The 115,343-nt window shown below is 67.6% G+C and carries 95 protein-coding genes and 1 pseudogene (2 of these 96 only partly in view); 57 read left to right on the top strand and 39 right to left on the bottom strand.

Annotated elements, in window-relative coordinates; all coding sequences use genetic code 11:
• Together ACVWZ7_RS00745 and ACVWZ7_RS00740 are read left to right on the top strand one after the other, a co-directional pair.
• Nucleotides 1-444, top strand: the final stretch of a protein-coding gene (locus tag ACVWZ7_RS00745) for a DUF2252 domain-containing protein (protein ID WP_344367808.1). Its footprint begins 987 nt before the window's first position; 444 of the gene's 1,431 nt are visible here — the last part of the coding sequence; its start codon lies off the left edge, out of view; its stop codon occupies nucleotides 442-444.
• A gap of 61 nt (nucleotides 445-505) precedes the next feature.
• Nucleotides 506-2,053, top strand: a complete 1,548-nt coding sequence (locus tag ACVWZ7_RS00740) for an FAD-dependent oxidoreductase (RefSeq protein WP_456506582.1) — start codon at nucleotides 506-508, stop codon at nucleotides 2,051-2,053.
• Here the strand turns inward: ACVWZ7_RS00740 and ACVWZ7_RS00735 are convergent.
• From ACVWZ7_RS00735 to ACVWZ7_RS00725, 3 genes are all read right to left on the bottom strand, one after another.
• Nucleotides 2,018-2,797 carry a CDP-alcohol phosphatidyltransferase family protein gene (locus tag ACVWZ7_RS00735; RefSeq protein ID WP_456506581.1) on the bottom strand — a complete coding sequence of 260 codons (780 nt, stop codon included), beginning with the start codon at nucleotides 2,795-2,797 and terminating at the stop codon, nucleotides 2,018-2,020. The two genes, ACVWZ7_RS00740 and ACVWZ7_RS00735, sit on opposite strands and share 36 nt — an antisense overlap.
• 244 nt (nucleotides 2,798-3,041) lie before the next feature.
• Entirely contained in the window at nucleotides 3,042-3,467 is a 426-nt protein-coding gene (locus tag ACVWZ7_RS00730; protein ID WP_456506580.1) for a hypothetical protein, read from the bottom strand.
• Between the two features lie 47 nt (nucleotides 3,468-3,514).
• Nucleotides 3,515-3,913: a cupredoxin domain-containing protein gene (locus ACVWZ7_RS00725; protein ID WP_456506579.1), complete on the bottom strand. Its 399-nt coding sequence runs from the start codon at nucleotides 3,911-3,913 to the stop codon at nucleotides 3,515-3,517.
• Between the two features lie 247 nt (nucleotides 3,914-4,160).
• Here ACVWZ7_RS00725 and ACVWZ7_RS00720 point away from each other — a divergent pair, with 247 nt between their 5' ends.
• Complete coding sequence (locus tag ACVWZ7_RS00720) at nucleotides 4,161-5,108, top strand: cation diffusion facilitator family transporter (RefSeq protein ID WP_456506578.1); 948 nt, start codon at nucleotides 4,161-4,163, stop codon at nucleotides 5,106-5,108.
• A 13-nt stretch (nucleotides 5,109-5,121) separates the two neighbouring features.
• Here ACVWZ7_RS00720 and ACVWZ7_RS00715 read toward each other — a convergent pair whose 3' ends face one another.
• Both ACVWZ7_RS00715 and ACVWZ7_RS00710 read right to left on the bottom strand, forming a co-directional pair.
• Complete coding sequence (locus ACVWZ7_RS00715; protein WP_456506577.1) at nucleotides 5,122-7,440, bottom strand: putative bifunctional diguanylate cyclase/phosphodiesterase; 2,319 nt, start codon at nucleotides 7,438-7,440, stop codon at nucleotides 5,122-5,124.
• A gap of 169 nt (nucleotides 7,441-7,609) precedes the next feature.
• Nucleotides 7,610-7,912 (bottom strand): DUF4193 domain-containing protein, encoded by a 303-nt coding sequence (locus ACVWZ7_RS00710; RefSeq protein WP_091248015.1) that lies wholly within the window; start codon nucleotides 7,910-7,912, stop codon nucleotides 7,610-7,612.
• Nucleotides 7,913-8,196: 284 nt separating this feature from the next.
• Between ACVWZ7_RS00710 and ACVWZ7_RS00705 the strand changes: the two genes are divergently transcribed.
• Both ACVWZ7_RS00705 and ACVWZ7_RS00700 read left to right on the top strand, forming a co-directional pair.
• A complete protein-coding gene (locus ACVWZ7_RS00705; protein WP_116765793.1) occupies nucleotides 8,197-8,442 on the top strand; it encodes a hypothetical protein in 246 nt (81 codons plus the stop codon).
• A 114-nt stretch (nucleotides 8,443-8,556) separates the two neighbouring features.
• Entirely contained in the window at nucleotides 8,557-9,270 is a 714-nt protein-coding gene (locus ACVWZ7_RS00700) for a response regulator transcription factor (RefSeq protein ID WP_456506576.1), read from the top strand.
• Here the strand turns inward: ACVWZ7_RS00700 and ACVWZ7_RS00695 are convergent.
• The gene (locus ACVWZ7_RS00695; RefSeq protein WP_456506575.1) at nucleotides 9,215-10,708 is read right to left on the bottom strand and encodes a sensor histidine kinase; all 1,494 of its coding nucleotides are present in this window, start codon (nucleotides 10,706-10,708) and stop codon (nucleotides 9,215-9,217) included. The two genes, ACVWZ7_RS00700 and ACVWZ7_RS00695, sit on opposite strands and share 56 nt — an antisense overlap.
• A gap of 268 nt (nucleotides 10,709-10,976) precedes the next feature.
• Nucleotides 10,977-12,890, bottom strand: a complete 1,914-nt coding sequence (locus ACVWZ7_RS00690; RefSeq protein WP_456506574.1) for an amylosucrase — start codon at nucleotides 12,888-12,890, stop codon at nucleotides 10,977-10,979.
• A gap of 161 nt (nucleotides 12,891-13,051) precedes the next feature.
• Between ACVWZ7_RS00690 and ACVWZ7_RS00685 the strand changes: the two genes are divergently transcribed.
• A complete protein-coding gene (locus ACVWZ7_RS00685; protein ID WP_344367798.1) occupies nucleotides 13,052-13,801 on the top strand; it encodes an ABC transporter permease in 750 nt (249 codons plus the stop codon).
• Between the two features lie 37 nt (nucleotides 13,802-13,838).
• Here ACVWZ7_RS00685 and ACVWZ7_RS00680 read toward each other — a convergent pair whose 3' ends face one another.
• The gene (locus ACVWZ7_RS00680; RefSeq protein WP_456506573.1) at nucleotides 13,839-14,444 is read right to left on the bottom strand and encodes an HtaA domain-containing protein; all 606 of its coding nucleotides are present in this window, start codon (nucleotides 14,442-14,444) and stop codon (nucleotides 13,839-13,841) included.
• A gap of 151 nt (nucleotides 14,445-14,595) precedes the next feature.
• Between ACVWZ7_RS00680 and ACVWZ7_RS00675 the strand changes: the two genes are divergently transcribed.
• The 3 genes from ACVWZ7_RS00675 (at nucleotide 14,596) to ACVWZ7_RS00665 (ending at nucleotide 17,301) form a co-directional block, all read left to right on the top strand.
• On the top strand, nucleotides 14,596-15,543 hold the full coding sequence (locus ACVWZ7_RS00675) for a S1C family serine protease (RefSeq protein WP_344368089.1): 948 nt from the start codon (nucleotides 14,596-14,598) through the stop codon (nucleotides 15,541-15,543).
• Between the two features lie 465 nt (nucleotides 15,544-16,008).
• Nucleotides 16,009-16,851: an AfsR/SARP family transcriptional regulator gene (locus ACVWZ7_RS00670; protein WP_456509044.1), complete on the top strand. Its 843-nt coding sequence runs from the start codon at nucleotides 16,009-16,011 to the stop codon at nucleotides 16,849-16,851.
• A gap of 186 nt (nucleotides 16,852-17,037) precedes the next feature.
• Nucleotides 17,038-17,301 carry a hypothetical protein gene (locus ACVWZ7_RS00665; protein WP_091248003.1) on the top strand — a complete coding sequence of 88 codons (264 nt, stop codon included), beginning with the start codon at nucleotides 17,038-17,040 and terminating at the stop codon, nucleotides 17,299-17,301.
• 60 nt (nucleotides 17,302-17,361) lie between these two features.
• On the opposite strand, the gene ACVWZ7_RS00660 is transcribed toward ACVWZ7_RS00665, so the two are convergent.
• A complete protein-coding gene (locus ACVWZ7_RS00660) occupies nucleotides 17,362-17,982 on the bottom strand; it encodes an L-threonylcarbamoyladenylate synthase (protein WP_116765787.1) in 621 nt (206 codons plus the stop codon).
• Nucleotides 17,983-18,370: 388 nt separating this feature from the next.
• On the opposite strand from ACVWZ7_RS00660, the gene ACVWZ7_RS00655 reads away from it, so the two are divergent.
• On the top strand, nucleotides 18,371-18,919 hold the full coding sequence (locus ACVWZ7_RS00655; protein WP_456506572.1) for an NAD(P)H-dependent oxidoreductase: 549 nt from the start codon (nucleotides 18,371-18,373) through the stop codon (nucleotides 18,917-18,919).
• A gap of 46 nt (nucleotides 18,920-18,965) precedes the next feature.
• Here the strand turns inward: ACVWZ7_RS00655 and ACVWZ7_RS00650 are convergent, their stop codons facing one another.
• From ACVWZ7_RS00650 to ACVWZ7_RS00605, 10 genes are read right to left on the bottom strand one after another with little or no spacing between them, the layout of a single operon-like run.
• On the bottom strand, nucleotides 18,966-19,688 hold the full coding sequence (locus ACVWZ7_RS00650; RefSeq protein WP_456506571.1) for a DUF5134 domain-containing protein: 723 nt from the start codon (nucleotides 19,686-19,688) through the stop codon (nucleotides 18,966-18,968).
• 54 nt (nucleotides 19,689-19,742) lie between these two features.
• Nucleotides 19,743-20,870 carry an XdhC family protein gene (locus ACVWZ7_RS00645; RefSeq protein WP_456506570.1) on the bottom strand — a complete coding sequence of 376 codons (1,128 nt, stop codon included), beginning with the start codon at nucleotides 20,868-20,870 and terminating at the stop codon, nucleotides 19,743-19,745.
• A gap of 9 nt (nucleotides 20,871-20,879) precedes the next feature.
• A complete protein-coding gene (locus tag ACVWZ7_RS00640) occupies nucleotides 20,880-21,668 on the bottom strand; it encodes an SRPBCC family protein (RefSeq protein WP_456506569.1) in 789 nt (262 codons plus the stop codon).
• Complete coding sequence (locus tag ACVWZ7_RS00635; protein ID WP_456506568.1) at nucleotides 21,659-22,912, bottom strand: vWA domain-containing protein; 1,254 nt, start codon at nucleotides 22,910-22,912, stop codon at nucleotides 21,659-21,661. Before ACVWZ7_RS00635 ends, ACVWZ7_RS00640 begins: the two co-directional genes overlap by 10 nt.
• A gap of 29 nt (nucleotides 22,913-22,941) precedes the next feature.
• Nucleotides 22,942-23,865 carry an AAA family ATPase gene (locus ACVWZ7_RS00630; protein WP_202615770.1) on the bottom strand — a complete coding sequence of 308 codons (924 nt, stop codon included), beginning with the start codon at nucleotides 23,863-23,865 and terminating at the stop codon, nucleotides 22,942-22,944.
• Entirely contained in the window at nucleotides 23,862-24,584 is a 723-nt protein-coding gene (locus tag ACVWZ7_RS00625; RefSeq protein ID WP_456506567.1) for a nucleotidyltransferase family protein, read from the bottom strand. Before ACVWZ7_RS00625 ends, ACVWZ7_RS00630 begins: the two co-directional genes overlap by 4 nt.
• 1 nt (nucleotide 24,585) lies before the next feature.
• On the bottom strand, nucleotides 24,586-25,593 hold the full coding sequence (locus tag ACVWZ7_RS00620) for an XdhC family protein (protein WP_456506566.1): 1,008 nt from the start codon (nucleotides 25,591-25,593) through the stop codon (nucleotides 24,586-24,588).
• The gene (locus ACVWZ7_RS00615; RefSeq protein ID WP_456506565.1) at nucleotides 25,593-27,986 is read right to left on the bottom strand and encodes an aerobic carbon-monoxide dehydrogenase large subunit; all 2,394 of its coding nucleotides are present in this window, start codon (nucleotides 27,984-27,986) and stop codon (nucleotides 25,593-25,595) included. The genes ACVWZ7_RS00620 and ACVWZ7_RS00615 overlap by 1 nt, the downstream gene beginning before the upstream one ends.
• Nucleotides 27,983-28,555, bottom strand: coding sequence for a (2Fe-2S)-binding protein (locus ACVWZ7_RS00610; RefSeq protein WP_456506564.1), 573 nt, complete (start codon nucleotides 28,553-28,555; stop codon nucleotides 27,983-27,985). Before ACVWZ7_RS00610 ends, ACVWZ7_RS00615 begins: the two co-directional genes overlap by 4 nt.
• 5 nt (nucleotides 28,556-28,560) lie before the next feature.
• Nucleotides 28,561-29,439 (bottom strand): FAD binding domain-containing protein, encoded by an 879-nt coding sequence (locus ACVWZ7_RS00605; protein WP_456506563.1) that lies wholly within the window; start codon nucleotides 29,437-29,439, stop codon nucleotides 28,561-28,563.
• 131 nt (nucleotides 29,440-29,570) lie between these two features.
• Here ACVWZ7_RS00605 and ACVWZ7_RS00600 point away from each other — a divergent pair, with 131 nt between their 5' ends.
• Together ACVWZ7_RS00600 and ACVWZ7_RS00595 are read left to right on the top strand one after the other, a co-directional pair.
• A complete protein-coding gene (locus ACVWZ7_RS00600) occupies nucleotides 29,571-30,575 on the top strand; it encodes a LysR family transcriptional regulator (RefSeq protein WP_456509043.1) in 1,005 nt (334 codons plus the stop codon).
• A 118-nt stretch (nucleotides 30,576-30,693) separates the two neighbouring features.
• A complete protein-coding gene (locus ACVWZ7_RS00595) occupies nucleotides 30,694-31,011 on the top strand; it encodes a DUF6457 domain-containing protein (RefSeq protein WP_116765776.1) in 318 nt (105 codons plus the stop codon).
• 271 nt (nucleotides 31,012-31,282) lie between these two features.
• On the opposite strand, the gene ACVWZ7_RS00590 is transcribed toward ACVWZ7_RS00595, so the two are convergent.
• Nucleotides 31,283-33,631, bottom strand: a complete 2,349-nt coding sequence (locus tag ACVWZ7_RS00590) for an FdhF/YdeP family oxidoreductase (RefSeq protein ID WP_456506562.1) — start codon at nucleotides 33,629-33,631, stop codon at nucleotides 31,283-31,285.
• A gap of 655 nt (nucleotides 33,632-34,286) precedes the next feature.
• Between ACVWZ7_RS00590 and ACVWZ7_RS00585 the strand changes: the two genes are divergently transcribed.
• The 3 genes from ACVWZ7_RS00585 (at nucleotide 34,287) to ACVWZ7_RS00575 (ending at nucleotide 42,395) form a co-directional block, all read left to right on the top strand.
• Nucleotides 34,287-39,665, top strand: a complete 5,379-nt coding sequence (locus tag ACVWZ7_RS00585) for a peroxidase family protein (protein WP_456506561.1) — start codon at nucleotides 34,287-34,289, stop codon at nucleotides 39,663-39,665.
• Between the two features lie 158 nt (nucleotides 39,666-39,823).
• Nucleotides 39,824-41,542 carry a multicopper oxidase family protein gene (locus ACVWZ7_RS00580; RefSeq protein ID WP_456506560.1) on the top strand — a complete coding sequence of 573 codons (1,719 nt, stop codon included), beginning with the start codon at nucleotides 39,824-39,826 and terminating at the stop codon, nucleotides 41,540-41,542.
• Between the two features lies 1 nt (nucleotide 41,543).
• Nucleotides 41,544-42,395 carry a hypothetical protein gene (locus ACVWZ7_RS00575; protein ID WP_456506559.1) on the top strand — a complete coding sequence of 284 codons (852 nt, stop codon included), beginning with the start codon at nucleotides 41,544-41,546 and terminating at the stop codon, nucleotides 42,393-42,395.
• Between the two features lie 49 nt (nucleotides 42,396-42,444).
• Here the strand turns inward: ACVWZ7_RS00575 and ACVWZ7_RS00570 are convergent.
• Nucleotides 42,445-44,183: pseudogene (locus tag ACVWZ7_RS00570) on the bottom strand (long-chain-fatty-acid--CoA ligase).
• Nucleotides 44,184-44,532: 349 nt separating this feature from the next.
• On the opposite strand from ACVWZ7_RS00570, the gene ACVWZ7_RS00565 reads away from it, so the two are divergent.
• The 7 genes from ACVWZ7_RS00565 to ACVWZ7_RS00535 all read left to right on the top strand — a co-directional run bounded on the left by ACVWZ7_RS00565 (nucleotide 44,533) and on the right by ACVWZ7_RS00535 (nucleotide 51,515).
• Complete coding sequence (locus ACVWZ7_RS00565) at nucleotides 44,533-45,915, top strand: MBL fold metallo-hydrolase (RefSeq protein ID WP_344367782.1); 1,383 nt, start codon at nucleotides 44,533-44,535, stop codon at nucleotides 45,913-45,915.
• Nucleotides 45,912-47,228 (top strand): erythromycin esterase family protein, encoded by a 1,317-nt coding sequence (locus tag ACVWZ7_RS00560; protein ID WP_456506558.1) that lies wholly within the window; start codon nucleotides 45,912-45,914, stop codon nucleotides 47,226-47,228. Before ACVWZ7_RS00565 ends, ACVWZ7_RS00560 begins: the two co-directional genes overlap by 4 nt.
• 294 nt (nucleotides 47,229-47,522) lie before the next feature.
• Entirely contained in the window at nucleotides 47,523-48,392 is an 870-nt protein-coding gene (locus ACVWZ7_RS00555) for a universal stress protein (protein WP_344367778.1), read from the top strand.
• A 97-nt stretch (nucleotides 48,393-48,489) separates the two neighbouring features.
• Nucleotides 48,490-49,176: a hypothetical protein gene (locus tag ACVWZ7_RS00550; RefSeq protein ID WP_344367777.1), complete on the top strand. Its 687-nt coding sequence runs from the start codon at nucleotides 48,490-48,492 to the stop codon at nucleotides 49,174-49,176.
• Between the two features lie 274 nt (nucleotides 49,177-49,450).
• Nucleotides 49,451-50,656: an anion permease gene (locus ACVWZ7_RS00545; RefSeq protein WP_456506557.1), complete on the top strand. Its 1,206-nt coding sequence runs from the start codon at nucleotides 49,451-49,453 to the stop codon at nucleotides 50,654-50,656.
• On the top strand, nucleotides 50,653-50,874 hold the full coding sequence (locus ACVWZ7_RS00540; protein WP_344367775.1) for a hypothetical protein: 222 nt from the start codon (nucleotides 50,653-50,655) through the stop codon (nucleotides 50,872-50,874). The genes ACVWZ7_RS00545 and ACVWZ7_RS00540 overlap by 4 nt, the downstream gene beginning before the upstream one ends.
• A gap of 92 nt (nucleotides 50,875-50,966) precedes the next feature.
• Nucleotides 50,967-51,515, top strand: a complete 549-nt coding sequence (locus tag ACVWZ7_RS00535) for a dihydrofolate reductase family protein (protein ID WP_456506556.1) — start codon at nucleotides 50,967-50,969, stop codon at nucleotides 51,513-51,515.
• A 63-nt stretch (nucleotides 51,516-51,578) separates the two neighbouring features.
• Here ACVWZ7_RS00535 and ACVWZ7_RS00530 read toward each other — a convergent pair whose 3' ends face one another.
• A complete protein-coding gene (locus tag ACVWZ7_RS00530; protein ID WP_344367773.1) occupies nucleotides 51,579-52,043 on the bottom strand; it encodes a hotdog fold thioesterase in 465 nt (154 codons plus the stop codon).
• Here ACVWZ7_RS00530 and polA point away from each other — a divergent pair.
• The 4 genes from polA (at nucleotide 52,042) to ACVWZ7_RS00510 (ending at nucleotide 59,111) form a co-directional block, all read left to right on the top strand.
• Nucleotides 52,042-54,948 carry a DNA polymerase I gene (gene polA, locus ACVWZ7_RS00525; protein ID WP_456506555.1) on the top strand — a complete coding sequence of 969 codons (2,907 nt, stop codon included), beginning with the start codon at nucleotides 52,042-52,044 and terminating at the stop codon, nucleotides 54,946-54,948. The genes ACVWZ7_RS00530 and polA overlap by 2 nt on opposite strands.
• 106 nt (nucleotides 54,949-55,054) lie before the next feature.
• Nucleotides 55,055-56,341: a GNAT family N-acetyltransferase gene (locus ACVWZ7_RS00520; protein WP_456506554.1), complete on the top strand. Its 1,287-nt coding sequence runs from the start codon at nucleotides 55,055-55,057 to the stop codon at nucleotides 56,339-56,341.
• 259 nt (nucleotides 56,342-56,600) lie between these two features.
• Complete coding sequence (gene rpsA / locus ACVWZ7_RS00515; protein WP_091247946.1) at nucleotides 56,601-58,076, top strand: 30S ribosomal protein S1; 1,476 nt, start codon at nucleotides 56,601-56,603, stop codon at nucleotides 58,074-58,076.
• 603 nt (nucleotides 58,077-58,679) lie between these two features.
• Nucleotides 58,680-59,111, top strand: coding sequence for a VOC family protein (locus tag ACVWZ7_RS00510; protein ID WP_456506553.1), 432 nt, complete (start codon nucleotides 58,680-58,682; stop codon nucleotides 59,109-59,111).
• Nucleotides 59,112-59,477: 366 nt separating this feature from the next.
• Here the strand turns inward: ACVWZ7_RS00510 and ACVWZ7_RS00505 are convergent, their stop codons facing one another.
• Complete coding sequence (locus ACVWZ7_RS00505) at nucleotides 59,478-60,170, bottom strand: GNAT family N-acetyltransferase (protein WP_456506552.1); 693 nt, start codon at nucleotides 60,168-60,170, stop codon at nucleotides 59,478-59,480.
• Complete coding sequence (locus tag ACVWZ7_RS00500) at nucleotides 60,154-60,855, bottom strand: IMPACT family protein (RefSeq protein WP_456506551.1); 702 nt, start codon at nucleotides 60,853-60,855, stop codon at nucleotides 60,154-60,156. The genes ACVWZ7_RS00505 and ACVWZ7_RS00500 overlap by 17 nt, the downstream gene beginning before the upstream one ends.
• Before the next feature lie 22 nt (nucleotides 60,856-60,877).
• On the opposite strand from ACVWZ7_RS00500, the gene coaE reads away from it, so the two are divergent.
• The 4 genes from coaE (at nucleotide 60,878) to ACVWZ7_RS00480 (ending at nucleotide 66,912) form a co-directional block, all read left to right on the top strand.
• Complete coding sequence (gene coaE, locus ACVWZ7_RS00495; protein WP_456506550.1) at nucleotides 60,878-62,131, top strand: dephospho-CoA kinase; 1,254 nt, start codon at nucleotides 60,878-60,880, stop codon at nucleotides 62,129-62,131.
• Nucleotides 62,132-62,171: 40 nt separating this feature from the next.
• A complete protein-coding gene (uvrB, locus tag ACVWZ7_RS00490; RefSeq protein ID WP_116765758.1) occupies nucleotides 62,172-64,253 on the top strand; it encodes an excinuclease ABC subunit UvrB in 2,082 nt (693 codons plus the stop codon).
• Nucleotides 64,254-64,415: 162 nt separating this feature from the next.
• Complete coding sequence (locus ACVWZ7_RS00485; protein ID WP_116765757.1) at nucleotides 64,416-65,444, top strand: TerC family protein; 1,029 nt, start codon at nucleotides 64,416-64,418, stop codon at nucleotides 65,442-65,444.
• 112 nt (nucleotides 65,445-65,556) lie between these two features.
• Nucleotides 65,557-66,912, top strand: coding sequence for an MFS transporter (locus ACVWZ7_RS00480; protein WP_456506549.1), 1,356 nt, complete (start codon nucleotides 65,557-65,559; stop codon nucleotides 66,910-66,912).
• Nucleotides 66,913-67,006: 94 nt separating this feature from the next.
• Here the strand turns inward: ACVWZ7_RS00480 and ACVWZ7_RS00475 are convergent, their stop codons facing one another.
• The 3 genes from ACVWZ7_RS00475 to ACVWZ7_RS00465 all read right to left on the bottom strand — a co-directional run bounded on the left by ACVWZ7_RS00475 (nucleotide 67,007) and on the right by ACVWZ7_RS00465 (nucleotide 71,540).
• The gene (locus ACVWZ7_RS00475) at nucleotides 67,007-68,353 is read right to left on the bottom strand and encodes an alpha/beta fold hydrolase (protein WP_456509042.1); all 1,347 of its coding nucleotides are present in this window, start codon (nucleotides 68,351-68,353) and stop codon (nucleotides 67,007-67,009) included.
• Between the two features lie 19 nt (nucleotides 68,354-68,372).
• The gene (locus tag ACVWZ7_RS00470; protein WP_344367764.1) at nucleotides 68,373-68,906 is read right to left on the bottom strand and encodes a GNAT family N-acetyltransferase; all 534 of its coding nucleotides are present in this window, start codon (nucleotides 68,904-68,906) and stop codon (nucleotides 68,373-68,375) included.
• A gap of 87 nt (nucleotides 68,907-68,993) precedes the next feature.
• Nucleotides 68,994-71,540 (bottom strand): DEAD/DEAH box helicase, encoded by a 2,547-nt coding sequence (locus ACVWZ7_RS00465; protein WP_456506548.1) that lies wholly within the window; start codon nucleotides 71,538-71,540, stop codon nucleotides 68,994-68,996.
• A gap of 145 nt (nucleotides 71,541-71,685) precedes the next feature.
• Here ACVWZ7_RS00465 and ACVWZ7_RS00460 point away from each other — a divergent pair, with 145 nt between their 5' ends.
• The 17 genes from ACVWZ7_RS00460 (at nucleotide 71,686) to ACVWZ7_RS00380 (ending at nucleotide 91,555) form a co-directional block, all read left to right on the top strand.
• Nucleotides 71,686-72,465, top strand: a complete 780-nt coding sequence (locus ACVWZ7_RS00460; RefSeq protein ID WP_344367762.1) for a trans-aconitate 2-methyltransferase — start codon at nucleotides 71,686-71,688, stop codon at nucleotides 72,463-72,465.
• Between the two features lie 135 nt (nucleotides 72,466-72,600).
• A complete protein-coding gene (locus ACVWZ7_RS00455) occupies nucleotides 72,601-74,457 on the top strand; it encodes an ABC transporter ATP-binding protein (protein WP_456509041.1) in 1,857 nt (618 codons plus the stop codon).
• A gap of 20 nt (nucleotides 74,458-74,477) precedes the next feature.
• Nucleotides 74,478-76,448 carry an ABC transporter ATP-binding protein gene (locus ACVWZ7_RS00450; protein ID WP_456509040.1) on the top strand — a complete coding sequence of 657 codons (1,971 nt, stop codon included), beginning with the start codon at nucleotides 74,478-74,480 and terminating at the stop codon, nucleotides 76,446-76,448.
• Entirely contained in the window at nucleotides 76,445-76,837 is a 393-nt protein-coding gene (locus tag ACVWZ7_RS00445) for a GntR family transcriptional regulator (protein ID WP_456506547.1), read from the top strand. The genes ACVWZ7_RS00450 and ACVWZ7_RS00445 overlap by 4 nt, the downstream gene beginning before the upstream one ends.
• A gap of 68 nt (nucleotides 76,838-76,905) precedes the next feature.
• On the top strand, nucleotides 76,906-79,854 hold the full coding sequence (gene uvrA / locus ACVWZ7_RS00440; protein WP_116765749.1) for an excinuclease ABC subunit UvrA: 2,949 nt from the start codon (nucleotides 76,906-76,908) through the stop codon (nucleotides 79,852-79,854).
• Between the two features lie 170 nt (nucleotides 79,855-80,024).
• The gene (locus ACVWZ7_RS00435) at nucleotides 80,025-80,768 is read left to right on the top strand and encodes an HAD hydrolase-like protein (RefSeq protein WP_456506546.1); all 744 of its coding nucleotides are present in this window, start codon (nucleotides 80,025-80,027) and stop codon (nucleotides 80,766-80,768) included.
• Nucleotides 80,755-81,423 carry a lysophospholipid acyltransferase family protein gene (locus ACVWZ7_RS00430; protein WP_344367758.1) on the top strand — a complete coding sequence of 223 codons (669 nt, stop codon included), beginning with the start codon at nucleotides 80,755-80,757 and terminating at the stop codon, nucleotides 81,421-81,423. Before ACVWZ7_RS00435 ends, ACVWZ7_RS00430 begins: the two co-directional genes overlap by 14 nt.
• A 67-nt stretch (nucleotides 81,424-81,490) precedes the next feature.
• Complete coding sequence (gene uvrC / locus ACVWZ7_RS00425) at nucleotides 81,491-83,497, top strand: excinuclease ABC subunit UvrC (protein ID WP_091247886.1); 2,007 nt, start codon at nucleotides 81,491-81,493, stop codon at nucleotides 83,495-83,497.
• 121 nt (nucleotides 83,498-83,618) lie between these two features.
• The gene (gene rapZ / locus ACVWZ7_RS00420; RefSeq protein ID WP_456506545.1) at nucleotides 83,619-84,542 is read left to right on the top strand and encodes an RNase adapter RapZ; all 924 of its coding nucleotides are present in this window, start codon (nucleotides 83,619-83,621) and stop codon (nucleotides 84,540-84,542) included.
• On the top strand, nucleotides 84,542-85,561 hold the full coding sequence (locus ACVWZ7_RS00415; RefSeq protein WP_456506544.1) for a gluconeogenesis factor YvcK family protein: 1,020 nt from the start codon (nucleotides 84,542-84,544) through the stop codon (nucleotides 85,559-85,561). Before rapZ ends, ACVWZ7_RS00415 begins: the two co-directional genes overlap by 1 nt.
• Before the next feature lie 10 nt (nucleotides 85,562-85,571).
• On the top strand, nucleotides 85,572-86,552 hold the full coding sequence (whiA, locus tag ACVWZ7_RS00410; protein WP_091247880.1) for a DNA-binding protein WhiA: 981 nt from the start codon (nucleotides 85,572-85,574) through the stop codon (nucleotides 86,550-86,552).
• 103 nt (nucleotides 86,553-86,655) lie between these two features.
• On the top strand, nucleotides 86,656-87,279 hold the full coding sequence (locus tag ACVWZ7_RS00405) for a superoxide dismutase (protein WP_018772998.1): 624 nt from the start codon (nucleotides 86,656-86,658) through the stop codon (nucleotides 87,277-87,279).
• Nucleotides 87,280-87,544: 265 nt separating this feature from the next.
• Nucleotides 87,545-88,555, top strand: coding sequence for a type I glyceraldehyde-3-phosphate dehydrogenase (gene gap / locus ACVWZ7_RS00400; protein WP_091247878.1), 1,011 nt, complete (start codon nucleotides 87,545-87,547; stop codon nucleotides 88,553-88,555).
• A gap of 10 nt (nucleotides 88,556-88,565) precedes the next feature.
• On the top strand, nucleotides 88,566-89,792 hold the full coding sequence (locus ACVWZ7_RS00395) for a phosphoglycerate kinase (protein WP_456506543.1): 1,227 nt from the start codon (nucleotides 88,566-88,568) through the stop codon (nucleotides 89,790-89,792).
• A gap of 130 nt (nucleotides 89,793-89,922) precedes the next feature.
• A complete protein-coding gene (gene tpiA, locus ACVWZ7_RS00390; protein WP_344367752.1) occupies nucleotides 89,923-90,738 on the top strand; it encodes a triose-phosphate isomerase in 816 nt (271 codons plus the stop codon).
• A gap of 49 nt (nucleotides 90,739-90,787) precedes the next feature.
• Nucleotides 90,788-91,045 (top strand): preprotein translocase subunit SecG, encoded by a 258-nt coding sequence (gene secG, locus ACVWZ7_RS00385; protein WP_116765741.1) that lies wholly within the window; start codon nucleotides 90,788-90,790, stop codon nucleotides 91,043-91,045.
• Nucleotides 91,046-91,159: 114 nt separating this feature from the next.
• A complete protein-coding gene (locus tag ACVWZ7_RS00380) occupies nucleotides 91,160-91,555 on the top strand; it encodes an RNA polymerase-binding protein RbpA (protein ID WP_091247868.1) in 396 nt (131 codons plus the stop codon).
• Here ACVWZ7_RS00380 and pgl read toward each other — a convergent pair.
• From pgl to tkt, 6 genes are all read right to left on the bottom strand, one after another.
• Nucleotides 91,508-92,326, bottom strand: a complete 819-nt coding sequence (pgl, locus tag ACVWZ7_RS00375; RefSeq protein WP_344367750.1) for a 6-phosphogluconolactonase — start codon at nucleotides 92,324-92,326, stop codon at nucleotides 91,508-91,510. The two genes, ACVWZ7_RS00380 and pgl, sit on opposite strands and share 48 nt — an antisense overlap.
• Nucleotides 92,316-93,257 carry a glucose-6-phosphate dehydrogenase assembly protein OpcA gene (locus ACVWZ7_RS00370; protein WP_344367749.1) on the bottom strand — a complete coding sequence of 314 codons (942 nt, stop codon included), beginning with the start codon at nucleotides 93,255-93,257 and terminating at the stop codon, nucleotides 92,316-92,318. Before ACVWZ7_RS00370 ends, pgl begins: the two co-directional genes overlap by 11 nt.
• Nucleotides 93,254-94,816, bottom strand: a complete 1,563-nt coding sequence (zwf, locus tag ACVWZ7_RS00365) for a glucose-6-phosphate dehydrogenase (protein WP_344367748.1) — start codon at nucleotides 94,814-94,816, stop codon at nucleotides 93,254-93,256. Before zwf ends, ACVWZ7_RS00370 begins: the two co-directional genes overlap by 4 nt.
• Nucleotides 94,817-94,831: 15 nt before the next feature.
• Entirely contained in the window at nucleotides 94,832-96,469 is a 1,638-nt protein-coding gene (locus tag ACVWZ7_RS00360) for a glucose-6-phosphate isomerase (RefSeq protein ID WP_456506542.1), read from the bottom strand.
• Between the two features lie 6 nt (nucleotides 96,470-96,475).
• Nucleotides 96,476-97,591, bottom strand: coding sequence for a transaldolase (gene tal, locus ACVWZ7_RS00355; protein WP_091254056.1), 1,116 nt, complete (start codon nucleotides 97,589-97,591; stop codon nucleotides 96,476-96,478).
• Between the two features lie 63 nt (nucleotides 97,592-97,654).
• On the bottom strand, nucleotides 97,655-99,772 hold the full coding sequence (tkt, locus tag ACVWZ7_RS00350; RefSeq protein ID WP_456509039.1) for a transketolase: 2,118 nt from the start codon (nucleotides 99,770-99,772) through the stop codon (nucleotides 97,655-97,657).
• A 512-nt stretch (nucleotides 99,773-100,284) separates the two neighbouring features.
• Between tkt and ACVWZ7_RS00345 the strand changes: the two genes are divergently transcribed.
• Complete coding sequence (locus ACVWZ7_RS00345) at nucleotides 100,285-101,247, top strand: heme o synthase (protein WP_091254060.1); 963 nt, start codon at nucleotides 100,285-100,287, stop codon at nucleotides 101,245-101,247.
• Between the two features lie 90 nt (nucleotides 101,248-101,337).
• On the opposite strand, the gene ACVWZ7_RS00340 is transcribed toward ACVWZ7_RS00345, so the two are convergent.
• The 5 genes from ACVWZ7_RS00340 to ACVWZ7_RS00320 all read right to left on the bottom strand — a co-directional run bounded on the left by ACVWZ7_RS00340 (nucleotide 101,338) and on the right by ACVWZ7_RS00320 (nucleotide 106,214).
• Nucleotides 101,338-102,456 carry an acyltransferase family protein gene (locus ACVWZ7_RS00340; RefSeq protein WP_456506541.1) on the bottom strand — a complete coding sequence of 373 codons (1,119 nt, stop codon included), beginning with the start codon at nucleotides 102,454-102,456 and terminating at the stop codon, nucleotides 101,338-101,340.
• Nucleotides 102,457-102,737: 281 nt separating this feature from the next.
• Nucleotides 102,738-103,262, bottom strand: coding sequence for a hypothetical protein (locus ACVWZ7_RS00335; protein WP_237563291.1), 525 nt, complete (start codon nucleotides 103,260-103,262; stop codon nucleotides 102,738-102,740).
• Nucleotides 103,263-103,484: 222 nt separating this feature from the next.
• Nucleotides 103,485-104,429: a COX15/CtaA family protein gene (locus ACVWZ7_RS00330; RefSeq protein ID WP_116765735.1), complete on the bottom strand. Its 945-nt coding sequence runs from the start codon at nucleotides 104,427-104,429 to the stop codon at nucleotides 103,485-103,487.
• 7 nt (nucleotides 104,430-104,436) lie between these two features.
• Nucleotides 104,437-105,147: an ABC transporter permease gene (locus ACVWZ7_RS00325; protein ID WP_456509038.1), complete on the bottom strand. Its 711-nt coding sequence runs from the start codon at nucleotides 105,145-105,147 to the stop codon at nucleotides 104,437-104,439.
• A gap of 98 nt (nucleotides 105,148-105,245) precedes the next feature.
• Entirely contained in the window at nucleotides 105,246-106,214 is a 969-nt protein-coding gene (locus ACVWZ7_RS00320; protein WP_344367742.1) for an ABC transporter ATP-binding protein, read from the bottom strand.
• A 107-nt stretch (nucleotides 106,215-106,321) separates the two neighbouring features.
• On the opposite strand from ACVWZ7_RS00320, the gene ACVWZ7_RS00315 reads away from it, so the two are divergent.
• The 7 genes from ACVWZ7_RS00315 to ACVWZ7_RS00285 all read left to right on the top strand — a co-directional run bounded on the left by ACVWZ7_RS00315 (nucleotide 106,322) and on the right by ACVWZ7_RS00285 (nucleotide 112,449).
• On the top strand, nucleotides 106,322-107,233 hold the full coding sequence (locus tag ACVWZ7_RS00315; RefSeq protein WP_344367741.1) for a helix-turn-helix transcriptional regulator: 912 nt from the start codon (nucleotides 106,322-106,324) through the stop codon (nucleotides 107,231-107,233).
• Nucleotides 107,233-108,696 carry a Fe-S cluster assembly protein SufB gene (sufB, locus tag ACVWZ7_RS00310; RefSeq protein ID WP_116765731.1) on the top strand — a complete coding sequence of 488 codons (1,464 nt, stop codon included), beginning with the start codon at nucleotides 107,233-107,235 and terminating at the stop codon, nucleotides 108,694-108,696. Before ACVWZ7_RS00315 ends, sufB begins: the two co-directional genes overlap by 1 nt.
• The gene (sufD, locus tag ACVWZ7_RS00305) at nucleotides 108,696-109,982 is read left to right on the top strand and encodes a Fe-S cluster assembly protein SufD (RefSeq protein WP_456506540.1); all 1,287 of its coding nucleotides are present in this window, start codon (nucleotides 108,696-108,698) and stop codon (nucleotides 109,980-109,982) included. The genes sufB and sufD overlap by 1 nt, the downstream gene beginning before the upstream one ends.
• A gap of 26 nt (nucleotides 109,983-110,008) precedes the next feature.
• A complete protein-coding gene (locus ACVWZ7_RS00300; protein ID WP_091254076.1) occupies nucleotides 110,009-110,368 on the top strand; it encodes a non-heme iron oxygenase ferredoxin subunit in 360 nt (119 codons plus the stop codon).
• Between the two features lie 82 nt (nucleotides 110,369-110,450).
• Entirely contained in the window at nucleotides 110,451-111,248 is a 798-nt protein-coding gene (gene sufC, locus ACVWZ7_RS00295; RefSeq protein WP_091254077.1) for a Fe-S cluster assembly ATPase SufC, read from the top strand.
• Between the two features lie 13 nt (nucleotides 111,249-111,261).
• Complete coding sequence (locus ACVWZ7_RS00290) at nucleotides 111,262-111,594, top strand: metal-sulfur cluster assembly factor (RefSeq protein WP_018772973.1); 333 nt, start codon at nucleotides 111,262-111,264, stop codon at nucleotides 111,592-111,594.
• A 222-nt stretch (nucleotides 111,595-111,816) separates the two neighbouring features.
• Nucleotides 111,817-112,449, top strand: coding sequence for a hypothetical protein (locus ACVWZ7_RS00285; protein WP_456506539.1), 633 nt, complete (start codon nucleotides 111,817-111,819; stop codon nucleotides 112,447-112,449).
• A gap of 31 nt (nucleotides 112,450-112,480) precedes the next feature.
• Here the strand turns inward: ACVWZ7_RS00285 and ypfJ are convergent, their stop codons facing one another.
• On the bottom strand, nucleotides 112,481-113,368 hold the full coding sequence (gene ypfJ, locus ACVWZ7_RS00280; protein ID WP_456506538.1) for a KPN_02809 family neutral zinc metallopeptidase: 888 nt from the start codon (nucleotides 113,366-113,368) through the stop codon (nucleotides 112,481-112,483).
• Between the two features lie 59 nt (nucleotides 113,369-113,427).
• Here ypfJ and ACVWZ7_RS00275 point away from each other — a divergent pair, with 59 nt between their 5' ends.
• Together ACVWZ7_RS00275 and ACVWZ7_RS00270 are read left to right on the top strand one after the other, a co-directional pair.
• Nucleotides 113,428-114,840 (top strand): class I adenylate-forming enzyme family protein, encoded by a 1,413-nt coding sequence (locus tag ACVWZ7_RS00275; protein WP_456506537.1) that lies wholly within the window; start codon nucleotides 113,428-113,430, stop codon nucleotides 114,838-114,840.
• 148 nt (nucleotides 114,841-114,988) lie between these two features.
• Nucleotides 114,989-115,343, top strand: partial view of a thiolase family protein gene (locus ACVWZ7_RS00270; RefSeq protein ID WP_456506536.1) — the start only. 800 nt of this gene lie beyond the right edge of the window; the window shows 355 of its 1,155 coding nt (coding positions 1-355); the start codon lies at nucleotides 114,989-114,991; its stop codon lies beyond the right edge, outside the window.

Below are 115,343 nucleotides of genomic sequence, written 5' to 3'. Positions count from 1 at the left end.
CTGCAGGTCAAGGAGGCCACGCGGTCGGTGCTCGAGGACCACTTGCCGAAGAGCAAGTTCAAGCAGCCGGGTGAGCGTGTGGTGCAGGGGCAGCGGATGATGCAGGCCGCAAGCGACATCTTCCTGGGGTGGACCCGGGGCGCACAGGAAGACCGGTACCTGTACTGGCGCCAACTGCGCGACATGAAGGGCTCGGCCGTTGTGGAAGCGATGAAACCGCTGGGCATGACGCTCTATGCCAACGTATGCGGCTGGACGCTGGCGCGCGCACACGCCCGGTCCGGGGACCCGATCGCGATCGCCGCGTACCTCGGCAAGAGCGACAAGTTCGATGTCTCGATCACCGACTTCTCCGAGCGATACGCCGACCAGAACGACCAGGACTACCAGGCCTTCGCCGACGCCGTACATTCCGGCCGTTTGGAATCGATCGAGGGCCTTTAGGCCGAGCGGGCGTCGTCCGAGTAACGGGACGGCAAGATCATGCTCCCCGGAAGGCGGCGCCGTGAGTGAACGACCCGCAGGCCAACAGGTGTCTCTCTGGGTCGCCACGGCCGGTGCCACCAGCTATCCGTCCCTGACCATGGAACTGGATGCCGACGTGGCGGTGGTCGGGGCAGGGATCGCCGGCCTTACTGTGGCGCTGGCCCTCAAAGGGGCCGGGCACACCGTCGCCGTCCTCGAGGCCTCGCGCATCGGCACCGGAGTCACAGGGCACACTACCGGCAAGGTCACCTCGCTGCACCGCCTGGTCTACACCGAGCTCACGGACCGGCACGGCCCGGATGTCGCGCGCGCCTACGGGCAGGCCAACCAAGCCGCGATCGAACACATCGCGCGGGTGGTGGCGGAGGAAGGCATCGACTGCGATTTCCGCAGGGTGTCCAACTACACCTACGCGGAATCCGACGACGCCCTCACCCGCGTCCGCGACGAAGCCGAACTGGCAGCACGGCTGGGCCTTCCTTCGGTCTTCACCCCCGAGGTGCCGCTGCCGTTCGCTGTCCGGGGCGGGGTCCGGTTCGATCACCAGGCGCAGCTTCACGCGGTGAAGTACCTTCAAGGCCTCGCCCGCGCCGTCGAGGGAGGCGGGAGCCACGTCTTCGAGGACTCGCGCGTCACGTCGCTGCGCGATGGTGCGCCGGGCGTCGTCGAGACCGCGCGGGGAACAGTCCGGGCTCGGGAGGTCATCGTTGCGACCAATGTTCCGATCGGCGACGCCGGACTGTTTGCCGGTCGCTGCTACCTGCACCGGTCCTACGTCGTTGCCGCCCCGGCGGCGCCGGAGCGTTTGAACGGGACCTTCATCAGCGTCGACGAACCGATGCGCTCTATCCTGGCGATCGACGTCGGCGGCGCGTCTTTTGTCCTCACCGGCGGCGAGGGGCACCGTGCCGCCGAACCTGGCGACACCCCCACCCGGTACCGCCGCCTGGAAGCGTTCTCCCGTGACCGCCTCGGCACCGGAGACGTCAGTTTTCGATGGTCCACGCAGGATTCCATGCCGGTCGACGGGTTGCCCTACGTGGGACGCATGTCCCCGGACGCCGGTCACCTTCATGTGATCACGGGGCTGCGCAAATGGGGCCTGACCAACGGCACTGCCGGAGCACTGATCCTGGCAGACACGCTCTCCGGCCGTCACAACCCCTGGGCGGCGGTGTTCGACAGCAACCGGACGGCTCCGGCCAGCCCTCCATGGACCGCCGGGCCGGCCGGCGGGGCAGCAGTTCTGCCGGCAGACCCCGGGAAACCGGAACCCAGGGGACAGACCGGCGTCGCCGGGCTGCGCCCGGGCGAAGGGACCGTTGTCGACGTCGACGGCGGGGCGATTGCTGTCTATGCCGCCGAATCCGGAAAGCTCCATGCCGTCTCAGCCATCTGCACGCACCTGGGCTGCACCGTGGAGTTCAACGCCGAGGACACGACGTGGGACTGTCCCTGCCACGGCTCCCGGTTTGCGACCGACGGCACGGTTATCCAGGGACCGGCGACCGAGAACCTCGCGGCGCGGCCTTCACCATCCCGTCCGGCTGGACCCGTTCCCGGCTGATTCCTCGGCCGTCCGGCCCGGCCGCCGTTCAGCGGCTGCGGCAGGGTTCGCGCGGGCAGTGTCCGCGCGGCGGAGCCGTTCAAGCCCCACGACGTCCCGGCCGAACGAATACAGCAGCAGCCCCAGGGCCGCGCCCAGCGCCACGCTGCCCAGCCACACAGGGACGCCGGGCAGCAGGGCGAAAAGCAGCGCCGCGGGTTGGATGGCCCCGATCACCTTGCGAAGGGTGCTGGACGGCAGCGGGACCTTCAGGGACGGTCGGAACCATCCTGCGGCAAGGAAAACGTAGTACATCAGGCCGATGCCCAACGGCCACGGGCCAAACGATCCCGCCGCCGCGCACGACAACACCAGAACCAGCGCGGCGTCGGTATCCGAATCCAGCCGCGCGCCCTCGGCCGTCGCGGACCCTGTCAGGCGGGCCACGCGTCCGTCCGCGGCATCAAGCAGAAACGCTGCCGTCCCCAGCACGAGGATCAGTCCGTGGGCCCCGGGTCCTGTGAACAGGTCCCACGCCGTCACCGCGGCACAGCAGGCCACGACGGCGGCCCGGCCGAGGGTGACCCGGTCCGCGGGGGTCGAAAACCGCGGCACGCGGCGCAGGACGGAGCCGGCGGCCCGCACGATCACCGCGGCACCGGCCACCAGCGCCAGCCACCAGAAAGCAGGCTCAGCCACGAGCACGGTGCCAAGCCAGATCCCGGCGACCAGATAGGCTGCGACGGCAACTGCGGCATCGGCCACGGCCCGGCGGGCGCTGGTGCCTGCTGGCTGCCGCTCATGGTGAGACGTTGTTCCCTCGCGCTTCGTGCCCTTGTGTGCCGCGTCCTGTTCACATGATTTCAGACTGAACCACCCCGCCCACATGCTAGCAATTGCGGGGGCGGCTCTCCGGTTGCCCCGCGCGGGCGGCATTGGTCGGCCCGCTCCCGGACCTCGCTGGACCGCGATTCCGCGCCTCTGTGTCGAACCCTGAACGTCCGGCCGCCTACTCCCGCGCTGTTCGGGCGGAGGACCGGGCAGGCCGCCGGGGTGTCCGGCGCCCGGCCCGGGCGAAGCCGACGGCAGCCAGGACGGCTCCGGCGGCTTCGGCCACCGCGCTCACCGTCTTCTCAAAAAACCAGACGGGATCGTACATAGCCGGGAAGGGACCAAAGGCAGGAATGTCCACGTAGCGGTACAGGACCACGGCGATGAAGGCACTGAGCGAAACGACGAACGCGACGGCGTAGGCGGCCCGGCTGCCGCGCAGGAGGACGAACAGCCCGGCCAGGACGGCCGCGGCCGATTCCAGCAGGAAGAGGTTGCCCTGGCCGATCCCCGCGGAGTTTCCCGCCTGGTAGCCCGGGGCCAGGTGGATGTGGACGCCGGCGTCGATGAACAAGGCACCGGCCGTGAGGATACGCAACGTCATGCCGGTTCGGTGGACGCCCACAGACTGCCCGGGGTGGCTTTGGGCGCTCATTTGACGATCAACACCCCGTGCATGCCCGGATGGAAAGTGCAGTGATAGGGGTAGGACCCGGGCTTCGTCGGAGCGGTGAAGGTGGCGGTGCCGCCGCCGCCTTTGACCTCCGTATCGAACGCTGTGCCCTCGTCGGCCGTGACTGTGTGCGCAGCGGTATCCATATTGGTGATGGCGACTGTCGCGCCGGGCGCCACGGTGAGCGGGTCGCCGAAGGCGAAGTCCTTGATCGTGATGGTGCCGGCGGCGGTGGCCGCCGTCGGACTGGCTCCGGTGCCGGAACCGGAAGCGGGCGACGACGTCGTTGCCGGCATGCCGCCTCCGCCCGCGCACCCGCCGGTTCCGACCAGGATCAGAACCACCCACAGCGACGACAGCTTCCGGCCAGCCTTCATGGCGCACCACCCCGAATGGATTATGGGAAATGAGCGAATCTACGTATGGAATTCATTGTGCGCCTGCCGGGCCTGAATGGAACCTGCCCGGTTGAATTGTTGCCGAATGGACCCGGGCCACCGCCGCCGGAGAGCCCGGGCCGCCACCGCCCGCGGCGTGCTGCTCCGCGGCATGCTGCCCGGGGTCCGGCCGGCGGGATAGCGTAGGGACTGCATGCATTCCAACCGTCGCAGGAGGCACGATCGCGTGAAGCGTAAGAAGTCCGGGCCGGTTTCGTTGACGGTGCTCATTGCCTTTGCCGTGAACATCCTTGTTGCCGCAGCCAAGACCGCGGCCGCGCTCATCTCCGGTTCAGCGTCCATGACCGCCGAGGCAGCCCACTCCTGGGCCGACACCGGCAACCAGGTCTTCCTGCTCATCGCAGAGCGGAAGGCCGCAAGGAAGAGGGACAGGTCTCACCCCATGGGCTACGGCCGCGAGGCCTACGTGTGGTCCATGATCGCCGCTTTCGGCCTGTTTACGGCCGGGGCCGTCGTGTCGGTGATGCACGGCATCCAGCAGCTCTTCACGCCGGAGCCGGCCGGCGAATACGCGATCGCCTACGCGGTCCTGGCGGTCGCCTTTGTCCTCGAGGGCGTGTCCTTCACCCAGGCGTTCCGGCAGAGCCGGAAGGCCGCGCGCGAGCTGGACCGGAATACCCTGGAACAGGTCCTGAAGAGCTCCGATCCCACCCTGCGTGCCGTCTTTGCCGAGGACTCGGCCGCGCTGGTCGGCCTGCTCATCGCCTTCGCCGGGATGTTCCTGCACCAGGTCACCGGGTCTGCGGTGCCGGATGCCGTGGGGTCCATTCTGGTGGGCATCCTGCTGGCGGCAGTCGCCGTCGTGCTCATCGACCGCAACCGGCGCTTCCTCGTGGGCCAGGCAGTGACCAGCGATATTGAGGACAGCATGGCCCGGCGGCTCCTTGCACACCCGGAGATCGAGCGCATCACCTACCTGCACCTCGAGTTCGTTGGCCCGCGCAAGCTCTACGTTGTGGCGGCAGTGGACATGCAGGGGGACCAGCGGGAACACGATGTTGCCGTGGCCCTGCGCCGGGTTGAACGCGAACTCGAGGACCACGAAACAGTCGAGGAAGCGGTTCTGACACTCGCTACCGCGGACGAACCGTCGCTGGTCTTTCCCGCCGGTTAAGGATAGGGCTGCGCTAGAAATCTGCCGCCGATGCTGCCGCGCCGGCCGGTGGCTGCAGAGGCGACCCCGAGGTCAGCAGTGCCTCAAGCACAGGGGACGGGCTGGGACTGGCCAAGAGGAAGCCCTGTCCCATGTCGCAGCCGAGCGAGCGCAGGAGACCGAGCTGCCCGGTGTCTTCGATGCCTTCGGCGATGACGGCCAGGTTCAGCTTCCGGGCCACTTCCAGAATGCCCTCAAGCATCGCCGCCGCCGGAGCGTCCCCGGGCAGTCCGGAGAGGAATGAACGGTCGATCTTGAGGATGTCCGCCGGCAGGACCGCCAGGGTGCTCAGCGACGAGAACCCGGTTCCGAAGTCGTCGATGGCGATGCGCACGCCGAAGCTCTTGAGCCGGTTGAGGGCGCCCACCCCGCCATCGACGCTCGTGGCCAGGGCGGATTCGGTGACCTCGAGGATGACCTTGTCGGCCTGGGCGGCGGGCTGGGACAGTATCCGCTCGAGGGCCGCGAGGTTCCTGTCGCTGGACAACTGCAGCGTGGAGAGGTTCACCGAGACCCAGATGTCTGCGGGAGTGCCCGGGGAGCGGCGCCAGCCGGCGACATGCCGGGTGGCCGTGTCGAGCACCCAGGAGCCGATGGGGCCGATCTCGCCGGTTTCCTCCGCCAGGGGGATAAAGTCCGCAGGGGACAGCCGGCCGAGGGTCGGGTGTTCCCAGCGGACCAGGGCCTCCACGCCGACAATCCCGCCGGTCCGGAGATCAACCACCGGCTGGTAATCGAGGCGCAGCTGCCCGGCCTGCACGGCAGTGGCGAGATCGGCCCGGAGGGCGGCGCGGTAGGTCATTTCGTCGTAGCCCCGTGCATCGAAGAGCTGGTAGCGGCCCTTGCCGCCATGCTTGGCCATGTACATGGCGAAGTCTGCCTGCCGCATCAGCTCGGCCGGATCCGCTGTTGCGGCGGTACGCTGCGCGGCTCCCATGCTGACCGTTACCTTGAGCCTGACCTCGTCGATCGAGAACGGCTCCCGCAGGGCATCCTGGATCCGTCCGGCGACGTCGTCCGTGGCCGTGCCGGCGTCGTCCAGGACGACGATCGCGAATTCATCGCCGCCCAGCCGGGCGACGAGGTCATGACCGCGGACGCAGCTCCGCAACCGTTGGGCGAGCTGAATGAGCAGCGCGTCGCCGCCTTCATGGCCGAGTGAGTCGTTGACATCCTTGAAGTCGTCGACGTCGATGATCAACAGGCCCTCGTGCCGGCCCCCATGCCCGGTGCGTGCATTGTCGGTGTGAACGTTCCGGGCGTCCGCATTCTTGGAGTCCGCATTGTTGATGTCCGGGCCAAACGCGGCAGCGAGGCGTTCGGTGACGACCGCCCGGTTGGCCAGTCCCGTGAGGGGATCATGCGTGGCCCGGAAAGTCAGTTCCAAGTGGCTGTCGTGCACCGTGGCGGCCATGGAATTGAAGGCCTCCGCCAACTGGCCCAGCTCGTCATTGCGGACAACGGTGATCCTGTGGCTGTAGTCGCCGGCCTGCAGCTTCAGGACCCCCTGGTACAACCCCTCGATGGGGCGCATCAGGTATTTGGTCATCCGGCGTCGGAAGTAGAACACGCCGACGGCGGCCAGCGCAAAGAGAGCCGTCCGGCCGGCCACCACCATCTGCTGGAGCTGGGCGCCATAGGCGACGCCGTCGTCGAGCGCGTCCAGGGAGGCGCGACGGATGTCGGCCAGCAGCGCGCGCGCCGTGGTCCCGGAGGCGGCGAATGCCGGGACCTCAGCCACGTGGTTGCCGTGCAGGACGGACACCTGGGTGCCCCAGAGACCGTGCGCCGACAGTCCCTCCTGCCACGAAGCGCGAGCCTCGCGGAGTGTGGACCGCATGCCGTGTTCGTCCGGCAGCATCACCGAGGCCGCATCGAACCGGGCGGAGATATCTTCTTGCTGCTGCAGGAAGGCCGAGGTATCTACGGGCGCCGAGGACAACAGTTGCAGGCCGGCTTGTTCGTGGGCGTCAAGATCGGTCCGCAACTCGGCGATCGCTTCGGACTCGACGCGGTGCTGGGCGGCGGCCCGCTGGATCTGATCCGTGACAACACGCACGCCCACCACGGTTGCCGCGGCCCCGGCGAGCAGGGCCAGCAGCATCAGCATGAACGCCCGGGACCATTCACGCTTCAGGCTCCCGGTGCGGGCAGGCCGACGGCGGCGCCTTCGACGGCCGGTGCGTCCCGCGGCGGCCACGGCAGCGCCGCCGGAAGGCCCCGGCGTGGTGGCAGCGGCGTTCGACGGCGACGCAACAGTTGGGTCCGCCAACTTGCTGTTGGAGTCACTCATGGGGTCAGCCTCCGGCCACGTGCCGGCACTCGCCGCATCGTCAATCAGGAGCGTAGCCGAAGGCGCCCCGACGGGTCATGTCCGGCTGCTTCCTGACACTATTGTGAAGCGTGTGACAGAAGTGCAGTGGGAGGACGACCGTCACGGTCACGCGCCGTCTCGCCGGGGGTTAGCTGAGGCAGTCCGCGCAGTACGCGTGCCCGTCCTTCTCCTTGGCGAGCTGGGACCGGTGCCGGACGAGGAAACAGGAATAGCAGGTGAACTCATCCTCTTTCTGCGGGATGACCGTGACGGTCAGCTCCTCGCCGGACAAGTCCGCACCCGGGAGCTCTACGCCCTCGGAGGTATCGGCCTCGTCGAGCTCGCGGACGACGCTCCGCGCATCGGGCGCGTTCGCCGAACGGAGAGCCTCGAGGGAAGCGTTACGAGATTCCGCAACGTCGGAGCGTACTTCGTCATAATCGGTTGCCACCTGGTGGTACTCATTTCCGTTGCTGGGTGTGTGATCGGGAGCCTCTGACGGATCTCCGGGATTGAACGGTACAGCATTACACCGGGTGAATGCTGGGGACAGGGGGAGTCGCGGCAGTGACGCTCGTGACACCCGGCGGAAGCAGCCTGCCCCGCGGCCCTTCCACTTCGTTCGCTACTGGTCACACTGGCGTCATGTGCCGTTCATTTGCGTGCCCTAGCCTGAATCCTTAGGGACCATCCAGCACGGGCACCATCCGCTTCATCCGCCGGGAGGGATTTACCATGGCCGACATCGCTGCAGTGCTTGGACGGCTCACGCCGGACGAACTCGACGAATTGCGGTCCCTCGGTCCCAACGGGCACCTGACCCGACGCCTTACCGATGCCCTCGATCGCGCGGCAGGCGGTCCCGGGGCCGGGCGCGGCTACTACGTCCCCAACGGGAGCGTCAGTTCCACCGGAGGCCCGCACGTGATTCTGCGCAGCGACGTGTCAGGTTGGCTGTTCGGGCCGGCCCGGCCGGCTTAGCGGGCGACGGCTCGTATCGCGCGCGTGCCCAGGCCGTGCGCCGGGACACGCAGGATTCTCCACCCAGACCAGCCCGCGAAGGTCCATACTTCTCTCAAAGAGAGGGGTCCTGGATTGCGGATTCTGATGGTTGAGGATGAGCGCGCACTTGCGGAAACGGTCCGCCGCGGGCTGAAGAACGAAGGGTTCGTCGTCGACGTCGCCCATGACGGCGTCTCCGGACTCCTGGCAGCGCTCGAGAATCCGTACGATGCGATCCTCCTGGACCTCATGCTGCCGCGGATGAACGGCTATGACGTCCTCAAAGAACTGCGGCAGCGCAAAGTCTGGGCTCCCGTCCTGATGCTCACGGCCAAGGATGGCGAATACGACCAGACCGATGCCTTTGACCTGGGAGCGGACGACTATCTCACGAAGCCATTCAGCTTCCTGGTTCTGGTGGCCCGGATCAGGGCGCTGATCCGCCGCGGAGCGCCGGCCCGGCCCGTCGTCATGACGGTGGGCACGCTGACGCTTGATCCTGTTAACCGCAGCGTCCGCCGAGGGGAAACCGTCATCAGCCTCACGGCCAGGGAGTACGGGCTCCTCCAGTACCTGATGCGACGGCACGGCCAGATCGTCTCCAAGGTGGAGATCCTGCAAAACGTCTGGGACCCGGCGTTCGAGGGCGCGGACAACGTTGTGGAGGTCTACGTCAGCTACCTCCGGCGCAAGATCGATGCCCCCTTCGATCTCCACACACTGGCCACCGTGCGCGGCATGGGCTATCTGCTCAAAGCCGACCCGACCCCTGAGTCGTCTCCTGCCATCCGGAGTCGCGGAGACTGAGGGCTGACTCCCCGGCAGGTTCCGGGCTGGGAAGGGCAATCTCAAAACGGCAGAGCCCCGGCGGTGCGTCGGCGGGACGGATGGTCCCGTGATGGGCGGCCACAATCTCCGCCGCGATGGCCAATCCCAGCCCGCTGCCCCCGCCGTCCCGGGAGCGGCTGCCGTCGAGCCGGACAAAGCGTTCGAAGATCCGGTCCCGGTCAGCCTCGGGAATGGGGTCGCCGTCGTTCTCTACCGTGATGACCGCCCGGTCTCCGGTGGTGTGCAGGTCCACGGCGATCCGGGACAGGGCATGGCGATCGGCGTTGTCCAAGACGTTCCGCAGCACCTGGGCCAGCCGGCGGCCGTCGCCGCGGATCCGTGCCGGGACGAGGTCCACTGAAACCTGGTGGCGGCTGGTCGATCGCAGCCGGCGGATCTCCTGGTCCACGACGTCGTCAAGGTCCACGTCCTTTTGTTCCACTTTCAGGCCGCCGTCACTTGCTTTAGCCAGCGTCAGCAGGTCCTCCACGAGGAAGCTCATGCGGTTCGTCTCTTCGGCGAGGACATCTTTCATGTGCAGCCACATCGCCCCGGTGGGGTCTGCCGCCGCGATCTCGATTCCCGCTTTGAGCGTGGCCAACGGGCTGCGCAGTTCGTGGCTGGCGTCCGAGACAAACCGGCGCTGTTCAGTGTCCGAAGCTTCCAGCCGGTCCAGCATCGAGTTCATGGTCAATGCCAGGGCCCGGACTTCATCGTTGGTCGGCGGCACATCGACACGCCCGTCCAGCCGCCCTGCATTGATACGCGCCACCTGACCCCGGATCCGTTCCACCTGGCGAAGGGAGCGACCCACCAGCAGCCACACGGATGATGCCACGGTGAGCAGCAGCACCGGCGTGGCTCCCAGCATGAACCACGCCACCGTCGAGATCGTGTCCGCCTGAATCTGTGACGCCTGGGCCACGACCACCGCGTACTTCTCGGAACCGGAACCCGCACCGACGGTGACGATATGGTAGTTGTCGTTGTCGTCAATGCGGGGCAGGCCCGGGACGTCCTGGATCATGATCTGGCCCGGTCCGGGCCGCTGGGCAGACAGCGGGATACTGGCGACCACGGGGTCCGAGGCGGCCACGACGATCCCGGCAGCGTCAAGCAACTGGACGAACTGGCCCGCATGTGAGGTACCCACGATGTAGGTCCTGGCGTCCTCGATGTCTTGATCCGCCATTTCGGCGATCACGTCCATCGCCTTCTGCCGTGCTGTGGCCTCGGTGGCCCTGCTCAGGGATGTGTTTAGCAACACCAGCAGGACGAGGCCGCCGAGCAAAAGTGCCAAGGCCACAACGCCGACGGCGGCCGCCGTCGATCGCTTTCGTACGCCCCAGCGTGTCGCGCCCCGACGGCTCGCGTCCGGTTCGGGGGTGCCGCGCGGGGCCTGCTTGCTCGGTGCCATGGTCCAAGAATGCGGCACCGTGCGGCTCCGGACAACCAGGGGACAAGCGATCCGGCCACATTGCCGCGCAAGGCGCCGCTCTCAGCTTCTTCTCAGCAGCATGGGGGACAGTAAGAACAGGACCCGGGACACCAGCCACCTCCATAGATTCCGGCCGCATGCTCTCCTCAACCAGCGTGCGGCCGGCCAGGTTTCTTCTACGAGCGCCGCCGCCGGCGGCCCGCCGGACCGGTCGCACCCGCGAAGCGATGTGTGGCGGGCGGGGACCTCACGACCTGGCAGCCACGCGGAGCCAGACAAATTGCCGCGGGTCCAGGACGATTCCGGTGTCGATGCGCACCTTGGCGCCGGTCAGGACGTCGACGGCGTCCCCCGTGAAGCCGGACAGCGTCACCGCTGACACCTCCTGCGGCCCGTCGCTGAAGTTGGCCAGCACCAGAATCAGTGTTTCGGCTCCGGGGCGCTGGTACCCCAGGACGCCCGGATTGTTCGTGGCGAACCCGATCAGCCGGGTGCCGGCGAGTTCCGGCGTCGCGGACCGCGCGGAAACCATCCGGCGCAGCCCCGCGTAGACCGCCCCGGCCGGAGTTTCCGGGTCCGCGCGCAGCGCGTAGTCCGCAGCCGGGTAGTGCGGCCGGTGCACCCACCGGCTGTCCGCTCCATGCCCTGCCTCGAGGTCATACTGGTAGTCATTGAGCTGGCCGACCTCGTCGCCGAGATAGAGCAGCGGGATCCCGCCGGTGCTGAAAGCTACCGAATGGGCCAGCAGGATCCGCTCGACCGCAGCCACTGTTCCGTCCTCAAGCCCGCACAGGGACGCCGTCGTGCCGGAAATCCGGCAGTCGCCGGTGCGGGGGTTGTCCTGGAACGGCACACCGCGGGCGAAGCTTCCGGGAAAGCGGTTGACGTAGAAGGCATTGAGGAAGCGCCGGTGGTCGAAGCCGTTGATGCCGAGTTCAGCTGCGTCTTCATCCGCGAACGTCCAGCCGATGTCGTCGTGGCTGCGGACATAGTTCACCCAGGACGTGCCGGCCGGGAGGTTGTGCCGCCGGTCCAGAGCCTGCGAAAGCAGCGACACGTCGCGGGTGGCCAGCGACTCCCAGATCAGCGCCATCTGGAGGGGATTGTAGGAGAGTTGGCACTCGGCGGGGTCGATGTACCGTGCCACCTCATCGGGGTGGACGATCGCCTCGGATTTGAACAGCAATGACGGCGCGGCCAGCCGGCACACGGCATTGAACGCCTGAAGCAGCGTGTGGGCTTCCGGCAGGTTCTCGCAGGGCGTGCCGAGCTGCTTCCAAATGAAGGCGACGGCGTCCATCCGGAGTATATCCACGCCCTGGTTGGCCAGGAAGAGCATCTCACCGGCCATGGCCCGGAAGACGGCCGGGTTGGCGTAGTTCAGATCCCATTGGAACGTGTGGAAAGTGGCCCAGACCCAGCGCCCGTCCGGCATTTCAATGAAAGATCCGGGGTGGTCGTCCGGGAAGATTTCGCGCACGTTCTGCTCAAACGCGTCCGGCATTGTCCGGTCCGGGTAGATCCAGTAGAAGTCGCTGTACCCCGCCTCACCTTCGGCCGCTTTCCGGGCCCATTCGTGTTCGTCGGAGGTGTGGTTGAAGATGAAATCGACCACCAGGCTGATGCCGTTGGCCCGCAGCTCGGCGGCGAGGTCGCGCAGCTGCTGCATGGTGCCCAGCTTGGGGTTGACCTGCCGGTAACTGGAGACGGCGTAGCCGCCGTCGGAATGTGGTTCGGGTGCCAGGAACAGCGGCATGAGGTGCAGATAGGTGAGGCCGAGTTCCTTGAAGTAGGGGATCCGGGCGCGGACGCCCTCCAGGTCCTCGGCGTACCGGTCGACATAGCAGACGCCGCCGAGCATGGTGTTGGCCTGGAACCAGCCGCTGTTGTGCTCTCGTTCAGCGTCGAGGGCCTTGAGATCGGCCGGCCTCCCGGCCCACGACCGGGCGGACTGCAGCACGAGCTCCGTGAGCTGGTCCAGCCAATCGGGCCGTGCGCCGTAGAGATCCTGGAAGAGCCGGAGCAGTACCGGGAAATGGCGGTCGAAGCGTTCTTCGAAGACGGCCCGGTCCGGGTCCTCCCAGGCGACTCCCGGGTCCGAGGCCAGGACGCTGAGCACATGCTGGCGCGCCTCGTGATCCAAAACGGCCGGTTCAACCATGGAGGGTCTCCTTCGACGAACTGCGGCCCTCGGCGGCGCCACGACATGTCACATCCTTGCAGACGGACGGACCGGTGCCCAAGCACAGGGGCCGTGTTTCGGCACGCTCGTGCGACCCCTGCGGAGGTGGCCGCCACGGGCTGGGTCTATAGGCTGGCCAGATGACCGAGCCCGCCGCCCTCCTGCCGACGTTGCTGTGCGTCGGGCTCCTGATGGTGGTCACTGTCGGGCTGCTGGCGGCTGCCCGGATCCCGCACAGCGCCGCGCCCGCGCTGGCCATCCTCCGTGGAGCCGCTCAGCTGGCCGTCATCAGCCTGATACTCGGTGGAATCATCACCAGTCCCGTGTGGGTCGGCGCTGCGCTTCTCGTGATGTTTACGGTGGCAGCGGTGACGGCCGCACGGCGCCTCGGCTGGTCCTGGAGCCGGCTGGGCGTCGTCGGCGGCGCGATGGCCGCCGGCATCCTGGTGACCCTGGCAATCGATTTCGGCACGGGCGCGATCGCCTTCACGCCCCGGTATGCCCTGGCCATCGGAGGGATCGTGATCGGCAACGCGATGACGATTGCCACACTGGCGGGCCGGCATTTCGCCGAGGCAGTGAACGAGCGCTGGGATGAAGTCGAAGCCTGGCTGGCGTTGGGCGCGACGCGGCGCCAATCGACGCTGGAACTGGCCCGGCGTGCGGTCTATTCGGCACTCATCCCATCGACCGACCAGACGAAGACGACCGGCCTGGTCACGCTCCCGGGGGCTTTCGTCGGCGCGATCTTCGGGGGACTGTCACCCTTGGAAGCGGGCCGCTTCCAGATCGTCGTGCTCGCCTCGATCATGGCCGCAGGGTCCATTACCGCCGTCGCCCTCATCCGTGTCCTTGCGCCTGTGAGGGTGCGGCCCGCCCGGCCCCGCTGAAGCATGCCCCGCTGAAGCCCGCGCAGGGGCGTTGTGGTTAGGCCGGCACCCGGATGACCAGCGGGTCCATGGCCTGGCCGTCGGCGTACTGGCCGTCGAACAGTTCCGAGCCCGACTGGGAGATGGCGACGTCGACGCGCTCCCAGACCAGAAATCCCTCCATGTTGCGGGGCGCAGCGGTGCGCAGGGTACCGACATCGGTGCGCTCCTGCCCGCCGCCGTCGCCGGTGCTGATGGAAAGGACCCCGTGCCCGGCCGCGGATTCGACCCAGGGATCCAGCAGCCGGACAAACATCATCCCGTGGTGGCCGGCGACGCGGACGTCGCCGCGGAACCGCAGCACACCCGTGCCGCTGGCGGGATCGTACTCGGCGCCGTCCGGTGCGAAACAGAACTCTCCGGACGCGGTCACGGTGGCGCCGTCCGCCGCGGAAACGGCTCCGTCAGGGAGCCCCGAGATGTAATCCATAAAGCTGCGCTTGATGCCCCAGGTCAGACCCGGCAAGGGCAGCGAAGCGGGGGAAGCGGACGCTGGTATCACGTAGGTTCTCCTGGGCTGTCGGGCGGATCTACGTCCGAGCCTAGCCGTGGATCGGCGCCCGGCTGAACTGTTGCACCGCCAACGGGCCCGGATTCGCCGCATTTCTCTGACGGCGTAGCCACCTCAGGACTACTCCCCGGGCCGCGGTGGTTGACTTGGATGAGTACCGGTGAGCAGGAGGTGCACAATGGCCGCAGCCGTGAGCAGGGTGCCCGGACCTGAAGCGTCCGGACCCGGGGCGTTCGGATCCGAGATGTCCGCGGACCCGCTGGATTCCTATTCCGCAACGGTCATCCGCGTCGCCGCGGCCGTCACGCCGCTTGTCGCAGCGCTCGAAATGACCGGCACCGGGCGCGCCGGCAGGCGCACGGGCGGCGCCGGTTCCGCCGTCCTGTTCACCTCGGACGGGTACCTTCTCACCAACGCCCATGTGGTGGGCGGCGCCGCATCCGGACACGCAGTCTTTGCCGACGGCACGAGCACCGCCGTCGAGGTGGTCGGTGCCGACCCGCTATCCGATCTCGCCGTGGTCCACGGCCGGGCGCCCACGGCGGCGCCGGCCGACATGGGCGACGCCGAATCGCTCCGGGTCGGGCAACTCGTGATCGCCGTGGGCAATCCGCTCGGACTTTCGGGGTCGGTCACGGCCGGGGTGGTCAGCGGGCTTGGCCGGTCCATCCCCGTCTGGTCCGGACGGAACCGGCGCGTAATCGAGGACGTTATCCAGACCGATGCGGCCCTCAACCCCGGCAGCTCCGGAGGGGCGCTGGCCGACGCCCGCGGGCGGATCGTCGGAATCAACACGGCCGTCGCCGGAGTAGGCCTGGGCCTGGCTGTTCCCATCAACGCCACGTCCCGTCGGATCATCGCGTCGCTGCTCAAGGACGGCCGTGTCCGCCGGGCCTATCTTGGCCTGGTGAACACGCCGGTCCAGCTGCAGCCAAGCGCCGTCGTCCGGACAGGCCGCAGACAGGGTTTGCTCGTGGTGGAAGTCCTTCCCGGCTCGCCCGCCGAACGCGCCGGACTCCGGGCCGGCGACATCCTCCTGAAGGTCGGGCAGGTGTCTGTGTCCAACGCTGAGAGCCTACAGAAACTGCTCTTTGCTGAGGCAATCGGCGAGCCGCTGGATCTTGCGGTGCTTCGCGACGGCACTGAGCTGCGTGTGGTCGCTGTACCCGCCGAGATGACCGAGAACCAATAGGGAATAATCCTGCCCTGATCGGGTTGCATTTCACGACAGAATGAGCCGGCTCGAGCCGAAATTCTGCCCCACTGAGGCGTCCCGCGAACTACTTGCCTGCGTTCGACGGAGGCCCGCGGAATTACTTGTTTTGCGCCGGAAACACTTGCCTGCCATCGCGCGGCCTTACTTGGCGGTACTGATGCCTGTACGCGTCTTTCTTCGGCCGAAAGATCGGGTAGCGGCATGCCTTGTTGCGCCCAGCCAGGCGTGTCACGGTGACATTGGAAAGCCGGAGGGAACAGAGTCTCAGTACGGCCTGGTCTCGATGTTGATCCGGCTCTTCGCAGACGATTGAGTTCGTTTTATCTGGGGAAATCGGAGAGCATCGTGGAAAGCCTAACGGGACCAACACCCTCCATTTCGGTCCGATTGTTCGGATCATTCGAAGTACGCCGTGACGGCGTAGCGCTCACGGCCGCCGACATGGGGGGCTGCAAGCCCCGCCACATACTGGAAATCCTCCTCCTGAACCTCGGAACGCCCGTGTCTAAAACCCGCCTGATCGATCTTCTCTGGGGCGCGGCAGCCAGCGACGGTTCCGTGGCCACACTGGAGAGCTACATCAGCGGCATACGGCGTGCCATCCAGCCCGGCCAGACCAAGACCGGTCCGCTCCGCACCGCCAACAGCGGCTACGTCCTGGATCCCACACTGGTGGATCTGGACCTGTTCCGGTTCCGTGGACTGGTCCGCGACGCCGGAGAGCTGCCTCCTGACGAGGCGTATCCGCTGCTGCTCGAGGCCCTCGACATTTGTGCCGAGCCCCTGCTGGGGTTCGAACTTGCCTCCGATTGGGCAGAGGAGGCGCGCAGCCGCCATTCGGCAGAAAAAGTCGCGCTGCAAATCTTTGCCGCAGAAACGGCCGCCTCGCTGGACAAGCCGGACGACGCCGTGAACCTGGTCCAGGCGGCCATCCGTGCCGAGCCGCTCAACGAACGGGCCTGGACGGTGCTGGTGACGTCCTATGAGCAGGCCGGCCTGCCCGCCGAAGGACTCGCGGCGTACGACCGCTGCCGCCGCCTCTTCGACCGCGACCTCGGCTGCGCGCCGGGCCCTGCGTTGCAGGAGGCTCATCTGAGGCTCCTGCGGCAGCGCGCCGAAAGCAACTCCGAGCTCTCGGAGGTACTGGCGGCCCTGCTTTTTCTGGGCGAGCGGCTGAACGGGCCCAAGGGCCGGCAACTGCCGCCGGCGGAGTCGCGGCGCATGCATGAGAACGCCGGACGGGTGCTCGATTCCTTTCTCCAGCGCGTCCGGGCCGCGGTCTAACTCCTTGACGAGGGACGCCCCGGGGCGCCCGGACGCGCCATATTTTGCGCACCCGCGGCCGCCGCAACCGGGGCGGGGCGTTAGCTTGGTCACGTGGCCGTGATTCTCGAGAAATCCGGCCGTGCCGGGCGTCATACTGGGAAGGTCCCTGGCGGGCAGTCCGACCGCCGGGTGTGAGGAGGGCCCATGGAAACCTTGAAGAACGTCGTCACGAACGAGTACTTCCCCGCTGCGGCAGTGCTGTCCGGGGTCATCCTGTTCTGGGTCCTTGGCCTTTTCGGCGGACTGTCCCTCCTAAGTACCCGCCAGTCTCCGGTGACCACCCTGACCTGGCTGCTGTTCGTCTACGCCGCAGCGGTACTGTCGCCCCTCGCGGGGCTCGTCGCCGCCGTCGATCTCGTCCGCCGTTGGCTGCGGAACCGGCAGGCACGCGAGGCGGAATCCGCCTAGCCGGCACTCCCCGGCAACACGGCCCCGACCGTACAGCGGTAGCGCGGCCGGCGCCGCTCCCTACTCGAAGCGGGAAGCGTCGCCCATGCCGCGGCGGACGACTTCGGCGACACCACTTGAGAAGTCGATGACCGTGGTCGGCTCGGCCCCGCAGTCGCCGGAATCGATCACGGCGTCTACGACGTGATCCAGCCGCTCCTTAATCTCCCACCCCTGCGTCAGCGGCTCGTCCTCATCCGGGAGCAGCAGCGTGCTGGACAGCAGCGGCTCGCCGAGCTCGGCCAGCAGTGCCTGGACCACGGGGTGGTCGGGGATGCGCACGCCGACCGTCTTCTTCTTCGGGTGCAACAGGCGTTTGGGGACCTCCCGGGTGGCGGGGAGGATGAACGTGTAGCTGCCTGGCGTGACGGCCTTGATACTGCGGAAGACGTCGTTGTCGATCTGGACAAACTGGCCCAACTGCGCGAAGTCCTTGCAGACCAAGGTGAAGTGGTGTTTGTTATCGAGGTGGCGGATGTTCCTGATCCGGTCCAGGGCTTCCCGGTTACCCAGTTGGGCGCCCAGGGCATAGCAGGAATCGGTGGGATAGGCGATCAGGCCGCCGGAGCGCAGGATTTCCACCGCCTGGCTGATGGAGCGCGCCTGGGGGTTGTCGGGGTGCACATCGAAGTATCTCGCCATGGGTCGAGCTTACGCCCGACGGCGGCCTGGGTGCTGACGCAACGGTCCGATACGCGTGTCCGGCCGCCCCCGCCGTCGTGAAGTTTCGGTTTTCCGCACCGATTTCGGGCGCCCGCTGCGTGGATCCGCGTAGCGGCTGCCCCTTGTCGTAGCGGAAACCGGTGCTACGTCTGCGGGAGGCTTTCCGCCGGCCGGGGCAGCGCTTCGGTGGGTCTGCCGTCGTGCTTACCGGGGCGGGTGGAGTTTGTCCGTAGACAGGGCTGTCTGATAAGTTCTCATCGCCCCCCTAGACAGTTCTGTCTACCATCGGGACCGGAATCAGCTTCGAAGGACCCGGCGCGAGTGATGTCTGGTCTCCGGCACGACCTGAAAGTAGAAGAAAATTTCCATGACGCCCCAGCGCACGCTCGTCCTTGTTGCCCACCCTGACCTTGAAAGCTCGCGGATCACCGCGCACCTCACCAGAGCCATCATGGACATGGACAACGTGACCGTCCATGATCTTTGTGCCACATACCCGGACCGCCGGATCGATGCTGTCCGCGAGCAGGACCTGCTGCGCGGGCACGACACCATCGTCTGGCAATTCCCGTGGCACTGGTACTCCGTGCCCGGGGTTCTGAAGGAGTGGATGGATCAGGTGCTCACGTACGGCTTCGCCTACGGGGCAGGAGGCGACGCCCTCCGCGGAAAGCGGCTCCAGCTGGTGCTTTCGACCGGCGGCCCGGAAGCGTCCTATGCTCCGGCAGGGCACAACCGCTTCACGATGGATGAGCTCCTGCGCCCTCTTGACGCCACTGCGCACCTCTGCGGACTGGACATGGCCCAGCCGCTCATCCTGCACTCAGCGCCCCGCGTGGATGCCGATGAGCTTCAGCGGCACGCTGACCGGTACCGCGAACTACTGGCTCCAGTGGCGGCAGCCACCGGTCGCTGACCAGCCACAGGCCCAAGCCATACAGCGGCGAGGTGCGGGCCGCCCCTCAGGCGGCCAGGGCGGCGAGCATGAGCGCAAGCGCCCCGGCGGCCACGATTTCCACGGCCGTGTCGGCGACGTCCCGGCACCGGGGCCAACGAGCACCCCGCAGCGCGCCGCCGCGGCTGCACAGGGCTGCGGCCACGGACGTGCCGCCGGTTCGCGGCCAGAGCTGGAGGAGCAGCCGAAGGGTCCACGCCACGGTGGCGAGCCCAAAGAATACGGCCAAGCCAAAAGCCGCAGCCGGCACCAGGGATAGCTGATCGCCCCACCCGGGGAGCCGTGCCGTCAGCGGCCCGGCCGCCGCAGCTCCGTGGTGTGCCGGGGCCACGGGAAGCAGGCGCGCTTCGGACTGAGGGACGGCCCCGAGGTCGCCGGCGGCCAGCATGAAGGCCATCGCGGCCATGGCCGCAGCATCGTAGAGGGGCTTCGCCCGGCCAGCAACTGGCCGGTCACCAACGTGCTTGCCGGCAACGGCCCGGCCACGGACCGGCGGGCCGTCCCGTGGGGGCGTCCGGTACGAGACGGCCTGCACTACGAACCACCAGGAGCCCAGAACAAATAGGAGAACCTGCGGCAGGAGGGGCCACTGCCCGCGCGGCAGGAACATCAGCGCCATCGCCGCCATCATGAGGGAATGCAGCGCCAACCCGACCCGACCTGCCGCTCCGGAAGCGGCCACGGCCCGGCAGGCCGAGAACAGCGTTGCCGCCAGGAGAAGTACCGCCATTGTCCAGCGCACGGCCTCGTCCGCAGTCACGGCAGCGCAGTCACGGCAGCACGGTCACGACTGCTCGTCGTGATGAATCCGTTCGACAAGACGCCGCAATGGCTCCCCGCTGCCGTTCCACTGCAGGGCGATGAACTCCGCGGCAATGGACACGGCCGTTTCCTCGGGCGTGCGGGCGCCCAGATCAAGGCCCACCGGGCTGTGGAGCCTGGATAGCTCGTCGTCGCCCAGTCCCGCCTCCCGCAGCCGTGCCAACCTGTCCTCATGAGTGCGGCGGGAGCCCATGGCGCCGATAAACGCCACGGGGCTGCCGCGCAGGGCCACCTCAAGGACGGGGATGTCGAACTTCGGGTCGTGGGTGAGGACGCACAGCACGGTCCTGGCATCCAGCAGGCCTTGGGCGAACTGGTCGCTCAGATAGCGGTGCGGCCACGCATTGACCACCTCGGCGGCGTCGGGGAATCTCGCCGGCGTGGCAAAGACCGGCCGGGCATCGCACACCGTCACCCGGTAGCCCAGGAAGGCGCCCAGGCGGGCAAGCGCGGCGGCGAAGTCGATCGCGCCAAAGACGATCATGCGTGGCGGTGGAGCATAGCTGGCGAAGAAGACACGCATACCGGTGTCCAGCCGTTCGCCGTCGACGCCGTAGTTCAAGATGCCTGTGCGCCCGGCGGCGAGGAGGCCCTGGGTGTCGTCGCCCACGGCGTGGTTGGTCCGCTCCGAACCCAGATCACCTTCACACCCTCCCGGCCGGACGATCAGGTGCCGTCCCACCCGCGTGGCATCGGGGTGTTCGATGACCGTGGCGACCCCTACCCGGCGCCCGGCGGCGATGTCCTGTGCCACTTCGTTGAGTTCGGGGAATCGGAGTCGGGAAACAGGTTCGACGAAGATGTCGATGATTCCGCCGCAGGTCAGGCCCACCGCGTAGGCATCGTCGTCGCTGATCCCGTAGCGCACCAGGGCGGGCTCGCCCTCGTCCTTCACCTGGCTGGCCAGCTCGTAGACGGCTCCCTCGACGCAGCCGCCGGAGACGGAGCCCACGGCGTCGCCGCCGGCCGTTACCAGCATCGCCGCCCCCGGGAGCCTGGGTGCTGACTTGAACGTGCTCACGACGGTGGCCAGGCCCGAGGTGGCGCCGCTCAGCCAGTCGGGCAACATGGCCGCCAGGACATCGCGCATCGGCCCTCCTCAGAGCCTGCCGCACAGGCGGAGCATCCGGAACGCAGACCGCCGCCCGGCCCAGTACGCAATGCACGCCACCACGGCGACGACGCCGAGGACTTTCACCGGGCTGGAAAGCTGATCCGTCGCGATTCCCTTGGCCAGGCTCAACGCATCCAGGCTGCCGGCCGGCGCGGCACCGGTGGGGGCGCCCGCCATGGCCGGCGCCGCCGCAGTTGGAGCACCCGCCGTCGTGCCTGCAAGGGGGGCAGAAACCGCAGCCGACGCCGGGACCGGCTCGGGGACGGCCTGCGCTGCGGGCGCCGGGGCAGACGACGCCTCCGGGCCCTGTTCCGGGACAGGGGGCGCCCCCTCGGCCAGCATCGTCTGCAGGTTGTTCGCGAAGAGGGCCATCATCTGCTCCGTGACGCTGCCGATGACGCCCTTGCCCATGGCGGCGGCCTTGCCGGACAGCGTCAGGTCCGCGCTGACGGCCCCTCGTGTGGCATCCCCTTCTTGTGTGAGCGTCAGGGTCACGGTCGCCTCGGCGGTGCCCTGTCCGCGGGTCTCCTGTGCCTTGCCGCCGAGCACGGCACGGTGGTCGGCCGCGTTGCGTTCGATGACGTTCAGCAGGCCTTTGTACTGCATTGAGACGGGGCCGAGCTTGACGCTCATGCCCACCTGGTAGGCGTCGTCGGAGAGCTTGTTCAGGATTCTGGCCCCGGGAAGGCACCCGGCCACCCGTTCAAAGTCCATCAGCGTGTCCCACACCGTGTCGATCGGGGCGACCACCGAGAAAGTGCTGTCTATCTGCATGAGTTCCCTCTTCCCTTGAGTGATGCCTGGCCGTCGCCGCGGATTGCGGCCGCCACCTCTGCCAGCGCCGTGTAGCTGTGTCCGCTGACGAATTCGTCGCAGTACGGCAGGGCCGCGGCCATTCCGCCCACCAGCGGCTGGTACTGCGGCGCTGCCTTGCGTGGATTGACCCAGATGATCCGGTACGCCAGGCGCCGCAGCCGCGCCATCTGGGCCGCGACCTGTTCGGGGTCCTCCTGCGCCCAGCCGTCCGAGAAGATCACCACCACCGCGCCGCGGGCCAGGCCGCGGCGGCCGTGCTCGTCGACGAAGTGCCGGATGCTGTCGGCGATCCGCGTTCCGCCGGCCCAGTCCGGGGCGGCCGTGGCGGCCCGGGCCAGGGCCTCGTCGGGATCGCGGAGCGCCAGTTGCCGGGTCAGGCGTGTCAGCCGGGTGGAAAACACGAAGGCCTCGGCGCCGGCACCTGCCACGGCCCCCTGCAGCAGCGAGACGAAAATCCGCGCATACGGTTCCATGGATCCGGAGACGTCGCACAGCATCACCAGCTTGCGGCGCTGCGGGCGGCGCCGGGCATACAACAAGCGGGTGGTGTCAGTGCCCGAGCGCCGGGCCGCACGGACCGTGGCGCGGACGTCCAGCCGGGCGCTGCTGTGGGCGGACTTCCGGGCGCGGCGGCTCAGGCGCGTCGGGGTGGCGAGCAGCAGCCGGGACGCCAGCCGCCTGATCTCCACGACTTCCTCCTCCGTCAGCTGAGCGAAGGACGCTTCGTGCAGCCGCTCCTCGGGGGAGGCCATAGCCAGCACGGCATCCCGCTCCGGGGCGTTGCCGTCTTGGCCGGCGTCCGGTCCCGCGGAGGCAATCGCCGGCGCCGGGCGCGGGGGAGCAGGCGCGTAGCCGGGCGCACGGCCCTCGGCCGGAGACGGGCGGGTGCGGGTCTCCTCAGGGGCCCCGGCCGGAGCCACGGCCGGAGCCACGGCGCGGGCGGGATGCCCGGAGGGGTCGAAGCCGCCGCGGAACACCGCGGAAAAGACGGCGTCGAAGACCGGCAGCTGCTCGCGGGCTGACACCAGCACCACCCGGGACGCCCAATACAGCTTTTCTGCGTCGCCGGGAGGGATCAGGCGGAGTGCCTCGGCCAGCCGGACTGCCCGGTCCGGTGAGCACGCGAGCCCGGCCCGGCGCAGGGCGGTGACGAAGGCCGCCGACAGGGCCGCCGCTTCTACCGTGGGGGGCGCAGCGCGCATATCCTGCGGGGTCCCGGCCGCCAAGGCGCTCACCCGCCCGTGCCGGCCACGAGCCAGTCGGCCCCCCGGGCACCGACCAGTTCGAGGTCATCACGGTTCTTGACGATGGAGCCGAGGGTCTGTTCCGCCGTCGTGGCGTCGATGCGATCAATGCCGAGCACTGCCAGGGCCGAGACCCAGTCAATCGCCTCGGAAATGCCGGGCGGCTTGGCCAGGTCCAGGGTGCGCAGCCGGGTAATGACGGCGGCTGCCTGGAGGGCCAGGGGGCCGCTGCTGGCCGGCACCCTGCGGCGGACGATCTCCGCGATCCGCTCCGGTCCGGGGTAGTCGATCCAGTGATAGAGGCAGCGCCGGGTCAGGGCGTCGTGAAGGTCCCGCGTACGGTTGGACGTGAGGATCACGATCGGCGGATGGGTGGCCCGAATAGTGCCCAGCTCCGGGATGGTGACGGCGGCCTCGGCGAGCAGTTCGAACGTGAAGGCTTCGAACTCGGCGTCGGCGCGGTCGATTTCGTCCAGCAACAGTACGGCCGGGCGCGGACCGGGGTGTTCGATCGCCTGCAGGAGCGGGCGCCGCAGCAGGTACTCCGGGGCGAAGAGGTCTGTTTCGGTGACGGAGGCGTCCCGGACCTCGGCCAGCCGGATGCCAAGCAGCTGGCGCTGGTGGTTCCACTCATAGAGGGCCTCACCGGCGTCGATTCCCTCGTAGCATTGCAGCCGGTACAGCGGGGTGTCGAGGAGCTCGGCGAGCGCTTTTGCCGCCTCCGTCTTCCCGACTCCGGCCTCGCCTTCCAGCAGGATGGGCTGCGGCAGGCGGACAGCCAGGAACAGGGCGGTCGCCAGCCCGACGTCGGCCAGGTAGTTGTTGCGGTCCAGGGCTGCCATCAGTGACGGGACATCCGGGACCCGGCGTTGCACGTCTTCCTCCGCGCCGGCCCGCGCCGCCGCCGTCATACAGCCTCCCGCAGCCGGCCAAGGAGCCGCCTGTAGTCTTCCTCGGTGTCCACATCCAGAGGGACAGGGCCGGGCGTGCGGACCTCGACGACGTCGTCCGCCCGCTGTTCGAGGAGCTTCCAGACCGCTTTGTCCCCGTGGAGGGCGGCCAGGGCCGGAATCAGGCGACGGGCAAATGCCATCGGGTGGCCCACGCCGTCGTCGTAGCGGCAGACCGCGATCCCGGCAGGGACGGGAGAGCGGGCAGGGATGGCCGAGACAGCGGGGCCGGCAGGGCCGCCGCTGGCGGCAACCGGAGCAGCGCCGGAACCCGCCTGCCGGAGGGCGCCGAGTACGGCCCGGACACTGGCGGCCCGGACGCCGGGCTGGTCACCGAGCAGCAGGACCACGGCATCGGTCTCCGGGTCCACGGCGGCGAGGGCGGTGGCGATCGAGGACGCGCACCCTTCGCCGAAGTCCGGGTTGAGCACCACCTCGCAGCCGCTCGTGTCCACGGTGCGCTGCACCTCTTCCGCCGCGCCACCCAGCGCCAGGACCGTCTGGCTGAAAGTGCAGGCCCTGGCGGTCGCCAGGACCGCATCGAGCAGGACGCCCGTGCCGTAGGGAAGGAGCTGCTTGGGCCGGCCGAGGCGCCGGGAGGCTCCCGCGGCCAGGATGATGCCGGCGGTCCTGGGCTCGAGGCTTGCCGCCGCCCTCAGCGGCTCAGGTTGCGGGGGCATGTCAGGTTGCGAGGGCATAGCGCTCCGGATCTTTGCGGAAGGCCGCCCGGCAGCCGGGGGAGCAGAAGTACACGGTGACCCCGTTGTAGTCCAGGTGAAGGGACGATTCGACGGCCGGGACGGTCATGCCGCAGACCGGATCAACGGCGCTCGCAGGCCCCGACTCGGTGGGCGCCGGCTCGGTGGGCGCCGCCGGGACCCCGGGCTGCGCCGCGGCGTCAGCCATGGGCGCCGCCGGGACCCCGGGCTGCGCCGCGGCGTCAGCCATGGGCGCCGCAGCGTGCCGGGCCTTGGACCGCTCCCCGACCAGCTGGGCAAGAATGGACAGCGCGATCTCCCCGGGCGTCCGGGCGCCGAGCTGCAGCCCGGCGGGTGTGAACACCCGGGCACGCAGGGCGTCGTCGACGTCGAGGGATTCCAGTACCGCGGCGCCGCGGGTCCCGCTGGCCACCAGGGCTACGTAGGGGACTCCGGCGCGCAGTGCGGTCTCCAGGGCACCCTCCTCCGCCTTTCCGTGCGAGGCGACAATCAATGCCGCGTCATCCCCGCGGGGTTCCGCCGATTCGCCGTCCGTGAGTTCGACGTCGAGGCCGACGCCGGAGCCGAGCGAAGCGAGGGCCTGCGCCACCGGCGCCGTGCCCACCACCAGGACCCGGGGCGCCGGAATCCGCGGCTGGAGGAAGATCTCGATCGCGCCGCCGCTGAGGCACGGATTTGAGACCTCGACGGCGCCCTCCTCCGCCATGCGCGACGGCTCGCCGGGCAGCACCCGCAACAGGAGCGGTTCCTGGGAGGCCAGAACCTGCAGGCTGTACTCGCGCACCGACGCCTCGACGCAGTTCCCGCCCACGAAACCCAGGATTTCGCCCGTGGGCAGCACGAGGGCCGTGTCCCCGGCATGGGCACTCGTGGGGTGCTGGGCGCGGACCACCAGGGCGTGGACGAACGGCTCGCGTCGGCCGGCGAGTTCTTCCGCCCTGGCGGCCAGGGACTCTGCGGTGGCGGGCATCAGATCGGCGGCCTTGCCCGGCCCTGCATGGCAGCCCAGACGCGGGCCGGCGTGCAGGGCATGTCCATGTGCGTGACGCCGTAGGGCGCGAGCGCGTCCACGACGGCGTTGACGATCGCCGGCGGCGAGCCGACGGTGGCAGACTCGCCGATGCCCTTCGCACCGATCGGGTGATGCGGTGAGGGGGTGACGGTGAAACCGGTCTCCCAGTCCGGTACTTCCATCGCCGTGGGGATCAGGTAGTCCATGAACGACCCGCCCAGGCAGTTGCCGTCGGCGTCGAACTCGATGATCTCCATGAGGGCCATGCCCACGCCGTCGGTCAGTCCGCCGTGGACCTGGCCTTCGATGATCATCGGGTTGATGCGGGTGCCGCAGTCATCAACCGCGATGAAGCGTCGCACCTTGACGTGCCCGGTGCCGGAGTCGACATCGACGACGCAGATGTAGGCCCCGAACGGGAAGGTGAGGTTGGGCGGGTCGTAGGTGACTTCGGCGTCGAGGTTGCCGTCTACGCCCTCGGGCAGGGCCACGGTGCCGTGGGCCCCCATGGCGATTTCGGCGATCGTCTTGCCAACGCTGGGGTCGCCCTTGACAAACCACCGGCCCTTCTCCCACTCGAGGTCCTCGGGGCGGGTCTCCAGCATGGCCCCGGCGATCAGCTTTGCCTTCTCGCGCACCTTCCGGGCCACCAGGGCGACGGCGCCGCCGCTGACCGGCGTCGAACGGCTGCCGTAGGTGCCGAGGCCGAACGGGGTCTGGTCGGTGTCCCCGTGCACGACGTCGATGTCCTCCGGCGGGATCCCGAGTTCCTCGGCCACGATCTGGGCGAAGGTGGTCTCGTGGCCCTGGCCCTGGCTTTGCACCGAGAGCCTGACCACGGCCTTGCCGGTGGGGTGGACGCGGAGTTCGGCGCCGTCGGCCATGCCGAGGCCCACGATGTCGAAGTGCTTGCGGGGGCCGGCTCCCACGACTTCGGTGAAGAAGGAGACGCCGATGCCCATCAGTTCCCCGCGCTCGCGCTTTGCGGCCTGCTCGCGCCGGAGGTCCTCGTACCCGGCGAGCTGCATCGAGAGCCGCATGGCGGCCTCGTAGTTGCCCGAGTCGTACACCCAGCCGGTCTTGTTGGCATAGGGGAACTGCTCCGGCTTGATGAAGTTCTTCAGCCGCAGCTCCGCCGGATCCATCTCCAGCTTGCGGGCCAGGATGTCCACCATCCGCTCTACCAGATACACGGCCTCGGTGACGCGGAACGAACAGGCGTATGCGACTCCGCCGGGCGCCTTATTGGTGTAGACGCCGGTGACGGAGCAGTGGGCGGCCTGCAGGTCGTAGCTGCCGGTGAAGATGGAGAAGAAGCCCGCCGGGGTCTTGGTGGGCTGGGCGGTGGCGTTGAACGCGCCGTGGTCGGCCAGCACGTGGGTGCGCAGGCCAAGGATCTTGCCGTCCTTGGTCGCGGCGATCTCGCCCTGCATGATGTAGTCCCGCGCGAACGAGGTCGACATCAGGTTCTCGGAGCGGTCCTCCACCCATTTGACCGGGTGGCCGGTGACGATGGAGCCGACGACGGCGAGGATGTAGCCGGGATAGATCCCGACCTTGTTGCCGAAGCCGCCGCCGATATCGGGGGAGACGATCCGGATCTTGTGTTCGGGGATGCCGGCGACGATCGCGAACAGGGTGCGGTGCGCGTGCGGGGCCTGGGTGGTCTCGTAGAGCGTCAACTTGCCGCTAACGGCGTCGAAATCGGCGACGGCGCCGCATGTCTCCATCGGTGCGGGGTGGACCCGCGGGTACACCATCTCCTGGCTCACCACGACGTCGGCGCTGGCGAACACCGCGTCGGTTTCGGCTTTGTCGCCCATCTCCCAGTCGAAGATCCGGTTGTCCGTCCGGCCCTCGATTTCGTCGCGGATCACCGGCGCGTCCGGGTCCAGCGCCTTGCGGGCGTCCACCAGCGGGGGAAGGACGTCGTACTCGACCTCGATCAGTTCGAGCGCGTCCCGGGCGGCGTACCGGTCCTCGGCCACGACGAACGCGACCTCCTGCCCCTGGAACCGGACTTTGTCGGTGACCAGGACAGCCTGGACATCCGCGGAGAGCGTCGGCGCCCACGCGAGGTTCAGGCCCAGGAGGTCCTTGCCCGTGATGACGGCCACCACCTTCGGATGCGCCAGGGCATTGGTGGTGTCGATGGACACGAGCCGGGCGTGCGCCACCGGGGCCCGCAGGATGGCGCCGTGCAGCATTCCCGGCAGCACGATGTCGTCAACGTAGTGGCCTTTGCCGCGCACAAAGCGCGGGTCTTCCTTGCGTTGGATGCGCCCGTAGCCGATCGGACGGTCTTCGTCGCCGGCGGCCGGGTTTGACGGCCGGTCATGGATGACGGTCATGCCTTCACCTCTGTGGCTGTGTTTGCTGTGTCTGCCGCGACATCCGGGACGGCGGTGTCTGTGCCGTCCAGGACTTCCTCGGCCGTCGGTGCGTCCTCCGGGCCTGGCCCCGCCGGATGGGCGGCGGCCCATTGGACCGAGCGCACGATCGTCGCGTAGCCCGTACACCGGCAGATCTGCCCGGAAATGGCCTGCCGGATCTCAGTGTCGTCAGGGTGCGGATTCTTATCAAGGAGTGCCCGGGCCGTCAGCATCATCCCCGGGGTGCAGAAGCCGCACTGCAGCCCGTGCTCCTCCATGAAGCCTTGCTGCACGGGGTCCAGGGTGCCGCCGGCGGCCAGCCCCTCGACGGTGCGGATGTCGTGGCCCGCGGCCATGGCGGCCAGGACGGTGCAGGACTTCACGGGCTGCCCGTCCATCAGGACCACGCAGGTCCCGCAGTTGCTGGTGTCGCAGCCCCAATGCGTACCGGTGAGGCCCAGGACCTCGCGGATGTAGTGGACCAGCAGCACGCGGGGCTCAATCTCGCTCGTGACGTCGCTGCCGTTAACGGTCATGCTGATCTGCATCGGCTTCAGCCTTCCTGCATCTGGGCGGCGCGGGCACAGGCCAGCCGCAGTACCCGCCGGGTGAGCTCATCGGCGAGATGCCGTTTGTAATCGACCGGGCCGCGCTGGTCCGCTACGGGATCGCACGCTGCGGCAGCCAGCCGGCCGGCCTCGCCGAACAAGTCCTCATCGGGACGCTTGCCGCGGAGCACGGCCGCGGCCTCGTCCACCGTATGGTCAAGGCCCAGCGCAGTGAGTCCGACGGCGGCATCCTCAACGGTCCCGTCCGCGGCGAGGACGACGGCCGCGCCGGCGGCGCCGACGGCCCAGTCGCCCACCCGGCGCTCGACCTTCTCGTAGGCGCTACCCGAGCGGGGGCGGATAGGGAACCTGAGTTCGCAGAGCAGCTCATCCTGCCCGACCGCTGTCTGGTACGGTCCGCGGTGGAAGTCCGGCATGGACAGGACGCGCTCGCCACCTGGCCCGCGGATCACGGCCTCGGCGCCCAGGACGTCACACACGGTGGAGAGGTCCTCGGCCGGGTCGGCCTGGCAGAGCGAACCGCCGATGGTGCCACGGTTGCGCACGACGGGGTCGGCAATGACCAATTCAGCGTCCCGGACAATGGGGAACAGTGCCGCGACCTCGTCCGATTCCAGCAAGGTGGTGTGGCGGGTCATGGCGCCGACCCTCAGGATGTTGCCGTCACGGAGGATGAAGTCCAGCTCGTAGAGGTCATTGATGTCGATCAGCCATTCGGGCCGGGAAAGGCGAAGCTTCATCATCGGCAGGAGGCTATGGCCGCCGGCCACCACCCGGGATTCGGGACCGTAGCGGGCGAGAAGTTCCAGGGCGTTGTCCACGGTGGTGGCGCGCACGTAGTCAAATGGAGCCGGAATCTGCATAGTCCCTACCTCACTCCGAACCGCCGGCGGCGTGGGTCAGTGATTGCCTTGCGCCGGATTGAGGTCAGTCTTGCCCCGGCCTAAGTGGGATGTCAATATCGTCATAAGCGAAAGGTTATGAAGCCGTGGCGATGACATTGGGACAGTTGCGCACGTTCGCCCTTGTGGCCAAGCTGGGCTCTCTGCACGCGGCCGCGGCCCACCTCGGGGTCAGCGAACCGGCCGTGTCGGCGGCGCTCGCCGCGCTCAGGCAGGACCTTGACGACCCTCTGTTCATTCGCGCCCATGGCGGTATTGCGCTGACACCCGGCGGCCGGGCGCTCGCTGAATACGCCCAGGACATCGTCGGGCTGGCTGACAAGGCCCGATGGGAAGTCGCGCATGCTCAGACCGAGACCGGACGCCTGAAGATCGTGGCCACGGCGCCGTTCGCGGAGCACGCTGCCGGCCGCCTCCTGGACCTGTTCACCCGGCGGGTTCCGGGAGCCTCCGTCGATGTGGTCGTGGAGCAGGCGGAAGATGTGGCATCGCTGATGCTGGAACGCGTCTACGACATCGCCCTGGGTATCAGGCCCCCTGTCCGCAACGGGGCTGCCCACAACAGCGCTGACTCCAAGGACGCCGCCGACGTCGGGCTCGATTCCGTGCCGTTCCTGCGGTACCAGCGGGTCTTCGTGGTGGCCGCAGGGCATCCCCTCGCGTCGCTGCACGGACCCGTACGGCTGAGTGAATTCCTAGGCCGGCCGTGGTTTGCCGGCCCCGCCGGCATCCAAGAGACGAGCGAAGAAGGCCGCTGGCTGGCTGCCCAGGGAGTGGTGCCGGAGATCGTCTGCCTCAGCAGCGAAACGGAGGCCCTTGCCGCCGTGCGGGCGGGTGAAGGAACGATGCTGGCGCTCGGCCACATTGTCCGGGCCGAAATCCGCAGCGGCTCCCTGGTCCGTGTGCCGGTCGCCGGAACGCCGATCTCCGGCCTCTGGTGGGCCAGCACCCTGGACCGGGGCCGGGCCACCACCATGGCACGGACCCTGCAGCGGTTTGCCGGCACTGCCGATGCCACGGCAGCCATGGTGGCTCCCGGTGGCTCGCGCGGGCTGGAACGCCGGGGCCCCAAGTTCCACGTCGCGTTGTGGAGTTGAGGCAGCTGGCGGGGGCGCCGGGCTGTGGTGCCGGTCGCTGTGTCGCGTTGCGCAACGCCGGGGCGGGTGCTAACCCTTGAGGGTCAGACGATCCGTTCACCCGCGAGAAGGAGTAGCAATGACGTTGTCCCGAGACGAAGACAGCTCGCTGCGGCATTGGAGCAGCCGGCTCATCCAGGCCCTGCAGATCCTCGACCTTGAGGTCGACCACGAGAAGATCGTCGAGGTCGCGGAAGAATCCGTCAAAGCCGTCGGGCCGCACGCGGATGCCATCAGCGCATTCATGGTGGGCTATGCGGCCGGCACCGCGTCCACCAAAGGCCGGAAGGGCACGCAGGAAGCTGTGCACGCGGCGTCGAACAAAGTCATTGAGCTCTGCGAGCACGGCGAATCCGGCGGTCCGGACGAGGAAGGCTGGGTCAAGCGAGCACAGTAGCAGCGGTCCGGCGCTCGCGCCGGCGCTGGCAGCGGGCAGGCCGCAGGAAGTAGGCAGCTCGCCGGCTACAGGTTCAGGCGTCAGCGGACAGGCCGCGTTCCCTCAAGGGGACGCGGCCTGTGCTGTGTTCGGATCCGGTCAGTGGGACATGCTCATTGCTGCGGAGGACATGCTCATTGCTGGGGCGCAGGGGTGGGCATGGTGGTGTTATGTCCAGTGGCCGGGGCCGCGGCTGGGCATGTCCCGCGCCCCGGCCTGCGGAAGCGTGAGCCTAGGACCGGGCTGCCCCGGCGGAGACGGGTGGCGCGCTGTCCGGTGTCTGGTCCAGGCTTGGTTCGAGCCGGACGATGACCGCCTTGGAGATCGGCGTGTTGCTGCCCTCGGCCGTGTGGTTCAGCGGCACGAGCACGTTGGCCTCGGGGTAGTACGCGGCCGCGCAGCCGCGCGCTGTCGGGTAGGACACGAGGCGGAACTTGCGGACCACGCGTTCTTCGCCGTCCTCGTACACGCCGCGGATGTCCACGTACTGCCCGTCCGCCAGGCCGAGCTCGGCGAGGTCGTCCGGGTTCACGAACACCACATGGCGGCCCTTCTTGATGCCCCGGTAGCGGTCGTTGTGCGAGTAGATGGTGGTGTTGAACTGGTCGTGGGAGCGCATGCTCTGCAGGATCAGGGTGCCTGCCGGCCGCTGGACATGCTCAAGGTCGTTGACGGTCAGCACGGCTTTGCCGGTCGGCGTGGGGAACGTGCGCGAGTCGCGGGGGCCGTTGGCGAGAACAAACCCGCCATCCTGTCGGATCCGCTGGTTGTAGTCCTCGCAGCCGCCCACTACCCGCGAAATGTGATCGCGGATGAGGTCGTAGTTCTTTTCAAAGCCGTCCCAGTCGGCCTTGATCTTGGTGCCGACGAGGAGTTTGCCCAGCCGGCTCAGGATGGCCGGCTCGGACAGCAGCTGATGGGACACCGGCTCGACGCTGCCCCAGGACGGGTGGACGGCGCAGACGGTGTCCTCCACGGACACGAACTGGGGCCCGGATTCCTGGATGTCAATCTCGGTCCGGCCCATCGTGGGGAGGATCAGCGCCTCGCGGCCGGTCACTGCGTGGGACCGGTTCAGCTTGGTCGAGATCTGGACCGTCATCTCCGTGTTTTCCATCGCAGCTTCGGCCGCATTCGTGTCCGAGATCGCCGCCACCAGGTTGCCGCCCAAGGCGACGAAGACCTTGATCTCGCCGTCGCGCATCTGGTTGATGGTCTCGACGGCGTCCGTGCCGTGTTCGCGCGGCGGCTCGAAGTCGAACTCCTTGCCGAGGGCTTCCATGAAGGACTGCGGCATCTGCTCCCAGATCCCCATGGTGCGGTCGCCCTGGACATTGCTGTGTCCGCGGATGGGGGACGCACCGGCGCCGGGCTTGCCGATATTGCCGCGGAGCAGCAGGAGGTTGATGATCTCCTTGATGGTGGCCACGCCCTTTTTCTGCTGCGTGATGCCCATGGCCCAGGTGATGATGACTTTCTCGGCCTTGAGGTAGCGGGCCGCCAGCTCATCGATGTCCTCGCTCCGCAGGCCGGTGGCCTCCAGCACAGCGCTCTCATCCAGCCGGGCCAGGTGCTCCTTGAGCTCCTCGAGTCCCTCGCAGTGTTCGGCCAGGAAGGCGTGGTCCAGGACAGTCCCGGGCTTCCTGGCCTCGGCGTCGAGCACGCGCTTGGACACGGCCTGCAGCAGCGCCATGTCCCCGCCGATCCGGATCTGCAGGAACTGGTCCGCGATCTGGACGCCGTGGCCGATTACCCCGTTGACCTGCTGCGGGTTCTTGTACCGCCGCAGCCCGGCCTCGGGCAGGGGATTGACGGCCACGATCTCGCCGCCGTTGTGCTTGCAGTTCTCAAGCTCAGTCATCATCCGGGGGTGGTTGGTCCCTGGGTTCTGGCCCATGATGATGATCAGGTCCGCGTTGGCGTAGTCGTCGAAGCTGACGGTCGCCTTGCCGATGCCGATGGTCTGGCCCATGGCCCAGCCCGAGGATTCGTGGCACATATTGGAGCAGTCGGGCAGGTTGTTGGTGCCGTAGCCGCGGACCAGCAGCTGGTACAGGAAGGCCGCCTCGTTCGACGTGCGGCCGCTCGTGTAGAACGCCGCGCGGTCGGGGGAGTCCAGCCCCTTGAGCTTGTCGGCGACAATCCGGAGCGCTTCGTCCCAGCTGACCGGCTTGTAATGGTCCTCCCCGGCGGGCTTGTAGACCGGCTCCGTGAACCTGCCCTGCATGCCGAGCCAGTACTCGGACCGGCTGCGCAGCTCGCTGACCGGGTGCTCCGCCCAGAAACTGGAGGGAATCGTGATTGGGGTCGCCTCCCACGTGACGGCCTTGGCCCCGTTCTCACAGAACTCGAACGCCTTGCGGTGGTGCGGGTCCGGCCACGCACAGCTCGGGCAGTCGAAGCCGTCCTTCTGGTTCATGGCCATAACGGTCTTCCGCGTCCGGTTGAGCCCCATCTGCTCGATGGCCGGCTTCATGGAGTGGTACACGCCCGGGACGCCGGCGGCCCAGCTTTTCGGCCCGTTCTCGACAACGAGCTCTTTCTCGGACGGTTCCTCCACCTGAGGAGTCTTGCGAGTCACGTGAACTTCCCTTCTGCAACCGCCGCCCGGATGGGACGGCGAGCCGATGTGCCTTTATGCACCCTACCGTCAGGCCTATCAGCTTGCCCGGAGGGCCGCAAGCGATCCGGCGTGCCCTCACGGGTGGACGCGCCGCCCTGACCACGTACTGGCGCAGTTCCTTCCGGGTGGTCGCGGCACGTGCCCGGCAGGAGGGGGCCACGTCAGCCACCGCAGTCCGTGGCTCCCTACCAGCACTGTCTGGGCGCAACCTGCGTGCCCGCCGTGCGCCGGCTGCAAGTAGGAGGCGGCCAAAAGTCGGGTCCTGCAGGGGTATCCGTTACCCGCTCGTTATCCGTTGACAGCCTTGCCACGCAGTACCTCGTGCGTAGGCCGCGCTGCCGGCGTCGGAGCCGGAGCAAGTAGCCCAAAGCGCCAGTCCGCGTACTGCTGGGCCCCGATCCGGGTGGCCCGGGACGCTGGCCACCACCGGACCGCGGTCCGCATCGCACCTCACGGGCAGCTCCCAGTTTTCTCCAAGGAAATACCCACCACTCTTGCACCATCACTCACTCCAAGAGGCAGGTGTGCAATGAATTTGTTCGCATGCAGGAAGGTCGACGGCCAAAGACGTGTCTTCAGTCGGCCAACCCGCGTAGTAGCCGCAGGGACAGCGATGACCCTGCTCAGTTTCATCGGACTCACCACCACGGCGCTTGGCGCCAACGCCGCCCCGGCACCCGTCGGCGCAGGTTTCACCGTCACCCCCTCCGACCTCGCTTACATCCTCAAGCAGATCAAGATCGCCGAGGCGCACGTCGCCAACACGACGTCGGCCACCGGCCCTTGCGGCGCGCTTGTCGGTCGAGGCCCCAATCAGATTCCCGACGCCCTCACCTCATACGGCCTCCGCACGGTTGACGGCTCCTGCAACAACCTGCTCGCCGGCCGCGAAACCTACGGGGCCGCCGACCAGGTATTTCCGCGTTTAACGACGCCGTCGTTCAACGCTGCGGACTCCGTTCCGGCCGGCTTCGGCCCCGCCGGTCCGTCGTCATACCAGCAAAAGTCGGGCAATGTGTTCGACTCCCAGCCCCGCCAAGTCAGCAACCTGATCGTGGACCAGACCTCCACTAATCCCGCAGCGGTGGCCGCTGCCGGTTTCCCCGTCCGGACCCAGGGCAACCCGGGGCTGTTCCCCTGCACCACCGATCCTGACCCCTTGGCGGCTCCGCCGGTCGCGGGTGTGCCGGCCGGCTGCGTCCCCACCGGGGACACGCTGTTCATCCCCAACGTCACCACCGACGTCGGACTCTCCCCGCCGTACAACTCCCTGTTCACCCTGTTCGGGCAGTTCTTCGACCACGGCGTCGACCAGACGGTCAAGGGCGGCGGAACGGTGTTTGTTCCGCTCAAGGCAGACGACCCGCTGATCACGGTCGGCCCCGACGGCAAGCCGGGCACGGGCGATGAGGTGGCCGCCAACGGCCCCAACGCGTTCATGGTCCTCACCCGGGCACAAAACCAGCCGGGCCCGGACGGTGTCCTGGGTACCGCTGATGACGTGCAGGAAGCGGCCAACACCGACTCGCCCTACGTGGACCAGTCGCAGACGTACACGTCCCATCCCTCCCACCAGGTGTTCCTGCGGGAATACATCAACAACGCCGATGGCAAGCCGGTCGCCACCGGCAAGCTGCTCGGCGGTCCCGCCGGCCCCACCGCCGGCGGCATGGCGACGTGGGCGGACGTGAAGGCCCAGGCGGCGATCTTCCTGGGCCTCAAACTCCAGGACAAGGACGTCACCAACATCCCGATGATTGCCGCGGACCCGTACGGAAAGTTCATCCCAGGACCCGCACGCGGCCTTCCGCAGTACGTCACCCTGACCGGACTGGTCGAGGGCAACACGGCGAACCCCGTTCCGGTGCCGGCGAACGTTCGGTACTTCGACACCCCGTTCCTGACCGACATCGCGCACAACGCCGATCCGTCGCCGCAGGACACGGACCACAACCCTGCCACGCCGCCCGTCGCGCCCACCCCGGACGCCGACACCACGGCCTCGGCAGACTTTGCGAACCAGCCCGCAGGGACCTACGACGACGAAATGCTCAACGCGCACTTCTGTGCCGGTGACGGCCGCGTCAACGAGAACATCGGACTTACCACCATCCACCAGATATTCCACTCCGAGCATGACCGCCTCGTGGCGGACATCGAGAACACCCTCACCAACGACACCTCAGCCACCGGCGTTGCCGCGCTGGCCGAGTGGAAGCTGGCCGCCGGCGCCAACGGATGGAACGGCGAGCGCCTGTTCCAGGCAGCCAGGTTCGTCACGGAAATGGAATACCAGCACCTCGTCTTCGAGGAGTTCGCCCGCAAGGTCCAGCCTGCGGTCCAGCCGTTCCACGTCTACCACACGGACATCAACTCGGCCATCAAGGCGGAGTTCGCCCATGCGGTCTACCGCTTTGGCCACTCCATGCTGACCGAGACGATTTCCCGCACGAATGCGGACGGCACCGATAACTCCATCTCGCTGCTCCATGGCTTCCTGAACCCGCCCGAGTACACCAACGGCGGATCGGCGGGATCCCTGACCTCGGAAGAGGCCGCCGGCAGCATCGTCATGGGCATGAGCGACCAGGTCGGCAACGAACTTGACGAGTTCGTGACCGGCACCCTGCGCAACAATCTGCTGGGCCTTCCCCTGGACCTGGCGACGATCAACATGACCCGCGCACGCTCCGAAGGCGTACCGCCGCTCAATGAACTGCGGCGCCAGATCCATGACGCCACGGGCGACGGCCAGCTGGCCCCATACACGAGCTGGGCGGATTTCGGCCAGAACCTCAAGCACCCGGAATCGCTGATCAACTTTGTTGCCGCCTACGGCACCTATCCGACCATCACCAGCGAAACCACGCTGGCAGGCAAGCGGGCAGCGGCCAAGGCGATCGTTGATCCGGGCACCCTGGCCACTCCTCCAACAGCTGACATGACGGACTTCATGAACAGTGCCGGACCGTGGGCGACGCAGGAGACCGGCCTGAACAAGGTCGACCTCTGGGTCGGCGGCCTGGCGGAGAAGACCAACCTCTTCGGCGGCCTCCTGGGAAGCACGTTCAACTACGTGTTCGAGAACCAGCTGACGGACCTTCAGAACGGCGACCGCCTGTACTACCTGGCGCGTACTCCGGGCATGAACCTCCGGGCGCAGTTGGAGAGCAACTCCTTCGCGGAGATGATCATGCGCAACACCAACGCGCACTCGCTCAAGGCCGATGCGTTCGGCACCGCCGACTGCAAGTTCCAGCTGGGCAACCTGGCCGGTACCGCGGCGGGCTACGCAACCTCGGGACCGACGGTCGCGGACGACGCAACCACCGAGTGCAAGGAGAACCTGCTTCTCCTGCGCAAGCCCGACGGCACCATCCAGTACATGGAGAAGAACACGGTCGATCCCAGCGGCATCAACGGCCAGTCCGTCTACAACGGCACGGCCAACGCTGACCGCGTTACCGGCGGCAACGACAACGACACGTTCCTCGGCAACGCAGGCGACGACGTCATTGAAGGCAACGGCGGCGATGACATCGCACTTGGCGGCGACGGCAACGACAGGATCACCGATCTGTCCGGCGCTGACGTACTCAAGGGCGGTCCGGGCAACGATTACCTCAACTCCGGTATCGGCGACGACATCAACATGGGCGGAGACGGCCAGGACTTCACCAACGGCGGAGCAAACGACAACGAGACCTTCGCAGGTCCCGGCAACGACTTCGTTCAGTCCGGCGACGGTGCGGACGCGACGTTTGGCGACGGCGGCGACGACTGGATCCAGGGCGGCTCCGGCCAGGACCTGCTGATCGGAGATCACGGCGCACCGTTCTTCGACGACCCGGCCCAGGCGAAGCCCGGCAACGACATCTTCGTCGGCCAGGTCGGTGAAAACGACTACGACGCCGAGGGCGGGGACGACATCATGTCCAGCAATGCCGCCATCGACCGCTACGCCGGTGCCGCCGGCTTCGACTGGGCCACGCACCAGTACGACACCGTGGCTGCCGACGACGACATGAAGATCAACAACAACCTGATCGGCGTCCCGCTCCCCGTCGTGGTCAACCGCGACCGCTGGCAGGAAGTGGAAGCCAACTCCGGTTCCAAGTTTGATGACGTCATCCGGGGCGACGATGCAGTGCCCAGCACCGTAGGTGGTGCAGGCTTTAGCGGCTGCGACGTCCTCGACCAGACGGGCATCAACCGGATCGCCGGCCTGGGAGCGATCCTCCCGGCTCCGACGACGCCGCTGGCACCCGTGGCCGCACTCTCACCCATGGGCGTTTGCCCGTTGGCCGGTCCGGTCTGGGGCGATGGCAACATCATCGTCGGCGGTCTTGGCAGCGACAAGCTCGAGGGCCGCGGCGGCAACGACGTCCTTGACGGCGACCGGTACCTCAAGATCCGCATCAGCGTGCGGGACGACGCAGGAGCCGAGATCGGCACCACCGACCTCATGGAACGCCAGTACCAGACGGGTAACCCGCTGACCCTGGCGGCCGCAGTAGCGGCCGGCGTCGTCAACCCGGGGAACCTGGTGGCTGTCCGCGAGATCGTGACCCCCACCGCCCTCGAAACCGCGGGCAACCGGGACGTCGCGATCTTCTCCGGCCCGCGGGCCAACTACACCGTCACCACGACGGGCGGCAACGGCATACTGGGCTCGGCGGGCTCGACCACCACGGTGGTCGACAACGTCGGCGTCGACGGCACGGACACCATCCGCAACATCGAGTTCCTGCAGTTCTCGGACACCGTTCTGCCCAACGCTCCGGTCATCGGCACAGCAACCGCCGGCGCCGGGCAGGCAACGGCGCGCTGGGCGGCCCCGACCGTAGGCATTGCCGACTCCTTCTCCGTGAAGGTGCTCGACGTGACGACGGACCCGGCAGGCATCCAGGTCGGCGCCCTGCGCACCGCCCCGGCAGGCTCCACCAGCCTGGTGGTGACCGGTCTGACGAACGGGTCCCAGTACCGGTTCCAGGTTCTGGCCAGCAACGCCCTCGGCGACAGCCCGTTCTCGGCACTGTCCAACACGGTCAGCCCGACGACGGCGACCGTACCGGGAGCGCCGACCATCGGGACGGCCACGGCCGGGAACGCCTCGGCGACCCTGACCTGGACCGCACCGGCATCCAACGGCGGATCCGCCATCACGGGTTACACCGTGCGGGCCTTCGCCGGAACCGTCCTGGCACGTACGCAGGCGGTCACCGGAAACGTCGGAACCGTCGTCGTGACGGGCCTGACCAACGGGACGGCGTACACGTTCGACGTCGGAGCCGTGAACGCAGCGGGCACGGGCGGGTTCTCTGCCCGCACCGCAGCGGTGACACCACGGACTGAATTCATCGCTCCCACGGTCACGGCCAGGACACCGGCATCCGGTGCCTTCTCCGTGAGCCAGACGGCGAATATGACGGCAACGTTCAGCGAAGCGGTGACGGGAGTCAGCGGAACCACGTTCCAGCTGCGGCTCGGCACCACGCTGATCCCCGCCGTCGTGTCGTACAACGTGCTCACCAGGGTTGCGACCCTCAACCCAAGCGTCACGCTGACGGCGGACCGGGTGTACACGGCGACCCTCTCGGGGATCCGTGACCTCGCGGGCAACACGATGGCGACGAGCACGTGGTCGTTCACCACAGGCCCGAACCCCACCATCACTGCCACGACTCCCGTTGCGGGAGCCACGGGGGTGCTGCGCAACAGCAACGTGACCGCCACGTTCAGCGAGGCCATCACCGGCTTCGCAGTTGCCGGCAAGGTCCGGATTGAACGGGTCTCCACCGGAGCCCAGGTCGCCTCGGCGATCTCGTTCAACACCACCACCCGGGTGCTGACGATCAACCCCGGAACCAGCCTGCTTGCGAACACCCAGTACCGGGTCACCGTCACCGGCGGCACCACGGGCGTCCGCGACCTGGCGGGTAACCCGCTGACCACCCGTATCTGGACGTTCACTACGGGCTCAGCACTCTAACAGCAGTTCGAGAACGCCGGCTGGCGGCCAGCAACGGTCCGCCGGCCGGCTTCCTCGCTTATTCGAAAGACACTGTTCGAAAGGCACGGTTCCAAAGGCACTTCTCGACAGTCACTCTTCGACCCGGTATTCAGTTCGATTGCCCACTTGGAGGGGCCATGACTACACGACGAGAGATCTTCAAACTGGGCGCAGTGGGCGCCCTCGGCCTGGCCGGATTCAAAGGAGGCGATGAAACCATACCGCCGACAGACGGGGCAACCGCCCCGGCGCCCGCACCGGCCCCGGCGGTTGCCAGCCTTCTTGCACCGGAGAACATGCCTGTTCCCTATGCGGGGGTCTTCCGCCGCCCGCCGGAGCTCGTCCCCTTTGCGACAGGTTTCGACGACGGCGACCCGTCCCGCCCCTTTGCCCGGTACGCCCTCACCCAGAAACTCGGCCAGGCCCAGTTCGTGCCCGGGCTGAGCACCACCGTGGCGGGCTACAACGGCATCTTTCCCGGGCCCACCATCCGTGCCAGGCAGGGCACCAGGATCGAGGTGCGGATCCGCAACGGACTGCCCCCGCTCGGGCTGCTCCAGCCCGGCGCCTTTAATACCGTCACCCACCTGCACGGCTCGGCGTCGCTGCCGCAGTACGACGGCTACGCCAACGACATCACCGTCCCGGGCAACGTCAAGAACTACCACTACCCCAACTTCCAGACGGCACGGACCCTGTGGTACCACGACCACAAGCACCACATCACCGCCCAGAACGTGTATTCCGGGCTCGCAGGCTTCTATCCCCTCTCCGACAAGTACGACCGGGCGCAGTTACCCCAGGGGGAGTTCGACGTCCCACTGATGATCTCGGACGCCATGTTCAACGCCGACGGCTCCCTCGCATATAACGACAACGGACAAAAGGGCTTGTGGGGGGACATCATCATGGTCAACGGCGTCCCGTGGCCCACGATGAAGGTCAAGCCCCGGATCTACCGCTTCCGCGTGCTCGATGCCTCGATTTCGCGGTCCTACCGGCCCACGCTCTCCACCGGGGACCCCATCTACGTGGTGGCAACCGACGCCGGCATGGTTCCCGCCGTGCAGGCCGTGAAGTCCTGGCGGCAGGGGACGGCCGAGCGCTATGAGGTCCTGATCGACTTCCGCAAATACCGCACCGGCCAGTTGATCGAACTGCGAAACCTCAGCAACAAGAACAACATCGACTTCGCCAACACCGGGAAAATCATGCGCTTCCAGGTGGTGGCCGACTCCGGGTCGGGAGCGGGCTCCATTTCCGGCATCCCGGCCACCCTGGACGACGGCGGTTCCGTCAACGCAGCCAAGGGCGGCATCGCCACGATGAGTCTCACGCCGGCGATGGCCAAGGCGAAGCGCGAGCTGAAATTCTTCCGGGACAACGGTCAATGGACCGTCAACGGTGTCACCTGGGCCGATGTGGAAAAATCCGGGTTCACCAAGCTGTTCGGCAACCCCCAGCCCTTCGACATCGAGCAATGGACCATCATCAATGCGTCCGGTGGCTGGTTCCATCCGGTGCACATCCACCTCATTGACGCCAAAATAATCGCGAGAAACACCAACGGCGGCCAGCCGTTTGCCTGGGAGAAGGGCCCCAAGGATGTCTTCTACGCCGGCGAGAACGAGTCCATCACGGCCCTCATGCAATTCGACACGGGGACCGGCGGGGGCGGACGCTACATGATCCACTGCCACAACCTGGTCCATGAAGACCACGACATGATGGTGCAGTTCTCCGTCGGCGATCTGCGAACCAACGACCCCATCACGTCCGATCCGCCGGTCCTGGACACCACGGCCCCCGACTCATTCCCGCCGGTGTACCGGCCCGGACTGCCCGCGGGAACCTGAGATGAGCCGCGTTGGGGCACTGGGCGCGGCCGCCCTGCTCGTGCTGGCACTAAGCGCCTGCACGGGCGGACCGCCGGCGCCGGCGCCGCCGTCGGTCGCGGCGAGCGCCGCGGCTGTCTCGCTCGAGACGGGGACCGACGTCGGCAATGGCCGTCCGGCAGTGAGCCACGACGGGCTGATGGTGCGGCGGCGGGCGGTCATCGCCGTCCATCCGGCCCCGGGCGCGGACCTCGGCGCAGCCCGGGCCCGGCTTGAGCAGGCGGCGAGTGCCGCCGACGTCGTCCTGTCCGACATCTCCCCGGACGTGCTCGAACCGGCGATCCTCGAGCACATGTCGCCGGAGGTCATCGTGGCGCTGCCGCCGGGAAGCGCCAGCAGCGACGCCGAGAAGCTGGCTGGGCTGGCTTTCGGCCCTGCGGGAAGCTATCCAGGCGTGGAGCATGTCCATGTCGCCTTGGTTCTGGTCCACGACCTCCGGTTCACGGTGGCCGCGGCCGATCCGGCAGCCCTGGCGAAATCCATCGCCGAGGAAGGCATACTCTCGGACGCGCTCGGGAACTACGCCACGGTCCTGGACAACGGTGCCCTGACGGTCAGCTACACGGGGCCGCTGCTCAGCGACGCGCTCGTGGAATCCGTCCGCAACGGCATGGCCCGCGGCGCCGGCGTGGACCCCGCCAACGTTGCGCTGGCCCCCCGCTCGGACACAGGCGAGGGAGTAGACCTGTCCCTCGAACCTGGACCGGCACTGGAGCCTGCACCGTCGCCCGAGGACAATGGTGGCCAATCGCATGGCGCAGGACAGGACGACCCGGCCGGCCACCACACAGGAAGCGACGATTCCGGACACTGAGGAGGCCGGGCACTGACAGAACCCGTGGCCGGCCGGAGCGAAGAGAACGCTACTGGCCGGCCACGAGCGCGTCCCGGATTTCACGGCGCAGGACCTTGCCGATCAGCGAGCGCGGCAGTTCATCCACCATGGCAACCCGGCGCGGCACCTTGTAGGCGGTCAGATTCTCGCGTGCGAAAGCCAGGAGCGCCTCCGGATCGACGCCGGGTCCTGCGGCGGGGACGACGGCGGCGACCACGTCTTCGCCGCCGCCGGGGCGCGGCAGGCCCACCACACACACTTCCAGGATGCCGGGGTATTCGGCGAGGACGTCCTCCACTTCCGTGGGGGAGACATTGAAGCCTCCAGTGATGATCAGCTCCTTGATCCGGTCCCGGACCGTCACGAACCCGTCCTTGTCCGCCGAGACAATGTCCCCCGTGCGGAACCAGCCGCCTTCCAGGAGTGATTCCTCGGTCTCCTGCGGGCGGTTCCAGTAGCCGGCAAAAACCTGCGGGCCCCGGACCAGGAGCTCGCCTTCCTCACCGGGGGCGCGGTCCAGCAGGACGTTCCGCGGGTCCACCACCCGGATGTCGGTCAGGGGAAACGGGACCCCCACTGTTCCCGGTTTCCGGCTGGGACCGAAGGGGTTGCCCAGCGCGATGGGCGAGGTTTCCGTCAACCCGTAGCCCTCAATCAGGTAGCCGCCGGTTGCCCTCTCCCACGTCTCCACTGTCGCCGTGGGCAGGTTCATCGCCCCCGAGATGGAAACCGGATGCTGTCCAGCGCAATGCCGCGCTCGGCCGCGGCGGCGGCGATGCGGTCGCAGATCGGCGGCACCGCCGGCAGGAACGTGGCCGGCGATTTCTTGTAGGCCTTCAGCACAAGGTCAACGTCGAACTTGGGGAACAGCACCAGCCTCGCGCCGATGCTCAGGGCAAACGTCATGCACAGCGTGAGCCCGTAGGCGTGGAACATCGGCAGCACCGCGTAGACGGTCTCCCGGCCGTCCTTGAGCCCGGGCACCCACGCGCGGCCCTGCGCGGCATTGGCCTGCAGATTGGCATGGGTGAGCATGGCGCCCTTGGGCTGGCCCGTGGTGCCGCTTGTGTACTGGATGACGGCGAAGTCGCCGGCGGCCGGACGCGGATGCTTCTTCTTCAGCTCGCCGGCGGCCAGGAGCTCCTTCCACGGGAGTACCGTCCGGTGTGCCGGCGCCGCCGCTTGCCAGGGCGTGTGTCTGCCGGCGGCCAGTGAGGCCCGGGCCACGCGGGCAGCGGGTACCGGGAGCCGGAGCGCCATCCGCTGGAGCAGTGGCATCGCCGGAATCAGCTCAACCGAGACAATGGTCTGCAGCCCGACGTCGGCGGGCAGCTGCCGGACCTTCTCCACCGCCTTGTCCCAGACCACGGCGACGGTGGCGCCGTGGTCCTCGAACTGATGACGGAGCTCGCGGTCGGTATACAAGGGATTGTGTTCGACGACGACGGCGCCCAGCCGCAGCGCCGCATGGAACGCGATGATGTGCTGCGGGCAGTTCGGCAGGACCAGCGCCACCCGGTCGCCGGCCCTGACGCCGAGTTTCTTCAGGCCCGCAGCCGCCCTGCTGATGGCGGTCCCGAGTTCGCGGTAGCTGGTGCGTGCCCCGAAGAATTCCAGCGCTGTCTTCCGTCCATAACGCCGAACGGAGGAGTCCATGAGGTCGACCAGGGACCCCGCGGGGAGTTTGAGGTCGATAGGAACACCGGGGCCGTAGTGGCGGGTCCAGGGGCGGTCGGGATGCTCGGGCCCCGCGGATCGTCTGCTCATGGTGTGTCCTTGCCACTGGGCTGCGCCGGGTTGCCGGCCGTCGGGCCCGGCAGGACCCGTCAGGAAATCCTATCGGGCAGCACCGGTCCGGGAGTACCGGTCCGGGAGTGCCGGCCCGGGAGTACTGGACCGGACTGCGCGACAGCCGCGGCGGCGCGGGCCGTGAGGTGACTTTCGGCCCTTGGCACCCGGCAGGCCGGGGCGGAAGCTGGGGCGTACACCGCGAGCGGCAGGTCCGCGCATCTTTGTAGGTTTGTGCATTTTTGTAGGTCTGCGCAGTGGACAGGTCTGCACAGTGCACAAGTCTGCGCGGTCCACAGAGCCACGGGTAGAGGTCCACGGGAGCACCATGAAACACCAACAGCCGAGCCTGAAGTTCCTTGGTGCCACCGACACCGTCACCGGGTCCCGCTACCTGATCGACGCCGGCGGCCGGCGCGTACTGGTGGACTGCGGGCTCTTCCAGGGCTACAAGCGCAGTCGCGAGCGCAACCGGGCGCCCTTCCCGGTGCCGCCGCAGTCCATCGACGCCGTGGTGCTGACCCATGCGCACCTGGACCACACCGGCTACGTCCCGGCCCTGGTCCGGGACGGATTCGGCGGCCCGGTCTACGCCACGGACGGCACCACCGATCTATGCAAACTCATCCTCCCGGACAGCGGCCACCTGCAGGAGGAAGAGGCCAGGTATGCCTCACAGCGGGGATCGACCGCGCACGATCCCGCGATCCCGCTCTACACGGCCGCCGACGCCGTAGCGTCCCTCAACAGATTCAAAATCCGGGATTTTGACGATCCCCTTGACCTCGGCGGTGGCATGGAGCTGACGTTCGTGCCGGCCGGACACATCCTCGGCGCCGCCCAGGTCCACGTCCGGCTAGGCTCCCAATCCGTGCACTTCACCGGAGACCTGGGCCGCGCCGATGACCCCTTCATGTACCCGCCGCGCCCGCTCGGCGAAACGGGGATCCTGGTGACCGAATCAACCTACGGCAACCGGAAACACTCCACGGAGGATCCGGAGAAGCAACTGGGGGAGATCATCAACCGCGTCGCGAAGCGCGGCGGCGTCATCATGTTCGCCGCGTTCGCCGTCGGCCGGGCCGAAACGCTCATGCTGTACCTGTCCCGGCTCCTGCGCAAGGGCGCGATTCCGCGCATCCCGGTGTACCTGAACAGCCCCATGGCCATCGACGCCTCCGAAATGTACCAGCGCCACCCCGAGGAACACCGGCTCAAGCGCGAGGAATACGTGGACATGTACAAGCTGGCCAAGGTCACCCGCACCGTGGACGAGTCCAAGCTCCTGAACCTGCGCGGCGGCCCCATGATCATCATCTCGGCCAGCGGCATGCTGACCGGCGGCCGGATCCTGCACCACGTCGCGGCGTACGGCCCGGACCCGAAAAACGCCGTCATCCTCAGTGGCTACCAGGCAGGAGGCACGCGGGGGGCCACCCTGGCCGCCGGCGAACGGGAGCTGCGCATCTACGGGGAGGACGTCAAGATCCGGGCCGAAGTGATCCAAATGGAAAGCCTGTCCGCGCACGCCGACGCCGACGGCATCATCGCGTGGATGAAAGCGGCAGCGAAGGAGCCCCGCATGACCTACATCACGCACGGCGACCCCGATGCGTCCGATGCCCTGCGCATCAGGATCAAGCGCGAACTCGGCTGGCGGGCCCGGGTACCCGAGCATCTGGAGTCGATCGACATTGAGGATCCGCGATGAATCCGGTTGCCGTCACGCGCACCTCCGTGCTGAAGGAGATCCATGATCTCGCCCGGCCGCTGAAAAACGACCGGGACCTCAACGGCCTGGTGCGGCGGGCCGCCGACTGCCGATTCGTCGCCATCGGCGAGGCGTCCCATGGCACCCACGAGTTCTACACCTGGCGCGACACCCTCAGCAGGCGCCTCATCGCCGAGGAGGGGTACAACTGGATCGGGGTGGAAGGAGACTGGCCGGACTGCTGGCGGATCAACCGGTGGGTCCGCGGCCAGGACGGCAAGGATCAGGGAGTGCACGCCCTGCTGGCCGGTTTCGAACGCTGGCCAACCTGGATGTGGGCCAACGAAGAAATCGCGGCGTTCCTGGACTGGCTGCGCACCTGGAACGCGGGGCGCCCCATGGACAAGCGCGTGGGCTTCTACGGCCTGGACGTCTACTCGCTCTGGGATTCGCTGCGCGAAATCATCGGCTGGCTGCAGGAAAACGTCCCGGACGCCGTGCCCGCCGCCATGCGCGCCTGGCAATGCTTCCTCCCGCACCACGAGGACCCGCACCAGTACGCTTGGAGCACGCGGCTGGTCCCGCAGTCCTGCGAGGCCGACGTCGTGGCCCTCCTGACCGAGGTCAGGAACCGGGTCTTCAGCCCCGGCCCCCACGACGAGGACGCCTTCGACGCCGTCCAGAACGCCGAGGTCGCGGCCAACGCCGAGCACTACTACCGCATCATGGTCCGCGGCGACCGGCAGTCCTGGAACGTCCGCGACCACCATATGGCGGACACCATCGACCGCGTCAGCCGGCACCTCGGGCCGGCGTCGAAGGGCCTGATCTGGGAGCACAACACGCATGTCGGGGATGCGCGGGCCACCGACATGGCACAGGACGGCCTGGTCAACGTCGGGCAACTGCTACGGGAACGCCACGCGGGCGAGGGCGTGCTCCTGGTCGGTTTCGCCGGGCACCGGGGTTCCGTGATCGCCGCCGACGCATGGGGCCGCCCGGAGCGCATCCTCACGGTGCCGGAAGCACGCCCGGGCAGCCACGAGGACTTCCTGCATCAGGCCCTCGGCGTGCCATCCGTGCTGGAGTTCGGTGACGACAGGACCGGGCCGTGGCTTTCGACGTGGCTCGGACACCGGGCGATCGGCGTCGTGTACCACCCGGAGCGGGAGGCGGGGAACTACGTTCCGACCCGGATGGGGGAACGGTACGACGCTCTCATCTGGCTCGAACACACGGCGGCACTGCGTCCCGTGCACCATGAGGGGCCGCCCCGCGAACCGGAATTGGAAACGGAGCCAACAGGTTTCTAGGCCGTGCAATTAGGCCGCGCAACAGGCCCGCTGGCGGGTCCACCTGCAGATCCACTTGCGGGTCCGCAGCGCGGCGCGGGGCCTTAAGGCCCTAACCCGGCCCATGACGGGCGCGGGAGACTGAAGGTGCCAGCCGGCTGTCGGCACTGCCGCCCGATCATGCACTACAGGCACCACCCAACGCAGATGTTTGGCGGTGCAGCTAACAAGCAGTGCAGGGATCATGCGCTCTATAGACAATGCGGTGTGTGGCTGCCGGTTCAGATCACGCGATGGAGAAGAGCAGGATTCAGAATGAGCAAAGCAATCGTCGTCGGTATCAACGGGTCTGCGGGCAGCGACGCCGCCTTGACGTGGGCCCTTCAGCGGGCGGCCCGGGACAAGCTTCCGGTCATCGCCCTCCACGCGGTCGATGACCGCTGGATGTCCCCTGATTTCCAGTACCACGAGCTCATCCGCGAATCGGGGATGGAACTGCTTGAGAAGGCGAAGGCGAGCGCCAGCGAGCAGTCCCCTGGCGTCGAGGTGGACATCCAGCTCCGCCACGGCAGCGGGGGATCGGTGCTGCGGGATATCTCCAAAGAAGCAGCCATGATCGTCGTGGGCGGCCATGAAAAACATCACCTCGACGGCGGCCCCGTGACGGACCGCGCCCTGCAGGTCGTCGCCGCCTCGGACTGTCCGGTGGCGGTCATCCCCGCAAAGCCTGGCGCCGGGGCCAAGGGCGTCGTGGTCGGCGTGGACGGTTCCGAGGAGTCGCTGCAGGCCGTCGCAGTTGCCGCCGCGGAAGCTGACCTCGGCGGAGACGAGCTCACCGTGGTCCTCGCGTTCAAGACCCCCGCCCGGTGGGTCGAGAAGCAGCTACCGTCCAGCGGCCTCGCCGAGAGCATGGTCGAAGAGAACCGGATCGTGCTCGCCGAGTCGGTGGCCGGGCTCGGCGACAAATACCCCGACCTTGTGGTCCATCAGCGACTCGAGACGGACACCCAGCCGGCGAAGGCCCTCGTGGACACCGCCGCGGACGCCAGGGTGCTGGTGATCGGAAGCCGCGGCCGCGGCGGGCTCTCCCGCACGGTGCTCGGCTCCACGGCGCACGCCGTCCTGCTGAACGTTCCGTGCCCCACCATCGTCACGCGGGTGCACAAGGTCAAGCACGGGGACTGACGCCCGGCAAGTCCTTGCAACCCGATGAGTACCGGCCGGAAAGCCCCCTCTGCGGAGGGGGCTTTCCGCCGCCGCCGACGGATGGGAGGATGTTGCCGTGGACCCCTTCTACAATTTCGTCTCGCACTTTTGGTGGCTCGTCTTTCCCATGAGCGGACTGATGGGCGGGTGGGCCCGGTCCTGGTCCAAAGCCACTGAACGCCGGCACCGGCGCCGGATGGAGCTCTACACAATCAAGAACCAGGCCGCGCAGGCGGAACAGGCCAGCCAGGCCCAGGTCCTGGCCCTCATGAATGCGCACGACGCCGTGAACCGGCGCTGGCTCGACTACGAACTCGACGTCGGGAAGCTGATCGACTACCCGGTCATGACCGATGTCCGGGAGCCGCTCACGGTGGCTTTCCTGCGGGCCAAGCGTGAGGCCGACGGTCTGCGGCCCGCCGCCCCCGGTGAGCTCAGGACTGCGGCCCGTTTGGCGGAGTACCGGGCCGCCGTCACCAGTTTCGAGATCGCCTTCGACGTCGCGGAACGCGAAGCCAAGCGGATCAGGGACAGCAAATTCACCGGCCCGGAACGCCAGCGTCTCGAGACTGCCCGGAAGCTCCTGAGGATCGCCTCGGACGCCGCGGCGACTCCTGCCGAACGTCAGACGGCCTACAGGCGCGCACGCCGTGAACTCGACGGGCTCATCGTGCTGCCGGAGGCCACGCTCGCCGCGCTCGAGGACAAGATTGCCTCAATGCTCGACGCCGGTCCGGCGCCTGAGGCGCGCCGGTCCGTCTAAGCAGCACCGCTGACGGGACAGTGCTCCCGGTCCACCTCTCTGTGACGAGGATCGCCTCGCTGCCCTGAAGTCCGGATTCCTCCGGGAAGGGCGGAATTTAGGGTCTTCCGGCATGTTTTGCGCTGCCGTCTTTCCCACGTACCATCGATAGGGTTTCAAGCTGCGTTCGTGGCCACCGAGCATTCATCCGGATAGGCATGAGATGATTGTTTGTGGCCATGCGGCACCGGGGAAGTGGAACTGCTGACCGTGGACACTGCAGATTGGGCAACAGGTGGAAATCACCGTAATGGTGGCGCTAGTAGTATCGCTGGCGCTGTTCTTCGACTTCACCAACGGATTTCATGACACCGCGAACGCCATGGCTACCCCCATCGCGACCGGTGCCATCAAACCCAGGACTGCAGTCGCCCTGGCGGCGGTGCTGAACCTCGTGGGGGCGTTCCTCTCCACGGAAGTAGCCAAGACCGTTTCCGGCGGCATCATCAAAGAGGGCTCCGACGGGGTCGCGATCACGCCGGACATCATCTTCGCCGGGCTGATGGGCGCCATTCTCTGGAACATGATCACCTGGCTGAAGGGACTGCCGTCCAGTTCCTCGCACGCGCTCTTCGGCGGCCTGATCGGTGCCGCGATCGCCGGCATCGGCATCCACTCGATCAACTTCGAATCGATCCTGCAGAAGGTCATCCTTCCCGCGGTCTTCGCCCCGATCATCGCAGGCGGCGCGGCCTATCTGTGCACGCGGCTGGCCTATGCCTTGACGTCACGCCATGACCCGGAAACCGGCGACAAGCTGACCCAGAAGCGCGGCGGATTCCGGACCGGCCAGATCTTTACGTCCAGCCTCGTGGCACTGGCCCATGGAACTAACGACGCCCAGAAGACCATGGGCATCATCACCCTCGTCCTGATCTCGGCCGGCGCGCAGCCTGCCGGCTCCGGACCGCAGTGGTGGGTTATCACCGCCTGCGCCCTCGCCATCGCGATCGGCACCTACGCCGGCGGCTGGCGGATCATCCGCACCATGGGCTCGGGCCTCACCGAAGTGAAGCCGGCCCAGGGTTTCTCCGCCGAGGCCAGCACCGCCTCGGCCATTCTGGCCTCGTCGCACCTGGGCTTTGCCCTGTCCACCACCCAGGTGGCCTCCGGCTCCGTCATCGGCTCGGGCATGGGACGCCGCGGCACCACCATCCGGTGGGGAACCGCCGGCCGGATTGCCCTCGGCTGGCTCTTCACGCTCCCGGCGGCCGGTATCGTGGGCGCCCTCACGGCTCTGCTCGTGCAGACCGGCGTCGTCGGAGTCATCATCGCGGCCGCCGCCGGCACCGCCGCCGTGGCGTACATGTTCGTGCATTCGCGGAAATCCCAGGTGGGCCACCACAACGCCGTCGAGATCGAAGAAATGGGCCAGGCCGTGCAGTTCCGCAAGAAGAAGTCTGCCGCCAAGGCGATCAAGAACGGGGATGCCCAGCGATGAAGTGGTTGGAACTGTTCAGCGTGGCCGGGGCCACGCTTGTGGCCGCGGTCACAGTCGTAGTCCTCTATTCCCTCGGCGTCCGGCTCACGGCCATCGCGGGGGATGTCCGGAACGAGCCGGCGTCGTGGACCCGCCCGCTCGCTTACACGTGCTTCGCCCTGTGCGGCGCCGCCGTCCTCTTCGGGCTTTATCTGATCATTCCCTACTTCCACAAGTAGTCCGCCGTCCTCACGCGGGCCGCTGCAGCACCCTCTCTCGGTGGCGCGACCCGGGGATGGGAACCCGGCGCCGCATTGGCTAGGCTGGGGCCATGGTGAGCTTCCAGTACTTCGTGGCGTCCTCACTCGACGGCTTTATCGCCACGGATGACGACAACCTGGCGTGGCTGCTTCAGTTTGACGGTTTTGAGGGCGGCAAGGACAGCTACGACGCGTTCCTGGCCGACGTCGGCTGCATCGTCATGGGCGGTGAGACGTACGCGTGGCTCCTGGAGCACGAACCGGGTACCTGGCCCTATCCGGAAACGCCCTGCTGGGTCTTCACCCACCACGAGCACTCCGCCCCGAAGGGCGCCAACGTGACGTTCGTCCGCGGGGCCGTCCGCGAGTTCGTGGACGACCTCAAGGATGAGGCCGCCGGCCGGAACATCTGGGTGGTCGGCGGGGGAGTCCTCGCCGCGCAATTCGCGGACGCCGGGCTGCTCGACGAACTGATTCTCTCGGTCATTCCCGTAGTGCTGGGAGGCGGCAAGCAACTGCTGCCCATGACCGGCCCGACGCCGCCGCTGGAGCTCGCCGCGTCCCGGACCATGGGCCGCGGCATCGTGGAGTTGCGCTACCGCTTCCCGGGCAGGAGCTAGCAGGCCCCATCCGGCGCGACGGCCCGGCCCTCCTGCCCATCCCACCGGCGCCCCGGTGAACTCCTACCCTGCGATATCGCGGAGGAGGTTCGTGATCCGGGCCGTGGAGAGCCGGCGGCCGTGCTCGTCCGTGATGACGATCTCGTGGGTCGTGAGGGTCCGGCCGAGGTGGATGGCCGTGCACGTCCCGGTGACGGTTCCAGCGGAGATCGCCCGGTGATGCGTGGCCCCGACCTCGATCCCGAGCGCCTGCCGGTTCGGTCCCGCGTGCAGGCCGGCCGCGAAAGACCCCAAGGTCTCGGCCAGGACCACGTGGGCCCCGCCGTGCAGGATCCCGGCCACCTGGGTGTTCCCCTCCACCGGCATGGTGGCCACGGTCCGCTCCGGACTCATTTCAAGGAAGTGGATCCCCATCTTCACCACGAGGGCGCCGACGCCGTACTGGCCCAGCCAATCGTGCATGTCCTCGGGAACTCCGGCCGCCGCAAGCTCGGCCGCGTAGGGGGCCGGCGTGAAATTGTCCATCATGGGAACTAGGCTGGCACCTGTGAGTGAAACTACCAAACCGGCCCCTTCCCCCGCGACCGAGCCTTCCACAGACGCCGGCGCAGATGCTGTCACTGCCACGGACGCAGCCACAGCCTCTGTCCTGGTGGCCGAGCCGCCCGTCGCCGAAGCCGCAACGCCCGCCAGGAAGGCGCGACGCGTTGGGACCGAGGTCTCCGCGACCCAGGCACCGGTGGTGCCCCTCACGGACCAGCCCCGGCTTCTGGTCCTCGACGGCCACTCGATGGCCTTCCGCGCTTTCTATGCCCTGCCGGCCGAAAACTTCGCCACTTCCAGCGGCCAGCACACCAATGCCGTCCACGGCTTCACGTCCATGCTGATCAACCTCATCAAGGAACAGAACCCTACGCACGTCGCCGTGGCTTTTGACGTCTCCGACGACACCACGTTCCGCAAGGCCGAGTACGACGGCTACAAGGCCGGGCGCAACGAGACCCCCCGCGAGTTCAGCGGCCAGATCGACCTCATTGAAAAAGTGATGACCGCCTGGGGCATCAAGACCATCAAGATTCCCGGCTTCGAAGCCGACGACATCCTCGCCACCCTCGCCGCCAAGGGCGATGAGGCCGGCTTCGAGGTCCTGCTCGTCTCCGGCGACCGGGACACCTTCCAGCTCATCACCGAGAACGTCTTCGTCCTCTACCCGAAGCAGGGCGTCACCAACATCCCACGGATGGACGCCGAAGCAATCGAGGCCAAGTACTTCGTCTCGCCGCCGCGCTATTCGGACCTCGCCGCGCTCGTCGGGGAGACCGCGGACAACCTTCCGGGCGTCCCCGGCGTCGGGCCCAAGACCGCCGCGAAGTGGATCAACCAGTACGGCGGCCTCGAGGGCATCCTGGAAAACCTCGACTCGATCGGCGGGAAGGTCGGCGACGCCCTACGCGAGCACGTCGAATCGGTCAAACGGAACCGCCGGCTCAACCGGCTCCTGACCGACCTCGAGCTCCCCGTGTCCCTCCACGAGCTGGAGGAACCGCGCCCGGACCATGACGCGATCGAGGAAATTTTCGACCGCCTCGAATTCAAGACGCTCCGCACCCGGCTTTTCGCCCTCTACGGCAACGAGCCCGTCGAAGGCGAACCGGACAGCATCGAGGTTCCCGAGTTCTCGACCCTCACGTCCGCTGCGGAGCTGCGGACTTTCTTCGACGCCGGGACGGGGCTCCGGTCCGCCCTCGCCGTCGAATTCGCGCCCGGCAGGATCGTGGACGACGCTTCAGCCCTTGCCGTGGTCCGCAAGGACGCGGCCGGGTACATCGAGCTCACCGGCCTGGATGCCGAGGCCGACGCCGTGCTGTCCGGCTGGCTCCGGGATCCCGGCGCCCCGAAAGTCATCCACGGGTTCAAGCCGGCGCTCAAGGCCTTCACCTCCCGAGGGCTCGGCCTGGACGGCGTGGTGGACGACACCGCGATCTCCGGCTACCTCATCCAGCCGGACCGGCGCAGTTACGAACTCGCCGAACTCGCCCAGCACCACCTCAAGATGACCGTGTCCACCGAGGCTGCCAAGACTGGCCAGCTGGAACTCGCCTTCGGCGGCGAGGATGACGGCGCCGCGGCCGGCGCGCTGGTCCAGCAGGCCGCCGTCGTGCACGCCCTTAGCCACCACTTCGAAACGGAACTGAAGACCCGCAAGGCCCAGGAGCTTCTGACGAGCCTTGAACTGCCCGTCAGCCGGGTCCTGGCGCAGATGGAGCTCACCGGGATCGCGGTCTCCATGGAGCGCATGGACGAACAGCTCGCCGACCTCGCCAAGGTGATCGATAACGCCCAGGAACAGGCTTTCGCTGCCATCGGCCACGAGGTCAACCTCGGTTCGCCCAAGCAGCTGCAGACGGTGCTGTTCGAGGAGCTCGGCCTGCCCAAGACGAAGAAGATCAAGTCCGGGTACACCACCGATGCCGCGTCGCTCAAGACGCTACTGGAGAAAACCGGCCATGAATTCCTCGTCCAGCTGATGGCCCACCGCGAGTCCTCGAAGCTGCGTCAAATGGTGGAAAGCCTCAAGAAGTCCGTGGCCGACGACGGCCGGATCCACACCACGTATGCGCAGAATGTGGCCGCCACCGGCCGTATCTCCTCCAACAACCCGAACCTGCAGAACATCCCGGTCCGGAGCGAGGAGGGCCGGCGCGTCCGCAGCATCTTCGTGGTGACCGAGGGCTATGACTGCCTCCTGTCCGCGGACTACTCGCAGATCGAGATGCGGATCATGGCGCACCTTTCGGGCGATCCCGGCCTCATCCAGGCGTACAAGGAGGGTGAGGACCTGCACCGGTACGTCGGTTCGCACATCTTCCACGTGCCGCCGTCCGAGGTCACCAGCGCCATGCGCTCCAAGGTCAAGGCCATGTCCTACGGCCTGGCCTACGGGCTGACGTCCTTCGGGCTTTCCAAGCAGCTGGAAATCTCCGTGGACGAGGCCCGGACGTTGATGAAGGAATACTTCGAACGCTTCGGCGCTGTTCGGGATTATCTCCGCGGCGTGGTGGACCAGGCCCGGATCGACGGCTACACGGCCACGATCGAGGGCCGCCGCCGCTACCTGCCGGACCTGACCAGCACGGACCGGCAGCTGCGGGAAATCGCCGAGCGGGTGGCCTTGAACTCGCCCATCCAAGGGTCCGCGGCGGACATCATCAAACGTGCCATGCTGGGCGTCTCCGGCGCGCTGGCGGACCAGGGCCTGAAATCGCGGATGCTGCTCCAGGTCCATGATGAACTGGTCCTCGAAGTCGCCAAGGGTGAACGCGAGGCGGTTGAGAAGCTCGTGACCGAGCAAATGGGCTCGGCCGCGGATCTCAGCGTTCCGTTGGACGTCCAGATTGGCATCGGGTCCAGCTGGCACGAGGCGGGGCACTAACGGTTCACCGGTTCCGGCAGGGTGTCGTTCCGGCACGTTTTCGTTCCGGCTCTGCCGGGGGCTGCCGGATTTTCAGGAGATTCAGGATTCTCAGGGGGAGAAGCACGTGGCAGAGAAATACGAGCTCAGGCGGTTCCGGGCGGTCGGGAAGGACTCGGCAGACTACGCCCAGGGGACTGCGTGGCTGCGCGGAGTCGGGATCGGGTTCTACGACGAACCGCGCAAAGACGAGTTTGTGGACAAGATCATGGCCATGTACCGAGTGGATAACCGTGAGATGACCGGCGTGTACCAGCCCGACGGCGTCGCGGCCCACTCGCTGTCGGCCGACGTTCCGGTGGCGACGTTCGCCACCCTGCGCAAGGACCTGAACATCGGCTACGGCCGCCAGCTCGAAGCCCAGCTCGTCACCGCCGTCACGGTGCGCGGGACCCATCGCCGGCAGGGGCTGCTCCGGCGGATGATGACCGAGGACCTCGCCGCGGCCAAGGCGGACGGCGTCGCGCTGGCGGCGCTCACCGCCTCGGAGGCGTCCATCTACGGTCGGTTCGGCTACGGGGTGGCCACCTTTGAGCGCAGCATCAAGGTGGACACCGGGCCCCGTTTCCGCCTCCGCCACGAGCCGGTGGGGTCGGTGGAGATCGCCGACCGGAAGGTCCTGCTTGACCTGGCTCCCGAAGTCTTCGCACGGGTTCAACGCGCCATGCCCGGATCCATCTCGCGGCAGGAGGCCTACCGGCTGCGGTCCTCGGGCACGCTCGGCCGCGACGGCAGCGAAGACGAGGCCATCCGCTGTGCCCTGCACTATGACGCCGCGGGCAGCGTGGACGGGTATGTCTCCTACAAGTTCGCCGGGTGGGACGCCAAGCCGTACACCATGGAGATTGTGGACCTCGTGGCGGCGACCGACGCCGCCTATCTGGAACTGTGGCAGTTCCTGGGCAGCATCGACCTCGTGGAACGGATCAGCTGGCAGGACGCGCCGGTTGATGACCCGCTGACCTGGGCCCTTGAGGACCCCCGCTGCGTCGAGTCCTCTGACCAGCGCGACATGCTGTGGCTGCGTATCCTGGACCCGTTGCGGGTCCTGGGCGCCCGGCGCTACTCTGCCGACGGGACCCTGGTCCTCGCCGTCCGGGACAGCCTCGGCTTTGCCGCCGGCACCTTCGCCCTGGCAGTCAGCGGCGGGGTGGCCACGGTGACGCCCGCTCCGGATGCTGAGCCGGAGTTGTCGCTGGATGTCGCGGACCTCGGGTCCATCTATCTGGGGGCCGTCTGTCCCGTGACGCTGACGGCCGCCGGCCGGATAACCGAGCACGCGCCCGGAGCGGCCCTGACCGCGAGGCTCATGTTCGCCGTCGAACGCTCACCGCACTGCCTCACGCACTTCTAGCCGCACTGCCTGGGGCGCTTCTTCGCGCAGTTCCCGCCGTCGGCGTCGTTCGTGCGGAGGACCCCGCGCGCTTTGACCGGCGTTGACGTAAACGACTAGACTAAACGGGCGTGTACTACGTGCGCGCATCTACAATCCACAAAATCAGGATGACCCGGCATATCACCTGCTGAGATGCCGTGTTCTTCGTCTGCATTCCATAATGCGGGGGGAGCGGTTTGCCTGACCGACTAACTATCCACAACGGAGCCCCTACTACATGACCATCACCTCCACCGAGAAGCCCGGTACCCCCGTAGTCGCGATTAACGACATCGGTACCGCTGAGGACTTCCTCGCAGCTGTCGACGCCACCATCAAGTACTTCAACGACGGAGACCTCGTCGAAGGTACCGTCGTCAAGGTCGACCGCGATGAAGTTCTGCTCGACATCGGTTACAAGACCGAAGGTGTCATTCCCTCCCGCGAGCTTTCCATCAAGCACGACGTTGACCCCGGAGACGTCGTCTCCGTTGGCGATCAGGTCGAAGCCCTGGTGCTCACCAAGGAAGACAAAGAAGGCCGCCTGATCCTCTCCAAGAAGCGTGCTCAGTACGAGCGTGCCTGGGGCGACATCGAGAAGGTCAAGGAAGAAGACGGTGTTGTCACCGGTACCGTCATCGAGGTTGTCAAGGGTGGTCTTATCCTCGACATCGGTCTGCGCGGCTTCCTGCCCGCATCCCTCGTCGAGATGCGCCGCGTGCGCGACCTCGCTCCGTACATCGGTCAGCAGATCGAAGCCAAGATCATCGAGCTGGACAAGAACCGTAACAACGTTGTCCTGTCCCGCCGTGCATGGCTCGAGCAGACCCAGTCCGAGGTCCGCTCCACGTTCCTCAACAAGCTGGAAAAGGGCCAGGTCCGTCCCGGCGTCGTTTCCTCCATCGTCAACTTCGGTGCCTTCGTGGACCTGGGCGGCGTAGACGGTCTGGTTCACGTTTCCGAGCTGTCCTGGAAGCACATCGACCACCCGTCCGAGGTTGTCGAAGTTGGCCAGGAAGTCACCGTCGAGGTTCTCGAGGTCGACCTGGACCGCGAGCGCGTCTCCCTGTCGCTCAAGGCTACGCAGGAAGATCCGTGGCAGACCTTCGCCCGCACCCACGCCCTCGGCCAGGTTGTTCCGGGTAAGGTCACCAAGCTGGTTCCGTTCGGCGCGTTCGTTCGCGTTGAAGACGGCATCGAAGGCCTGGTCCACATCTCCGAGCTCGCCGTGCGTCACGTTGAGCTGGCCGAGCAGGTTGTCTCCGTTGGCGACGAGCTGTTCGTCAAGGTCATCGACATCGACCTCGAGCGCCGCCGCATCTCCCTCTCCCTCAAGCAGGCCAACGAGGGCGTCGACGCCGACAGCACCGAATTCGACCCGGCACTCTACGGCATGGCCGCCGAGTACGACGAAGAGGGCAACTACAAGTACCCGGAGGGCTTCGACCCGGAGTCCAACGAGTGGCTTGAAGGCTACGAGACGCAGCGCGCCGCCTGGGAGCAGCAGTACGCTGACGCCCAGACCCGCTGGGAAGCCCACAAGAAGCAGGTTGCCCAGCACGCTGCCGACGACGCTGCAGCTGCAACGTCCGGCGAGAGCGACTCCGGCACCACCAGCTACTCCTCTGAGCCGGCTGCAACCGAAGCCGGTGCAGGCACGCTTGCCTCGGACGAGGCTCTTGCCGCTCTGCGCGAGAAGCTGACCGGCAACTAATTGCCCCCGGTTCTCAGGCGTCCGCTTCCTGAGTCCAGGCAGTTTGTAGCTTGAAGCTGCACCGTCACGGTGCAGGAGTTTGAATGCACAGCAAAGGTGGTCGTCCCTCTGGGGGCGGCCACCTTTGCGTTGCGCGGACATGCTCCGCGGCTGCCCGCTCCACACGACATGCTCATTCTTGGAGCCCTCCCCTGGGGGACATGCTCATTCTTGGGTGTCACCAGTGGACATGTGGACATTGTGTCCAGTCCCGGCCCTGAGCGCTGGACATGTCCAGTGGCCGCGACGTCGTGCCCGCTCCCAGGACCGGACATGTTCCTTTTTGGGACTCGCACGTGGGGACATGCTCACTCTTGGAACTCACCTCTCGGGACATGCTCATTTTTTGGGCGTCACCAGTGGACATGTTGGTATTGTGCCCAGTCCTGGCCCAGAACGAGGGACATGCCCAGCGGTCGGGAGGTGCAACATGTTCTGGCCTGCTGGCGAGGGACCGGCGCGTGCCCGAGGTGCGGCTGGCCGTGGAATCCTTGACGGCGGATCTTCCCTGAGTCCACACTTTGCAGGTTGAGATTCTCGCAGCCGACGATAAGGGGGAGTTCCATGGCTGAGCCATCGGAGGCAGTTGAAGCGCAGGGCACAGGCGGGACAGTTGGTCCGTGGCCACGGGGCATCCATGCCATCACCTTGTTTGTCGAAAACCTGGCCACGACGAGGAGTTTCTACGAAGAAGTCTTCCGTCTGCCGCTCATCTTTGAGGACGACGTCTCTGCAGTCTTCAAGTTCGAGAACACTTTGATCAATCTGCTCACTATCTCCGAAGCCCCCGAACTCATCCAACCGGCAACCGTCGCCAACGTTGAGGCCGGCGTCCGCCTGCAGTTCACCATTGAAGTGGACGACGTCGACGGCATGTGCGCGGAGTTGTCCCGCCGCGGCGTGGAACTGCTGAACGGTCCCATGGACCGGCCGTGGGGTATTCGTACAGCCAGCTTCCGAGACCCTGCCGGACACATCTGGGAAATCGCCCACTAGCCCGGTTCAGGCCAAGGAAAACCATCTGTCCGGCGAGGCGCAAGTCCACTCTTGGCTTCGTGGGGCGGACATGAGGGCACTCCGCGCATTGCTCGCGGCCGGCGGAGGATATGTCCAGTGGTTGCCCGGTTGGCCGCGGGAGGGTATGTCCAGTCCTGGACGAGTGGGGCGGACATGAGGGCATTCCGCGCATTGCTCGCGGCCAGCGTGGGACATGTCCAGTGGTGGACCGGTTGGCCGCGGGAGGGCATGTCCAGTCCTGGCTTCGTGGGGCGGGCATGAGGGGATTCCGCGCATTGCTCGCGGCCAGCGGGGGACATGTCCAGTGGTGGACGGTGAAGCGTCCCCGTGCGACGAGCCGCGCGGTCAGCGGAGCGGGATCGTGCCCTTGACCTGCACGGTGGCAGTCGCTGAGGCTGCACCAGTGACGAGTTCGGCACCCGCGGACTTCAGCAACGCAATGGCACCCACGTTGCCGGCCGTGGTCTGGGCCACCAGATGACTCGCTCCGGCAGACACGGCCAGGGCCTTCACGAGCCGCAGCGCCTCGCGGCCGACACCTCGGCCGCGGAAGCTCCGGCCAAGCCAGATTCCGGTTTCCAGCGCCCCGCCACCAACAGGACTGCCTGTCCGAGGGGCATCGGCCGGCGAAGCGGCGGGCTGAATGCCGGGTTCAATCGCCCCGCCAGTACCAGCCCCGCCAGCACCAGCCCCGCCAGCACCAGCCCCGCCAGTACCAGCCTCCAGCGGCTTCATCGTCCCCACCGCCGACCCCGGTCCCGGCCCTATACGCTTCAGCCGGACGGAACCGGCGAGTTGCCCGTCACAGCTGATGGCCCAGCTCTTCTGCTGCGCGGGGCCGTCCAGGCCTGCGGCGGCGTGGTGGAATTCGCGGAACCAGCTGATCCGGTCAGTGTTCCAGGCGGCGCTCTCGCCCAGCGGCGGGGTGACCTCGTCGGCGTCGGCGTCCCGGAGGGCGAGCTCCAGGAGCTGTTCGAGCACGGCCTCGCTGACGTCAAGCAGCTCGACCGCGGGTACCGGCTCAGCTGATGGGGACATCGATCCACTCCGTCTCTCCGGGTAGCAACGCCGCACTGCCGGCTGACATGGCGGCCACCCGCTCCGCGGCGCGGGCGAGCTCCTCCGGATTGTCCGGCAGCGCAAGCCTCAGGACAGTAGTCTGCGCCTCGTAACGGGTTTCTGCCATGACAAATCCCGCGGCGCGCAGATCGTTCTCTAGCCGCCCGGCCCCGGCGTGCCCCACCCGCACCGAACAAATCCGCAGCCGGCGGCGCCGCACGAGGGGCGCGAGTTCCAGCGACGCGGCCACCGAATCCGAGTACGCGCGCACCAGGCCGCCGGCGCCGAGGAGGATACCGCCGAAATAGCGTACGACGACGGCGGCGACGTCGCTGAGGTCGGCGACGCCGGGCGCGGTCTCGCGCTTGAGCAGCGCCTCCAACATCGGGATGCCGGCAGTTCCGGACGGTTCGCCGTCATCGTTGGAACGCTGGACGTCCCGGTCGGGGCCGAGCACGAAGGCGAAGCAGTGGTGCCGCGCGTCGTGGAATTCCTTGCGCAGGCCGGCCAGGACGAAGCGGGCTGCGTCTTCGTCCGCCGTGCGGGCAAGGACGGTGATGAAGCGGGACCGCTTGACCTCGATTTCGTGCCGGAACTGGGACCCTGCGGCGAGGGTGGTGTAAATGGAAGTCCTGCTCTCGGGGTAATCCGGCTCATCTTCCACCGGTTCAGTTTAGTCTTGTGTGGTGTTGAAGATCGGGTTGACCGGCGGGATCGCGTCGGGGAAGTCACTGGTTGCCGCGCGCCTGCGGGAGCTCGGCGCGGTGCTTGTCGACGCCGATGCGCTGGCCCGCGACGTCGTAGAGCCCGGCACGCCCGGGCTGGCACGGGTGGTCGAGGCGTTCAGCGCCGCCATCCTGACCTCCGATGGCCGGCTGGACCGGGCCCGGCTGGGTTCCCTCGTCTTCGGCAATCCGGAACGCCTGGCCGTGCTGAACGGAATCGTCCATCCGCTGGTCCGGGAGCGCGCCACGGCGATGGTGGCGGCCGCCCCGGCCGGCGCCGTCGTAGTCCAGGACATCCCCCTGCTGGTGGAAACCGGACAGGGGAAGAACTTCCACCTCGTGGTGGTGGTCGACGCCCCGGACGACGTCCGCATCCGGCGCATGGTCGAACACCGCAATATGGGTGTCGAAGAGGCGCACGCGCGGATGGCCGCGCAGGCAAGCCGTGAGGACCGGCTGGGAGCCGCGGACGTCGTGCTGGACAACTCGGGCACCCCCGACGAACTGAGGCACGCGGTGGATGCGCTGTGGGAAGGGCGGCTGGCGCCCTTCGCACTGAACCTCAAGGAGCAAAAGATCGCGCCGCGGACCGGCGGCCCGGTCCTTGCACCGGCGGATCCGTCCTGGGCGGCGCAGGCGGGCCGGCTCATCAACCGGCTCCGCGCCGCTGTGCCGGAGGACGTGCTGTCCCTGGACCACATCGGCTCCACTGCCGTCCCGGGCCTGGACGCCAAGGACGTGATCGACCTGCAGCTGGGCGTCCGCGACCTCGAGGCCGCAGACAGGATCGCGCCGCTGCTGGCCGAGGCCGGATTCCCGCGCTGGCCCGGCATCATTTCCGACAACCCCAAACCCTCGCACTCCGACCCCGCCGACTGGGGCAAACGACTGCACGGCAACGCCGATCCCGGCCGGGCCGTGAACCTGCACCTCCGGGCCGCCGGATCGCCGGGCTGGCGGTACGCCCTGTGTTTCCGTGACTGGCTCCGCGCCGACGCCCGGGCCGGTGCGGATTATGTCGCCGAGAAGATCCGGGTGGCCGGGCTGCACGACGTCGACAAGTCCACCGCCGGCTACGCGGCGGACAAGGAAGGCTGGTTCACCGACTACGCCGCGCCCCGGATGGAAGCGTGGGTGTCGCGCACCGGCTGGCAGCCGCCGTCGTACGGTGACGACGCTGGTGACGACGCCGGTCCCGGTACTGCCCAAAGCTGAATCAGGACATCGTGTCGGGGGCCGGCGGTAGATTAGATACATGAGCCTTGCCCAGGAAATCAACCGTGTCGTGGCGCCCTTTGAGGTCATCAGCGACTTCCAGCCCGCGGGCGACCAGCCGGCGGCGATCGCGGAACTCACCGAGCGGATCCGCAACGGCGAGAAGGACGTGGTGCTGCTTGGCGCCACGGGTACCGGTAAGAGCGCGACGACGGCGTGGCTGATCGAGCAGGTCCAGCGCCCCACCCTGGTGATGGTGCAGAACAAGACCCTTGCCGCGCAGCTGGCCAACGAATTCCGCGAACTGCTGCCCAACAACGCGGTCGAGTATTTCGTCTCCTACTACGACTACTACCAGCCTGAGGCCTACGTGCCGCAGACGGACACCTTCATCGAGAAGGACTCCTCCGTCAATGAGGAAGTCGAACGTCTGCGCCACTCCGCGACGAACGCCCTGCTGACCCGGCGCGACGTCGTGGTGGTCGCCACGGTGTCCTGCATCTACGGCCTCGGCACCCCGGAAGAGTACATCGCCGGCATGGTGACGCTCCGCAAGGGTGCGGAGATGAACCGCGACGACCTGCTGCGGAAGTTCGTCGCCATGCAGTACACCCGCAATGACATGGACTTCCACCGCGGCACGTTCCGGGTCCGCGGCGACACCGTGGAAATCATCCCCATGTACGAGGAACTGGCGATCCGGATCGAGTTCTTCGGCGACGAGATCGAGAACATCTACACGCTGCACCCGCTGACCGGCGAGGTGATCCGGGATGAGACCGAGATGTACGTCTTCCCTGCCTCGCACTACGTCGCCGGGCCGGAACGCATGAGCCGGGCCATCACGAAAATCGAGGACGAGCTCGCCGAACGCCTCAAGGTCCTGGAAAGCCAGAACAAGCTCGTCGAGGCCCAGCGGCTGCGGATGCGCACCACCTACGACCTCGAAATGATGCAGCAGATGGGCTTCTGCAACGGCATCGAAAACTACTCCCGGCACATCGACGGCCGCGACGGCGGGACCGCGCCGCACTGCCTCATCGACTACTTCCCGGACGACTTCCTGCTGGTGATCGACGAATCGCACGTCACCGTCCCGCAGATCGGCGCCATGTATGAGGGCGACATGTCCCGCAAGCGGACGCTGGTGGACCACGGCTTCCGGCTGCCGTCGGCGATGGACAACCGGCCGCTGAAATGGGATGAGTTCCTTGAGCGCGTGGGCCAGACCGTCTACCTCTCCGCCACTCCGGGCAAGTACGAGCTCGGCAAGTCCGACGGCTTTGTGCAGCAGATCATCCGGCCCACCGGCCTGATCGATCCCGAGGTGATCGTCAAGCCGACCAAGGGCCAGATCGATGACCTGCTGGGCGAGATCCGCACCCGCACGGCCAAGAACGAACGCGTCCTGGTGACCACGCTGACCAAACGGATGGCCGAGGACCTCACCGACTACCTCCTGGGCCACGGCGTGAAGGTGGAGTACCTCCACTCCGACGTCGACACCCTGCGCCGCGTGGAGCTCCTGCGGGAACTGCGGATGGGCGTTTTCGACGTCCTCGTGGGCATCAACCTGCTCCGTGAAGGCCTCGACCTCCCGGAGGTCTCGCTGGTGAGCATCCTGGACGCGGACAAGGAGGGCTTCCTGCGCTCGTCCACCTCCCTGATCCAGACCATCGGCCGCGCCGCACGTAACGTGTCCGGCCAGGTGCACATGTACGCGGACCGGATCACGGACTCGATGGCCCACGCGATCGACGAGACCAACCGCCGGCGCGCCATCCAGGTCGCCTACAACACGGAGAAGGGAATCGACCCCCAGCCGCTCCGGAAGAAGATCGCGGACATCACCGACCAGCTGGCCAAGGAAGACGCGGACACCCGCGAACTGCTGGCGGCGGCAGGCAAGAACCGCGGCAAGGGCAAGGGCGCCGCGGTCATCCGGGCGGACGGGCTCGCGGCGGCCCCGGCCGAGGACCTTGTCGGGCTGATCGAACAGCTCACGGAGCAGATGCACGCAGCGGCCGGGGAGCTGCAGTTCGAGCTCGCTGCGAGGCTCCGCGACGAGGTGGGGGACCTGAAGAAGGAACTGCGGCAAATGCAGTCGGCGGGGCACGCCTAGGGTAAACTCGGACGAACGTAGGGGAGTATCCCAAGCGCTACGATCGTCAACACGCACGGCTACGATGCCGTGCCGGGCGTAGCGGGCAGCACGGCGGCATCACGCGCCGGCGGTCGGAGAGACTTACACCGCTGAGCTGTACCCTACGAAAGGTATTTCCCCGTGCCCGACCTTCCCCTGTGGTTCGAGATCGGCTCGTTTGTCGTTCTCGGCATCATCCTGGCCATTGACCTGCTGATGGTGCTTAAGCGCCCGCACGAGCCCTCCATGAAAGAAGCCGGACTGTGGGTCACGTTCTACGTGGCCCTGGCCCTGGTGTTCGCCGGCGCCATGTTCGCCTTCACCGGACCGGAGTTCGGTGGCCAGTTCATCGCCGGCTGGGTGACGGAATACAGCCTCAGCATCGACAACCTGTTCGTGTTCATCATCATCATGGCCCGCTTCTCGGTACCGCGTAAGTACCAGCAGGAAGTGCTCATGGTGGGCATCATCATCGCCCTGATCCTGCGCGGCATTTTCATCATGCTCGGCGCGATCGTGATCGAGCAGTTCAGCTGGGTCTTCTACATCTTCGGCGCCTTCCTGCTCTGGACCGCGTGGAAGCAGGCCCAGGACGAGGGCGAGGACGAGGAAGACAAGGAAAACCCGCTGATCGCGCGGATCCGCAGGGTCCTGCCGATGTCCGAAAAGTTCGACGGCGGCAAGCTCCGCACGGTGGTGGACGGCAAGAAGGTCTTCACCCCCATGCTGATCGTCTTTGTCACCATCGGCATGACGGACCTGCTCTTCGCGGTCGACTCCATCCCGGCGATCTTCGGCCTCACCCAGAGCGCCTTCATCGTCTTCACGGCGAACATCTTCGCCCTCATGGGCCTGCGCCAGCTGTACTTCCTGCTCGGCGGCCTCATGAACCGGCTCATCTACCTCAAGCACGCCTTGTCGGTCATCCTGGCGTTCATCGGCGTCAAGCTGGTCCTGCACGCCATGCACGTCAATGAACTGCCCTTCATCAACGGCGGCCAGCACATCGAATGGGCGCCGGAGATCCCCACCTACGTCTCCCTCGCCGTGATCATCGGCACCATCATCATCGCGGTGATCGCGAGCCTGATCAGTTCCAAGGCGTCCAAATCCAAGCTGGACGCCCGGCTCGAAGAGGACGCCCGCAAGAGCCTGAGCGACGTCGAATAGCTCCGGCGCGACCGGTCCGCGGCGCGGGCCTTCGGCCGGCGCCTTCCGGCGGGCCTTCGGCCGGCGCCTTCCGGCGGGCGCCGGCACGTGCCGGACGCGTTATGCTCGGACCGTGAAGACCTTCTACCCTGCGGCACGTGACTCTGCGGCGCTGGACCTGCACCGGGTCCAGCGCCGCACCGTTTCCGTCCTGAGCGTTGCCCAGCTCCTGAGCAGCGTGGGCAGCGGTGCCAGTCTCTCCGTCGGCTCCCTGCTGGCCGTCCAGCTGTCCGGCTCCAATGCCTGGGCCGGTTCCGTCACCACAGCGGTTACACTGGCCGCCGCCGTCGCGGCGCTGCCCCTCGCCGGCCTGGCCGGACGCCGGGGCCGCCGGGCGGCGCTCGTGACCGGCCAGCTGTCGGCCATGGCCGGCTCCCTGCTCATCATCGCGTCCACGGTGTCCGGGGTGTTCCCGGTGCTGCTGCTGGGAGCCGCGATGCTGGGCCTGGGGACCGCCGCCAACCTGCAGGCCCGCTTCGCCGCTGTCGATCTCGCCGACGCCGAACACCGCGGACGGTCCCTCGCAATCGTTGTCTGGGCGGTGACGATCGGCGCCGTCGCCGGACCCAACCTGATCCGTCCGGGAGCAGCTGTGGGGGAGGCCCTGGGCCTGCCGGCACTGGCCGGACCGTTCGTGTTCTCCGCCGCCGGGCTGGCCCTGGCCGCCGTGCTGCTGGTCATCGGCCTGCGCCCGGATCCGCTGCTGCTCGCGGCCCGGATCAGGGCGGCCGGCGAGCCTCTGGCGGCGAAAGGCACCACGGCTGCCCGACGCCGGCACGGCCTCCGCGCCGGCCTCCGGGCTGTCCGGAAGTCACCGCGGGCACGCCTGGCCCTGTTCGCGATCGTGGCCGCGCACGGCTGCATGGTGGCCGTGATGTCGATGACCCCGCTGCATCTCCAGCTCCTCGCCGAAGGCCCCATGGCCGACATGCCGGCCGGACATGTCCATGCCGCCAGCACGGACCTCCTGGTCCTGATCGGTTTCACGATCTCGCTGCACATCGCCGGCATGTACGCGCTCTCGCCGGTGATGGGCTGGCTCACCGATAAGTCCGGCCGCCTCCCCGTGATCATTCTGGGGCACGGGCTGATTCTGCTCGCCGTCTGCGTCGCCGGATTCGGGCAGCAGCAACCCGTCCTGGTCACGGCGGGACTGGTACTGCTCGGCCTGGGCTGGTCGGCGGCCACCATCGCGGCCTCCACGCTCCTCGCCGAAAGCGTCTCCGCCGAGGACCGCGTCCTTGTTCAGGGCGTCTCAGACACCCTCATGGGGGCCGCCGGGGCGCTCGGCGCCGGCTTCTCCGGCCTCGTGATGGCCGGCGTCGGCTACCAGGGACTGAACCTGGCTGCAGCCGCCCTCGCCGCGGGGGTGTTGGCCGTCGCCGTCCCGGCTGCGGCGAGGGGCCGGGCAACCGCCGCAGCGGCCTAGCAGCCCGACCCCTTCCCGCACAGCAGCTGATCACACGGCGGATGTCCGCACGCCGATGTCCGTGCAGCGGCGGAAGCCGGGTCCGTGTGCCCGCTCAGCGGCGGGCGGAGCGGGCCATCCCCAGCAGGCGACCGAAGATCGCCTCGCCGTCGTCCGCGATGCCGTCATGATGGAACTCGTCGGACTCCCACACCTGCAGGCCGCGGACGGCGGCCGCGGTTTCCAGGGAGAGCTCGCGGTCCACGTAGATGTCGTCCGTGTACACGGCCGCAGCGACGGGCACGGTGTTGAAGGCCAGCCGCTCCGGATCGTAGAGCGGGCCCCAGTCGTCCTTCTCGGCGAGCAGCCGTGCCACGCCCTGCAGCGGGCGCAGGGCCGGGTCCTGCTCGAAATACCAGGGGTAGACCATTTCACCGGTCAGGAGCGGCTCCGCGGCGTCGGGGCGGAATTCGGGGAATTCCGCCAGGACCCGCCAGGCGGCCCAGTCGGTGGCCGCGGACTGGCCGTAGATGGATTCGTGCATCAGCGCGTACAGGGGGTTCGAGGCCCGGGACACGAGGCCCCGGACCTGTTCCAGGAACGCGTCCGAGAGGCGGTCGCCGTCGGGTGTGGCCACAAAGGCGTCCTCGAGCAGGTGGTGGAGCGCATCCACCCGGGTATTGCCACCCAGGAAGGAACCCACCATCTGGAAGCGCTCCACGGTGAGGCGGCCGCCGTCGGGCAGGAATTCCTCCGTCTCCCGCAGATGCCCGGCGATCCGGGTGACGGCGGCACGGTCCTCGGGGTACCAGCTGAAGTACTCGGCGTTCCGGGCCGCGACGCGCTGAAACGTTGCCCGGTACACGCGGTCCGCGGAGCCGCCCAGCGGGGCAAGGCCGCCGGTCACGAGCACCTCGCGCAGCCCCTCGGGCGCGAAGGAGAGGTAGCTGAGGGCGCAGAATCCGCCGTAGCTCTGGCCGTAGACGGTCCAGGGCGCGGCGCCCAGGGCCGACCTGATGGCCTCGGCGTCGGCGACGATGGAGTCGGCGCGGAAGTGCGTCAGGTAGCGGGCCTGCGCCGCATCGCTGCCGCGCAGGGGCAGCGTGTTGCGGTCGATTGCCGAGGACAGGCCGGTGCCGCGCTGATCCAGCATGAGGATCCGGAAGTCCCGTGCCGCGGCCTTGCTCCAGCCGCCCAGGGACGGCAACCGGTTACCGCGCCCGCCGGGGCCGCCCTGCAGGTAGAGCAGCCAGGGAAGCTCGGCCGCCGCTTCCTCGCTGTGCTCGGTGGACACGTATTCGCGGGCGAACACCGTGATGGTCTCGCCGCGGCGTCCGTCCTCGCTGAAGTGGTCCAGGGGTACCTGGAAGTAGTGTTCCGCGGTGCGCATGCCGCGGTAGGTGTGGCGCGCCCGGACGTGGCGCCGGACGCTGGATCCGGACTCGAGGAGGGCGGCTCCCATGAGCCCCGTCACCGGAAGATCAGCCACGGGTGGCCTCCTCGCGGACGCCTGCACGGAAATCGTCCGAGCCCGCGCCGGAGCCGCCGAAAGCTTCCAGCGCGGCGCCGGTGAGACGGAAGGTGGACCATTCGTCCATCGGGGCCGCGCCGAGCTTCCTGTAAAAGTTGATCGAGGGCTCGTTCCAGTCCAGGACGCTCCATTCGACCCGCGCGTACCCGCGGCTGACGGCGGTGGCGGCCAGATGCTGGAGCAGTGCCTTGCCATGGCCCTCGCCCCGGGCCTCGGGCCGGACGTAGAGATCCTCCAGGTAAATCCCGTGGACGCCTTCCCACGTGGAGTAGTTCAGGAACCAGAGGGCGAAACCGCGGACCTCGCCGTCGGCATTTTCCGCCATGGTGGCGAAGACCCGGGGGTTCTCGCCGAACAGGACCCCGGTGAGCATCTCGGGGGTGTTCCGGACGGCGTCCGGTTCCTTCTCGTAGATGGCGAGGTCGTGGATCATCTGCAGGATGGCAGGGACGTCATGCGGGGCGGCAGGCCGGATTACACTCATTGTTCGAGTTTACTCGGGGCATCTGCCGGGCGGGTGACGGACTTCGCGGGTGCCCGTGCCGCATGCCAGACACTGGGCGCAGTCCCGCTAGAGGCGGTTGACGTCCGTGACGCGGACGACGGCGGTCCCGGACTCGTCCGAGGCCGCCAGGTCCACCTCGGCGGAGATGCCCCAGTCGTGGTGGCGGGCCGGGTCATCGAAGATCTGCCGGACCTTCCACACCCCGGGTTCCTCGGTGATGATCAGGAGCCCCGGGCCGCGGGCGTCCGGGCCGGTGCCGATGTCGTTGTGTTCGTCGAAGTAATCATCCAGCGCATCCTCCCAGCGTTCCGCGTCCCAGCCGGACCCGGCGTCGAGCTCGCCCAGGGCCGTGGCGGCTTCATCGGCGAAGAGCTCCACGCGGCGGAACATCTCGTTGCGCACCATCACCCGGAAGGCCCGGACGTTGGAGGTCAGCGACGGCGGCGGGGGCGGGGGAGCGTCATGCGGGGTGGGCGCGGCGCCGGAGGTCAGCTCTTCCCACTCGTCGAGCAGGCTGGAATCAACCTGCCGGACCAGTTCGCCCAGCCAGGCGATGAGATCCTCCAGGTCCTCCCGGAGGGCGTCCTGCGGGACGGTCTGCCGGAGTGCCTTGAAACCGTCGGCGAGGTAGCGCAGCACGATCCCCTCGGAGCGGGCCAAGCCGTAGAACTGCACGAATTCGCCGAAGTTCATGGCGCGCTCGTACATGTCCCGGACCACGGACTTGGGGGCAAGTTCAAAGTCGCCCACCCACGGGGCGGCCTTGCGGTAGACCTCAAAGGCCTCGCCGAGGATCTCGGCGAGCGGCTGCGGGTACGTGACTTCCTCGAGCATCGCCATGCGCTGGTCGTACTCGATGCCGTCGGCCTTCATCGCCGCGATGGCTTCGCCGCGCGCCTTCTTCTGCTGGGCCGACAGGATCTGGCGCGGCTTCTCCAAGGTCGCCTCGATCACGGACACGACGTCCAGGGCGTACGACGGCGACTCCGGGTCCAGGAGTTCCAGCGCTGCGAGGGCGAAGGGGGACAGTGGCTGGTTGAGGGCGAAGTTGGCCTGCAGGTGGACCGTGAGCCGGACCGTGCGGCCGTCCGGCCCCTGCTCCTGAAGCGGGATGCGCTCCACGACGCCGGCAGCGAGCAGTTCGCGGTAGATGCCCAGGGCCTTCTTCATGAGCCGCAGCTGCGAGGACCGGGTCTCGTGGTTCTCGGTGAGCAGGCGCCGGGCGGCCTGGAACGGGTCGCCGGGACGTTCCATGAGGTTCATCAGCATCGCGTGCGTCACGGTGAAACTGGACGTGAGCGGGTCCGGCACCGACTCCACGAGCCGCTTGTAGGTCGGTTCGCCCCAGGATACAAAGCCTTCCGGGGGCTTCTTCTTGACCACCTGGCGCAGCTTCTTCTGGTCGTCGCCGAACTTGGCGGTGGCCTTGGCCATCGCCTTCACGTTTTCGGTCACGTGCTCCGGGGCCTGGACCACCACGGTCCCGGCGGTGTCATAGCCGGCGCGTCCGGCCCGCCCGGCGATCTGGTGGAACTCGCGGGAGTTCAGCAGCCGGGTGCGCACGCCGTCGTACTTGCTCAGTGCCGTGAGCAGCACGGTGCGGATCGGCACGTTGATGCCCACCCCGAGGGTGTCGGTGCCGCAGATGACCTTCAGCAGGCCGGCCTGGGCGAGCTGCTCCACAAGCCGGCGGTATTTGGGCAGCATGCCGGCGTGGTGGACGCCGATCCCGTGCCGGACCAGCCGGTTGAGGGTCTTGCCGAAGCCCGCGGCGAAGCGGAACCCGGCGATGAGCTCGGCAATCTTGTCCTTCTCGTCGCGGGTACAGACGTTGATGCTCATCAGGTTCTGTGCCCGGTCGATCGCCTCGACCTGGCTGAAGTGCACCACGTAGACCGGGACCTGCTTGGTGGCGAGCAGCTCTTCGAGGGTCTCGTGGACCGGAGTCTGTTCGTAGTAGTAGTGCAGCGGAATAGGGCGTTCGGCGGAACTGACGGTCGTCGTCGGACGGCCGGTCAGGGCGCTGATCCCTTCCTCGAAGCGGCTGACATCGCCGAGCGTCGCCGACATCAGCAGGAACTGCGCCTGGGGCAGTTCCAGCAGCGGCACTTGCCACGCCCAGCCGCGCTGCGGGTCGGAGTAGAAGTGGAACTCGTCCATGATGACGGCACCGAGTTCAGCCGCCGAACCCTCGCGCAGGGCAATGTTGGCCAGGATTTCGGCGGTGCAGCAAATGATGGGCGCGTCCTGGTTGACGCCGGAGTCACCGGTGATCATGCCGACGTTCTCGGCCCCGAAGATCTCGCAGAGGGCGAAGAACTTCTCCGAGACGAGGGCCTTGATCGGGGCGGTGTAGTAGCTGCGCTGTCCGCGGGCCATGGCCTGGAAGTGCGCGGCAATGGCCACGAGGGACTTACCGGACCCGGTGGGCGTGGCCAGGATGACGTTGGACCCGGCAGCCAGCTCCATGATGGCTTCGTCCTGGGCGGTGTAGAGGGCGAGGCCGCGGGTCTCCGTCCACTCGACAAACCGGGTGTAGAGCTCGTCCGGGTCCAGGGCCGTCCTGCCGGAAATTCGGGCGGCCGGGGCGGGGAGCTGATCAACGAGTTTCATTGCTGTCCAGCTTAGTGCCCGCATGCTGCCGGCGGCACCGGCGGGCTGGTGCGCCGCGCCCGCCGGATGCGTGGCTCCTTGGCTGGCCAACATTGCCGGGGCTACGCTTCGGGTAGGACAACAGCGCCGCGGACTGGAGGTAGCCGTGAAATGGGATCCCGAAAAGTATGTGCAGTTCGGTGATTACCGGGACAGACCGTACTTTGACCTCACGGGGCGGATCCACGCCGAAGCCCCGCGGCACGTCGTCGACCTCGGCTGCGGCCCGGGCAACCTGACCGCAACTCTCGCGGACCGGTGGCCGGGGGCACAGGTGGTGGGCCTGGATTCCTCGCCGGAGATGTTGGCCAAGTCGAGGGACCATGCGGCCGCGGCCCCCAACCTCTCCTATGAGCTGGCCGACATCGGGCACTGGCTGCCCTCCGGCGAGACCGATGTGGTGGTCACCAACGCCGCCCTGCAGTGGGTGCCCGGACACCGCGAATTGTTGCCCGCGTGGCTTGATGCCCTCAAACCGGGGGCCTGGTTCGCGCTACAGGTGCCGGGGAACTTCAACGCCCCCTCCCACACCCTGATGCGGGAGCTGGCCGAGTCTCCGGCGTGGGCCGGGCGGCTCGCCGGGGTCCTGCGCCACGACGACGTGGTGGGGGAGGCGGCGGAATACCTCGACATCATGCTCGACGCCGGTTGCGCCGCCGATGCGTGGGAAACCACCTACCTGCAACTGCTCCCGGGCGCCCACCCTGTCCTGGAGTGGGTCCGCGGGACGGGGCTCAGGCCGGTCCTGGCCGCCCTTCCGGCAGACGAGGCCAGGGACTTTGAGGCCGAGTACTCGGCGCGACTGGACGAGGCGTATCCGGCGGGCCGGCACGGGACCGTCTTCCCGTTCCGGCGCACCTTTGCGGTGGCGCAAAAGCGCGGGTGAGAGGCGTGTCTGCCGGTTGACACGAGGCACTCCGGAATGGGGCTTACAATGACGTGGCGGCGTGGGGGCGGCCGTTAGGCTGATTCCTATTCCGAGCCCTGGGCAAGTGATGGAGGTTCGGTGCTAGTAAGCCTGATGGCGCGGTTACTGTCCGCGCATAAGGGGAGCGTGCTGGCCATCGTTGTGCTCCAGCTCGTGCAAACCACCGCCAACCTGCTCCTGCCCACCCTGAACGCCGCGATCATCGACGACGGCATCATCGGCGGGGACACGGGGGAAATCCTCCATCTGGGCGGCTGGATGGCCGGAATCGCCGCCGTGCAGGTGGCTACGGCTATCGCGGCCGGTTACCTGGGCGCCGTCGTCGCCATGGAGCTTGGCGGGCAGCTGCGCGGGGAACTCTTCGCGAAGGTGCAGTCCTTTTCCTCCCAGGAGGTGGGGGTCTTCGGTGCGCCCAGCCTCGTTACCCGGGCCACGAACGACGTCGCCCAGATCCAGAACCTCGCAGTCCTGGTCTTCACCATGCTGATCGCGGCCCCTGCCATCTTCATCGGCGGCATCGCGCTGGCCGTGCACCAGGACGTCGTGCTGTCCTGGATCGTGGTCGCCGTGATTCCGATCCTCACGGTGATCATGACGGTGATCGTGCGCCGCCTGATTCCGCTGTATCGCGAGGGCCAGGGGCTCCTCGACAGGATCGGCCGGGTGCTGCGCGAGCAGATCATCGGCGCCAACGTCATCCGCGGCTTCGTCCGGCAGGACCACGAAATCCGCCGCTTCGACGAAGCCAATAAGGACCTCACCCGGAACAACCTGCGCTCCGCCCTGCTGGTGGCCGGGATGATGCCGATGATCATGCTGGTGGTCAACCTGTCCTCCGTATGCGTGGTGTGGTTCGGCGGCCACCGGATCGACGCCGGCGAAATGCGGCTCGGTGCCCTCACCGCGTTCATCGCCTACATCCTGCAAATCCTGATCGCCATCATGATGGCGATGTACGTGTTCATGACCGCCCCGCGGGCCGCGGCGTGCGCGGAACGGATCCGCGAGGTGCTGGACACGAAACCGGCCATCGCGGACCCGGCTGCCCCCGCCGGGGCGCACGCCGCCCCTGCCCGGCCCGAAAATGAGGCACAGCCCGAAAATGAGGCACAGCCCGGACATGCCGCACAGCCCGAAGATGTGGCCCGGCCCGGACATGCCGCACGCCCGGTGAGCACGTCGCATGCCCGTCATACTGCCCGCCCCGCAAACGCCGTCGAGTTCCGCAACGTGTCCTTCGCCTATCCCGGCGCCGAGGAGCCCGTGCTCGACGGCATCACATTCACCGCCGCCCCCGGGACCACGACGGCGATCATCGGCGCGACCGGCAGCGGCAAGACGACCCTCCTGAACCTGATTCCCCGCTTCCTCGACGCGACCGGCGGCGAGATCAGCATCGGGGGACGCAATGTGCGGGCCATGCCGCTGGAGGCCCTGCGGGGCCTCATCGCCATCGTCCCGCAGCACTCCTACCTCTTCTCCGGCACGGTCGCTGAAAACCTTCGCCTGGGTTCACCGGCCGCCGCCGATCCGGACTTGTGGCAGGTACTCGAGTCCGCCCAGGCAGCCGACTTTGTCCGCGCCCTGCCCCTCGGGCTCGACGCGCCCGTCAGCCAGGGCGGCACCAACTTCTCCGGCGGCGAACGCCAGCGCCTGTGCATCGCCCGGGCACTGCTCAAAGATTCGCCGGTCTACCTGTTCGATGACAGTTTCTCCGCCTTGGACTACGGGACCGATGTCCGGCTCCGTGCGGCGATCGAGCCTCTGCTGGAGCGGGCCACTGTGCTGATCGTCGCCGAACGGGTGGCAACGATCGTGGACGCCGGGCTGATCCTCGTGCTGGAGGACGGTCGCCTTGTCGCGCAGGGCACACACGCCGAACTCATGGAGTCCTCGCCAAGCTACCGGGAGATCGCCGCGTCCCAGCTCGTGCTGGAGGAAACCCTGTGAGCCGCGGCCGGGCATCGGGCATGGAGTCCGCCGCGCTGGCCGGGGCCAAGGAGCGCTCCAAGTGGCGCGCCGCAGCCCGGCTGCTGGGCCTGTTGCGGCCCCTGAAGTGGCGGATGGCCGGTGTCATCGCGGCCACCTGCGCGTTCGTGACGCTCAACGTCGCCGCCCCCAAAGTCCTGGGTGACGCCACCGACGTCGTGGTCGCAGGATTCCTCGGCGGCGCCCTCGACGAACAGGCGCTGGCCGGGCGGCTCCTGACGGTGTCCGCCCTGTACGTCGGGGCGTCCCTCTTCAGCTGGATCCAGGGCGCCCTGACCGCCACGGCCGTGCAGCGGCTCAGCTACGGGCTCCGCGGTTCCGTGGAGCAAAAACTCCATGTGCTGCCGTCCAGCCATTTCGAGGAGCAGCGCCGCGGCGAGGTGCTCAGCAGGGCCACGAACGACGTCGACAACATCTCCCAGGCGCTCAACCAGCTCCTCAACCAGCTGATCATGTCCGTCCTGATGCTTTCCGCCGCACTCGCCATGATGCTCTGGCTCTCGCCGCTGCTGGCGCTGATCGCGGTCCTCTCGGTGCCGGTGTCGACGGTCATCACCGTGTTAGTGGCCAAGCATTCCCAGGCGCACTTCACGGAACAATGGAGCAGTACCGGGGCGCTGCACGCCCAACTCGAAGAATTCTTCACGGGGCATGAAGTGGTCAAGGCCTTCGGCCGGCAGGAGGAGTCGGCGGCGAGCTTCCGGGACTGCAACGACAAACTCACGCGGTCCAGCGCCCGCGCCCAGTATCTGTCCGGCATAGTGCAGCCGCTCATGGTGTTCGTCGCCAATCTCAACTACATTGCCGTGGCCGTTGTGGGGGCGCTCCAAGTCACCACCGGGGCCATGACGATCGGCGGCATCCAGGCTTTCATCCAGTTCTCCCGCCTTTTCAGCCAGCCGATGGGCCAGATCGGCGGAATGCTGACCCTCCTGCAGTCCTGCCTCGCCTCCGCGGAGCGTGTTTTTGAGCTGCTCGATGCTCCCGAGATCCCGCCAGACAGCGCCGTGCCGGCCGCTGCGGCCAACGGCGGCGGCAGGCTTCACGGCGCCGGCACCCCGCTCACGGTCCATAGCCCGCCCAAGATCCATACCCCGCGCAAGACCAATGGCCGGCACAAGTTCAACGGCCGGCGCAAACCCCGGGACCTGCGGGAAGCCAACGCTCCGCTGACGCCGGGCACGGCCGCGGGCCGCGTCACGTTCGAGCACGTCAGCTTCAGCTACAGCCCCGGCACCCCCGTGGTGAAGGACCTGTCCTTCACGGTGGAGCCGGGACAAACCGTGGCAATCGTGGGTCACACCGGCGCCGGCAAGACCACCGTGGTGAACCTCCTGATGCGCTTCTACGAACTCGACTCGGGCCGGATCCTGGTGGACTCGACCGACATCGCCACCATCCCGCGGGACGAGCTCCGGTCCGTCTTCGGCACGGTCCTGCAGGATGCGTGGCTGTTCACCGGCAGCATCCGCGAGAACATCGAGTACGGCCGGCCGGGGGCCACCGACGCCGAGATCGTCGCGGCGGCCCGGGCCAGCCATGTGGACCAGTTCGTCAGGGCCCTGCCGGCCGGCTACGCCACCATGCTCGGCAACGACGGCGACTCCCTGAGCCGGGGGCAGTGCCAGCTCGTCTCGATCGCGCGGGCGCAGCTCGCCGGCCGCAGCATCCTGGTGCTGGATGAGGCGACGAGTTCCGTTGACAGCCGAACCGAGGTGCAGATCCGGCATGCCATGGAGCGGCTTCGCCAGGGTCACACTAGCTTCGTGATCGCGCACCGTTTGTCCACGGTCCGGGACGCTGATCTAATTCTCGTCATGGACCACGGACGGATCGTTGAACACGGCACCCATCAGCAGCTGATGGCCGGGAGCGGGCTCTACAAGGATTTGTACGACGCACAGTTCGCCGGTCGCGAACAGGTGCAGGCCGTCGGGGAGCCGGAACAGTGAACCACGCGGACACCGCGGGGGAGCGTTTCCCCGGTGCCTGGCGGACCAATCCGGCCAGCTCCGTCCCGCTCTTCGAACAGCTCCGGCTATACGTCATTGAACGCGCCGATAACGGCACGCTCGCACCGGGTACCCGGCTGCCGGCCGTGCGGAGCCTCGCCACCGAACTGGGCGTAGCACCCCACACTGTGGCCCGGGCCTACAAGGAACTGGAGGCCGCCGGCGTCGTCGTGACGCGGGGCCGGAACGGCACGGTCGTCTGTGCCCGCGATGCCGCCTGGAGTTCGCTGTCCGCCGCCGCGGCGGAGTTCGCGGCGGCCGCCAAAGCGCAGGGCGCGAGCTTCGCCGAGGCCGTGCAATTGCTGGCCGCCGCCTACGACCGCCACTAGCACATCCGGGCGGACCCCACGGCGAGCAGAATAGTTTTTCGAAGAAGTTTTCGATTAGCATTAGATTCGTGCCTAAAGCTGTAGCTGAAGATCCAGCCGTTGAAGTCCAGTCCGCCGTCGAACCGCTGGCAGCCCGGGAGGCCGTCCTGTCCCGTCCCGAGCTGAAACGCCCGGACATGACGCGCCTCGTCGTCAAGGGCGCGCGCGAACACAACCTGCGCAACGTGGACCTGGACCTGCCCCGCGATGCCATGATCGTGTTTACCGGCTTGTCCGGCTCCGGCAAGTCCTCCCTCGCGTTCGACACCATCTTCGCCGAAGGTCAGCGCCGCTACGTCGAATCTCTCTCCGCCTACGCCCGGCAGTTCCTGGGCCAGGTGGACAAGCCCGACGTCGACTTCATCGAGGGCCTCTCCCCGGCCGTGTCGATCGACCAGAAGTCCACGAGCAAGAACCCGCGCTCCACCGTGGGCACCATCACCGAAATTTACGACTACATGCGCCTGCTGTGGGCCCGCGTGGGCCGGCCGCACTGCCCCATCTGCGGCGAGCCCGTGGCCAAGCAGACCCCTCAGCAGATCGTTGACCAGCTGCTCGAACTCCCGGACGGCACGCGCTTCCAGGTGCTGGCACCCGTGGTCCGCGGCCGCAAGGGCGAATTCGTCGACCTCTTCAAGGAACTGACCGCCAAGGGCTACTCGCGGGCACGCGTCGACGGCGAGCTCGTCCAGCTGAGCGATCCGCCCAAGCTGGGCAAGCAGTTCAAGCACACCATCGAAGTGGTCGTGGACCGCCTCGTGGTCAAGGAAGGCATCAGCCAGCGCCTCACCGACTCCGTCGAAACCGCGCTCGGCCTGGCGGAGGGCCGCGTCCTGGCCGAATTCGTCGACCTCGACGCCGACGACCCCGAGCGGATCAGGGCGTTCTCCGAACACCTCGCCTGCCCCAACGAACACCCCCTGGCGATCGACGAGATCGAGCCGCGCTCCTTCTCGTTCAACAACCCGTTCGGCGCCTGTAGCGCCTGCAGCGGCATCGGCACCAAGCTGGAAGTCGATGAGGATCTCATCATCCCCAACCCGGAGCTCTCGCTGTCGGAGGGCGCCATTGCGCCGTGGTCGCTGGGCACCGCCACCACGGAGTACTGGAACCGGCTGCTGGGCGGCCTCGCAAAGGAACTCGGCTTCTCCATGACGACGGCGTGGGAAAAGCTCGACGCCGACGTCCGGCAGACCGTGCTGCACGGCAAGGACCATAAGGTCGTGGTGCAGTACCGCAACCGCTTCGGCCGGGAACGCAAGTACAGCACCGGCTTTGAGGGGGTCGTGCAGTACGTCCACCGCAAGCATGGCGAGACCGATTCCGACTCGGCGCGCGACCGCTACGAGGAGTACATGCGCCAGGTCCCGTGCCCGGCCTGCAACGGTGCACGCCTGAACCCCGCGTCCCTTTCGGTGCTGATCAACGGCAAGTCCATCGCCGAGGTCGCCGCGCTGCCCATGCGCGAATGCGCGCACTTCCTCGACAACCTCGTCCTCACGGGCCGCGAAGCGCAGATCGCCCACCAGGTCCTCAAGGAAATCCAGGCCCGGCTGACCTTCCTCCTCGACGTCGGACTCGAATACCTGAACCTGGAGCGGCCCTCCGGAACCCTGTCCGGCGGTGAAGCCCAGCGCATCCGGCTGGCCACCCAGATCGGCTCAGGGCTCGTGGGCGTGCTCTACGTCCTCGACGAGCCCTCCATCGGCCTGCACCAGCGGGACAACCGCCGCCTGATCGAGACCCTCACCCGGCTCCGGGACCTGGGCAACACCCTGATCGTGGTGGAGCATGACGAGGACACCATCCACGAAGCCGACTGGGTCGTGGACATCGGACCCGGTGCCGGCGAGCACGGCGGCATGGTGGTTCACTCCGGTTCGTACCAGGACCTGCTGAAGAACACGGAGTCCCTGACCGGCGACTACCTCTCCGGCCGGAAGTCCATCGAGGTACCGAAGAAGCGGCGGAAATACGACAAGAAGCGCGAGCTCAAAGTCGTCGGCGCCAAGGAAAACAACCTGCTCAACGTGGACGCAGCCTTCCCGCTGGGCCTCTTCACCGCCGTCACGGGCGTCAGCGGCTCCGGCAAGTCCACCCTCGTCAACGAGATCCTCTATAAGGTGCTCGCCAACAAGCTCAACGGTGCCAAGCAAGTGGCCGGCCGGCACAAATCCGTCCAGGGCCTCGAACACCTGGACAAGGTGGTGCACGTCGACCAGAGCCCCATCGGACGCACCCCGCGCTCGAACCCGGCCACCTATACCGGCGTGTTCGACCACATCCGGAAGCTCTTCGCCGAGACCACGGAGGCGAAAGTCCGCGGCTACCAGCCGGGCCGGTTCTCCTTCAACGTCAAGGGCGGCCGCTGCGAGGCCTGCTCCGGCGACGGCACCCTGAAGATCGAGATGAACTTCCTGCCTGACGTCTATGTTCCCTGCGAGGTTTGCCACGGCGCCCGGTACAACCGCGAAACCCTGGAGGTCCACTACAAGGGCAAGACGATCGCGGACGTGCTGAACATGCCCATCGAGGAAGGCGCCGAGTTCTTCGCGGCGTTCTCCCCGATCGCGCGGCACCTCAACACTCTTGTCGACGTCGGCCTCGGCTACGTCCGGCTCGGCCAGCCCGCCACCACGCTCTCCGGCGGCGAGGCCCAGCGCGTGAAGCTCGCGGCTGAGCTCCAGAAGCGATCCAACGGCCGCAGCGTCTATGTCCTGGACGAGCCCACCACGGGCCTGCACTTCGAGGACATCCGCAAGCTCCTCATGGTGCTGCAGGGCCTCGTGGAAAAGGGCAACACCGTGATCACCATCGAGCACAACCTCGACGTCATCAAGAGCGCCGACTGGATCGTGGACCTTGGCCCTGACGGCGGTTCGGGCGGCGGCCGGGTTGTGGCCTCCGGCACCCCGGAGCAGGTCGCAAAGTCGAGTGAAAGCCACACGGCGGCGTTCCTCGCCGAGCTCCTCGCCTGAGATCGCACCCCGTGCCGTGGGTGCGGGCCGGGAGCACCACTGCTGAGCGCTCCCGGTCTGCGGCACGGCCAAGTATTCCCCTGAGGTATTCGGCTGCCGTAACCCCCTGATGTATTCCTGAAGGAGTATGCGAATTTCTGGCATCCGTGCACTCGTGAGAAACTAAGCCGGTGACGCATACAACAGTGCCCGTGATCTTCGACCTCGACGGCACTCTTGTCGATCCGGCCGGGGGAATCACGGGCGGAATCGCCGCGGCCCTCACCGAACTCGGACTGCCGGTTCCGGGCCCTGCCCGGATGGACGAGATGGTCGGACCCAAACTGAGCCATTCCCTCACGGAAATCGCCGGCGTACCGGCAGCGCTCCTCGCGGACGTCATCCGGATCTATCGCCGGCACTACGTGTCCACCGGCATCGCGCAGAGCCGGCTGTACCCCGGAATCCGCGACCTCCTCGAAGGCTTCGTCGCCGCCGGGCGGCCCATCGCCGTCGCCACCCAGAAACCGGAAAGTCTGGCCCGCACCGTGCTGGAACACCACGGCATCGCCGGGCTCTTCCACAGCATTCGCGGCTCGGCCGCCGACGAGGCAGGCGCTGCACCGGACTCCGTCCCCGAAGGCAAGGCGGGCATCGTCGCCGCCGCGCTCTCGGACCTGGCTGCCGCCGTCCCGTCGACGGCCGGCCATGCCGTGATGGTGGGCGACCGTGCGCAGGACGTCGCCGGGGCCGCCGCGAACGGACTGGACTGCATCGGCGTAGGCTGGGGTTTTGCGCCCGACGGCGAACTGCACGCAGCCGGCGCCGTCGAGATCGTGCACACCACCACTGCGCTTCACGCAACGATCACAAGACTCTCCGAACGCCCGGGGACCGCAGCCCTGAACGAGGTGCACACCGATGGAAATGTTTGACGTAATCCGCTGGACCACGCGCGGGCTCATATCGTCCACGTGCCGTCCGACGGTCATCGGCCTGGAGAACGTGCCCAAGGAAGGCCCGTTTATCGTGGCCCCCAACCACCTCTCCTTCCTGGACAGCGTGATTGTCCAGGCCCTCATGCCGCGGCCCGTGGCGTTCTTCGCGAAGGCCGAGTACTTCACCACCGGCGGCGTCAAGGGCAAGGCCATGAAGTCCTTCTTCGAGGCCGTGGGCTCCATCCCCGTCGAGCGCGGCGAGCAGGCCGCCAGCGTCCAGGCGCTGAAGACGCTGCTGGACATCCTCGACGCCGGCCGCGGCGTGGGCATCTACCCCGAAGGCACCCGCTCCCGCGACGGCATCCTGTACCGAGGCCGCACCGGCGTCGGCTGGCTCGCCCTCACGACGGGCGCGCCGGTGATCCCGGTGGGCCTGATCGGCACGGAACACCTGCAGCCGGCGGACAGCAAAGCGGTCAAACCGCAGCACTTCACCATGAAGGTGGGCGAGCCGCTGTACTTTGAGAAGACGGGACCGGACCACTCGCTGCCGGCCCGCCGCCAGGTCACCGACCGCATCATGGACGCCATCGCGGAACTGAGCGGCCAGGAACGCTCCACCAGCTACAACCAGAGCAAGTCGGTCGAGTAGCGGGAGGAGCCGCGCTTCCGGCCGGGCCGGTGCCGCGGCATCCCCGGAGGCTCAGTAGACTGGAACTGTGGCAGATCCAGCGAGTTACCGACCCCAGACAGGTGAAATTCCGACCAATCCGGGCGTGTACCGCTTCCGTGATCCGCACGGCCGGGTCATCTATGTCGGCAAGGCCAAGAACCTCCGTTCCCGGCTGAATTCCTACTTCGCCAACCCGGCAGGGCTGATGCCCAAGACCTACGCCATGGTGCACACAGCCAGCAGCGTCGAATGGACCGTGGTGGGCAGCGAGCTCGAGTCGCTGCAGCTGGAATACACCTGGATCAAGGAATTCACGCCGCGATTCAACGTGATGTTCCGGGACGACAAAAGCTACCCGTACCTGGCCGTCACGATGGGGGAGAAGTACCCGCGCGTCCAGGTGCTCCGCGGCGACCGGCGCAAGGGCACCCGGTATTTCGGCCCCTACACCGCCGGTGCGATCCGGGACACCATGGACACGCTGCTGCGGGTCTTCCCCGTGCGCAGCTGCAGCGCCGGCGTGCTCAAACGCGCCGAAGCCAGCGGCCGGCCCTGCCTGCTCGGCTACATCGACAAATGCTCCGCGCCCTGCGTGGGGCGCATCTCCGCCGAGGACCACCGTGCCCTGGCCGAGGACTTCTGCAGCTTCATGGGCGGCGAAGCCAAGCCCTTCGTGAACCGGCTGGAACGCGAGATGGCCGCCGCGGTCGCCGAGCTCGACTACGAGCGGGCGGCGCGCCTGCGGGACGACATCGTGGCGATGAAGAAGGTCTTCGAACGCAACGCCGTCGTTCTCGCCGAGGGCACGGACGCGGACGTCTTCGCCCTCCACGAAGACGAACTCGAGGCCGCCGTCCAGGTCTTCCACGTCCGCGGCGGCCGGATCCGCGGCCAACGCGGCTGGGTGGTGGAAAAGGTCGAGGACTCCACCACCCCGGAGCTGGTCGAACACCTGCTCCAGCAGGTCTACGGCGAGGAAGCCGGCGTCCAGGGCAGGCTGCCCCGGGAGGTCCTGGTGCCCGCCGAACCCAGCAACGCCGCCGAACTCGCGCAATGGCTTAGCGGCCTGCGCGGGGCCCGCGTGGATATCCGGGTGCCCCAGCGCGGCGACAAGGCCGCGCTCATGTCCACCGTGCGGGACAATGCCGAGCACGCACTGAAACTGCACAAGTCCCGGCGCGCCGGCGACCTCACCATGCGCTCCCAGGCCCTCCAGGAACTCCAGGAGGCACTCGACCTGCCCGTGGCGCTGCTGCGGATCGAATGTTTCGACATTTCCCACGTCCAGGGCACCAACGTGGTCGGTTCCATGGTGGTGGTGGAAGACGGGCTCCCGAAGAAGTCCGACTACCGCAAGTTCGCCGTCACCGGGGCCGCCGCCACCGACGACACCGCCGCCATGCACGACGTCCTGACCCGACGGTTCCGGCACTACCTCGACGAGAAACGCGAGCAGGCAGCCGCCGCGGCCAAACCGGCACACCAGGCCGCGCTGGAAGCGGCAACCGCGGCGGCGGTCGCGGACTCCACGACGCCGGCCCCGCGGAGTAAATTTGCCTACCCGCCCAACCTCGTCGTCGTCGACGGCGGCAAACCGCAGGTCAACGCCGCCGCCCGGGCGCTGGCCGAGCTGGGCATCGAGGACGTATACGTTGTCGGCCTGGCCAAGCGGCTCGAGGAGGTGTGGCTGCCGGACAGCGATTTCCCGGTGATCCTGCCGCGCGCCTCCGCCGGCCTGTACCTGCTGCAGCGGATCCGCGACGAGGCCCACCGCTTCGCCATCTCCTTCCACCGGCAAAAACGAGGCAAGGCCATGACGGTCTCCGCGCTGGACGGCGTGCCCGGACTGGGCGAGTCCAAACGCAAGGCCCTCCTGGCCGAATTCGGTTCCGTCAAGGGCATCAAAGCGGCGACCCAGGAAGAACTCACCGGCGCCAAGGGGATCGGCCCGTCCCTGGCCGCTGCGATCGTCCGGCACTTCACGGCCGACGGCGAGGAAGCCGCCACCGTTCCGGCCATCAACATGACCACCGGCGAAATCCTCGAAACTTAGCTAGCTCCGACAAACTTAGCTAGGGTAAAGACTTGGGAAACGGCACGGGCGCGGCATCACCGCGGCCGCGCCGCTACCTGACCGCAACAGCAAACGCACAGGCAGAGATGGGGCTTCACTGATGGCAGACTCGACGGCAGGATCCGGGACGGATGAGGACGGCATGACACCCGTCAAACCCGTCGAGGCGGAACTGCTCGTGGTGACCGGCATGTCCGGAGCCGGCCGGAGCACCGCCTCGGACGCCCTCGAGGACCACGGCTGGTACGTCGTGGAAAACCTCCCGCCGCAGATGCTCGGCACGCTCGCGGAGCTGGTGTCGCGCACACCGCACTCGATGTCCAAGCTCGCCGTCGTGATGGATGTCCGGAGCAAGGAACTGTTCGCGGACATGCGCGCTGCCCTCCGCGCCCTCGAGGCCTCCGGGGTAACCTTCCGCGTGCTGTTCCTCGATGCTAACGACGACGTCCTGGTCCGCCGCTTCGAGCAGGGCCGCCGGCCGCACCCGCTTCAGGGCGGCGGCCGGATCCTCGACGGCATCGCCGCCGAGCGGGAGCTTGTCCGTGATCTGAGGGACACGGCCGACATCGTCCTGGATACGTCCTCCCTCAACGTGCACGGCCTGGCGACGGCCATCACCGAGCTCTTCAGCGAGACCGGTCCGGTGGCCCTGCGGCTGAACGTCATGAGCTTCGGTTTCAAGTACGGGTTGCCCGTGGACGCCAACTTCGTGGCCGATGCCCGCTTCATCCCCAACCCGCATTGGGTGCCGCAGCTGCGGCCGCACACCGGGCTGGACAAGGACGTCAGCGACTACGTGCTGGAAGCGCAGGGCGTCAGCGACTTCGTGGAGCGCTACGTCCTGGCCCTGGAACCGGTCCTGGACGGGTACCGGCGTGAGAACAAGCACTACGCCACGATCGCGGTGGGTTGCACCGGCGGCAAGCACCGCTCCGTCGCGGTGGCCGTCGAGCTCTCACGGAGGCTGGCGCAGTATCCGCGCGTCACCGTGACCACCACGCACCGGGACCTGGGCCGCGAATAATGGCGCTGCTGACCGGCCCGCTGCCCCTCGTCCCGCCCGCCAGCGCGGCATTCGCCAGCCAGCAGGACAAAGGCCCCTCCGTAGTGGCGCTCGGCGGCGGCCACGGCCTCTCCGCGTCGCTGTCCGCCCTGCGGCTTCTCACCTCCGAACTCACCGCGATCGTCACCGTCGCGGACGACGGCGGATCCTCCGGCCGGCTCCGTGAAGAGTACGGCGTCCTGCCGCCCGGGGACCTCCGCATGGCCCTGTCCGCGCTGTGCGACGACACCGACTGGGGCCGCACCTGGCGCGACGTCATGCAGCACCGCTTTGCCCCCGGCAAGGGCCGCGGCGGCTCCCTCGACGAGCACGCCATGGGCAATCTCCTGATCGTCACCCTCTGGGAACTCCTGGGCGACACGGTCGCCGGCCTGAAGTGGGCCGGCGCCCTCCTCGGCGCACGCGGTGAAGTCCTGCCGATGTCCAGCATCCCGCTGACCATCGAAGGCCAGGTCCGGGTCACGGCCCCGGACGGCACCACGGCGTTGCAGACCCTGACGGGGCAGGCCAAGTGTGCCGTCGCGGGGTCCCTCGAACGAGTCCGGCTGTTACCGGAGGACGCCCCCGCCTGCATGGAAGCCCTGACCGCGATCGAACTGGCCGACTGGGTGATCCTGGGCCCGGGCTCCTGGTACACCTCCGTCCTGCCGCACCTGCTGCTCCCGGAAATGCGCGAGGCCCTCTGCAACACGGCGGCCCGGCGCTGCCTGACAATGAACCTCGCCACCGACACCAAGGAGACCGCCGGCATGACCGCCGCGGACCACCTCCGGGTGCTGCGCGAGTACGCGCCGGAGTTCACGGTCGATGTCGTCCTGGCCGATCCGGCGTCGGTCCAGGACCTGCCCGACTTCGAGCAGGCGGCCGGAATGCTCGGTGCCGAGGTGGTCTTGGGTAAAGTGGGGGCGTCTGGTCGCCGTCCGGTCCACGATCCGTTGCGGCTGGCGACGGCGTACCACGATATTTTCGGGAATAGTTAGGAAAGGTGCCATGGCACTGACAGCATCAGTCAAGGAAGAACTTTCCCGTCTGGATATCAAGAAGTCCTCGGTCCGCAAAGCCGAGGTATCGGCCATGCTCCGCTTCGCCGGCGGGCTGCACATCATCTCGGGCCGGATTGTGATCGAAGCCGAGGTCGACCTCGCATCGACCGCCCGGCGGCTGCGTGCCGCCATCGCCGAAGTGTACGGCCACCAGAGCGAGATCATCGTCGTCTCCGGCGGCGGCCTGCGCCGCGGCAGCCGCTACGTGGTGCGCGTGGTCCGCGATGGCGAGGCCCTGGCCCGCCAGACCGGTCTCCTGGACACCCGCGGCCGGCCCGTCCGGGGCCTGCCCTCCGTAGTGGTCAATGGATCGGCCGCGGACGCCGAGGCCGTCTGGCGCGGCGCCTTCCTGGCCCACGGCTCACTCACCGAGCCCGGCCGCTCCTCCTCCATGGAAGTCACGTGCCCCGGCCCCGAGTCGGCCCTGGCCCTCGTCGGCGCGGCCCGCCGGCTCGGCATCCAGGCCAAGGCCCGCGAGGTCAGGGGAGTGGACCGTGTGGTGATCCGCGACGGCGACACGATCGCCGCGCTGCTGACCCGCATGGGCGCCCACGACGCGCTCATGGTCTGGGAGGAACGCCGCATGCGCAAGGAAGTGCGTGCCACCGCCAACCGGCTCGCGAACTTCGATGACGCGAACCTGCGCCGCTCCGCCCAGGCCGCCGTCGCCGCCGGAGCCCGGGTGGACCGTGCCCTGGAAATCCTGGGCGACGACGTCCCGGACCACCTCAAGTACGCCGGGGAGCTGCGGGTCGCGCACAAGCAGGCCAGCCTGGACGAGCTCGGCCGCCTCGCCGACCCTGTCATGACCAAGGACGCCATTGCCGGCCGGATCCGCCGGCTCCTGGCGATGGCGGACAAGCGGGCCCAGGACCTCGGCATCCCGGGCACGGAAGCCAATGTGACGCCGGAAATGCTCGACGACTAGCGTCACCTTAGAATCAAGAACAGATTTCCGGATGCCCGGCATCCGGATGCACAATCCGAGAGTTACCGAACCGGACAACCCGTCCACGACATTGGAGGATTTTGTGACCGAGTACGTATTGCCTCAGCTCGACTATGACTACGCAGCGCTGGAGCCGCACATCTCCGCGAAGATCATGGAGCTGCACCACAGCAAGCACCACGCGGCCTACGTGGCTGGCGCCAACAACGCCCTCGCCCAGCTGGCCGAGGCGCGCGAGAAGGGCGACTTCGCCAACATCAACCGCCTCTCCAAGGACCTCGCGTTCCACACCGGCGGCCACATCAACCACTCCGTCTTCTGGAAGAACCTCTCCCCGGACGGCGGCGACAAGCCCGAAGGCGAGCTCGCGGCGGCCATCGACGACGCCTTCGGCTCGTTCGACGCCTTCCGTGCCCAGTTCAGCGCCGCGGCGCTGGGCCTGCAGGGCTCCGGCTGGGGCTTCCTGGCCTACGAGCCGATCGGCGGCAACCTGGTCATCGAGCAGCTCTATGACCAGCAGGGCAACGTCGCGCTCGGCACCACTCCACTGCTGATGCTGGACATGTGGGAGCACGCCTTCTACCTGGACTACGTCAACGTCAAGGCCGACTACGTCAAGGCGTTCTGGAACATCGTGAACTGGGCCGACGTCGCCAAGCGCTTCGACGCTGCCCGCAAGAACGCGACGGGCCTCATCACGCTGTAAGGGTGACAGGACCGACTCCTGTTTGTAACAAAGCTCACATTACGGCCGGTTCGGCCCGAAATGTGGACGGACTGCCCCCGCACTTGCGGGGGCAGTCCCAGTTAAACGTAAGATGGATCACGGAAGGCGGTTAGCCTTCAGCAACGTGGCTGGTCGTCCTCCGATCTGGTAATTATCTCTGCCCAATGGCGTGCGGGATCTGTTAGTTGGCTTGAACGCCTTCTCAACTAGTCGTGCTCGCAAGAGCACCAAGGAGACTGAAAACGTGACGACCCGTATTGGCATCAACGGCTTTGGCCGTATCGGCCGCAACTACTTCCGCGCCGCCCTCGCACAGGGCGCCGACCTTGAGATCGTTGCAGTCAACGACCTCACGAGCCCGGAAGCCCTCGCTCACCTCTTCAAGTACGACTCCGTGGGCGGCCGCCTGGCGGAATCCATCGAGGTCAAGGACGGCAACATCGTCGTCGACGGCAAGACCGTGAAGGTCCTCGCCGAGCGCGATCCCGCCAAGCTGCCCTGGGGCGAGCTCGGCGTTGACATCGTCATCGAGTCCACCGGCTTCTTCACGAAGGCCGCCGACGCGCAGAAGCACATCGACGCCGGCGCCAAGAAGGTCCTGATCTCCGCCCCCGCCTCCGGCGAGGACATCACGATCGTGATGGGCGTCAACGACGGACTGTACGACGACGCTGCGCACCACATCATCTCCAACGCCTCCTGCACCACCAACTGCCTCGGCCCGCTGGCCAAGGTTGTCAACGACGCCTTCGGCATCGAGCGCGGCCTGATGACGACCATCCACGCGTACACCGCCGACCAGAACCTGCAGGACGGCCCGCACAACGACCTCCGCCGCGCCCGCGCCGCCGCCATCAACATGGTCCCCACCTCCACGGGTGCGGCCAAGGCAATCGGCCTGGTCCTGCCGGAGCTCAAGGGCAAGCTGGACGGTTACGCCATCCGCGTCCCGGTCCCCACCGGCTCGGCCACGGACCTGACCGTCACGGTTTCGCGCGAAACCACCGTCGAGGAAGTCAACGCCGCCCTCAAGGCAGCCTCCGAGAGCGAAGAGCTCAAGGGCCTGCTGACCTACACCGACGAGCCCATTGTCTCCTCGGACATCGTCGGCGACCCGGCATCCTCCATCTTCGACTCCGGCCTGACCAAGGTGATCGGCAACCAGGTCAAGGTTGTGTCCTGGTATGACAACGAGTGGGGCTACTCCAACCGCCTCGTGGACCTCACGGAGCTTGTTGCGTCCAAGCTGGGCTAGGGTAAGACTCATGACATTCCACACCCTCAACGAACTGATCGCTGATGGTGTCCGCGGGCGGTACGTTCTGGTCAGAAGTGACCTGAACGTGCCGCTCGACGGCTCTACAGTGACTGACGACGGCCGCATCAAGGCCTCCCTGCCAGTGCTGGCGAAGCTCACGGACGCCGGTGCCCGCGTGCTGGTCACAGCACACCTGGGCCGCCCCAAGGGCGCCCCCGAAGACAAGTACTCGCTCAAGCCGGCCGCCACGCGACTGGCCGAGCTTGCCGGGTTCAAGGTCACCCTTGCCGGCGACACGGTCGGCGAGTCGGCCAAGGAGCTGTCCTCCGCCCTCCAGGACGGCGAAGTGCTCGTCCTGGAAAACGTGCGTTTCGACGCCCGGGAGACCTCCAAGGACGACGCCGAACGCGGCGCCTTCGCGGACGAGCTCGTCGCCCTCACCAGCGACAACGGCGCGTTCGTCGATGACGCCTTCGGCGCAGTGCACCGCAAGCACGCCAGCGTGTACGACGTCGCCACCCGGCTGCCGTCCTACCAGGGCGACCTCGTCCGCACGGAGGTCGAGGTGCTGCGCAAGCTCACCACCGACACCCAGCGGCCCTACGTCGTCGTCCTTGGCGGCTCCAAGGTCTCGGACAAGCTCGCCGTGATCGACAACCTCATCGGCAAGGCGGACACGATCCTGGTGGGCGGCGGCATGCTGTTCACCTTCCTTGCCGCCGCGGGCCACAAGGTCGCGGGCAGCCTGCTCGAAGAGGACCAGATCCCGGTCGTGCAGGAATACCTGAAGCGCGCCGCGGACGCCGGCACGGAATTCGTGGTGCCCACCGATGTTGTGGTGGCCAGCAAGTTCGCCGCCGACGCCGAGCACGAGACCGTTGCTGCCGACGCCATCGAGTCCAGCAGCTTCGGCGTGCAGGGCATCGGCCTGGACATCGGACCGGACTCGGCAGCGGCCTTCGCGGAACGGATCAAGGGCGCCAAGACGGTGTTCTGGAACGGCCCCATGGGCGTGTTCGAATTCGCGGCCTTCGCCGGCGGTACCCGCGCCATCGCCCAGGCACTGACCGAGACGGACGCATTCACGGTGGTCGGCGGCGGGGATTCCGCGGCCGCGGTCCGGACCCTCGGCTTCGCCGATGACCAGTTCGGCCACATTTCCACCGGCGGCGGCGCAAGCCTGGAGTACCTTGAAGGCAAGGAACTCCCCGGCCTGAGCGTCCTCGACCGCTAGAAACACCGACCGCTAGAAACACTGGCCGCTAAAGCAGCAGCCGCCAGGCAATCCAGCCGGCAGGGTGCCCGTCCGCAAGGGACCGGGCACCCTGCCGGCTGCTCATACCATCAGCACTCTTGGAGATCATGTGACCACGTCAACCAACGGTAAATTCGATCGCAAGCCCTTCATCGCCGGCAACTGGAAGATGAACATGGACCACGTCCAGGGCATCACCCTCCTGCAGAAGCTCGCGTGGACCCTGTCCGACGCCAAGCACGACTACAGCCGGGTGGAGGTTGCAGTCTTCCCTCCGTTCACAGATCTCCGCGGTGTCCAGACCCTCGTCCAGGGCGACGAACTCGACGTCGTCTACGGCGGCCAGGACCTCTCCCAGTTCGACTCGGGCGCCTACACCGGTGACATCTCCGGACAGTTCCTCGCCAAGCTGGGCTGCAGCTACGTCCTGGTCGGCCACAGCGAACGCCGCACCATCCACAACGAGTCCGATGACGTCCTGAACGCCAAGACCAAGGCCGCTTTCCGGCACGGCATCACCCCCGTCCTGTGCGTGGGTGAAGGACTCGAGATCCGCCAGGCCGGCACCCACGTCGACCACACGCTCGCCCAGCTGCGCGCGGGCGTCGAGGGCCTCACCCCGGAACAGGCCGCCGAACTCGTCGTCGCCTACGAGCCCGTCTGGGCCATCGGCACCGGGGAGGTCGCCGGCCCGGAGGACGCGCAGGAAATGTGCGCCGCAATCCGTGCCGAGTTGGCCACCCTGTTCGGTGCCGACGTCGCCGCCAAGACGCGACTGCTCTACGGGGGGTCGGTCAAGGCGAACAATGCGGCGTCGATCCTGAAGGAGCGCGACGTCGACGGCTTGCTGGTCGGCGGTGCCAGCCTGGACGCTGCGGAGTTTGCTAATATTGTCAGGTTCGAGAGTCACCTGCTGACGGATTAGTCCGGACACAGGTTTGGCCCCCGCAATCCAATTCTTCTGAAAGGCCGTCGTGGACGTTCTTCATGTCATTCTGCAGGTCCTCCTGGGCATCACCAGCCTCCTGCTGACGTTGCTCATCCTGCTCCACAAGGGACGCGGAGGCGGCCTGTCGGACATGTTCGGCGGCGGCATGAGTTCGGGGCTGAGCTCCTCGGGTGTCGCGGAGCGGAACCTCAACCGGTTCACGGTCATCCTCGGTGTCACCTGGGGCGTCGTGATCATCGCCCTCGGCCTGATCATGCGGTTCAGCACAGGCGCCGATTCCTAGCACGTCTTTTCGAGAACTTCATAAGGGGCTTGAGGCCCTCCCGGCATCGGGAACTTCGAACTACACTGTCGCTGGCAAGCACCAATCCACCAGCTGAGTAGCTAGGAGTTCCCGATGCTGCATTCTGCTTCCGGATTCAAGGGAATCCGTGTGGGCGCCACCGAAGGGGCATCACCCCGCCACGAGCCAATGAACGGGGCCGGCGCACGCCAGCCCCGTATTCGTGTCTCCTACCGGTGCGCCAAAGGCCATGAAACCGCGCTCGTGTTCGCCCAACTCCCCGAGGAGCAGATCCCGGGAGTCTGGGACTGCCGGCGCTGCGGCGGCACGGCAACCCGCGACGAAACAAAGTTCGCCTTGGACGACGTGCCAACGGAGGGGTTCAAGACCCACCTGGAATACGTTAAAGAACGGCGCTCCAGCCAGGACGCCGAAGACGTACTGGCCGGAGCGCTGGAACGGCTACGCGCCGGACGGGCCCTTCCGGACGAGCTGCTCGGGGACCCGTGAGGCCGCGTTCTCGTCAATGAGCCACAAGGTCTCCCGGCGGCCCCGCGGCCCGGCCGCGGGAACCTGCACGGGATTGGCGCCGGCCAGGGCCAGGCCCACGGCGCCGGCCTTGTCCTCGCCGGCCACCACCATCCACACCTCTAACGCCGTGTTGATGGCCGGCAGGGTCAGGGAAACCCGGCCCGGCGGCGGCTTGGGGGAGTTCTGGACCCCCACGACGGTCAGTTCCTTCTCCCGGATGCCGGCCTGCTCAGGAAAGAGCGACGCGACGTGCGCGTCCGGGCCGACGCCGAGGAGGACAATGTCCAGGCGCGGAAGCCGGCCCGGGTGTTCCGGCCGGTCATCGGACATGTCCGCGGCGTGCTCGGCGGCGGCCGCGTCAGCGAGCCGGCGCGCATAATCCGCCGCAGCCTCTTCCGGGCTCCCGAAGTCATCGGTGGAACCGGGCACGTGGACCCGCGCCGGATCAACCGGGATGCGGGACAGGAGAGCCTCATGGGCCTGGCGGGCGTTGCGTTCGGCGTTATCCGCCGGCACAAAGCGCTCGTCACCCCACCAGAAGTTCACCTTGGACCAGTCGACGGCCTTCGCGGCCGGGGATTCGGCCACGGCCCTGAGCGAACCGATGCCCATTGTGCCCCCGGTAAGCACCACCGTGGCTTCGCCGTGCCGGTCCTGGATGTCCACGAGCTTGGTGATCAGGCGGGCTGCGATCGCAGCCATCAGGACGGTCGAGTCAGGATGGATGCTTACTCTGGGGTCAGCGCTCACTGGGACGGACACTCCTTAGATTGGTACGTGGCAGTCCCATAGTAATCACTTCGCCGAAGACCTCGTCGGGGTCCAGGCGGCGAAGTTCTTCTGCCAGGCAGTCCTTGAGGCTGCGGCGGGGCAGGGAGATCCGCTGCGCCGGCTGGCCGGGCTGGGTCAGTTCGGCGATGGTCAGTCCGGGCCGGAAGAGCTGGACGTCGCCGCCGGTGCGGGTCAGCCGGACCCGCCGGATCCCGGTGCCGGCCGGGTCCGCGACGATCGTGACGGGAGCGTCCAGGGCCAGGGTCAGCCAGGCCGCGAGCAGGATGGTGCTGGGGGAGTCCGAGGCACCTTCGACGGCGACGGCCGTGACGGGTGAGTCGTCCACTTGGTCCAGGACCGCGGCCAGCTGGATCCGCCAGTTGGTCAGGCGGGTCCAGGCGAGGTCGGTGTCGCCGGCTTTGTAGGTGCGGCGGATGTTCTCCAGCGCCGCGACCGGGTCCGCCTCGTTGGCCGAGTCGGTGATCCGGCGGTGCGCGATGCCCCCGATCGAGGTCTGGCACGCGTTCCGCGGGGCGCCGTGTGGCCACCAGGCCACGATCGGGGCGTCCGGCAGCAGCAGCGCCGCGACGAGGGATTCGCTTTCCTCGGCGAGTTCGCCGTAGCCGCGCAGCAGGATGACCTCGGAGGCCCCGGCGTCGCCGCCGACGCGGATCTGCGCGTCCAGCCGGGTCGGGGCGGAGGCCCCGGCATCGGCGAGGACGATGATCCGGCACGGGTGTTCCCGGCTGGCCTCGTTGGCGGCCTCGATGGCCTCCTCCTCGAGCCCGGAGCGGGTGACGACCACAAGGGTCAGGACCCGGCCCAGGGCGATCACGCCGCCCTGCTCGCGCAGGGACATGATCTTTTTGGAAATCTTGGAGGTGGTGGTGTCGGGGAGGTCTACGATCATGGCCTTCTCCAGGTTCGTCCGTCGCGGGCAAGGAGTTCATCGGCTGAGGCGGGACCCCAGCTGCCGGGCCGGTAGGGCTCGGGCTGTTCGTCCAGGGACGCCCAGTAGTCCTCGAACGGGTCAAGGATCTTCCAGGACAGCTCGACCTCGGCGTGGCGCGGGAACAGCGGCGGCTCTCCCAGCAGCACGTCCAGGATGAGCCGCTCGTAGGCTTCCGGGCTGGACTCGGTGAAGGAGTGCCCGTAGCCGAAGTCCATGGTGACGTCGCGGACCTCCATCTGGGTGCCCGGGACCTTGGACCCGAACCGGATCGTGGCGCCCTCGTCGGGCTGGACCCGGATCACCACGGCGTTCTGGCCGAAGTCGTCTTCGCCGTGGTCGGTGAAGAGCAGGTTCGGGGCGCGCTTGAACACGACGGCGATTTCCGTCACCCGGCGGCCCAGGCGTTTGCCGGCGCGCAGGTAGAACGGCACGCCGGACCAGCGGCGGGTGTTGATGTCCACCCGGATCGCGGCGAACGTCTCGGTCTTCGAATCGGCCGGGATGCCCTCTTCCTCCAGGTAGCCCAGGACCTCCTCGCCGCCCTGCCAGCCGCCGGTGAACTGCCCGCGGGCCGAGTGGGTGGAGAGGTCGTGCGGGAGCCGGACGGCGGAGAGGACCTTTTCCTTCTCCGCGCGCAGGTCGTCCGCATTGAAGGAGATTGGCTCCTCCATGGCCGTCAGGGCCAGGAGCTGCAGCAGGTGGTTCTGGATGACGTCGCGGGCCGCGCCCACGCCGTCGTAGTACCCGGCCCGGCCGCCGGTGCCGATGTCCTCGGCCATGGTGATCTGGACGTGGTCCACGTAGTTGGCGTTCCAGAGCGGCTCGAAGAGCTGGTTGGCGAAGCGCAGTGCCAGGATGTTCTGCACCGTCTCCTTGCCCAGGTAGTGGTCGATCCGGAACACGGAATCCGGCGGGAACACCGATTCGACAATGTCGTTGAGCTGCCGGGCCGACTCGAGGTCATGCCCGAAGGGCTTCTCGATCACCACGCGGCGCCACTTGTCGCCCTCGGCCTGGGCCAGGCCGTGCTTGGAGAGCTGGCGGCAGACCTGCTCGAAGGCCTTCGGCGGGATCGAGAGGTAGAACGCGTGGTTGCCGCGCGTCCCGCGCTGCTCGTCGAGCTCATCAATCGTGTCCGAGAGCCGCTTGAACGCCTCGTCGTCGTCGAACTCGCCCTGTACGAAGCGGATGCCCTCCGAGAGCTGCTTCCAGACCGTTTCATCAAACGGGGTCCGGGCATACGCCTTGACGGACTCCCTGACCTCCGCGGCGAAGTCCTCGTTCTCCCACTCCCGGCGGGCAAAGCCCACCAGGGCGAAACTCGGCGGCAGCAGCCCGCGGTTGGCGAGGTCATACACGGCCGGCATGAGCTTCTTCCGGGCGAGGTCCCCGGTCACCCCGAAGAGGACCAGCGATGACGGCCCGGCAATACGGTTCAGACGGCGATCACGCGGGTCGCGGAGCGGATTGCGCCTCCGGCCGGCCGTGGTCCTGCCGCCGTTGTAGGTTTCTGGCATGGTTGCGTGGGTGCCTTAGCTTTCGGTGGAAGGTGCTGCCTGGCCGGCAAGCGTCGTGACGAGCTCCTGGAGCTGCTTCACACCCGCTGCCCGGTCGGTCAGGTGCAGCCGGAGGACCGGACGGCCGTGCTCGGACAGGACCTGGGCGTCCCCGGCGGCCTGCGCCGAGATCAGCTCGCCGAACGTGAACGGGCGGTCCGGGATGGCCAGGTCCATGGCGGACGCGGCCGTGACCTGCAGGAAGACGCCGATCGCAGGTCCGCCCTTGTGGAACTGGCCCGTCGAGTGCAGGAAGCGGGGGCCCCAGCCGAACGTGACCGGGCGCCGGCTCAGGGCCGCCAGCTGGTCACGGACACCCTCGAAGCCTGCGTAGGCGAGCCGGTCGAAATAGGCCTGAACGCTGAGGTAGCTGTCCTCTGCGAGCTGGGCCAGCAGCGCGGAGACGGCGGCAGACGCCGTCGAGGCATCTCCCAGCCAGTCGCCGCCGCGGACCTCGATGGCGCCGTCGGTGAAGTTCGCGGGCGTCGGCTTCGGCTGTGCGTCCAGCAGGCCGCGTGCGGCCACCTTGGCGGCCTCGACGTCGGGCTGGTCAAACGGGTTGATGCCCAGCAGCCGGCCGGCTACGGCGGTGGCGAATTCCCACACCATCATCTGCGTCGCCAGGCCCCCGGCAATGGCAACCTCGTTCTCGCCGAGCTGCACGTCGTCGGCATCCGCCGAGACGAGCCGGATCACCAGGACATCCGGTGCGCCCAGGGTGGCTTCGGGGGAGGCGGGGCCGGCCACGACCGGCAGCACGCCGGTGCCCAGCTTGCCCGTGGATTCGGCGATGAGCTGTTCGGCCCAGTCGGCGAACCCGACGATCCCGGACCCGTCTTCTGCGATGACGATCTTGTTGCGCAGCGGGCTGGTGCCGCCCAGGGCCGTGCCGAGGGCGAGGCCGATGTTGTCTTCCGAGTCGTCGTTGAGGATCTCGGCGGCCTCTTCGGCCTCATCCAGGAACGCCTGGATGTCCACGCCGGCCAGCCCGCAGGGGACCAGCCCGAACGCGGTCAGCGCCGAGAAGCGGCCGCCGACGTTGGGGTCGGCGTTGAAGACTGCGCGGTAGCCGGCCTCACGGGAGGCCTTGTCCAGGGGCGAGCCCGGGTCGGTGACGATGATGATGCGGCTCTTTGCGTCGATGCCGGCATCGGTAAATGCCTGTTCGAAGATCCGGCGCTGTGAATCGGTCTCGACCGTGGAGCCGGACTTGGACGAAACAACGATGGCGGTTTCGGCCAGCCGGTCCACGAGGGCGGCACTGACCTGTTCGGGGTCGGTGCTGTCCAGCACGGTCAGCTCGACGCCAGCGGTGCCCGCAATGACTTCAGGTGCCAGCGAGGAACCGCCCATGCCGCACAGGACAATGCGCGTCACGCCGTCGGCCTTCAGTGCGTCGCGGAGTGCCAGGATCCCGCTGACCAGGGGCTGGGAGACGGTGGCCGCCTCGACCCAGCCCAGCCGGACAGCCGACTCGGCTTCGGCGTCGGGACCCCACAGGGTATGGTCCTTCGCGAAGATCCGGGTGGCAATGCGGTCCTCCAGCAGTGCGGGGAGGTGCTGTTCGTGGGCCTGGCGGGCTGCGCCGGTGGCGTCGTAGCTGAGTGTGCTCATGGTGGGTTAGGAAGCCTTCCGTGCAGAGGCCAGGGCGCCTTCGACGTCGCCCAGGAGTTCCTTCCAGCTGGCCACGAACTTGTCCAGGCCTTCGGACTCAAGCAGTGCCACGACGTCGTTGTAGGAGATCCCCAGGTTGTCGAGGGAGTTCAGCGTCGCGTTGGCGTCGTCGTAGCCGCGGGTGACGGTGTCGCCCGTCACCACGCCGTGGTCGAACGTGGCGTCCAGGGTCTTCTCCGGCATCGTGTTGACCACGCCAGGTGCGACGAGTTCGGTGACGTACAGGGTGTCCGGGTAGGCCGGGTCCTTCACACCGGTGGAGGCCCACAGCGGGCGCTGCGGCAGGGCGCCGGCTTCGGCGAGGAGGGCCCAGCGTTCGGTGGAGAAGAGCTCCTCGTAGACCTGGTAGGCCAGTCGGGCGTTGGCCAGGCCGGCCTTGCCCTTGAGTGCCTTGGCTTCGTCGGTGCCGATGGCATCGAGGCGCTTGTCGATCTCGGCGTCGACGCGGGAGACGAAGAAGGACGCGACGGAGTGGATCGTGGAGAGGTCGTGGCCGTTGCCCTTGGCCTGCTCCAGGCCGGACTGGAAGGCGTTGATGACGGCGCGGTAGCGTTCCAGCGAGAAGATCAGGGTCACGTTGACGCTGATGCCCTCGGCCAGGGTGGCCGTGATGGCTTCGAGGCCCTCGAGGGTTGCCGGGATCTTGATCAGGACGTTGTCCTTGTTGACCTTCTTGTACAGGTGCTTCGCTTCGGCGATGGTGCCGGCGGTGTCCCAGGCAAGGCGGGGGTCCACCTCGATGGACACGCGGCCGTCGACGCCCTTGGTCGCGGCGGCGACGGGAGCGAAGAGGTCGCAGGCGTCGGCGACGTCGGTGGTGGTGATTTCGAAGACGGTCTCTTCAACGGTGGAGCCGGCCGCGGCCTGGGCAGCGATGACGGCGTCGTAGTCCGTGCCGGAGGTGATGGCGGCATGGAAGATGGACGGGTTGGTGGTGACGCCAACGACGTTCTTCTCTTCGATGAGCTTGCGCAGGGTACCGGTCTGCAGGCGGCCGCGGGAGAGGTCGTCGAGCCAGATCGAGACGCCGGCGTCGGAGAGCTGCTGGGTGGGGGTAGTCATGTCATAACTCCTGGAAATGATGGGTTCCGGGGGCACAGCGTCCCCCGGAACCATGGGGGTGGGTCAGTTTGTGACGCTGGCGAGCGAGTCCTTCGCGGCAGCGGTGACGGCTTCGGCGGTAATGCCGAATTCCTGGAAGAGGCGCTTGTAGTCCGCGGAGGCACCGAAGTGCTCAAGGCTGATGGAGCGGCCGGCGTCGCCGACGAATTCCTTCCAGCCCAGGGCAAGTCCTGCTTCGACGGAGACGCGCGCCTTGACGGCGGCCGGCAGGACGGCTTCGCGGTAGGCGGCGTCCTGCTTGTTGAACCATTCCACGCAGGGCATGGAGACGACGCGGGCGGCGATGCCCTCGGCCTGCAGGGCCTCACGGGCGGCCACGGCGAGCTGAACTTCGGAGCCGGTACCGATCAGGATGACCTCGGCCGGGACCGTCGCGCCGTCCTTGGAGGCTTCGGCGAGGACGTATCCGCCCCTGGCCACGCCGGCGGTGGAACCGAAGGTGTCGCCGCTGGCGTCGCCTTCACCGCGGGCGTATGTGGGGATGTTCTGCCGGGTCAGGACGATGCCGGCCGGGTTCTCGTGGTTCTCCAGCATGACCTTCCACGCCGCAGCGACCTCGTTCGCGTCGCCGGGGCGGACGACGTCCAGTCCCGGGATCGCCCGGAGGGAGGCCAGCTGTTCCACGGGCTGGTGGGTGGGGCCGTCCTCGCCCAGGCCGATGGAGTCGTGCGTCCAGACGTACAGGGACGGCACGCCCATGAGGGCGCCGAGGCGGATCGCGGGGCGCTGGTAGTCGGAGAAGATCAGGAACGTTCCCGAGAACGCCCGGGTCCGGCCGTGCAGGCTGATCCCGTTCACGATCGACGCGGCGGCGTGCTCGCGGATGCCGAAGTGCAGCACCCGGCCGTACGGGTTGCCCTTCCAGGCCCCGGTGGAGCGTGAGGCCGGGATGAACGAGGGCGAGCCTTCGATCGTGGTGTTGTTCGATTCGGCGAGGTCGGCGGAGCCGCCCCAGAGTTCGGGCATGACCGGGCCGATCGCGTTCAGGACCTTGCCGGATGCGGCGCGGGTGGAAACGTCCTTGCCGGCTTCGAAGACCGGCAGTGCGGCGTCGAGCTCGACCGGAAGCTTCTTGGCTTCGATGCGCTCAAGCAGGGCGGCGTTCTCCGGGTTGGCGGACTGCCAGGCCTCGAAGCTGCTCTGCCAGGCGGTGCGGGCCTCGGCGCCGCGGGCCTGCGCCTCGCGGGTGTGAGCCAGGACGTCATCGTCGACCTGGAACGCGCGCTCCGGATCGAAGCCCAGGACCTTCTTCAGGGCCGCGACTTCCTCGGCGCCCAGGGCCGAGCCGTGGATCTTGCCGGTGTTCTGCTTCTTCGGCGCAGGGTAGCCGATGATGGTGCGCAGCGAAATGATCGAGGGCTTGCCGGTCTCGGCCTTTGCGGCCAGCAGCGCGGCATGGAGTTCGGCGACGTCTTCGACGTATTCGCCGGTGCGGGTCCAGTCGACCCGCTGGGTGTGCCAGCCGTAGGCCTCGTAGCGGGCCAGCACGTCTTCGGTGAAGGCGATGTCGGTGTCGTCCTCGATCGAGATGTGGTTCTCGTCGTAGATCACCACGAGGTTGCCCAGTTCCTGGTGCCCGGCCAAGGACGATGCCTCGGACGTGACGCCTTCCTGGAGGTCGCCGTCGGAGGCGATGACCCAGATGGTGTGGTCGAACGGGGACTCGCCGGCGGGGGCGTCGGCGTCGAACAGGCCGCGCATCCGGCGCTGGGAGTACGCGAAGCCGACCGCTGAGGCCAAGCCCTGGCCCAGCGGGCCGGTGGTGATCTCCACACCGGCGGTGTGCTTGTATTCCGGGTGGCCCGGGGTCAGGGAGCCCCAGGTGCGCAGGGCTTCCAGGTCCTTCAGTTCCAGCCCGTAGCCGGAAAGGAACAGCTGGATGTACAGGGTCAGGGAAGTGTGGCCCGGGGACAGGATGAACCGGTCACGGCCCAGCCAGTCCGGGTTCTTCGGGTCGTGGCGCATCAGCTTCTGGAAGAGAAGGTACGCGGCCGGGGCCAGGCTCATCGCGGTCCCGGGGTGGCCGTTGCCCACCTTCTCCACCGCGTCCGCGGCCAGCACCCGGACAGTGTCCACGGCGCGCTGGTCCAAGGTAGTCCATGACAGTTCTTGCTCTTCCAAATGTGGCACGAAAACCGGGCCCCTCTCTGTGCTGACGGCCGGCGGTACGCTTGGTCCCACCCCGGGCACAGTTCGGTGCCCGCTGCAGTACGTACCAGCCGTTCACCATCGAAACGTTGATCTATCATTCAGACGCAGATCCAGAGCCGCCGGTTTCGGCAATTGCCGGGCAATTACTCGGCAATTGCGTTGGTGCGTGCCCGTGTGCGCTGATCTAAGAACAGCCTAGTCCCATTCCACTTGGTGGTCAGCGTATATCTCACCAATTGGACCTGATTTCGCTTATATGAATCACCGCGCGTTATTGCGCCCGTGAGCCGGCGTTAACGCGCCCGAATCATTGGGGCCCGGCGGCGGGCCGGGTGCGCGCAGCGTCACGGTATGATGGGTGGTGGCCTTCGACTGGGGCAAGGACACGGGCGTGCGCTGCGCGCAGAGCCCGTCTGCAGCAAAAAGCGTTGCGACATCCACCCGGGGCTGCCAGCCAGACAGAACTGCCCAGACAGAACAGAGTGACTGCCACCGTGAGCACAACAAATACGCCGCTGAACGCCTCCCCGGCCTCGGCAAGAATGGGCTTCGGCCGCAAAGCCAAGGCCTACCTGGCGCTCACGAAGCCCCGAGTCATCGAGCTCCTGCTCGTCAGCACCTTGCCCACCATGATCTACGCCGAGCGCGGATTCCCCTCGATCGGCCTGATTCTGGCGACGCTCGTGGGCGGCGCTTTCGCGGCAGGCTCTGCCGGTGCCTTCAACTGCTACATCGACCGCGACATCGACAAGCTCATGCACCGCACCGAGAACCGGCCGCTGGTCACCGGCGAGGTCACCCCCCGCGAAGCACTGATCTTCTCCTGGCTGCTGGGCGCCGCGGCGATCGCCATCCTCTGGTTCGGGGCCAACCCGCTCGCCGCATGGCTGGGCCTCGGCGCCATCGTCTTCTACGTGGTCATCTACACCATGATCCTCAAGCGACGCACCGCCCAGAACATCGTCTGGGGCGGCGCCGCGGGCTGCTTCCCTGTCCTGATCGCCTGGGCCGCCGTCACCAACACGGTGGAGTGGCCCGCCGTCGTGCTCTTCATGGTGATCTTCCTCTGGACCCCGCCGCACTACTGGCCGCTGTCGATGCGGTACGGCGAGGACTACCGCAACGCCAACGTGCCGATGCTGGGCGCCATCGCCGGCGCCAAGGTGGTCTCGGTGCAGGTGGTGCTTTACGCGTGGGCCATGGTGGCATGCTCGCTCCTGCTGATCCCGGCCGGCGGCGCGGGCTGGGTGTACACGGTGACCGCCGTCGCGGCCGGCGCGTGGTTCCTGTACGAGTCGCACGCCCTGTACAACCGCGCCCAGTCTGGCGACGTCTCCAACAAGGGCGCCATGAAGGTCTTTCACGGCTCCATCAGCTACCTGACACTTCTCTTCATTGCCCTGGCGGTGGACCCGTTCATCGGCTCGGCGGTCATGGGCGGCTGAGTCCTCCCTGTTCTTAAGACAGCAGATGCTCCCTCACCACTGGTGAGGGAGCATCTGCTGTTTTGCGGCAGTGCCATGAGGGCGCTGCTCCTAGTCGGCGCTTACTTCCTGGCGCGGACCGGGCGGGGGAACGACGCCGGCCGCCGGCCGCTGGTCCGGGTACCGCTGGTCGAAGCGATGGCGCGCGATCCGCCCGAGCCTCTCGACCGTGTGCCAGCTGATGACCGCGATGACCAGGGTCACCACGATGGCCGACACCGCCACGAGCGGCGGCAGATCCGCCGTCGACCCGCCGTTGAGCCAGAGAATGACGAGGTAATTCCAGAGATAGGCGGCGTAGGACACGGTGCCCAGCAGCTGCAGCGGGCGCGTCCACGTCGGCATCGCACGGGTGCGGGAGGCGGCGAGGGCCACCAGGACGGCCGCGGCAGCCATAGCCAGCGGGCCTCCGATGAAGAAGAAGGCCGGCGTTTCGTTGGCTTTCGGGAAGAACGCCAGCGCGACCAGGAGTGCCGAGGAGCCGAGCAGGGCGGCGAGCCTGAGCCGGCGGCCCGCGAACCAGCCGAAGACGCGGATCCGGTAGAGGCGCAGGGCCGACCCTAGGATCAGGCCCAGGCCCCACGTCGTGGGCAACGCGTAGACCAGGGAATGAAGTTGCGGAGCCATGATCTCCATCGCCAGCACGCTTGCCGTCATCAGGGACAGGGCGACGGCGGCCGACCAGACGATCAACCGGCCCTGCCGGTTGCGCCGCAGGGCGAGCACCAGCAGCGCGGGCCAGATCAGATAGAACTGTTCCTCCACCGCCAGCGTCCACAGCGGTCCGATGGCCATGCTGACGTCGAAGGGCAGCGGCAGGTCTTTGAGGTAGCCGAGGCCGGCGAGAACGGTGTACCCGACGATGCCCTTGGACCGGTCCCCCAGCACGTCGGTGGCCAGCTCGACGACGGCGTACACGCCCAGGAGCGAGATCAGGGCCGGCACGAGCCGGAAGGCCCTGTGTGCATAGAAACGGCCGTAGCGAATCTTTCGATGCCGTTCCACGTCCCTGAGCAGCACGTTCGTGATCAGGTATCCGCTCAGCACGAAGAACGCAATGACACCGATGATGCCGGCGCCTTGAAATATTCCAGGCCAGGAATGTCCGAGCAGGACTGCGCCAACGGCAGCGCCGCGAAGGACGTCCAGGCCGTCAAGCCGCGGACGCACTGTGAATTGCTTGCTTGCGGTTTGTCTGGTTGTAGCGTGTTGGTCTGTAGATTGCAGGGCGGCCGTGGCGGCCCTTTCGCCGACTAGTAACGCCATATAACCTCCGGAGCCTCTTTCCGGCCGGTTTCTATTTCAGCTGAATCAAGGCAAAACCGTGCCGTTCCTCTTCTGATGAATGTGATTCCGGCGCCACCGCGCCGTTACCTATTATCCCGGACGCGGCTGGACGAAACCTGACCACGGTCCGTCTGGTGGTGCGTTCGCCCGCAACAGCCCGGGATTCAGAGGTTGTGGGCGATGAGTTCGAGCCCGATCACCAGAAGGCTTAAGACGACTTCGGCGAACATGATGGCGGCCTTGTGATGGAGCGGGATATCGAGGCGCCGGATCGCGAGGTACCCGACGACCATGAGTGATGCAACGAGAACAACGACCGCCCAGCCGAGCGCCACGGCCGTCGACCACAGCCCGAGGCCGGCCGCTGCGAGCAGGAGCAGCGGAGTCACCAGAACGCCGAGACCGCCGGCGCTGACCGCGATCATATGGTGCAGTTCTTCACCGGTGGGGAGCGTCGAATGAACCGTCAGGTGGCTCAGGAGATCGGCGACGAAAATCCCCAGCAGGGAACCGATCACCACGATGCTGAGGGTGGCGGCGGCGGCCGCGGGCGACGTCTCGTCCGCGTGGCTCCGAAGCGCCAGCACCACTGCGAGGCTCGTAAAGATGATGTAGACCCGCTCTTTAAGGCTCGCCGCGCGTTGGCGGGCCGCGGGTGACAGGGTCACGGGCGGTTCGATGGGATCCATGTGAGAAGGCCTTCCGGTAAGCGTCACAGGAGTGAACGACGACATGCCCACGACCGCAACGATCCAAATCCATGCCATCTCATAGTGCTCCCGGGGAACCCGCCGAGGCCAGACCGGAGCCCACAAACACAAGCAACGCGGGGTTGCCTACGGCCCATCCGCCAGGTGCGGAACGAGCGGTAAGTGACCCCGCGTTGTTTGTTGTGGGAGGTGTTGGTGCGCCTATTTCACCGGGCTGTAGCGGGCGAGGTCCGCGGCGTTGGTGGCCGCGCTCATCAGCAGGGCCGCGGCCAGCATGTGTGCGCCCACGAGCAGCGCCGGGATGCCGTTGTAGTACTGCGTGAAGCCGATGATGGCCTGCAGCACAGTGACGCCCAGGAGCATGAACACCGCGGAACGGAACGGCCCCGGGATACGCCCGCGCAGCACCAGGAACACTCCGAACAGCGCTCCGGCGGTCACCAGGTACGCCGGCATGGCATGGATGTGCGCGAACAGGTCCCAGTCGAGGTCATTGCGCGGGGCGTTGGCGTCGCCGGCATGCGGGCCGGCCCCGGTCACCACCACGCCCAGGCAAACGGCCACGGCGGAGAAGAACGCGACGGCGGTCATCACCGGGCGCGCGGCGCCCGGCAGGGCCGGAAGCTGCACGGTCCGGGCCTTGCCCGTGCGGCCGTAGGCGCGGTTCACCAGAAGGGTTGCCAGAACCACGAGGGCCATGGATACCAGGAAGTGCAGGCCCACGACCCACGGGTTCAGCTGGGTGAGGACGGTGATGCCGCCGATGACGGCCTGGGCCGGGATGCTGGCGAGCAGGCCGAGGGCCAGCAGGAAGAGGTCGCGGCGTTCCTTGCGGAGGTTCCACAGGTACACGAGCATCATCACCGCGACGGCGGCCAGCGCGAACGTCAGGAGCCGGTTGCCGAATTCGATGATTCCGTGGAACCCCATTTCCGGCGTGGTGGCCAGGGATCCTTCCGTACAGCGCGGCCAGGTGGGGCAGCCAAGGCCCGAGGCGGTAAGCCGGACGGCGCCGCCTGTCACCACCAGGACGATCTGGCCGATGAGGGACAACACGGCCAGCCGCCTGATCCTGTTGTCGACCGTGACGGGCAGTCGGGAGGTGAACCCGGAAACGATCCGGGGTGTGCGTGACGCCGTGCTCACAGTTTTCTCAATTCCACTTGAACCAACGGATTGCCGCGCCGCCGGCGATCGCCGTCCAGAGCAGCAGGACAAAGACGGCAGCAACGTTGACGCTGCCGTACAGGAAAGCATCCCTCAGCGCCTGGCCCAGCGAGCCGGAGGGGAGGAAGTGCACCACAGCCTGCGAGAGCGCAGGGAGCCGTTCGGACGGGATCACGATCCCGCCCAGGGCGCCGAGCAGAATCCAGAGCAGGTTGGTGATGGCCAGGGTCGCCTCCGGCCGGACCGTCCCGGCGACCAGCAGCCCCAGCGCGGTGAAGCATGCGGCCCCGAGGACCAGGATGAGCATGCCGGGCAGCCAGCCTGCGGGGTTGGGCTGCCAGCCCAACACCAGGGCCACGGCCGAGACGATGAGCACCTGCAGGAACAAGACGGCCAGGACGGCCAGGATCTTGCCGGCGATCAGTCCGGTGCGGCCCAGGGGAGTGGTGGAAAGAAAGCGCAGCACGCCGTAGCGGCGGTCGAAGCCGGTGGCGATGCCCTGGCCCGTGAAGGCGGTGGACATGGCGCACAGGGCCAGGATGCCGGGGACGGCAACGTTGATGCGGCTCGAACCCAGCCCGTCCAGCAGCGGCGTCACGGTCAGGCCGACCATGGCCAGCAGCGGCAGGACGATCGCGAGGATCAGCTGCTCGCCGTTCCGGAGCATGGTGATGGTTTCGTACCGCCCCTGCAGCATGATCCTGCGCAGCAGCGGAGCGGGTGCGCTGCCGTGTGCTGTGAGCGGCGCACTGCCCAGGGGGGCACTGCCCAGAGGCGCGCCGCCGGAAACGCGGGTCATCGGATCTCCCTTCCGGAGATGTCCAGGAAGACGTCCTCAAGGCTGCGTGCCTCAAGGCTCAGGGAGCTGGGCATGATCCCGCGCGCGGCCCACCACGCGGTGATCGCCGCGAGGTCCGCCGGGGTCAGTGCGCCGGTCACGGCGTAGCTGCCGGCCCGGGCCTCGGTGACCTCGACGCCGTCGGTCAGCACGCCGGTGAAGTCCAGGCCCGGTTCGGTCTCAAACAGCAGGGTGCGGATGTGCTGCCCGTCGTCGCCGGCGGGCAGCTGATGCTGCAGGAGCTGAGCGACGGTGCCTTCAGCGACGTTCCGTCCGGCGTCGATGATGTAGACGTAGTCGGCCAGGCGCTGGGCGTCGTCCATCAGGTGGGTGGTGAGGATGATTCCCATCCCGCTGTTACGCAGCTCGGCGATGAGATCGAAGACCATCTGGCGGGACTGCGGATCCAGGCCGGCGCTCGGCTCGTCGAGGAAGAGAACCTCCGGGTTGCCGACCAGCGCCGCCGCAAGGGCAAGGCGCTGCTTCTGGCCGCCGGACAGGCGCCGCACTGAGGTGCGGCTGAACGACTCGATCCCCAGGCGGGCAATGAGCTCATCCACCGGCCACGGATCCTGGTACATGCCGGCAATGTGCTTCAGCAGCGGGATGGGACGGGCCGACGGCGGGAGACCGCCGTCCTGCAGCATGACACCGACGCGCGCACGGAGGCCGGCGCCGGCAGTGTCCGGATCCTGGCCGAGCAGGCTGATGGTGCCGGAGGTCCGCTTCTGCAGCCCCTGGGCGCATTCGATGGTGGTGGTCTTGCCGGCGCCGTTGGCGCCGAGCAGGGCTGTTACCTGACCGCGTTCGGCAACGAGGGAAAGGCCGCTGACCACGCGCAGCATCTTGCCGTCGAGGGTGGGCAGTGGACCAACATCCTTGACGAGCCCGCTGATGGTCAGAACGGGGGATTCGGGAGATCGCACCACAGCATTCTACGCGATGTAGTACGGCGTTCCCCCGGAACGGGCGCCAACTGCAGGCAAGCCATGCCTTACTGGATCGCCGGAGTAAATTACGACATGATTGTGTTGTGTATTCCATGAGTCCCTCTGTGTCTGGAGCCGCTGTGTCGGGAGCCGCTGCGCCCCGTGCCCGGTCCGGCCGCGGCGCTGCTCGCCTCGGGTCCGACCGGGCGCACGTGGCCGTCGTCCCGGATGAGGTTCCCGACGCCGTTCCCGCGGGCGCCGCCAGCCAGACCCACGACGCCGAAGAGCGCACGCGTGACCGCGTCCTCAACGCCGTGCTGGAGCATGGACCCATCAGCGCCGCCGAACTCGGCGACCTCCTGGGCTTCACCCCTGCCGCCGTCCGCCGCCACCTCGACCACCTCTCGCGCAGCGGCGTGATTGAGGTCAAGCGGGCTGCCCGTGCCGGTGCCGGCGCGGGACGTCCCGCCCGGCGCTATGTCCTGAGCTCCCAGGGCCAGTCGACGCTTGGCAACGACTACCTCGACATCGCCACCGTGGCGTTGCGCCGCCTGGGCGAGGCCGCCGGCCCCGAGGCGGTCCGGCAGTTTGCCGTCGAACGGTTCGCCGACATGGAACGCCGCTACGCGCCCGGGATCGAGCAGGCCGGACCGGACATCACGGCCCGGGCCCGGGCCCTCTCCGAGGCGCTGAGCCGCGACGGTTTCGTCGCCTCGGCGCAGTCGATTGAAGCCAAGGCGCCGCTTCCGGCCGCCCTGTCCAGCGTCCAGCTCTGCCAGGGGCACTGCCCCATCCAGCACCTGGCGGCCCAGTTCCCCGTGTTCTGCGATGTGGAGACCGAAGTGTTCTCCCGGCTGGTCGGCGTCGATGTGCGCCGGCTGTCGACCCTCGCGCGCGGCGGGCACGTCTGCACCACCCACATACCTACGGGCCGTCCGGCCGCCGTCGGGGCTTCCAGTCCCGCAGCCCCGGGTACCCCGGATGAAGTATCCAACCATCTGCAAGAAAGGCCGTGATGACGGACCAACTATCAGAGAAGAAGGTTGCTGACTCTACTGTGATTTCGGAGATTCTGGAAAAGAATCCCGAGCTCCACGGAATCGGCACCTACGAGTACGGCTGGGCCGACAAGAACGACGTCGGAGCCAACGCCCGCCGCGGCATCGACGAAGACGTTGTCCGCGACATCTCGGCTAAGAAGAGCGAGCCGGAATGGATGCTGGACCTGCGCCTCAAGGGCCTGAAGTACTTCGACCGCAAGCCCATGCCCACCTGGGGCGCGGACCTCTCCGGCATCGACTTCGACAACATCAAGTACTTCGTGCGGTCCACTGAGAAGCAGGCCGCCACCTGGGAAGACCTTCCCGAGGACATCCGGAACACGTACGAGAAGCTCGGCATCCCGGAAGCCGAGCGCAGCCGCCTGGTTTCCGGTGTTGCGGCCCAGTACGAATCCGAGGTGGTGTACCACCAGATCCGTGAGGACCTCGAAGCCCAGGGCGTCATCTTCCTGGACACCGATACCGCCCTGCGCGAGCACCCGGAGATCTTCCAGGAATACTTCGGCACGATCATCCCGGTGGGCGACAACAAGTTCGCCTCGCTCAACACGGCCGTCTGGTCCGGCGGGTCCTTCGTGTACGTGCCCAAGGGCGTCCACGTGGACATTCCGCTGCAGGCCTACTTCCGGATCAACACCGAAAACATGGGCCAGTTCGAGCGCACCCTGATCATCGCCGACGAGGACTCCTACGTCCACTACATCGAAGGCTGCACCGCGCCGATCTACACCTCGGACTCGCTGCACTCCGCCGTCGTGGAGATCATCGTGAAGAAGGGCGCCCGCGTCCGCTACACGACCATCCAGAACTGGTCCACCAACGTGTACAACCTGGTTACCAAGCGCGCCATCTGCGAAGAGGGCGCCACCATGGAGTGGATCGATGGCAACATCGGCTCCAAGGTCACCATGAAGTACCCGGCCGTCTACCTCGTGGGCGAGGGCGCCAAGGGCGAGACCCTGTCCATCGCGTTCGCCGGCGAAGGCCAGCACCAGGACACCGGCTCCAAGATGGTCCACATCGCGCCGAACACCAAGAGTTCGATCATCTCCAAGTCCGTGGCCCGTGGCGGCGGCCGTGCCGCCTACCGCGGCCTGGTCCAGGTCCGCGAAGGCGCCAAGCACTCGGCCAACACGGTCCGCTGTGACGCCCTGCTGGTGGACACCATCAGCCGCTCGGACACCTACCCGTACATCGACATCCGCGAGGACGACGTCACCATGGGCCACGAGGCCACGGTCTCGCGCGTCAGCGAAGAGCAGCTGTTCTACCTGATGTCCCGCGGCATGCGCGAAGACGAGGCCATGGCGATGATCGTCCGCGGCTTCATCGAGCCGATTGCCCGTGAGCTGCCGATGGAATACGCCCTTGAGCTGAACCGCCTGATTGAACTGCAGATGGAAGGATCGGTCGGTTAATGACTGACATCACTACTGAAAAGGCCCGCATCGGCGCGCCGTCAGCCCAGCCGTTCATCAACGGTTTCACCGAGGAAGGCGAGAGCCTCTCACCGCTGAATGCCGCGGAGTCCAAGGCGCCGCTGGCCGGCGAGGCCGTCAAGCGCCACTCCCACGGTGGCGGCGTCGGCATTCCGGACAGCTCACGCGCCGGCCGGCTGACCTCCTACAAGCTGGCTGACTTCAAGCCGCTGACCGGCATGGAAGAGGACTGGCGGTTCACCCCGCTCAAGCGCCTCCGCGGTCTGCACACCGAGGTCCTCAACGGCGCCGCCCCGTCCGTGAGCGTGACCGCCCCGGACAGCGTCACCGTGGAAACCGTCGGCCGCGACGACCGCCGGATCGGCTCCGCCGCCATCCCCGAGGACCGTGTGTCCGCGAACGCCTGGGAGAACTTCACCAAGGCCACCGTCATCACGGTTCCCGCCGAGGTCCAGGTCGACGGCGAGGTCAGCGTCATGCTGACCGGCCAGGGCACCGAGGCCTCCGCGCAGCACGTCGTGATCGTCGCCGAAAAGTTCTCCAAAGCCGTCGTAGTCCTGGACCACCAGGGCACCGCCGTCGTCTCGGAAAACATCGAGATCGTCGTCGGGGACGGCGCGCAACTCACCGTCATCTCGCTCCAGGAATGGAACGACGACGCCGTGCATGCCTCCTCCCAGCAGGCCAAGCTCGGCCGGGACGCCAAGTTCAAGCACATCGTCGTCAGCCTCGGCGGCGACCTCGTGCGCGTCACGCCGTCGGCACGCTTCACCGCTCCGGGCGCAGAAGTGGAACTGTTCGGCCTGTACTTCGCCGACGCCGGCCAGCACCTCGAGCAGCGCCTGTTCGTGGACCACTCCGTGCCCAACTGCAAGTCCAACGTCCTGTACAAGGGTGCCTTGCAGGGCCGCAATGCGCACACCGTGTGGGTTGGTGACGTTCTGATCCGCAAGGAGGCAGAAGGCACCGACACCTACGAGGCCAACCGCAACCTGGTCCTGACCGACGGCGCCCGCGCGGACTCCGTGCCCAACCTTGAGATCGAGACCGGCCTGATCGCCGGCGCCGGCCACGCCAGCGCCACCGGACGGTTCGACGACCAGCACCTGTTCTACCTGATGGCCCGCGGCATTCCGGAAGAGGTGGCCCGCCGTCTGGTGGTCCGCGGCTTCCTGAACGAGATCATCCAGCAGATCAAGGTTCCTGCCATCGAAGAGCGCCTCACGGACGCTGTCGAGCGCGAACTCGCGGCAACGAATCATTAGCCAGCACAGCAGCACAGGGAAGATCAATGACTGAACAGCCAAAGGGCGAGCTTGTCTGCAACGCCAGCGAGATCCAGGTCAAGCAGGCACTGCGGATCCTGATCGACGACTACCCCGTTGCCATCGTGAAGGACTCGATGGGCGAGATCCACGCCATCGGCGACACCTGCTCGCACGCGGACATCTCCCTTTCCGAAGGTGAGGTGGAAGGCTGCAAGATCGAGTGCTGGGGCCACGGTTCCCAGTTCGACCTGCGCAGCGGTGAGCCGCTCCAGCTGCCGGCCTACGATCCTGTTCCCGTCTTTGCCGTGACCGTCCTGGATGACGAGGTCTATGTGGACTTCACCAACGTCCTGAACGGTGCCGAGGCCCCGAACTTCAGCTAGCCTCCGGCAGCTAGCGCACCACAACTTATCGACAAGAAAACGCACAGTGCCGGAGGGCACCGTGCAGAGGAGAACAAGGCACATGTCTACTCTTGAGATCAAGGACCTGCACGTCAGCATTGACACCGAGCAGGGCACCAAGGAAATCCTGAAGGGCGTCAGCCTGACCATCCGGACCGGCGAAACGCACGCCATCATGGGTCCGAACGGTTCCGGCAAGTCCACCCTGGCGTCCACCATCGCCGGCCACCCGCGCTACAACGTCACCTCGGGTACCATCACGCTCGACGGCGAAGACGTCCTCGCGATGAGCGTTGACGAGCGCGCCCGGGCCGGTCTGTTCCTGGCCATGCAGTACCCCGTCGAGGTTCCCGGCGTGAGCATGACGAACTTCCTGCGCACCGCCAAGACCGCCATCGACGGCGAGGCCCCGAAGCTCCGCACCTGGACGAAGGACGTCAAGGCTGCCATGGCGCAGCTGCGCATCGACGCCGACTTCACCCAGCGCAACGTCAACGAGGGCTTCTCCGGCGGCGAGAAGAAGCGCGTCGAGATCCTGCAGCTCGAACTGTTCAAGCCGAAGTTCGCGATCCTCGACGAGACCGACTCCGGCCTCGACGTCGACGCACTGAAGGTTGTCTCCGAGGGCGTCAACCGCGCCCACGCGGAAGGCAACATGGGCACCCTGCTCATCACGCACTACACCCGGATCCTGCGCTACATCAAGCCGGACTTCGTGCACGTGTTCGTTGACGGCCAGGTTGTCGAAGAGGGCGGCCCGGAGCTCGCCGACCGCCTTGAAGAAGAAGGCTACGACCGCTACGCCACGGGCGCCGGAGCAGCCACGATCGCTGCCGCAGACGCTGCAGCACAGGCCTAGTTAGGACTTCACCATGACTGAACTCAATGTGGCCCGCACGGGCCTCGAGGACGTCGAAGAGGCACTCAAGGATGTGATTGACCCGGAACTCGGGGTCAACATCGTTGATCTGGGCCTGCTCTACGGCCTGAAGTACTCAGACGACGACGGCGCCCTCCTGATCGACATGACGCTCACCACGGCCGCCTGCCCGCTCACCGATGTCATCGAAGAGCAGGTCGGCAAGGCCCTGGACGGGATCGTCGACGACTGGCGCCTCAACTGGGTTTGGATGCCGCCGTGGGGCCCGGAACGGATCACCGAAGACGGACGGGACCAGATGCGCGCCCTGGGCTTCAACATCTAGGACACCACCGCCTGCCTAGCCTCGCTTCGCTCGGCCAGGGAGCCCCCGGCGGCGGAGGCCCCTGATTACGATGACGCCGGCCCCGCCTCAGTGAGGCGGGGCCGGCGTCATTTAAGCCTGCGCGTTCCCTTTCGGCCCGGTCGGTGATCTGATGAAGGCAACGAGTCCGCCGCGGCACACTGGCCGCGGACCGGGCATAGTGTCAACAGGAGGCGAACCGGAATGGATGCCACACCACCACCGTGGCCGGAAACGGGCGGCGCGGCCGGCGCGGCGCCGGGGCCGTCCGGCGCCGCCGGGGACTTTGTCGTCGTCGAGGACAGCGGCGAGTTCGACTACTACCGTTCCAGGGAAGACCTGCTGGCGGACCTCGAGTATGTCGGCGAGGCCCCGTGCATCATCGACCGCAACGCCACCTCCTACCGGCTCGAGCTGGACCAGAACCGCCACCTGAAGTTGGGGCCGCCCCTGGGACCCGTGGAATTCCACTGGCTGCGGCAGGCGCTGGCCGACGCCCGCGAGGTGCACCCCGAAAAGCACCGGCTGCAGCGAGCGGACGCCGTCGGGCTGACCGAGCTCGTGGCCGGACTGTTTGAGACGCTGCAGCTGGAACGCGGGACGGACGCTGAGCTGGGGCTCTGGGGCCTGGAAATCGACGGGCTGTCGACGCGGCGCAACGAACTGGCCGACGTCGACCGCCTCCTGGCCGGGAACGAGCAGCTGGACACGGTCCGGGTGACCGACCCTTTCGGGCATCTTTACCGGCCGGTATGGCATCCGAAGCACCGGCACGTGGGCCACGCTGGATTCCTGAGCTACGTTGAGATCCCGGCCCGGCGAACGCGGGGCCAGTGAGCTCCGGGCCGGTGAGGTCCAGCCTTAGGGGTCAGGGTGTTGCCACCGCAAAGGTTTCGCACTTGTTGATGTCCCCGGTCGTGTAGCCCTGATAGAACCACTTCTGCCGCTGTGCACTGGACCCGTGGGTCCACGCTTCGGGTGAGACGCGGCCTGTGGCGGCTTTCTGGATGCGGTCGTCACCCACGGCCGAGGCGGCCGACAAGGCATCCTGAAGATCCTTGTCCGTGAGCGGTTCGAGATACGGCTGGCCGGTCTTGGGGTCCGGCTGAGTAGTTGCATAGTGTGCCCACAGCCCTGCGTAGCAGTCGGCCTGGAGCTCCACCCGGACACCCCCGGAAGCGGGACCCTGCGGATCCTGTTGCGCGCGGTCGAGGTTGCCGAGCAGGTTCTGGACGTGGTGCCCGAACTCGTGGGCAACCACATATTCCTGTGCCAGCGGCCCGCCGGAGGAGCCGAACCGGTCCACGAGTTCCTGGAAGAAGCCGGGATCGAAGTACGCCGTGGTGTCGACGGGGCAGTAGAACGGTCCTACCTCGGTGGTCGCGGCGCCGCAGCCGGTGTTGGTCCCGCCGGTGAAGATCACGGCCTTGGGACGCGGGTATTTGGTGTTGTACTGGGCCAGATAGGCCGGCCAGAAGGCGTTCAAGCTGTTGACGGTGCCCGTGATCCTGCAGTCGAGGCGGGCGTCGGCGTCGGCCCCGGTCTGGCAGGCGGGCGCAGAGCCCTGACTCTGCGACTGGGGGTCCTGGGTGGTGCCGGCCAGTCCCTCGAGAAGCTGGGGGTTGATGCCGAACAGTGCGGCCAGCAGCAGGATGATGCCACCGCCGATCCCGCCGCCGATCATGGGGCCGCGGCCCATCCCTCGTCGATCCTGGACCTGTGAGGGATCCAGCGGGGCGTTGTCATTGAAGCTCATGGAGTCACAATATCCCGCACAAAGGGGCGGCGGCGGCCGGCAACGGTAAAGTTGGTGCGATGCCTTTTCTCGACAGACTCCAGCGCTGGGCCGATGACCGTCCCGACGAAACTGCCGTCGTCGTGGCCGGGACGCACCTCAGCTGGTCCGGTCTGCGGGACCAGGCCGCGGCGCGGGTCCCCGCGGCGCCGGCCATCACCGTGTTGTCGGAACTCAACTCAACCCGCTTCGCCGTCGCGTTCGCCGCTGCCGTCGCCGGTCAGCGCCAGTGCGCCGTGCTGGACCCGGTCTGGCCGCAGCAGCTGCAGGACGCGATTACCGCCCGCATCGTGCGGACACCGGTTCCGGGGGATGAGTCCGGCGCTGGACTGGGAGCCGAGCTGGTTGACGGGTCGCCGGTCACCTCGTTCCTGATTGGTCTGACCTCCGGGACCACCTCGGTGCCTAAGGCGTTTACCCGCTCCCGGCGGTCCTGGCAGGAGTCGTTCGACGCGTCCATTGAATTCTTCGGCCTGACCCGTGACGACAAGACCCTGGCCCCCGGCCCGCTCGCGGCGAGCCTGAACCTCTACGCCCTCGCCGAATGCCTCTACGCCGGTGCGGAGTTCCACACGCTTGAGCACTTCGACGTCGGCGCCGCCCACGCGGCCGTCAGCCACGACGGCATCACCCGGCTGGTCCTGGTCCCCACCATGCTCCGGCTGCTTAGCGAGCGCGGCCTGGCCGGCGGGGTCGACGCCTCCGGCATCCGCAGCATCGTCTGCGCCGGCTCCAAGCTGGACGCCCGGACGCTGGAAGCAGCGAGGCGCTGGGCACCCAACGCCACCATCTTCGAGTACTACGGCGCCTCCGAGCTCAGCTTCGTTTCGGGCGCCGGCCTGCGCCCGGGCGAGGCCGTGGAGCAGGGCGGCACCGGGATCGGGAAACCCTTTCCCGGCGTCGATATCCGCATCCTGGACGACCGGGGGGCCGAACTCCCGGACGGCGGTGACGGCAACATCTGCGTCCGCAGCGGCATGGTCAGCAACGGCTACCTGTGGGGCGACGACGGCCACGCCCTGCGGTGTTTCGACGGCTGGTACACCGTCGGGGACCAGGGATATATCTCCGGCGGGACCCTGCACATGCTGGGCCGCCGCTCGGACATGATCATCACCGCCGGCACGAACGTCTACCCGCACGAAGTCGAAATGGCGCTGGCGTCCGTCCCGGGCGTCGCGGCGGCCGTGGCGGCCGGCATGGCCGACGACCTTCGGGGCCAGCGTGTGGTGGCCGCCGTGGTGCCCTCACACGGGGCGGTCACCGCCACCCAGCTGAAGGCGGGCATTGAGGACGTGCTGGCACGCAACAAGCGCCCCCTCGAATACTTCGCGCTGGCCGAGCTGCCCCTGACCGACCGGGGCAAGATCAGCCGGCAGCTGCTGCTCGACTGGGTGGTCCGGAACGATCCCCGGATCCGGCGCCTTGGCTGAGCCGAGCACGGAGCCCCGGCCGTTGGGAGACGGTCCCTTGGGAGACGGTCCGTTGGGAGGCGGCCCTTTGGGAGGCGGCCCGGCTTCCGGCGGGCGTGCTTCAGGCGCGCCGTCCTTCCCGGGGCTGTTGCCGGAGGACCGGCAGCCGGTGATCATCGCCGCACGGCGGACGCCGCTCTGCCGGGCCAACGGCACTTTGAAGAAACTGCGCTCCCACGAGCTCCTGGCCCCGGTGCTGCGCACCCTTCTCTCCGACGCCGGTGCGGGCCTCACCCCGGACTCCGTCACCGACGTCGTGATCGGCAACGCCGTGGGCGGCGGCGGGAACGTGGCCCGGCTCGCCGCACTGGAGGCCGGCCTGCCCGTCACGGTGCCCGGCGTCACGGTGGACCGGCAGTGCGGCTCCGGGCTGGACGCCATCGTGCTGGCCTCCCGGCTCGTCGCCGCGGGCGGCAGCGGCGTCTACCTCGCCGGCGGCGTGGAAAGCATCAGCACGGCCCCGC

The sequence above is a fragment of the Arthrobacter sp. TE12232 genome (assembly GCF_054062615.1).
The sequence above is the reverse complement of the archived record's forward strand: the minus strand, read 5'-3'. Positions and strand labels throughout refer to the sequence as shown.

Bases quoted from the DNA above. Each gene is read 5' to 3' on its own strand.
- zwf (WP_344367748.1), bottom strand. From the start codon at position 94,816: ATGCCAGAAACCTACAACGGCGGCAGGACCACGGCCGGCCGGAGGCGC.
- ACVWZ7_RS00630 (WP_202615770.1), bottom strand. From the start codon at position 23,865: ATGACGGCGGCGGCGCGGGCCGGCGCGGAGGAAGACGTGCAACGCCGG.
- ACVWZ7_RS00290 (WP_018772973.1), top strand. From the start codon at position 111,262: ATGACTGAACTCAATGTGGCCCGCACGGGCCTCGAGGACGTCGAAGAG.
- ACVWZ7_RS00415 (WP_456506544.1), top strand. From the start codon at position 84,542: ATGGCGCTGCTGACCGGCCCGCTGCCCCTCGTCCCGCCCGCCAGCGCG.
- ACVWZ7_RS00475 (WP_456509042.1), bottom strand. From the start codon at position 68,353: ATGGGAGCCGCCCTCCTCGAGTCCGGATCCAGCGTCCGGCGCCACGTC.
- uvrB (WP_116765758.1), top strand. From the start codon at position 62,172: ATGAGCCTTGCCCAGGAAATCAACCGTGTCGTGGCGCCCTTTGAGGTC.
- ACVWZ7_RS00395 (WP_456506543.1), top strand. From the start codon at position 88,566: ATGACATTCCACACCCTCAACGAACTGATCGCTGATGGTGTCCGCGGG.
- ACVWZ7_RS00625 (WP_456506567.1), bottom strand. From the start codon at position 24,584: ATGCCCCCGCAACCTGAGCCGCTGAGGGCGGCGGCAAGCCTCGAGCCC.
- ACVWZ7_RS00370 (WP_344367749.1), bottom strand. From the start codon at position 93,257: ATGATCGTAGACCTCCCCGACACCACCACCTCCAAGATTTCCAAAAAG.
- ACVWZ7_RS00665 (WP_091248003.1), top strand. From the start codon at position 17,038: ATGGAAACCTTGAAGAACGTCGTCACGAACGAGTACTTCCCCGCTGCG.
- polA (WP_456506555.1), top strand. From the start codon at position 52,042: ATGGGAACTAGGCTGGCACCTGTGAGTGAAACTACCAAACCGGCCCCT.
- sufC (WP_091254077.1), top strand. From the start codon at position 110,451: ATGTCTACTCTTGAGATCAAGGACCTGCACGTCAGCATTGACACCGAG.
- ACVWZ7_RS00530 (WP_344367773.1), bottom strand. From the start codon at position 52,043: ATGATGGACAATTTCACGCCGGCCCCCTACGCGGCCGAGCTTGCGGCG.
- ACVWZ7_RS00540 (WP_344367775.1), top strand. From the start codon at position 50,653: ATGAAGTGGTTGGAACTGTTCAGCGTGGCCGGGGCCACGCTTGTGGCC.
- sufB (WP_116765731.1), top strand. From the start codon at position 107,233: ATGACGGACCAACTATCAGAGAAGAAGGTTGCTGACTCTACTGTGATT.
- ACVWZ7_RS00565 (WP_344367782.1), top strand. From the start codon at position 44,533: ATGAAACACCAACAGCCGAGCCTGAAGTTCCTTGGTGCCACCGACACC.
- ACVWZ7_RS00285 (WP_456506539.1), top strand. From the start codon at position 111,817: ATGGATGCCACACCACCACCGTGGCCGGAAACGGGCGGCGCGGCCGGC.
- sufD (WP_456506540.1), top strand. From the start codon at position 108,696: ATGACTGACATCACTACTGAAAAGGCCCGCATCGGCGCGCCGTCAGCC.
- ACVWZ7_RS00670 (WP_456509044.1), top strand. From the start codon at position 16,009: ATGGGGGGCTGCAAGCCCCGCCACATACTGGAAATCCTCCTCCTGAAC.
- ACVWZ7_RS00610 (WP_456506564.1), bottom strand. From the start codon at position 28,555: ATGCAGATCAGCATGACCGTTAACGGCAGCGACGTCACGAGCGAGATT.
- ACVWZ7_RS00275 (WP_456506537.1), top strand. From the start codon at position 113,428: ATGCCTTTTCTCGACAGACTCCAGCGCTGGGCCGATGACCGTCCCGAC.
- ACVWZ7_RS00325 (WP_456509038.1), bottom strand. From the start codon at position 105,147: ATGCTGCAGGGGCGGTACGAAACCATCACCATGCTCCGGAACGGCGAG.
- ACVWZ7_RS00635 (WP_456506568.1), bottom strand. From the start codon at position 22,912: ATGCGCGCTGCGCCCCCCACGGTAGAAGCGGCGGCCCTGTCGGCGGCC.
- ACVWZ7_RS00510 (WP_456506553.1), top strand. From the start codon at position 58,680: ATGGCTGAGCCATCGGAGGCAGTTGAAGCGCAGGGCACAGGCGGGACA.
- ACVWZ7_RS00560 (WP_456506558.1), top strand. From the start codon at position 45,912: ATGAATCCGGTTGCCGTCACGCGCACCTCCGTGCTGAAGGAGATCCAT.
- ACVWZ7_RS00600 (WP_456509043.1), top strand. From the start codon at position 29,571: ATGACATTGGGACAGTTGCGCACGTTCGCCCTTGTGGCCAAGCTGGGC.
- ACVWZ7_RS00730 (WP_456506580.1), bottom strand. From the start codon at position 3,467: ATGACGTTGCGTATCCTCACGGCCGGTGCCTTGTTCATCGACGCCGGC.
- ACVWZ7_RS00655 (WP_456506572.1), top strand. From the start codon at position 18,371: ATGACGCCCCAGCGCACGCTCGTCCTTGTTGCCCACCCTGACCTTGAA.
- ACVWZ7_RS00680 (WP_456506573.1), bottom strand. From the start codon at position 14,444: ATGCGGCGAATCCGGGCCCGTTGGCGGTGCAACAGTTCAGCCGGGCGC.
- ACVWZ7_RS00645 (WP_456506570.1), bottom strand. From the start codon at position 20,870: ATGCGCGATGTCCTGGCGGCCATGTTGCCCGACTGGCTGAGCGGCGCC.
- ACVWZ7_RS00555 (WP_344367778.1), top strand. From the start codon at position 47,523: ATGAGCAAAGCAATCGTCGTCGGTATCAACGGGTCTGCGGGCAGCGAC.
- ACVWZ7_RS00660 (WP_116765787.1), bottom strand. From the start codon at position 17,982: ATGGCGAGATACTTCGATGTGCACCCCGACAACCCCCAGGCGCGCTCC.
- ACVWZ7_RS00640 (WP_456506569.1), bottom strand. From the start codon at position 21,668: ATGCAGATAGACAGCACTTTCTCGGTGGTCGCCCCGATCGACACGGTG.
- ACVWZ7_RS00725 (WP_456506579.1), bottom strand. From the start codon at position 3,913: ATGAAGGCTGGCCGGAAGCTGTCGTCGCTGTGGGTGGTTCTGATCCTG.
- ACVWZ7_RS00380 (WP_091247868.1), top strand. From the start codon at position 91,160: ATGCTGCATTCTGCTTCCGGATTCAAGGGAATCCGTGTGGGCGCCACC.
- ACVWZ7_RS00505 (WP_456506552.1), bottom strand. From the start codon at position 60,170: ATGTCCCCATCAGCTGAGCCGGTACCCGCGGTCGAGCTGCTTGACGTC.
- ACVWZ7_RS00595 (WP_116765776.1), top strand. From the start codon at position 30,694: ATGACGTTGTCCCGAGACGAAGACAGCTCGCTGCGGCATTGGAGCAGC.
- ACVWZ7_RS00715 (WP_456506577.1), bottom strand. From the start codon at position 7,440: ATGAGTGACTCCAACAGCAAGTTGGCGGACCCAACTGTTGCGTCGCCG.
- ACVWZ7_RS00335 (WP_237563291.1), bottom strand. From the start codon at position 103,262: ATGGATCCCATCGAACCGCCCGTGACCCTGTCACCCGCGGCCCGCCAA.
- ACVWZ7_RS00585 (WP_456506561.1), top strand. From the start codon at position 34,287: ATGACCCTGCTCAGTTTCATCGGACTCACCACCACGGCGCTTGGCGCC.
- ACVWZ7_RS00430 (WP_344367758.1), top strand. From the start codon at position 80,755: ATGGAAATGTTTGACGTAATCCGCTGGACCACGCGCGGGCTCATATCG.
- ACVWZ7_RS00535 (WP_456506556.1), top strand. From the start codon at position 50,967: ATGGTGAGCTTCCAGTACTTCGTGGCGTCCTCACTCGACGGCTTTATC.
- ACVWZ7_RS00465 (WP_456506548.1), bottom strand. From the start codon at position 71,540: ATGAAACTCGTTGATCAGCTCCCCGCCCCGGCCGCCCGAATTTCCGGC.
- tal (WP_091254056.1), bottom strand. From the start codon at position 97,591: ATGACTACCCCCACCCAGCAGCTCTCCGACGCCGGCGTCTCGATCTGG.
- whiA (WP_091247880.1), top strand. From the start codon at position 85,572: ATGGCACTGACAGCATCAGTCAAGGAAGAACTTTCCCGTCTGGATATC.
- ACVWZ7_RS00620 (WP_456506566.1), bottom strand. From the start codon at position 25,593: ATGCCCGCCACCGCAGAGTCCCTGGCCGCCAGGGCGGAAGAACTCGCC.
- ACVWZ7_RS00455 (WP_456509041.1), top strand. From the start codon at position 72,601: ATGGCGCGGTTACTGTCCGCGCATAAGGGGAGCGTGCTGGCCATCGTT.
- ACVWZ7_RS00695 (WP_456506575.1), bottom strand. From the start codon at position 10,708: ATGGCACCGAGCAAGCAGGCCCCGCGCGGCACCCCCGAACCGGACGCG.
- rpsA (WP_091247946.1), top strand. From the start codon at position 56,601: ATGACCATCACCTCCACCGAGAAGCCCGGTACCCCCGTAGTCGCGATT.
- ACVWZ7_RS00575 (WP_456506559.1), top strand. From the start codon at position 41,544: ATGAGCCGCGTTGGGGCACTGGGCGCGGCCGCCCTGCTCGTGCTGGCA.
- ACVWZ7_RS00580 (WP_456506560.1), top strand. From the start codon at position 39,824: ATGACTACACGACGAGAGATCTTCAAACTGGGCGCAGTGGGCGCCCTC.
- ACVWZ7_RS00685 (WP_344367798.1), top strand. From the start codon at position 13,052: ATGACCGAGCCCGCCGCCCTCCTGCCGACGTTGCTGTGCGTCGGGCTC.
- ACVWZ7_RS00690 (WP_456506574.1), bottom strand. From the start codon at position 12,890: ATGGTTGAACCGGCCGTTTTGGATCACGAGGCGCGCCAGCATGTGCTC.
- ACVWZ7_RS00615 (WP_456506565.1), bottom strand. From the start codon at position 27,986: ATGACCGTCATCCATGACCGGCCGTCAAACCCGGCCGCCGGCGACGAA.
- ACVWZ7_RS00300 (WP_091254076.1), top strand. From the start codon at position 110,009: ATGACTGAACAGCCAAAGGGCGAGCTTGTCTGCAACGCCAGCGAGATC.
- ACVWZ7_RS00360 (WP_456506542.1), bottom strand. From the start codon at position 96,469: ATGAGCACACTCAGCTACGACGCCACCGGCGCAGCCCGCCAGGCCCAC.
- ACVWZ7_RS00705 (WP_116765793.1), top strand. From the start codon at position 8,197: ATGGCCGACATCGCTGCAGTGCTTGGACGGCTCACGCCGGACGAACTC.
- ypfJ (WP_456506538.1), bottom strand. From the start codon at position 113,368: ATGAGCTTCAATGACAACGCCCCGCTGGATCCCTCACAGGTCCAGGAT.
- ACVWZ7_RS00450 (WP_456509040.1), top strand. From the start codon at position 74,478: ATGGAGTCCGCCGCGCTGGCCGGGGCCAAGGAGCGCTCCAAGTGGCGC.
- ACVWZ7_RS00605 (WP_456506563.1), bottom strand. From the start codon at position 29,439: ATGCAGATTCCGGCTCCATTTGACTACGTGCGCGCCACCACCGTGGAC.
- rapZ (WP_456506545.1), top strand. From the start codon at position 83,619: ATGGCAGACTCGACGGCAGGATCCGGGACGGATGAGGACGGCATGACA.
- ACVWZ7_RS00675 (WP_344368089.1), top strand. From the start codon at position 14,596: ATGTCCGCGGACCCGCTGGATTCCTATTCCGCAACGGTCATCCGCGTC.
- ACVWZ7_RS00470 (WP_344367764.1), bottom strand. From the start codon at position 68,906: ATGAGTGTAATCCGGCCTGCCGCCCCGCATGACGTCCCTGCCATCCTG.
- ACVWZ7_RS00650 (WP_456506571.1), bottom strand. From the start codon at position 19,688: ATGGCGGTACTTCTCCTGGCGGCAACGCTGTTCTCGGCCTGCCGGGCC.